This is a genomic window from Citrobacter sp. Cu233 (assembly GCF_030332225.1).
GTDB lineage: Bacteria > Pseudomonadota > Gammaproteobacteria > Enterobacterales > Enterobacteriaceae > Citrobacter.
Window position 1 is genome coordinate 57672 of sequence record NZ_JAOWIF010000041.1, and the last position, 89885, is coordinate 147556.

The window sequence follows — 89885 nt, forward strand, 5'->3', positions numbered from 1 at the left end:
CTACAGGCCAATCAATAACGGAGTGGCGTAGTTACGTGAGTTGATGAACGAACTCTATTTTATTAACTGTTTCAGGCGATCTGTTCTGGCCTGCTGTTATGATGTTCATATTTCAGCAGTAAAATAAGCGATAGATTTGATAGTCAATTATCCCTCCGCATAAGGTGGATGATTTCGGCGTTGCTGGCTGAGCTTGCGATACTGCTGAGGCGGCATACCGACGTATTTATGAAATGAGCTATAAAATCGACTGCTGGAGCGAAAACCCGCAATCATCGCGATATCCAGAATGGTTTTATCGGTGTCGCTGAGTAATGCCCGTACATGGTTGATGCGCATCGCCGTAATATATTGTTTCATCGTTAGTTGCATTACGCGATGAAAGATACCCATTGCATAATTAGGATTAAGTTTGACGTGATCGGCAATGGCCTCGACTGTCAGCAATTTGTCACAGTTGGCGGCAATAAATTCCAGCATCTGGCTGACGTAAAATTGTGAATGCCGCGAAATGCTGTTCTTCTGGGTCCGTGCCGTTTGGTTTCCCAATACTGTCCGCCAGCCTGAGAGGCTAAACCGCTTGAGCATCAAGGCGATTTCATCAATGGCTAACTGACGAATCTGTTCGTTATCGCTGTTGAGCTCATTTTGCCAACGTTGAACCTCAAAAGCGCTAAGCTGCTGGGATGCTGACGAGGTAATCACCCTGCCGTGCGTCACGTGATTAATCAGCTCTCTATCCAGCGGCCAGGACAAAAATAAATGCATTGGCAAGTTGAAGATAGCCATTTGCTTACAGTGCCCTGCATTCGTGAGCTGATGAGGGGTACACGCCCAGAACAGTGTGATAAAGCCTTGTTTACTCTGTACCACTTCGTCATTGAACAGGTACTCAACATCACCATCAAATGGCACATTCACTTCAACCTGCCCATGCCAGTGACTGTAAGTCATGGCCAGTGGCTCCCGCAATTCGACATCCATACGCTGATACTCTGAATAGAGTGCCAGTGGGCTACGAGTCTTTTTTTCATAGCTGCGACACATATGGGGATCATGTGGCAGCAGCGGAATACTTTTAGCCATTACGGGTTGGTTCCTGAAAAGTGAATTTGACCATGAGGTAGCGCCAAAGCATGAACATAGCTTAACTGAAAAAAATCACCGTTTTCTCTCCATTTTCGCGAAATTATTCCCAAAAACTCAGATCGCCTGTCTGTCACGTGAAGATCTGAGTTATCGGGAATGACGAGCTTTACATCAGTATTCCCGGTATGCGAAGGCGCATAAATCGGAGTTATAGCAATGGCTTAAATTCACGCCATACCGTACCTTTTTAGAGGTAACCACTGATAAAGGAATCATCATGTCCAGACTCCGTACTTTAGCAACGGCTTTAGTCGCTGTTGCCGCGATGACGATGTGTGCCACGCCTGCATTTGCTAACCCCGGAAACGGTAATGGGAATGGAAATGGTAACAGCGGCAATCATGGTAATAGCCAGAAAGGAAATTCAGGTCACAAAGGCAATCCGCAGTCAGATCAGCGTAAAAATTATGGCAAACCTGATCACGTCGATAGTGACATCAGCTATCACGTGGCAAGGCAATACGCTGTCCAATATGGTTTGACGGGGTATAAGTCACTGCCACCGGGCATTGCCAAAAATCTGGCTCGAGGAAAACCGCTCCCTCCTGGAATTGCGAAGAAGAGCGTCCCCCCCTCCATGTTGAATCAACTTCCGTATTATCCTGGCTATGAATGGCAGGTTATCGGTGACAATCTGGTGTTGATTGCGCTGAGCACCGCGGTCGTCACCGCCATTATTAATGGTGTGTTTGATTAAGACGCTTAGCCGTAACTGCCCACTGATGTCTTATCCGGCCAGCTAAAGCCTGTAAAACGTAGGCCGGATAAGCGAAGCGCCATCAGGCATTGACAGCCCGTGGCGAAAGCAAGGGAAAATCATAGCCCATACAGTTTTATTTTTCGGTACAGCGTGGCAATGCTGATCCCCAATTCTGTCGCGGCTTGTTTCTTACCATCAACGCTTGAACCAAATCGCTGTATGACATTTTCAATGGCATCTCTTTCTGCTTGTTTACCCTGGTGGGCAAGCTGGCGAGGTTGCGCCATCATTGTGCTTTTTCTGCCATCGGCTGCGGTAAGCAGGTAAGGGGGCAGATGGCTGGCATTGATCCCGGCGGCTTCTCCGCGCATGACAAAAATGTACTCGATGACGTTGCGCAGTTCACGGATGTTGCCCGGCCAGTGCCAGGCATAAAGGCGGTTAATAACATCATCAGGAAGTTTCTGCGGTGGTCGCTGGTAGCTTAGCGAAAATTCATCGGCAAAATATTGTGCCAGGACGGCGATATCCGCCCGTCGTTCGCGCAGGGAAGGGAGAACCAATGGCACCACGTTCAGGCGATAGAAAAGATCTTCACGAAACTGATTATTCTCGACCATCGCGCTGATGTTTTTGTTGGTTGCGGCAATAATCCGCACGTCAATATTGATGGTGTTGTTAGACCCCACACGGGTGATGGCTTTTTCCTGCAGTACCCTGAGCAGCTTGGCCTGCAAATGCAGTGGCATATCGCCAATCTCGTCGAGGAACAGGCTACCCCCATTGGCCAGCTCAAATTTTCCCACACGTCCTTTGGGATCGGCACCGCTGAATGCGCCGCGTACGTAGCCAAACAGTTCGCTTTCCAGTAGTTGTTCAGGGATAGCGGCGCAGTTGATGGTCACGAAGGGGGCGGCTTTACGCGGACTGCTCTGATGAATGGCAAATGCCACAACTTCTTTACCTGAACCACTTTCCCCGGTGATCAGTACACTGGCATAGCTGTTGGCGATTTTGCCAATGGTACTTCTGAGTTGTTCCATTGAGGGGGAATGACCAATCAGACGTACCTGTGTGTCAGACTCATAGGGCGAGGGGGCAATCGTGCTCAGGTAGTCGTGCGCATCGCGAAAGATAACCATGGTTAGTCGGTCGTTATCCAGCGACGAGAGCGAGATCTGTTTACACAGCACATGGTGTTTTTGCCCTTCAAGCGTCAGCCATGCTTCCTCATCGCCATACAAACTGTCTCCGGTCGTTTCAATGGTCAGGGGTAATCCCTGAACCTCACGGTTAAGTATGCGATCTGCTGAATGGTTGGCATGCCAGATGCGACCCTTGCCATCAATGGCTACAACGCCGCGATCCATTGCATCAATCAGGCGACGAAAGGCACCGAGTGTTTCCTGCGCGCGTAAGCGTTCCAGGCATTCAAAGACCTTACTGGAGATCATGACGGCAATTTGCTCAATAAACGTGACAAATTTATCGATCTGGCTAAGCAAGGTGTCACGCTGTATTTGCGTTGAGCAAATAATGCCGATCACCCCAATGACGCGGTTATTGAGAAAAATAGGGGCATTCAAATCCAGCATTTCAGAGCAGTAATGGTGTTTTTCACACAGCTGACATAGAGGATGTTCACCGGGGTTTTTGATCAATACCGTCTCACGGACCTGCAAAACATGCCGATAGATATAACCATTTTTTGCCACGTTCTCATTGAGCATATGTCGGTACTTACCGGTGCCAGCAATGCGCATTAAAGATTCATCAATGATTTCTACATCAGTCCCGGTAATGCCAGAAATAGCATCGGCATAATTGCATATATCATCCTGGATATTGCTCAGTACTGAAATCATGATACTTCTCCGGTAAGCTCTCTCATTTCTCAATAAAAATGATAAATAGGCGAATTATTGCAAAATTGATTTGCGAAAAATCAATCTATTGCATTGTTTTTGTATGTTTTTTTAATTTTATCCTTCGCGATCACACTATTTCTCATTTATGAGAATTTATCAAAATCAGGCGATAAACTAACGCAGGCTGTTTTTACCTCGTTAGCGTTAGGAATTTTTTAACGCATTGAAATAAAAGTGTTTAATAAATTAATTCTAAGCATTCCCTCATTTTCTAAAAAACTGGTAAGTATTTTGCTTTTATGAATTACCGATAGCGTAAATAACTCTGTATTACACCGATTACAGGGAATGAATTACCAGGACAATGAGGTTTTATGATGCAGCAAAACTTATCATTTTTTATCAACCAGACGCCGTTTACCGAACACCCTAACGCACCGCTGGCACCATTTAGTCGCCAGGAACTGGTAAAAGCGTTGAATTTTCATCGGTCTATTCCGGGATATGCTCCGACGCCGCTGTATACGCTGCCGGCTCTTTCCCAAAAACTGGGCGTAAAAAATATTTACCTCAAAGATGAGTCTCAGCGTTTTGGCCTGAAAGCCTTCAAGGCACTGGGCGGCGCCTACGCGATGGCATGCCATATCGCGGAATTAGTGGGGAAGGATATCAGCGAATTACCGTTTGATGTCATGACCAGTGAAGCAGTACGCCATGACCTGAAGACCGTGACGTTTGCCACCACCACCGATGGTAACCACGGGCGCGGTGTCGCGTGGATGGCGCGCCAGTTAAAGCAAAATGCGGTGGTTTACATGCCGAAAGGGTCTTCACAGCAGCGGCTGACATCAATCCGCAATGAAGGTGCTACCGCTGAAATCGTGGATATGAACTATGACGATGCCGTGCGCATGACCGCGGATCAGGCGCAAAAGTATGGCTGGATCGTTGTACAAGACACGGCCTGGGAAGGGTATGAAAAGATCCCACTGTGGATTATGCAGGGCTACGGCACGCTGATGCTGGAGGCGATTGATCAGCTCCATCAGGTCGCCCCGACGCATGTTTTCGTTCAGGCCGGGGTGGGTTCATTTGCGGGAATGGTGCAGGGAATGGTGACGGCCGCGTGGGGTGAAAATCGTCCGAAAGTGATCGTCGCTGAAGCGTTAATTGCCGACTGTCTTTATCGTTCTGCCCGTGCAAAAGAGGGGGATGCTGTTGCGGTAGGCGGCGATTTACAGACCGTGATGGCGGGTCTGGCCTGCGGTGAGGCAAACAGCATTGGCTGGACGTTACTGCGTGATTATGCCACCGCATTTGCTTCCTGCCCTGATGAAATCGCGGCGCTGGGGATGCGTATGTTGGGTAACCCGCTGGCGGGCGACCCACAAATTATTTCAGGTGAATCTGGGGCCGTCACGACAGGTCTTCTGGCGCTGTTGATGACCTCCCCGGATTTGGCACCAACCCGTGAGCAACTGGGTCTGGATGAGCATTCCCGCGTGTTGCTGATAAGTACCGAAGGTGATACCGACCCGCAACAATATTTGGATATTGTCTGGGGCGGTCAGTACCCGGGCATCAATAAATAATTTCCTGATTGAGAGCATTAACGGAGAAACACATGTTATCTGCAACCCGTATTGAAGACGTTATTAAAAATTGTCAGGCGCTGATCCAGCAAAAAAGCTATTCCGGTCAGGAAGGGGACGTGGTAAATGCCATAAAAACAATGATGCAGCATTACCAGTTCGACGACATCCATGTTGATAAATACGGCAATATCGTCGGCGGTATTGTGGGAAATCAGCCGGGGAAAACGCTGGTTCTGGATGGTCATATCGATACTGTGCCGGTGAATGAAGAGAAGTGGACCCGCAACCCGTACGGCGGTGATATTGACGATGGTAAGATTTATGGCCGTGGCACCACCGATATGAAAGGTGCTGTTGCTGCGATGATCTCCGCCGTCGGTTTTTTCGGCCAGGATAATCAGCGCAATTTCGCCGGGAAAATTTACGTCGCCTGTATCGTTCATGAAGAGTGTTTTGAAGGCATTGCCGCTCGTCTGGTCAGTGAGCGCTATAAGCCTGATTACGTCATCATTGGCGAAGCTTCTGAACTGAATCTGAAAATCGGTCAGCGTGGTCGTGCTGAAATTGTGGTTGAAACCTTTGGTAAGCCAGCACACTCCGCCAACCCGCAGGCAGGAATTAACGCAGTGTACAAAATGGCGCAGTTGATCGACAAAATTCGCACCATCACTCCGCCAACTCACCCGGTGCTTGGTCCCGGTATCCTGGAACTGACAGACATTAAATCGTCGCCGTACCCAGGTGCATCAGTGGTGCCGGATTACTGCCGCGCCACCTACGATCGCCGCTTGCTGGTGGGTGAAACCAAAGAAAGCGTTATCGCTCCACTGGAAAATGCACTTGCGGAGCTAACCGCCCAGGACCCGCAGTTCAAAGCCCGCGTCTCTTACGCAGTTGGCAAGGAGTCTTGCTATACCGGAGCCACCATTGAGGGTGAGCGTTTCTTCCCTGGCTGGGTTTATGACGAGTCCGACGAGTTCGTGCAGGCCGCTCTGGCGGGTGTTCGCGAAGCGGGCTTCTCGCCAACGATTACTCAGTACTCATTTTGCACTAATGGCAGCCACTACGCGGGAGAAGCGGGGATCAAAACCATTGGGTTTGGGCCGTCGCGTGAAAATCTGGCGCATACCATCGACGAGTATATCGAGATCGATCAGTTGACCGGATCGGCCCGCGGCTATTACAGCATCATCCAGACACTCTATCGCCGTTAAAAAATAAAGATAAATACCTCTTACCTTACAGGCGGTGCTGCTTGGCGGCACCGCAATGGAGAATAACGATGAAAACCATTTTTAAAAACGGAACTGTGATTGATGGAACGGGTAATCCAGGCAGAATTGCCGATGTAATGGTTGATGAAGGGCATATTGTCGAAATTGGTCAAATTGATGTGGGTGTCAATGAACAGATTATTGATGCAACAGGGAAAATTATTTGTCCGGGCTTTATCGATACGCACACACACTCTGACCTGTCAGCCATTATTAATCCTGCGCTGTCAGCGAAAATCCGCCAGGGCATTACCACCGAGTTGCTGGGGCAGGATGGCGTAGCGCTGGCACCATTACCGGAGGAATATATTCCGGCATGGCGTAAAAATATTGCCGGACTGGACGGCGACACTGACAAAATTGACTGGAAATATAAAAACACGGACGGCTATCTCAACCTGTTGGCATCCCGACATCCGGCGACAAACCTGGCGTATCTGGTGCCACACGGTAACGTACGTATGGAAGCGATGGGCCTGGATGGACGCCCTTCCACGCGTGAAGATGTGGCGAAGATGTGTGAAGTCCTTGAGCGTGAGCTAAAAGCCGGCGCGTTTGGTCTTTCTACAGGGCTTATCTATATGCCGTGTGCTTTTGGTGATACCGCTGAAATGATTGAGTTGTGCAAGGTCACGGCGAAATATGACGGGATCTTTGTGGTACACCAGCGCAGTGAGGCTGACGATATCATCAGTTCAACACAGGAACTGATCGATATCGCTAAAGCCACCGGCGTCTGGCTGCATATTTCACATATGAAAGTCTGTGGGAAGAAAAACTGGGGGCTGATTGACCAGATGTTGGGCATGCTGGAGCAGGCCCAGGAAGAGGGGATCCGTATCTCTTACGACCAGTATCCGTACGTGGCGGGAAGCACCATGCTCGGCGTGATCCTGCCACCGTGGGTCCACTCCGGCGGGACGGACAAATTACTTGAGCGTCTGGCCTCGCCTGAATTGCGGGCCAAAATGATAGAGGATATCCAGCAGGGCATTCCTGGTTGGGATAACTTCATCGATTTTGCCGGTCTGGATCAGATTTTTGTCACCAGCGTCAAGACAGAGAAAAATCAGGATGCAGTTGGTCTGAACCTTGTTCAACTGGGGGAATTGCGCGGTAAAGATCCGTACAACGCCACCTTCGATCTGTTGTTTGAAGAAGAAAACGCCGTTGGCATGGTCGATTTTTACGGCACTGAAGAGCACGTCATTAAGTTTCTCTGCCGGCCAGAACAGAACGTGTGCACTGACGGACTGATGGGTGCGGGTAAACCACATCCACGTGTGTTTGGCGCCTTCCCGCGTGTGCTGGGTAAATACGTGCGTGAAGAAGGATGCCTGAGCTGGGAAGCGGCAATCCGCAAGATGACAGGCAAACCCGCTGAGGTGTTGGGTCTGCAGGATCGCGGGTTACTGAAGGTAGGGTATGCGGCGGATATTGTGATGTTCGATCCCAATACTATTGCGGATAAGGGGACATTTGTTGAACCTAATCAGTATCCGGAAGGGATTGAAATCGTGATGGTTAATGGACGCATTGCCTTAATTAATGGCACGGAAAGTTATGCCTGTAGCGGTACTGTTATCAGAAAACAATATTAATAAATAACGCTAAACACGCATTGATCTATCGCGACCATTTATGGCCGCGGTAGATCACTACACCCCAAGGACATCACAATGAACCTACAAACATCTTTACCTTCAGGTAAACCTAAGACCTGGAAAGCAAGATATACCGTCCTGACATTAATCTGGCTGGCGTGGCTACTCTCGTTCCTCGACAGAATGGTCATGAGCGTTTCGTTGCCTTATATCGGCAAAGATTTAAATCTTGATACCACCCAACAAGGTTTAATTATTAGCGCCTTTTTCATTGGTTACGCTGCGTTCCAAATCCCCGGTGGTTTACTGGCGGATAAGTTTGGCTCACGTAAAATTATGGCCATTGGTATTGCCTGGTGGTCTGTCTTCACCAGCTTAACCGGTGCGGTATTAACGCTGCCGTTGATGCTGGCTGTTCGCTTCTTCTTCGGTATTGGCGAAGGGTGCTTCCCGTCTGCTTCCTGGAAAATGATTTCCACCTATTTCCCTTCGAAAGAGCGCGGTCGGGCTACAGCAATTCAGTCAACGGTCAATACCTTAGGCCCCGCACTGGCGGTGGTGGTCGCTGCAAGTATTATCGGGGCGTTTGGCTGGCACATGGTCTTTATTGTGCTGGGGATCCCGGGCCTGTTTATTGCTGCAGGTATCTACTTATTTACTCGTGACAACCCAAAAGATCACCCTGCAATTACGCAACAGGATCTGGCCGATTTAGCTGCTGACGATCAGGGTGGCCTGCAAAACACGAGCGCTATCGCGTTTAAAGACGTGCTCAAGATGCCGGTGCTCTGGCAGATGGCCAGTATCTGGTTCTTGTTTGATATCACCTTCTGGGGGTTTTCAACCTGGTTGCCAAGCTATCTGATCACCGTGCGTGAATTCTCACTGGCGAAAACGGGGGTGATGGCGGCAATTCCGTTCCTGTTTGGTGCGGGTGGGACATTAATCGGCGGATATTGCTCAGATAAATTCAAACCGATGCGCAAAACGTTGTATGTCGTGACGTCGGTTATTGCGGCGGGCTTCTTGTACCTGACCTTCAGCGTGAGCAGCGCGGATATGGCGGTGGTTTATCAGTGTATCTCTGCGCTGTTTATGTTCTTTGCCATGGCGACATTTTGGGGCATTTTAATGGATACCATCCCCAGCAATATCATGGGGCGGGCTTCCGGTATCGTTAACTTTGGTGGTCAGATGGCGGGAGTCGTTTCTGCTCCGATTATTGGCTGGCTGATCCAAAGCAGCGGCGGAAGTTACAACAGTGCATTTATCTTTATGATCGCCGCACTGTTATGTTCCGCTGTGGTGACGCTGACTGTAAAAGGTTCGCATGCTGTAGGTGCAATACCCAGTAAAGCCTGATTAGCGTCAAACGCCTGTGGCTCTGCTGTTCCAGGGCCACAGGATCTCTGGCGATACTGTTAAATTAACCCTTTAATCGTTCTCTCTAAGGAAAACAATAGCGTTTTTTTTAAGCTGCAAAAATAAGATACCTTGCTGTTTATATACCTCTTTGGTGAATGAACGACATTTAGAACAATCATCCCGCCTGGTTACGCTATTATTTTACTACTCAGTTCCTTAAACATCTCCTGATTGCCAGTGAGCCAAATTGTTATCACCCGAAAGTATGAGAAAGTATATTTACTGATATATTAACTCATGCCGCACCGATGCACCCGGCAGCTTGTTTAGCGATCGTGCCGGCAATATTCAGATGTAGAAATAAGTGTAGGGTGATTTTATGTAGACATAAAACTCATGAGCAATAAGATATGAGCAACTTGTTGAAAAGTAATGTTTGTTTATTGATGGAAAATGTAGAATATATATAAATATGTCACTTTTCAGCATCGCGGGTATCTGGCCTCAGAAATCTGACAATTTCGGATTCTGCGGCTTTGCGAAACAGAGCCGCAGACGATGTGTTGAAAAATTAAGGTACAGTGCGGGGATGTTTACATAGAACTACCCGATATAATGGGTATCATCAGTTTTACATACGATACTCGATCATCCCACTCTTGCTGGCAACCCAGTCATAAAGGCGCTGACCGCGGAGGTTTGTTTCATGTGTGTGCCAGTATAATCTTGAAGCATGACGCTTACGGGCGTGTTTTTGAACATACTCGATAAGCTGCTTGCCGATGTGTTTGCCCCGGGTTTCTTCACTAACAAATAAGTCTTCCAGATAGCAATAATCAGACTCCGCCCATGTTGAACGATGAAAGAGATAATGCACCAGACCGACAATTTTACCGTCAGATTTTGCGACAGCACAGAAAACAGGCTCCACAGGATTGAGAAAACGCCCCCAGGTTAATTGTGTGACCTTGTCTGAAATTTCAGTACGATAAAAAATCTGGTAATTTATCCAAAGCGGTAGCCAGCCCGCGTAGTCTTGCTGGGTGGCGGGTTCGATGGTAATCGGCGCAGTTGTGTTTTGGTTACTCATAGGTCTCCTGATAATTTTACTAAGAGTGGTTTTCTATGGCGGTTATCCTAAATATTGCTCAAGCCACCGCAAAGAGACACTTTGCATATATTTCCAGGATCCACTTTTAACGTAAGAGTGAGCGCAATGAAAAAAAATAGTGCACCTTTATTTCAGGAGCTTTTTTTAGAGCAAGGCGTTATTAAGGAACAGGTGTACCATGCGCTACGCAACGCAATCGTAGAAGGCCGTCTGCCGCCAGGTACAAAGATACCCTCAACCCGGGGATTGTCCGAGATGATGTCAATTTCACGGAACTCGGTAATTGCGGGTTATGACCGGCTGTTAGACGAAGGGTATATTCAGACGCGAAAAGGCGCTGGAACCTTTGTCATGCCTGGTCTTCCTGACCGAAGCATCAGCAGTCTCTATCCTGAGGCGCAGCAAGGCGATGAACTGCCCGCTGACGGGCAGCTAAATGCAGATATCGAATCCGTTCGTGGTTTATGGTCTGGCGATGTTGAAGGGCGTGAAATGAACCGTCTGTTCGCCGTCGGTGTTGGCTGTACCGATCTCTTTCCTCATTCATTATGGGGCAAGTTACTGGGACGAGTCTGGAGACAATCCCGGCATCAACTCGGCTCTCATACCAGCCCCTGCGGTTTTTATCCCTTACGGAAAGCAATTTGTCACTACGTGAAAACGACGCGAGGGGTCAACTGTAGTGAAGATCAGATCATTATCGTAAACGGTATTCAGCAGGCGTTAAATATTACTGCCCGGGCGTTGCTGACAAAAGGAAATGACGTTTGGCTGGATGACCCCGGTTATAAAGGTGCGCGCGGGGTATTTATGTCGACAGGGGCAATTGTGAGACCCGTGCCGGTGGATAGCGAAGGAATGCATGTTCAATACGGCATCGATCATTTCCCTCATGCGAAACTGGCCTATGTTGTTCCTTCCGATCAGTACCCACTTAGCGGGGCACTCAGTTTATCCCGACGATTTGAGCTACTGGAATGGGCTCGGGTTAACCGGGCATGGATATTTGAAGATGATTACAATAGTGAATTTCGTTATGCCGCACGTTCTTTGCAAGCCTTGCAGGGATTAGATCAGCATCAGCGGGTAATATATTCGGGGACATTTTCAAAAATGATGTACCCAGAATTTCGTTTAGGTTTTTTAGTTGTCCCGCCAGGATTAAAAGAACAGTTTATCGTGACAAAATATTTTTCCGATATTGGCTCCAGTTATCTTGAGCAGGCGGTACTGGCGAGTTTTATTGAAGAAGGACATTACGCCAGCCATGTGCGACGGGTTCGTAAGGCATGCTACGAGAGGCGAACGGCGTTGGTCGATGCTATTCAATGCTATCTTGCCGATAAAATGACCGTCCAGCCTTCTGATTCTGGGGTGCATATTGTCTGCTGGTTGCATAACGGGTTGACTGGCGATGAGGTCGAACAGAAAGCCAGAACGCTGGGGATGGGGATTCAATCATTGAGTCATTATTATCATGGGGATATCTCCCGGCAGGGGATTTTGATCGGTTTTGCGAATCACCCTCCAGAGGTTATTGTTGAGGGTATTCGTCGTCTTGCCCATGCCATGTAGCGTCGCTTTAATGCTGATAGCGATGCGCGTAATAATGTCATTAATGGCAGTATTTCTTATTTCCATAACCGTTGCATGACCGGCATTTTTTAATTGCGGATAAGCAATACGGTGCGGGTGTTCGGTATAGCATTGTCATGTGGATCTGTTAAAAACATCCATTGTGGTTCTTTTTACCCCGTCAGATGTCTCTTACTCTGCAGTCATTTGACACTCTATTATGAGAGGTAAATAGCATGTCATCCACGTTTAATGAATTCCAGCAACCCGTTGGTTTAGGGTTACCTGACTGGCAAGGTGCGCGATTTCCCACGGCTCAGCACATCACCGGTCGTTATTGCAAACTTGAGCGTATTAACGTCGAACGCCACGCAAAGGCGCTTTATGACGCCTATTGCGATACGCCTGACTCTCGTGACTGGACCTATCTCGCGTCAGGGCCATTCGCGACCTTTGACTCTTTCTTAAGCTATTTAACGACGATTGCGGCGCAGACCGACCCCATGCATTTTGCCGTAATCGATTTGGCCAGCATGCAGGCTGTCGGCACGCTGGCACTTATGCGCATTGATGCATCGAATGGCGTAATAGAAGTGGGTTGGGTGACCTATTCATCACGCATGAAACGTTCACGAGTTTCAACGGAGGTCATGTCGCTGTTGTTAGACTATGTTTTTGAGGTGCTGGGGTATCGTCGCGTTGAATGGAAATGTGATGCACTTAATGCGCCTTCTCGTGCGGCAGCAACGCGCTTTGGTTTTACCTTTGAAGGCATATTCCGTCAGGCTGTTGTCGTACACCAGCGTAATCGGGACACCGCGTGGTATTCGATCATTGATAGTGAATATCCGACGCTGCGCGAAGCGTTCACTCTTTGGCTTGATGAGCGTAATTTTGATAGCGAAGGACAACAGATTAAGCGCCTGGCAACATTGATAAATAGTGAAAGCATGACGCCATAGGTGCCTGCTCCGCCATAACACGCCGACAACGTTATATCCGCTCGCGACCCCTTGCCGGGAGCGGTTTTCTGCATTAATACATCTCTTCTACTTCCTCGGCCAGCAGCGCTACCATCTCTTTACCATGACTGATAATCTCTTTTTCGCTCCACTGCTTATTGCGCTTCATCAGCGTGAGCATCGCCAGAAGTTTCAGACTGTCGATCTCTTTACGAGTCAGGCTGGCTTCAAAATGCTCTCTCTTTTGCTGGGGTTGGAAATTACTTAGCCGCGAGTTTTTACTGTGGCTAATCAGGCAGAGATTCCCAAAAGCATGTAACTGCTCTTCATCCATTCTGGGATGGCCATCTATAGGGTGCTGAGGATAAAAATGTTCCACCGAGCTTCTGAAGGTAAACTCAAAACGGCGGGCAATATCGTTACTCGTGTTTTGTTTTTTCCAAAGTAAATAGTCAAGATAGTTAAAAACAAAGTTATTTTCGATAGTCCCGAATCGTAATTTAGCGTTGATAGCCTGCGACCAACGTTTGTCGCAGATGATCTCTGGAAGAAAATCATCATCACCAAAGATCATATTGTAATATGATGCAGCTTCATCCGGGGCTAAAAATCGCATAAAGACAAAGCGGCGAGCCATGTTCTCAAGATATGCCAGGTAGTCTCCGGCATCAATTTCATCTTCCGGGCTGTGTTCATCAAACAAATATGTCAGCGCACCATTGAGCCAGTGTTTATAAACCAGCGTTGGCGTTGAGACATGGAAAGCTGATAGTAACATCAGGACCTGGCGGTTTATATCCTCAAACTCTCCCTCGTTATTATCAAAGGTATTAACATAACCTACACTTTGGGGCGAGTATTGATATAAGCGTTTCAGGCTCCATCCGTCAGTGCCCTGAGTGAATTCTCGCTTAATAATATAGCGATCAAAAAGGTATTTGCATTTCAGTAAACTATAAATGAAAGTTTTTGCCGCAGCGATTGGCTTTTCCTGCTTCAGCAGGCGTGACTCAAATTGCTCAACGAGTTGCTTGTCATCAAGTGGCACTCCCTCAGTTGTTCCCGGGTCTCTGCTGACAAGACGGAGTACATGAAGAAGGAAATTTGAAAAATTTATCACGCTGTTAAAACGCTCTGAGCCTGCGCTGTCTTCTTCTTGCTGGAGAGTACTGTCCAGACGAGTGTCACCCAATATTTCTTCCAGAGTTTGCCCCTGGCGTTGATGTTGTGCTTCTGTCGCGTCGGTATCTGGAAATGAGCCAGCTTGATCCAGCAATTCAACCAAATTGGAGAAACTGGTCGGATTAAATTGATGTATATGCTTTTTGCCAAACAGTTGTTGACGTTCTTTTGGCGTAAAACCGTATTGAATGTAACGTTCCATATTCGAACACGCGTCCCATACCCTGGCCAGAGTATCAAGACTTTTGTGCCGCTCTTTGGTATTCCTGATCCCATTCAGGACATTCATCAGACGCGCTTTGACGATTTCGTGTTTTTCGAGTTGTTCGCCGCGATTGTTCATCGCCTCAAAAAAATGATTAAGATCGGTATCGGCTGGCACTTCGATACGGGAAATCTGCACGTGATTGAACAGATACTTGCAAAACACCTTCAACGCGCGGCCGTTAAGCTGAAGCTCAGTCAGCGCTTTGCCGATCATCTCGTAACCTCTGATCAAACCTTCGTTATAATCGTCACCGCGCATATGTTGCACATCTACGCCTTGCCATAACTTTTCGAAGGTGAGGGTAGAGACAGGGCGACTTTCGAAAGTGAGATTGAGTTTTTGATACCACTGCATATCAACAGATTTATCTGCGTGGCATTTGAGCCAGTTAGCAAGTAGGGAGAGTGTTGTAAAGCGTTGTTGCCCGTCAATAACTTCATAGCAGTCATCACCCCGGGAAAACACCACTAATGTACCAATGTAATAAGTCTGCGGGTGCCTGGCGGAAGCGGATTTTTTCTGATAATCCAGCACATCCTGTAAAAGCTGGGTAATTTCGCCCTGGCCCCAGGCGTAATTACGCTGGTACATTGGAATCAAATATTTTGCGCGGTCGCTAAGTAAATCGTTTATAAAAAAAGGCTGTACGTGGGAATTACTCATAATATCTCATCTTCCTGAATAGCATGATTAGTTCATCTTCAGTTCCATTGCGATTATTTTTATTATCCTGGATGCCGAGCGTGCGCAGGGGGAATGCATGGAGATCTTTGGGGTGGCGTGCATCGCGGATAGTACGTAGTAGGTTGTTATGTAGCACATAGTTATCGACGGTAGCTAATTGAACCACCTGCTGACCGATACGGCAGGTATATGCCCAGATAAAGCATTTTTCTATCGCCAGAGACAGTTCCTGAGTCCCGAATTTATCAATATAAAAAATCAGAGCGCAATCGAACATCGCCCGGACATAGCGATCGCCAGTGCGTGTACGCCTGACATAGCTGTTCAGGGTGTATAGAATATTGCTTGCGCAGGGTTCCAGCACCTTATTCAATAGAGTAATTGGCTTATTCTCATCAGCATCTTGTTCTCTGTTGATAATAACGGCGACCTGCTTTTGATAATGTTCGGCCATTTCAAAGAAACGGCGGCCATTGATGATCATCTGATCCAGACTGAAGGGGAAACTTAGGTTCTGACCGTCAATTTTGCGTTGGTATTGACTGTTGTAATCATCGACATAGTGGTGGGCGATCCGCAATGAACCCACATACGGGTAATGCGCGATCTGAGAAATATTGATCCCTTTAAACAGGTCAACTTCACCTTTGCCAAAGAAGCGGGCTGATTTACCCTCTGCCCACTGACGAACCCGGAACAGGTAATTGGCAAAGAGCGTCGCCAGCCTTTCGCTAGGCAACCTCTCCCAGTGAGCGACGGCTTCAGCTTTTAGCCCAGCTTCATCAGAGGAAAACTCACGTAAGTGGAAGGCTTTAAGTAGATCGTGGGGAGCCAGATCTTTACCGCGTGCATTTTGTGAATCGAAGAACTGAAATGCTTCTGAAACGTCATTCAACACGAAAGTGACAACTTCGCAGCGGTTCAGCATAAAGTCGATAAGTTCTTCGCTGAATTCGGTGCGTTCAACAAGCCTGAGCAACTCCAGGTAATTACGTCGAAGATTGGCTTGTGAATCCAGACTGGCAAAACGTTGACGTGCCATAAAAGCATCGACATCAGGTTTGAGTTTGGTAAGTTGCTCGACCAGGTCTTTGCGTTTGAGGTTGTGCAGGCGAGTTTCTGTCAATGCTTTGACTGCCAGCATTAAGGTCAGGGTTCGTTGTTGACCATCAACAATATCCAGCCACGTTTTTTCTTCTTCCGAGTGCTTATGGAAAACAACAGAACCTAGCCGATAGGCCGTTTTATCGCGGTGTGATCCCAGATCGGCGAAAAGGTCGGCTATATTTTTGCTATTCCAGCGATAAGGACGCTGGTAACTTGGAATCGATAATTGCTTAACAGAAAGTAATTGACGAATGGGTATGACCTGTTTATCAAGCTGCTCCATCATGCCTCCTGCATGAATTTAAAATGGAGAACAGCTTTTTATTGTCCCTGAAACATTCTATTAATGCAATCAATGATGGTCTAACTTATTGTTATCACTTGACTAAAGCTAAATTTCTCATGATGCGTGGTTTTTTATTTATTATTATATTCACTAAGAACCTACCATTATTTTTAGATGTTGTGATTATTCTTTATTGTGCCATCCGTTTTTCATTTTTTGTAGATATATATTTGAATAGGATGTATTCATTCTATTTTACTCGTCAATTGAATGAATATAAGCAGATGATATGTTGTCCGGATGCTGTAAATGAAAAAATTACCGAAGTTACGAGAACTTGCGTCTGCCACGGGTAATCAGCGTACCGAAACCTGCATTTCACGGGTTGCGATGGTGCAGAGAGTAATCTCTGAACACCGCCTGTCTACGGTTTATGAACCGATGATTAACATGGTTTTGACTGGTCCTAAACGCATGATGATTGATGACAGAACGCTGCAATATAATTCAGCTCAGAACAGTTGAAATGTTACCTGGGCAGAGTGAAGTCATCGCAGCGCGAGTGATATGACTGGCGACCTGTTGAGACCATGGTACCATTACAGACTGTATCATCTACCTCACTACACACATCGGCCTGCCAGATACTGGTTCGGGGTGTATCTCCGTATCCACGCTGAATACTGTTCTCAGCAATCCAGGGTTCATCACCTCTTCTGGTGTGCCTTGCGACATAACATGTCCGTTCGCCATTACCACCAGATGGTCGCAGTACCGGCTGGCCTGATTAAGGTCGTGCAGTACTGCGACCACCGTTTTCCCCTGAGCCCGGAGTTCGCCCATCAGCCGCATCAGTTCCACCTGGTGATTGATATCGAGATAGGTGGTTGGCTCATCGAGTAGCACAACGGGCGTATCCTGCGCCAGGACCATCGCCAGAAATGCGCGCTGTCGCTGACCGCCTGAAAGATCGGTTAGCCGTCGGTCGGCAAGATGTTGGATCCGGGTCTGGCTCATAGCATCATGGACCCGCGCATTGTCTTCAACGCAGAGACGCCCCCAGAGTGACAACCACGGGTTGCGACCGTACGAAACAAGTTCCTGAACGGTTATCCCCTCGGGAGTTGAATGGTGCTGGGGCAGCAGCGCCAGCCTGCGGGCTAGCTGGCGTGATGAGAGCGTGTTGATAGCAATATCGCCGAGAAATATGCCACCGGACTGTGGCGTTAACAGTCGCGAAAAACAGTTTAATAACGTTGATTTCCCGCAGCCGTTAGGGCCGAGCAGGGCGGTTGTCTTCCCCGCTGGTAGAGTCAGTGAAACGCCATCAAGCACCTTGTTTGTACCGTAACAGACCGTCAGATTTTCAGTTCGTAATGTCATTTATCGCATTCTCACAAGCAGCCAGACAAACCATGGAGCACCGATAATGGCGGTCAGCACGCCAGCCGGAAGTTCCAGAGGAGGATGAATAATTCGCGCCAGCAGGTCGGCAACCACCAGCAGCAACGCACCTGTCATGGCTGAAACGGGCAGCAGCCAGCGGTGACGTCCACCGGTAATGCTGCGCACCATATGCGGCACCACAAGACCAATAAAGCTAATTGGGCCGCAGACGGCCACGCCGGTCGATGTCATGGCGATGGCCAGTAGCAAAGCCTGGAGCCGAATACGCGACACCGACACACCGAGCGTGGTGGCGCGCGCATCGCCCAATGCCAGGAGGTCGAGATCGCGGCAAAAACGCAGACTCAGCGGCAGAAACAAAATCAGCAGCGGGACGGCAATCTTCACAAAGCTCCAGTCACGCCCCCATAAGCTGCCGGTCAGCCACAGCAGGGCGCTGCTCACATTCTGCGGACGCGAAAGCATCAGATAATCGGTCAGACTGGCCCAGCAGGCAGAAAGCGCAACACCCGTGAGCGCCAGCTTCATAGGCTGGCTGGTGTTCGCCAGCATTCTCAGCAGGATCAGGCCCGCCATGCCACCGGCAAAGGCCAGCAGCGGCAGAGTAATCACCGGTAGTGATGGTAAGAGAAGCAGTGCGCCTACAGAGGCAAGGCTGGCGGCATGGTTTACGCCGAGAATATCCGGTGAAGCCAGAGGGTTACGTACAATCCCCTGCACCAGCACGCCTGCCACCGCGAGGGCGGCACCGACAAGCAGCGCCAGCAGCAGTCGCGGCAGGCGGTACGCCGTTAATACGTAATGATATTCGCGCCCGGTCTGCCAGTCGGTCAGCAGGGCACGCCAGGGTACGGCGATCACCCCCATTTGCAGCGATAGAACCGAAAATCCTGCCAGCGCGAGGGCGATGAAAATGACGAACGAAATTTTCACCCACGCCTCCTGACCAGCCAGACAAAACAGGGTGCACCAATCAGCGCCACTACTGCCCCCGCGGGCAATTCGCCAGGGAAGGCTAGCGCTCGGGCCAGAACATCAGCCAGCAGCAGCAGCGTGGCGCCCATAAGCATGCTCATCGGCAGGACCTTGCGCTGATCGAATCCCACCCAGAAGCGAGCCAGATGCGGCATCAGCAGACCGATAAACGCCACAGGACCTGCCACGCTGACGCAGGTACCGACCAGAAGCAACACCAGAATATTGATAATAAAACGGAGCTTCGGCAGATTCACCCCCAGCGTGTGGGCAGTGCTGTCACTGACGTTAAGCAGGTTCAGTTGATTAGCCAGCAGCAATACCACCGGTACAGCAACCACCACCATTGGGAAAAGCTGCCAGAACTCCTGCCAACGTGCGTGGGATACGCCTCCCGCAAGCCAGTAAAAAATGCCGTAGGCGTGATCTTCCGTCAGCAGCAGGGTGATGCGGGTAAGGGCCATACAGAAAGCCGAGAACGCGATGCCCGCGAGGATCAGTTTGTTTCTGTCCTGGGTGTGGCGAAATCCACCACCTGCGGTCATCACCATCAGCCAGCTTACGCCGCCACCGCAGGCGGCGATAAAGGCGATGGAGTAACCCGTAACGGGCGCAGGGCTGATAGCGCTGGTAAGCGCCATCGCCAGCGCTGCGCCGCTGTTAATACCGAGTAGTGAAGGGGAGGCCATTGCATTATGCGTCAGGGTTTGCAGCAGCGCTCCCGCCAGAGCCAGGCTTGCGCCGATCAAAATGGCAACCAGGCTTCTCGGCAAACGAAGGTTTTGCACCAGCGCTTGTGGAAGCGTCGGCGTATGGCCCGGTAGCAGGGCGTGAATGGCGTCAACACCGGAAACAGGAATGGCCGAGTAGCAAAACAGACTCAGCCAGAAGATAGCGATAAGCGTGACAAGGGGAAGCCCCCACTGTAGCGCTGGATGTTTGAAAACTGTCATTTCACATCGGATAAAGGCTGGTGGTGAAAGATTTTTACCGTGTCGCTGGCAATGCGTTCGGCTGCGAAAATGCCGCGCATCCGCGCCCAGGCGTTACTGTCGACCGATGCTGTCTGCTGTTTTTGCGCCGCAGTTAACATCTGCCACAGCGGGTCTTGTTGCCAGCGTTTCACGATGCTCTCTTCGCGATAGTGCGCGACCAGCAGCCATGCAGGATTGAGAGCTAGCAGCTGTTCCAGACCGATGGACGGCATAGACGAACCCGCCATCGCCGCAGGCACCGTCAGCCCCAGAGAGGTGAGGACGCCCCCGGTCCAGGTCTCCTGCGTGTGCAGGTTGAACTGCTGCTCCCGGGACGTACCAAACACCACCAACGTGCCTTTTGGCAGTTGGCTGGCCCACGCTGACATCTGTTGTTGGTGTTGCGCCAGGCGTGACTGCATCTGTGCCTTTTTACCCACGATTTCACCGATAATGGCCGCAGACTGAAGATTTTCAGCGTAGGTTTCATTGCGGGACTTGAGCAGCAGCACCGGTGCGATTTGCTGTAAGGCGCTGTAAATACCTGCATGGCGGCTGCTGTCGGCAATGATCAGATCCGGTTTCAGCGCGCTGATGGCTTCTAAACTCGGCTGCGCACGCGTGCCGACAGACTGCCAGGGTTTCAGATGGGCACGAACCTCTGGAAGAATGCGCATGGCATTGTTATCGTCGGCAATGCCGACCGGACTGACATCGACAGCGGCCAGTGCGTCCGCGAACGACAGTTCCAGCACCACTATCCGTTGTGGCGTTTTATCAAGCGTAAAGGTGCCATGTTCGTCATGAACCGTGGCGGCAAAAGCATGGCCGGTGAGCAGCAGAGCGGCGAACAGCGTGCGTAATGGTGTGAACATGTAAATTGCCTGCGTCGGGTGGCGTTTCGTTTGCCCGACCTACAAATCAGCATGCAGGCCGGGTAAACGGGGTTTAGAACTTCAACGAACCCTGCATATACAGCGTGCGCGGCTGGCCTGCGTAGATGCCTTTGTTGTTGTCGTCGTAAGAGCGGGTGAAATACTCTTGGTCGAAGATATTTTTCACGCCGAACGCCAGGTTCAGGTCTGCCATCTGCGGGCCAAAGTCATAGGCTACGCGTGCGCCCCAGAGCATAAAGCCAGGGATGCGACCGGTACTGCCGTCAGCGCTCTCTTTAACGGTGTTGGCGTTATCCGCAAACTGGCTGGACTGGAAATCGCTATTCAGGTTGAAGGTCCAGTTGCCCGGCTTATAGTCCACGCCCAATGTACCTTTGTGTTTCGGTGAGAACGGCACCTGGTTGCCGTAGGTGTCGCCTTTCTCGCGAATCTCAGCGTTCACATACGCATAGCTGGCGTAGACTGAAACGTTGTCGAGCGTTGGCGCCAATGTGCCGAGATCATAGCGAGCCTGAGTTTCCAGTCCGGTATGGCGCGTTTTACCGCGTGCGGTAACGGTGTCGTTGGTTTGGTTGGAATCGTACTGATTATTAAAGTTAATCAAGAACAGCCCCATTTCCGCCGTCAGCGCGCCATCGTCGTATCGGGTTCCGAGCTCCCAGGTTCGCGCTTTTTCCGGTTCCACATTGCCGCTTTGCACAGCCTTGCCAATTTGGCTGTACTGTACGGTGCCGAATGAGCCTTCAGTGTTTGCATAAAGATTCCAGCTATCAGTCAGGTGATAAAGTACGTTTAGCGCCGGAAGTGGGGCGTTGTAGCTTACTTCCTCATGTGTGCCTTTGATGGCGTTGTTCTGGTATGACTCGATATGTTCAAAGCGCATACCCGGTGTGATAGTCCAGTTGCCAATGTCGATTTTGTCATCCAGATACCAGGCGTGCGCTTCGGTGCCGGAACGAGTGTCGCGATCGTAAGGGCTGGCGCTGGACGGCAGTTGTCCACTGCTGGTGGCAGTGTAATAACGCATTTCATGCGTCGACTCGCTCACATAGCGGTATCCCAGGCCCACTTCGTGCGCGGAAGGCCCCACCATAAAGCTCTGACTGTAGCGTGGTTCAATGCCGCGTACCCAGTAGTTACGCGGTGAAAGGGTGAGGCGTTTGCCCTGTTCCAGGTAGCCGCTGCGCAGGGTTTCAGTGTAGAAGCCCTGAATATTGAATTTATGCTGGCTGTCCGGCTGGAACTGATAGCCGAGGCTTGCCAGCTTGCGGCGCCCCCAGAAGCGATCGTAAGGGCGCGTGGATTGCCAGCTGTTGGCGTCGTAATCCGCGCGAGACAGGCCGCCGGGCATGTCGGCTTCACCGTCGTAGTATTGCAACAGACTGTTGAAGGTATGCACTTCGTTTGGTGCATATTTGCTTTTCAGCATCAGGTCGTCGATGCGGGTCGCGCTGTGTTCGCGCCAGTCGCTTCCACGTGTACCGGAGTAAAGCAGGGCGGTACCAAAACCGTTATCCGCCGTGCCGCCCACCATCAGGTTGTGCGTTTCTTTTGGGTTATTTTGTGAAGATGTTGGGCTGAGCTGGCCTTCCACGCCGGCTTCGATGCCGAAGTTTTTCGGAATAGCGCGGGTAACAAAGTTCACCACACCGCCCACGCTCTGTGGCCCGTAACGCACCGCGCCACCGCCGCGAACCACGTCGATGGCGTCCATATTTCCGAGTGAGACGGGCGCCAGTGAAAGCTGCGGCTGGCCGTAAGGGGCAAACGGCACGGGAATACCGTCCATCAGTACCGTTGAGCGGCTGGCCAGGCGCGGGTTCAGGCCGCGAATACCAAAGTTCATCGCCAGATCGTGGCTACCGGTGCCGTTGTTTTCAGGGGCGGTAACGCCAGGAATGCGGTTCAGTACCTCGCGCATGGATGTTGCGCCGGTTTTGGCGAAATCCTCGCGGCGGATAACGTCGCGTGCGCCGGCATGCTCGAATACGTCGTTTTCGCGCGCATCCCCCAGCCAGTCGCCCACCACGGTCAGGGCATCTTCTTGCGGTGTTGGTGCGGGCTCCAGCGTCCAGCTGTCATTACCCAGCGGTTTCACCTGCAGGCCACTACCGTTCAGCAGGTGTTGCAGGCCGGTTTCGACGTCGTAGTCACCGTGAAGACCGTTACTCTGTTTGCCGCGTGTCAGGTTGGCGTCAACCGACAGGGTAATTCCGCTGAGCGCGGCATACTGATTAAGGGCTTTGTCGAGCGAACCCGGTGCAATATCAACCTGCGCTGCGAAGGCGGATAATGACAGCCCGGCCAGCGGCAGCAGGCTCAGGCGAACGGCGTTAACCAAAGGTGTTGTTTTGCGAAAAACGCGTAAAGGCGTCATACCTTCTCCATCATCATTTTTGTTGTGTTCAGTTATGAGTCGAATGAGAAGGGGAAAAAGGACAATCGAAATGAGAATTATTTTTCTTACAATGCAGAGATATTTATCCAGTATCGCGTAACTGACTGAATTTTCACTGGAAGAGTCATGGCAATAACATCCAGTATTGCATCAGTATTTTTCAGCGGGAAAGTGCCACTCAGGCGTAGCCCGGCCACAGCCGGATCGCAGCGCAGTACGCCGTTGCGATAACGGCTCAGCGTGGCAATCACTTCACCCAAAGGTTTATCGCTGAAGCTCAGAATGCCCTGCGTCCAGGCAGCGCTTTCATCATCCGCTGGGGCTATTGCACCAAATTCAGATGCGCTAAACTGCAGGCTCTCACCAGCGCTGACGATGCGTTTTTCCTGCGGACGATTTGCCAGTAAAACTTCAACAGCGTGTTGTTGAACGACAACGCGTGTGACGTTGTCCTGCTGGTAGACGGTAAATTCTGTGCCTAATGCGGTGAGCTGGCCCTGGCGGGTCACAACGCGGAAAGGTCTTTGCTGCGCGTCTTTTTCGGTGGTAATAGCAATTTCGCCGTACCAGAGATGGACAACTCGTTGACGCGTATCAAAACGAACGTCCGCGGCGCTTTGTGTGTTGAGTGTCAGCAGCGAGCCATCTTCCAGCCGCTGATGGCTGACCGCGCCTTTGGCGGTGCGGTAATCCGCGCGCAGACCTTCACCGGCTTCAGATTGCCAGAGCTGCCAGCCGCCGCCCACGCCGACCAGCAGAAGTAGCCCTTTCATGACATGACGACGGGTAAGGCGCGTATCGTGCAGCGCCCGGCTGGCGACATCACCCGGTACGCGGCTGAGCTGGCTGCGCAGGTTTTCAACCTGTTGCCAGGCCCACTGATGATCTTTGTCCTCTTCGTACCATTGTTGCCAGCGCGCTTCTTGCTGTGGGCTGACACGCTCGCCGCTCAATACAGCATACCAGTGTGATGCCGAGCGCAATGCCTGGCGGCGAGAATCGGTGATAGAAGCGTTCACAGGCCGTGCTCCAGACGAAACAGCAGACAATGTTCGACAGCCTTTGCCATATACTTTTTCACCGAGCTGACGGAGATACCGAGCTTCAGCGCGATCTCGCTGTATGTCAGACCATCCAGTTGCGAAAGCAGAAACGCTTCTCGTGTTTTTCCGTTCAGCCCGTCAAGCATGCTGTCGATGAGTTGCAGGGTTTCGAGCTGGCTCTCGCGTTCCTCGGGGGAAGGTGCGAGCGCCTCCGGCATAAGCGCCAGCATCTCCAGATAGGCTTTTTCCAGCGCGTTTCGGCGAAACAGGTCGACCATCACCCGTTTGGCGAGAGTGCACAGAAAGGAGCGCGGATCGCGGATCGTCGAGAGCGAGTCGCTGCCCATTACCCGTAGAAAAGTGTCCTGGGCAATGTCATCTGCATCAAAGGCGGACTGGAGTTTGCGCGTCAGCCAGCTTTTCAGCCAGCCGTGATGTGCGCCATAAAGCGACTCGAGCGTAAAGGAAGCAGTGGTAGTGGCGTGGTCAGACATGCGGAATGTATCAAAAGTTAATTATCACGCGATCATAGTAATATGAGAATGGTTATCATTACAATTGTAAATATGATTGTATTACGTTGAACTTCTTAATGCGTTGTTATTTATAAAAATGTTATGAGGTGGATATCAGAGGGGAAGGGGGAGTCTGCTTCTGGCATGTGACGTTGGACTGACATCTGACCATGTCTGCTGTGAGCGTGGCGCAGACGAATGCTTTAAATCATACTTAACTATTTAAAAGTAAAGCGTTTTTTTTGGAGAGTGCCGAGAGCAGAGCAGCTGTTACTTTTCGGGAAAAGGTGAGTTGCGGATCAGGAAATGCTCAATCGAGTCGATTAAACCGGGAGCTAAGGGGAGCGCAGGTTCAGCGTATGACTCGATATTCGCTTTGCGATCGTCCGAAGTCACCTCTTTCATAACATGGTTCATATTGGGCAGTATAACCAGGGACGCTTGAGGATTCGCAGCCTTAAGCAGTCTTGCATCCGTTTCCTCCACCTGGAGATCGCGTTGCCCTTGTAGCACTAACACGGGTTTGGAAATACTCGAAATGAGATGACCCGGATTATATGAAAACGCATTGATCAAAAACCCCTGAACAGCAGGATTAAAGATACTTTGCAGTGCTGGGTGAATATTCGTAATATCGACTCGCCGCCGATGCTCCAGAGCATCAATTATCGGCAGAGCCTGCTTTAATAGAATTTCATTTTCCGGATTCGCGTTAAGTTGCCCCCTCAACACCTCGCCCATCGGCCTCCCGGGCGTTGCGATAAGAACCACGCCGCACACATCCTCTTCTTGAGCCGAGGCAAGTGCGACTACGCCCCCTTCGCTGTGCCCTAAAACCCAAACACAGGGAGTGTGCATATGATGTCTAAGCTCGTCTACCCAGGATCGAACGTCGTCAACATAGTCAGCAATCGTCACCGCATTGGCATCCTCTACGGCCATTGCGCTAGCGAACATTCCACGTTTGTCGATACGAAGCGTCGCAAAACCTTTGGCAGCCAGGCCTTCAGCAAGAAGTCGGTAAGGGGATGCATTCACACCAAGCGGGTTGTTTCCATCCCGATCGGTTGGCCCGGAGCCAGGAACGATAAGAACAACGGCTGTTGGTTTTGAATTCGGGGTGAGTAACGTGCCTTTCAAAGGACCTTTTGGCCCTGCGGCATCCAGGACAGTTTCGGAAAAGGTTACCGGTACTGCCGCCAGACTCACAAATGGGCAAGCGCTCAAAAGGGCAATTGAGGCGGCAATATTCATCGGCGATGTTCCTGTAAAATTCAGTGTACCCGTCAATTTATATTATAAATATGGCCTGCTCTCCATTGATCAATACATCAGCGGCAATAGAAAAGTCCTCTGCTGGCACAGAACGGAGGTACTGGATGAGTTTAAAGTCTGCTGTGAGTGAGGAGCTGACATTCTTGAACAAAGCATTGTGTCGGATTACAGTGAGATCATTGATTTATAAGTGAGTCGAATCAGAACAGTAGCCAATGAAACAAAAACTTCGCAAACGTAATCAAATCTGGATAACTGATCGGTTCATGGGGTCAGTCCATACAGCTGGTAATCGGCATCTTTGAGTTTAGCTGCTTTGATTTCAGTATCGGTTAGAGGCTTGGTTTTTCTTGCCATTATTAGCTTCCACGCTTTTGGGCCCAACAAAGACAATAGATAGTTTTGTTGGGCCTATTAATGGGCCTAAAAGGTTCGGATTTAATTAGTTGGCATCAGACTTCGCGGGACAAATTGCAGGTACAAAAAAGCCCGCAGGGCTTGCGCCGTGCGGGCTCTTAGGACTTCATCGGATGACTCTGGTAATCACCGATGGAGAATTTTGGTGGAGCTGGCGGGAGTTGAACCCGCGTCCGAAATTCCTACATCCTATTGTTTCCGCAAGGAAAACAGTAATTTATCATTTAAATCATAGTCTTGGTGTTTTCTAATGTTTACCCGTTTTATACATTCTTAATGCTCTGCCGCCATATTGCCGCCACCTTTTGCAACATGAAGCTCCTTTGTCACATAAGCTAACCAAGATGGTGAGTAAATGGAGTTTTGTAACTTTGCATCTTTAAATATATCAAAACTAGGTTCTGAGTCATAAATATAGCTTGTAATATTCTCAAATTTAGACGATTCAATACCTTTTACTAAAAAAAACACTTTTCTTGAAGTATGATACGCAGCTTCTAAAATTTCTAAGAACATATATTCATTGTCAGTGAATGTTTTCATTTCCTTGTTCCCACTGCGTATTTTGTAAATAGCTAACGATATGTTTTCAACGCATAGGTGTTCAAGTAATAATGCTGTATAATATGACACTTCATTTAGTTTACTTAATGAAAGCCTTGCTAGCAAAGTGTTATTAATCTCGCTTCTTTCAAGGTTTTCATTTATAATATTAAGGTAATCTTCGGTTTTTTTTATGAAGTCTTCGTTATGATCATATTTAGCCTCTACTTCCATAGTAGCTTCGGGATAAATTTTCTTATAAAGATGGTAAGGGTTTGATATATTTATTTTATCTTTTATGGCTATTTTATAATTTGGGTCGTATATGTTGGTTTTTATACCGCCGTTGGAATCGTTGGCTTCAATTATATTGAAGCTAGGTATATCTTTTATTTTCTCAATGAAGTTTTTTTCATGTGCTAGATACCTATCTATAGCATTTTTAGATTCCGATGTATTAATTTGCGACTCAGTCTGGATCGTTCTGTGAATATTATTAACTATTGAAGCTAGAGGTACTGAGCTTGCCAATATTAATAAGGGAAATTTGCTTATTTCATAGAATCTAGAATATCCATGAGCAGAGAGGACAGGCGCTTTCCCTGACCATGCAAACACACCAAAGTATATAAAAGAAAGTAAAGGGATGCCTATTGAAAACCAAAAAAGCTTTTGTTGGAATAAATTTTCTTTACTAAGAATATACCATTTTTTCCAGATAATAATTGAAATTATAATCACTAGTGCCAGTAAATATAACCAAATGGCAGGAGTTTTAATAATGGAGGTCAAAAGAATCATCATCAGCTTAGGTTGTGTAGTGGGTTTTTAGTTACCGCATCCTCTAAATGCTCAGGTGCGAAATGTGCGTAGACCATAGTCATCGTAATATCTGAGTGACCTAATATATCTTTTAATACCAGTATGTTTCCTCCATTCATCATAAAATGGCTGGCGAATGTATGACGCAGAACGTGTGTACATTGGCCCTCCGGTAGATCTATACCTGCCCGTTTTACCGCACGCTCAAAAGCTTTTCTGCATGGGGTGAATAGCTTCCCTCTGTTCTTCGGGATTTCGTCATACAGAGCCTGAGATATCGGCACGGTACGGTTTTTCTTGCCCTTTGTCTTGGTATAAGTGATGCGGTACTTTGATAACTGATGGCCCTGCAGGTTTTCGGCTTCACTCCAGCGAGCGCCGGTGGCAAGGCATATTTTTGCTATCATCAGCAGGCTGGGGTTTTGAGAGTCAGCGCAGGCATCCAGCAGGCGCTTAATTTCTTCAGGCGCCAGGAACGCCAGTTCACCTTCTGCGATTTTAAATGTTGGCAAACCGGCGAGTGGGTTGGGTGCTGACCAGTGGCCCAACTTTTTCAGTGTGCCAAACACGGATGATAGGTTGCGTTGTTCAAGGTTTACCGTGCGAGGCTTAACTGGCGACATAAGCGCGCCATCTTCATTTCGCACCTCACCTTTTAGCCGTGCTTCGCGGTATTTTGTAAAGTCACCGGCGGTCAGCTCTGAAGCGATGGGATCACCCAGACCATTACAGATAATTTTAAGTTTCGCCATCAGGCGTTTGGGATCTGCAAGCGTCTGCCCGTAGAGTGAGTGCCATTGCTCAATTACTTCTGACAAGCGCCGACGATCTTCCTTCTCTCCAAGCCATGGCTTTTTGTTTACTTCGTCCATGGTGAAGTTTTCGAATGCTATGGCTTCGCCTTTCGTCGCAAATTGCTTACGCACGCGTTTGCCGTCGCGTCCGTTCGGGTAGCACTCACACAACCATTTTCCGTTCGGCTGCTTTCTGATCGTCATATCACAGACTCTTAATTACTTTTATAGCACGGCCTACTACCTCGATATCATCAAGGCTGCACTCAAAAGATGACTCACCCTGCTGGACAATTAAGCGATTGCCGGGGATGCGTGCAAGTTTAGCTATCGTTTTTATTCCATCAATATCAACGAGCCATACGCCATTTACTGGTGGAGTGCCGCTACGGTCAACGAGGTAAGAGCCATCGTCTGTATGGATGAGCCACGGATTAGTCATGTTGTGGGGGATTAGACTGTTATCCAATATCACCTTGCCTTGGTCCACTAAAGCGCCACCATCTAATGTGGCCTTATCAATTTCAGGCGCTACAACCTCGGATAACGGTTTGATGTGGGTCTGGTTCACAAAACCAAAACTATTTTCCTGCGCGTTAGTATCATTTTTATCACCTTGCCCAGTCGTTAACCAAAGCAGCGAAACCCCAGTTTCAAGAGCGCACTGTATAACCCATTCAGCAGGGAAGCTATCTCTTAAGTATCTGTTTGCCATGGTGCTTTTTGAAACGGAAAGATGGTCGCACAACTGTTGTCGAGAGTTGAAGTTATAAGCCTTAATCAGCCTATTGATAGCTTCACGCCCTCCGCTGTCATTACCTACCTTGATGGATCTCATAAGCAAAACCCTTGACGTATATAAAATGTGATCTTAGTATTCGCTCAGGGTTTGAAAAACAAACCCTAACCCTATAAAACGAGATAAATCGAAACCAAACTAAGAGATACTGCACTATGAGCACTGATATTTCAATTCGTGTACCAAAAGAGATGGCTACGCCTGCAGAGTTCGCTGAATGGGAAGGTATCTCCCGTGGCTCTGTTTACCAGAAAATTCACCATGGCCATCTTGCTAAGTACATGGTCAAGAAAGAAAAAAACAAAGGTCGCGTAAGTCTGCGTTACCTGTTGTACAAAACAGACCAGGTTCGTGAATCCCTCGGTCATTCCAACTTTCGCGTCATTGTTGGTCAGTAAGTTCAATTATGAGAACTTTTTGAGAGGGGCACATGTTTGATTATAAGATTTCCAAACATCCACATTTTGATGAAGCCTGCCGGGCTTTCGCGCTGCGTCACAACATGGCTAAGCTGGCAGAACGTGCAGGAATGAATGTCCAGACGCTGCGTAATAAGCTGAACCCGGAGCAACCGCATCAACTTACGCCGCCGGAGATCTGGCTTCTGACTGATATTACAGAAGACTCAACGCTGGTTGACGGTTTTCTGGCTCAAATCCATTGCCTGCCGTGCGTGCCATTGAATGAAGTGGCAAAAGAGAACCTGCCGCATTACGTCATGAGCGCAACTGCTGAGATCGGGCGAGTAGCTGCAGGCGCAGTATCCGGTGATGTGAAAACCAGTGCAGGCCGCCGCGATGTGATCAATAGCATCAACTCTGTTACGCGCTTAATGGCACTGACAGCTGTTTCATTACATGCGCGTTTGCAGGCCAACCCGGCAATGGCAAGTGCGGTGGATACCGTGACGGGCCTCGGTGCTTCGTTCGGTCTGATCTGAGGTGGTTATGCTGACTAAAGAACCATCTTTTGCATCGCTTCTCGTTAAGCAAAGCCCTGCAATGCACTGCGGTCATGGCTGGATTATGGGGAGGGATGGCAAGCGATGGCATCCTTGCCGCTCTCAGGATGCGCTGCTGGCTGAACTCTCTACAACCAAAAAGGGGAACACATGGCTATCGAAGGCGCTGCGGCGACTGTTCCATTAAGCCCCGGTAAACGCCTGGACGGACTGAACCATATTGCGGAACTACGAGCAAAAGTGTTTGGCCTGAATATTGAGTCGGAGCTTGAAAGATTTATTGAGGATATGCGTGACCCAAGGGACGTTAACAATAAACAGAATGAGAGGGCACTGGCAGCCATATTTTATATGGCAAAAATTCCGGCAGAACGTCACAGCGTCAAAATTAATGAGCTGACCACTGACGAAACGCGGGAGCTGATTAAAGCAATGAATCATTTTCGTGCAGTGGTGAGCTTATTTCCCAAACGGCTAACCATGCCGAATTAATCCACAACAGAAATTAGTGGCGTAAACCCGCCGGGCTTCTTATTGCCCAAATTCAGGAGAAACAACTATGCGAAATATTGAAACCCGTGTCACCAAAACAGGACCAGATGATGCTGGCCTTAACCAGATGCTGACTGATGCACGCATGGAAGAACGTCGGGCACGGGCCGCGGCAATGGCTGCCCGTCTTGATAGCCTGGCTTGCCATATCACGTCACGCCAGCTTAACCACGTTGAAGCGGCGGAACTGCTGCGTATTGCGGCTGAAAACATTCAGAACGAAGCGCAGGAGATCCACTGATGACTGATTCAATGGACCTTGTACAGCAGCGCGTTGAAGAAGAACGTCAGCGCCACATCCACACCGCCCGCAACAGAACGCCGGGCGTTTCCCGTGTGCTCTGCATTGATTGCGATGCACCGATCCCGCCAGCTCGCCGCCGCGCTATTCCGGGCGTGCAGTGTTGCGTCACCTGTCAGGAAATCGCAGGGCTGAAAGGCAAACATTACGTAGGGGGTGCTGTATGAGCACTATCCTGAAATGGGCGGGTAATAAAACCGCCATCATGGCAGAACTGAAAAAACACCTTCCAGCAGGCCCGCGACTGGTTGAACCTTTCGCGGGTTCCTGTGCTGTGATGATGGCGACAGACTATCCTCATTATCTTGTCGCGGATATTAATCCAGACCTGATTAATCTCTATCAGGTGATTAAGAATGATGTTGAATACTTCATCAAAGAGGGCAGATATCTTTTTGAAGCCCGTAATGATCCAGGGGCATATTATAAGACGAGACAGGAGTTTAACTTGCGCCATGGTGGCGCAATTGAACGTGCATTGTATTTCTTATATTTAAATCGCCATGGTTATCGCGGACTGTGTCGCTATAACTTAGACGGTAATTTTAATGTTCCTTACGGTAATTATAAAAAGCCGTACTTCCCTGAAAACGAAATACGCATATTTGCAGAAAAAGCAAAACGCGCAACGTTTATCTGCGCCAGCTATGACGAGACACTGGCACTGCTGCAAACGGGTGATGTTGTCTATTGCGATCCACCATATGACGGCACGTTTAACGGATATCACACAGCTGGTTTTACAGAGGATGATCAGTACCATCTGGCGTCTATTCTTGAACGCCGGTCATCAGAAGGCCATACGGTTATCGTGTCCAACAGCGATACGTCTCTGACCCGTTCACTTTATCGTGATTTTACTCGCCATCGTATAACCGCTAAGCGCAGCATGGGCGTGGCTGCCGGTGATAGTAAAACTGCAGTAGAAATCATCGCCACAAAATCAGCATGCTGGTTTGGTGCTGATTTGGCGTCTGGTCCTGATATCCCGGTGGAAACTGAGGTGCGGGCGTGGCAGTGAGTAAATTCACATTACATCATGCACAAACCACCGGCGGCTCGAATGAGGCCGCCGTGGCCTTTCCATGGAATACCCCAAAAAAAGCGGTTAACCCGTATCTGGAACCGGCGGACGTTGCGCCGGTGTCTGCACTTTCAAACCTGATCGCTCTGTACGCTGCGGATAACGAGCAGGAGCAACTGCGCCATGAGGTGTTGAGTGATGAGGTTTGGGAACGCTATTTCTTTAATGAATCCCGTGATCCTGTCCAGCGTGAAATAGAGCAGGATCAGCTAATTAGCCATGCCAAAATGGCCCGCGAACAGCAGCGCGTTAATCCCGATTTAGTGATTATTGCCGATGTAAGCGCCATGCCTGCCCATATCAGCAAGCCTCTGCTGGAGCGGATTAAATACTTCCATAGCCTGGGCAGGGCTAAAGCTTACTCCCGCTATCTGCGCGAAACAATCAGGCCTTGTCTTGAGCGGCTGGAGCGCGTGCGTGACAGCCAGTTGTCTGCGTCTTTCCGGTTCATGGCGAGCCAGGACGGGCTGGAGGGGCTGCTGGTACTGCCTGAAATGAATCAGGAGCAGGTCAAGCGCCTTTCCACGCTGGTTGCGGCACATATGAGCATGTGTCTTGATGCGGCTTGCGGTGATCTGTTTGTCAGTGACGATGTTAAACCAGAAGAAATCCGCCAGGCATGGGAAAGGGTTGCTGCAGAAGCCATGCGCCTTGAGGTCATCCCGCCTGCCTTTGAGAAGTTACGCCGCAAAAAGCGCCGCCGCAAGCCGGTGCCTTATGAACTGATCCCACCGTCGCTGGCGCGCATGCTGTGCGCGGACTGGTGGTATCGCAAATTGTGGCAGATGCGCTGCGAGTGGCGGGAGGAGCAGCTGCGCGCCGTCTGCCTGGTCAACAAGAAAGCGTCCCCGTATGTCAGCTATGAAGCCGTGATACACAAACGCGAGCAGCGTCGCAAATCGTTGGAGTTCTTCCGCTCGCATGAACTGGTGAACGAAGACGGTGACACGCTGGACATGGAAGATGTGGTGAACGCCAGCAACAGCAACCCGGCGCACCGCCGTAATGAAATGATGGCCTGTGTAAAAGGGCTGGAACTGATCGCGGAAATGCGCGGAGACTGCGCCGTGTTCTTTACCATCACCTGCCCGTCACGCTTCCACGCAACCCTCAACAACGGCAGACCTAATCCGAAATGGACCAGCGCCACGGTTCGGCAGAGCAGTGACTATCTGGTTGATACATTCGCCGCTTTCCGCAAGGCCATGCACAAAGCCGGGCTGCGCTGGTACGGCGTCCGCGTTGCAGAGCCGCACCATGACGGCACTGTGCACTGGCATCTTCTGTGCTTTATGCGCAAAAAAGACCGTCGTTCCATCACCGCGCTGCTGCGTAAGTTTGCCATCCGTGAAGACCGCGAGGAGCTGGGCACCAATACCGGACCGCGCTTCAAGTCCGAGCTAATCAACCCGCGCAAGGGCACACCGACAAGCTACATCGCCAAATACATCAGTAAGAACATCGACGGGCGCGGGCTGGCTAAAGAAATCAGCAAAGAAACCGGCAGATCACTGCGTGACAGCGCCGAGCATGTCAGCGCCTGGGCGTCACTGCACCGTGTCCAGCAATTTCGTTTCTTTGGTATTCCGGGGCGCCAGGCATACCGCGAGCTGCGCTTGCTGGCTGGTCAGGCGGCGAGAGTACAGGGCGAACGCAAAGCGGGTGCGCCGGTACTGGATAACCCGCGTCTGGATGCGGTACTGGCAGCTGCAGATGCGGGTTGCTTTGCCACCTACATCATGAAGCAGGGCGGTGTACTGGTTCCCCGCAAACATCACCTTGTCCGCACGGCTTATGAGCTTAACGACGAACCGAGCGCCTACGGCGATCACGGTATCCGTATCTATGGCATCTGGTCCCCTATTGTAGAGGGCAAGATTTGCACGCACGCGATGAAGTGGAAAAAGGTTCGTAAGGCCGTTGACGTTCAGGAGGCGGCAGCCGACCAGGGCGCTTGCGCCCCTTGGACTCGTGGCGATAACTGTCCCCCTGTTGAAAATTCAAACAAATCAGGGAGTGATTTACAAGATATTAAAACCATGAATGAGAAGGAACTGCAGGGTTACCTCCACAACATGAGCCTGAAGGAACGCCGGGAACTAACAGCCCGACTAAGGCTGATAAAACCTAAGAGGAAGAGAACATATAAACAGAGTATTTCGGAGCAGCAGCGCCTGCAGCTTGAGGCAGAACTGAGTTCCAGAGGATTTGATGCAAGTAATACGGAAGTAGATCTGCTTTTGCGTGGCGGTAGTATCCCATCTGGAGCCGGATTGCGCCTGTTCTATCGGGGGCAGCGTCTACAGGAAGATGATAAATGGCGGCAGTGGTACTGACCGCGAAGCTTTAACAATTCATGCTCTTAACGACCTGCGTAAGAGTGTTCTCATTGACGGATAAAAAATATTTTACATTTGAATATCAGAAGTATACTGTACATATAAACAGTGGATATAAATACAGGTGTTGTGTATCCGTGGTTGTGATAGGAGGGAAGATGCAGGACTATCTTTTGGAGTCGTTGAAGCTCCAGCGCATTGATTTTTTTATTAAGCTTGTAGCGGCTAGTGAGTGCAGTGACGAAGAAAAGCGGCTGGCTATCCAGTGGGTATCAGAGCTGACTGACGAACTCATGGCGAAAATCCGCAGCCATGAATACAGCAGGTCGATGGATGTAACCAGTTGAGCTGTGTCCTGATGGCCCTTGATCGGATAATCAAAAAGGGGCATTAGGCCCCTTTCTCATAAGTTGATTTAGTTGTTCCCCAAAGAGCCAGCCATGGCTGCATATTTAATTTCGTCGGCGGGTATTTCAGGATGTAGCTGGATTTGCCTGATGACATAACCAGGAACTTCATCACTCCATAGTTTAGCCGCATCCTTGCAAACCTTATACGCGAAGTCTCTATGCTCAAAGGCATAGGATTTTCCGTATGCGTATTGCTGGCAAGCGTGGACATAAGCTCCGAAGTCGCCGTCTTTATCCGGGAAAGCACATCCAGCCAGAGCTATGATGATTGCTGCTAACGTAAAGGGGGATGTTATGCGTTTCATGGTCTCTTTCTAAGCGTTTAGCTTTATTTATCTAGGGATTACTTGCAGGTGTCTGGTAGTCCCCAAGATATATATTCTCAGGGACTATGCTGTATCAGCTTTAATCACGACTTTATTTAGAAAGGTACTTTTCTCTAAGTTGATTCAGTCTGTCAGCATCGCGTTCTGAAAACTCGGCGTCACCATAGATCGATTTTCCATCTGCGTCTTCAAGGCCTGTGACTGTGACGGTAAATACTGCATCTGCCGGAACCTCAAGTTTTCCCCAATCAGAGTACCTGTTAGGGGCTAATTTCCAGTTGGCTTTCTCACTTGGTTCCAGACCCCCAGAAATTTTATAGTTGAAGACGTCAGAGAACCAAGGGACGCTTCTTCCTGGGCTTGCAATAACTCCTTTAAAGAATACTCTAGCAACCGCTTTGTCTGTTCCGTTTTCAACACTGATATCCAGAATTGGCTGATCATTGCCGTAATTCTCTTTTTGGAAATAAAAACGGGAGCGTTCGACCTTGAAGGCTTTCATTTTTTCAGCAGCCTGTGTCGCCGAGGTTTGTTTGGCTTCCAGTTCTTTTATTTCTTGCAGAGCCTGTTCTTTCTCCTTCTTCTCACGTTCAAGGCGAATAGCTTCTGCGTAATTTATAACCTCATCACCAGTCTTACCTTCCAGTGCCGTCTTAATTTTTGTTTCGTAAACGTCCCCAGAAGACGCTCCAGCTTGCATTAGCTCTCTCATGTCGATTTGGCTAAAGGCAACAACTTTAACCGCATCATCAAACTGAGCTTTTTTATCTGCAGGCAAGGACTCTCTTACCTTTTGAATGGACTCTTTCATCGACTGATCGCTTGAGGCATCGATTTTGGGTTTGTCACAAGCAGTAAGCAGCAGAGCTAGAGCAATTACGCCAGTTAATTTCTTCATATCCCTATTCCCAATCATAAAAAAACAAGACTAATCCTAACAGGATTAGCTGGTAGGACAAACCCGTAGCCATATCATGTGCCAGGGTGGGCTGTGATGGTTACTGGTCAGAGAAAACCTATGCGGATCTTCATGTTGAAACTTGGAAAACGGTTTGCTTTTAGATGGAATCAGTTACTCGAAAGAGCTGACGCTAGTGCATACAAGATGACTGATGTTTGATGACGCGTTTCACTGTTCTACCGATTTCCATGTCATGCATGTCTATGCTGCATGAATTCGCATGATCGTTTGATGATCGTTTTAGCTGTGGCCCGCCAGAGTTGGTAGGCTTTTACTTATGTCATGCAGGTGCATGAAAACCGCTACATAAAGCGGGCAGGCGTGGCGGGGATACGAGCGCGCGCTGAGGGTTACGTTAATCATGATCTTGATTAAAGCATTGGAGGTGGTAAATTGAATGGACTAAAATTTAAAGGATGATGACGATGTATGAAGTAATTGATATATCAGCGAAGGAAATTAAGGTTTTGTTAAGCACTGTAGAAGATCATTTTAATGATTTTAAAAGTAAGCAAATAGCACCTAATAAATTACAGGAAACTTTTGTGGCATTCGCTAATGCTGATGGTGGAAATATTTATATTGGTATAGAAGATGCTGCTTCAGATAGAGAGCGTTTATCTGGATTTAATGAACCAGAAGAAGCTAATGCAATAATTGCAACTTTGTTAGAAAATACTAATCCAGCAGTTGAAAATGTTGAGATTGAATATTTTAGAACGCCAGGTAATGGATTGATTTTACATATAGATATACCTAAGAGCCCTAAGGTGCATTACACGGCATCTGGTGACTGTTTTATAAGGGCAAATGCGCAAAAAGTTAAAATAAAAGGTGAAAGAATTACTCAGCTATCCTATTCAAAAGGTGCTGAGCCTTATGAGAAAAAAGCAGTAGATATAGTTGAAGTGCAAGATATGCTTGAAAGCAAATATTACATTGATTATCTGCGTAGAATAGGAACTTCTCAGTTGCCAGAGGTTTTTTTAAAAAAACAAAGACTATTAACTAAAAAAGAAGATGATTTTCTTCCCAATGTAGGTTGCGTTTTACTCTTTGATGAAGAGCCTCAGGGAAGTTTAGATACTCGATGTGCGGTAAAAGTATATCGCCTTAGAACGACTGAAACTGAATACAAACGGGAACAATTACAAGAAGATCCTGTAACAATTGATGGGCCTTTGGAAGTCGTTATTTTAAATACTATAGCGAAGGTTAAAGAATACGTTGATGGAGCATCATTCAAGGATGGCGATAATCTGGTTAAATTGAGTTATCCTGCGGAAGCATTGAAGGAAATATTGGTTAATGCTGTTATTCATAGAGATTACAGTCAAAAGGATGATGTACACGTAAAAGTGTATGACAATCGCATTGAAGTTCAAAGTCCAGGAAGGTTACCTGGATACATGACTATAGATAATTTATATGAAGAGCGATTTTCTCGTAATCCAAATTTAGTCCGCTTGTTACATAAACTCCCTAATCCAGTAAATCATGATATTGGTGAGGGTCTTGATACCGCTAAAAATGAGTTGCGTAAAGCTGGGCTTGTAGCTCCTGTATTCGAAGAGCGAGGTAACAATTTTGTTGTAATAGTTAAGCATCAAACTATAGCTTCAATTGAAGATGTGATTATTAATTATTTTAAAGATAATCCTACAGGTCAACTCACAAACAAACTGGTCAGACAGTTAAGTGGAGAGGATGACCTTCAGAAGGTTAAAAAGTCATTGCAAAAGCTGAGGGACGAAGGGATTATAAAACCATTGGATCCGAAGGCAAATGCTTTCAAATTTAAATATGTTAAAGCTTAAGTAAATGGTGGAGTTTTTCTCCACCTATTTTACTTTGAAAACGATGTTTAAATTATAGATGATAGGGTTCGAAAGTAATTAATTCTTCGTTAACCCAATCATTAAGTTCTTGTAGCCGTTTCTGTAGGGGCATCAGTTCATTGCGGACAAAAACACGGCTAGCCTTCTCTACATCCCCAAATCCACCAACGTTATTAGGCATAATTCCCATCATCTGCGGCGGAACGCGGTGCGCTGCCATCATGTCATCGCGGCTCACATTCTTAATGTTCAGAAACTCATCCTTTGCCGCGACCTCAGACAACGGAATGATTTGAATGCCGTCCTTCTTGCCGTTCGGCGAGTACATAAACAGGTTGCGGAAGTTGCCGGGTCCCTTTGCGCTTTTCATGGCCTGGCGGATGTTGTTCACGTCCTCCTGATTCTGTGCGGCATCAGTCATATACATGATGAACCCAGCGTGACTGCCGTTGATGTAATACTTGCGGCGGAACAGGGTGGCGGACTCATTCAGCAGGGCGGAAGGGATGGCGGACAGGTATTCCGGCAGACCGTAAATTTCCTGGTTCAAATCCGGTTCCATCAGGTGAAAAATGCTGCCTTTAGTAAATTCATATGGCTGCGTGGTCATGCCGTACTGCACAAACCAGTAAGTGTCGAGGTCCAGACCTCGACGAGTATATTTCGCCAGTGATGGCTCCAGCGATAGAATACCGCCGAGGCGATTGGTACGCTTTTCCAGATAGGCGTTACCGAATACCAGATAGTCCTGCACAAAGCGGCTGAATGCCTGCTGGCTGAGCAACGGATGAGGGATAAACGTGCTGGTCAGAATATTGCGCTTAACTGCAATCGGTGAGCTGTGGTGCACTGCGGCACGGTAGGTGCGAGCCAGCCCGTCAAAACTAACCGGCGGTTCATACCATCTGTCCATCTGTACGCATTCCACATAGTCCAGCAGCTCGCGGCGGTCCAGCACTGGGATCGGATCGCCAAAGCTGAACGCTTCGGTGTGAGTTGTATTCTTCTGCTTTTCGATCTCCTGCACTGGCGCGGTGCTGGTCAGGGCGTCGTGTTCACTCATCAAAAAATCTCCACAATGTTGCTGGTATTGGCGGATTCGCCCTGTAGTGGTTCGTTAAACAGGGCGTGCATCGTTGCCCAGGCCAAATCTGCGTGGCTGGCTTCTTCGCTGCGGCTGGCTTCGTAGGTAGGACGGTTGCCGCTGGCGGTGGTGGCGCGGCGGATAGCCATAAAGGACTGCGCAATGTCGGTGTGCCCTGCGTCAAACTCCAGACGACGGTGGCTGATAATGTCGTACGCCTTGAGCACCAGGGCATTTTTGACGTTGGGGTTGTAGACAAACTCCCGCGCGGCAGGAAAGAACGCTTTTACGTTCTCATAAACACCGTGCCCGACGCCGGTCGAGTCGATGCCGATATAGGTCACGTTGTACTGCTGCGTCAGCCTTTTGATAGCGTCCGACTGGGCGCGAAAGTCCATCCCGCGCCACTGATGACGCTCCAGAATACGGAACTTCCCGCCCGGGACAGTTGGCGGTGCCATAACCACGCACCCGGCGCTGTCACCGTTCTGCGTACCTTTCGCCGGGTCGTAACCGATCCAGACTTCCCGCCAGCCAAACGGGCGCAGCGCCAGCGCCTGAAAATCGGTCCAGACTTCCCAACTGTCCACCATGCACGCCTGCAGCTCGCTGAGCGGGAATACTGACGCCAGATCGTCAATAAATTCGCACATCAGCAGGTTCTGGTATTCGTCCGGGCTGTACTCCATGCGCAGCTGGTCGAGGTCGAACAGGTTACAGCCGCCGCGCACCGCATCCTCCACGGTGACGATCTGGCGGTACTGTCCGTCAGGGCAGAGCAGGCCGTGCGCAAGGTTGCTGTGGGTCAGGTCAATATCCACCTTGTCCGCTTTGGCGCGGCCCCGGTTAAACAGTGCGCCGGACCAGAACGGATAGGCGCTGTGGGTCAGACTGGACGGCGTAGAGAAGTAGGTTTGTCGCCATTTCTTGTGAATGGCCATACCGGAGGCAACCTTGCGCAGCTCCTGGAATTTCGGTATCCAGAAATATTCATCAAGGTACAGGTTGCCGTGGTAGCTCTGCGCCGTACGGGCGTTGGTGCCGAGGAAGTACAATGCTGCGCCATTGGGGAGCACCATGGGATCGCCTTTCAGCTCCACCTCAACTTCTTTGGCAAAGTCGATGATGTACTGCTTAAAAACGTGCGCCTGTGCCTTACTGGCAGAAAGGAAAATCTGGTTGCGTCCGGTCAGCAGGGCGTCAATTAGTGCTTCACGGGCAAAATAAAACGTGGCGCCAATCTGGCGCGATTTGAGCAGATTGCGGATGCGGTTTGTTTTCCCGGCTTCAAACCAGTGACGCTGATAGTCGAACATAGAGGCGTGGAAGACTTCTTCCAGCTTTTCGATCTGTTCGTCGGTGAAAACGTTCTTTTCCGGCTGCCTGCGCGGACCTTTGTTACGGTTGGCTACTTTCGGGTTTAAATCTGCTTCGTTCCCGCCGTCGTTAAATTTGCCGATCCGGGCGTGGCGCTCTGACTGGCGCGCCAGCAGGTCAATTTCCTTGAAGTCTTTCCCTTCTTTCTGCTCCTTCATGATGAGCTGGCAGTAACGTGCGGCGGTGGTGAGCTGCATCTGATCAAGCGGCCCATAGTCGCCCCATTTATCGCGTTTTTTCCAGCTGTGAACGGTTGCAACTTTTTCGCCCAGCATTTCAGCAATGCGGGCTACGCGGTATCCCTGAAAGTACAGCAGCATGGCCTGCCGACGGGGATCGAGGTCTGCGGGGGTCAGTGTCGTGTTCATGGCCCAAACATACGGCCTTGGATGGCGGCTTTCCCCGGCTGCGGTTTGTGTGGTTTACCGTACAAATACAGTGCGTTGTCTCACTCCCCCCATCGCCGCAAACATAAGGCTCCAGTAAGTTATTTCTAACGGAGCATGGCTCATGACAGTGAAAGCAAAGCGTTTCCGTATTGGGGTGGAAGGTGCCACCACTGACGGGCGCGAGATCCAGCGTGAATGGCTGGTACAGATGGCTGCCAGCTACAACCCGACGGTCTATACCGCGCTGATTAACCTGGAGCACATCAAGTCTTATCTGCCGGACAGCACGTTTAACCGCTATGGCAGGGTGACGGGGCTGGTTGCAGAAGAAATCCAGGACGGCCCGCTGGCGGGCAAGATGGCACTTTATGCCGATATCGAACCCACTGACGCCCTGGTGGAACTGGTGAAAAAAGGCCAGAAGCTTTTCACCTCCATGGAGGTCAGCACGAAGTTTGCCGACACCGGCAAAGCCTACCTTGTGGGGCTGGGTGCGACAGACGATCCTGCGAGCCTTGGCACCGAAATGCTGGCTTTCAGCGCCAGCGCCGCACATAACCCGCTGGCAAACCGTAAGCAGAACCCTGAAAACCTGTTTTCGGAAGCGGTTGAAACGCTGATCGAACTGGAAGAAGCCCAGGACGAAAAGCCGTCCCTCTTTGCCCGCGTTACTGCGCTGTTCACCAAAAAAGAGCAGACCGACGATGCGCGTTTCTCAGACGTGCATAAAGCCGTGGAGCTGGTCGCTACTGAGCAGCAGATCCTGAGCGAGCGCACTGACAAATCCCTGTCCGAACAGGACCAGCGCCTTTCTGAGCTGGAGTCCTCCCTGCAGGAACAGCAGACCGCCTTTGCCGAGTTACAGCAGCAACTGAGCCGCGAAGACAGCCGCAAGGATTACCGCCAGCGCGCGCCGGGCGGTGACGCACCGGCAGGCACCCTGACCAATTGCTGATGGAGCATAAAACCCGATGAAAAAGAAAACCCGCTTTGCCTTTAACGCTTACCTGCAGCAACTGGCGCGCCTGAACGGTGTGGAGGTTGAAGAACTCTCCAGTAAGTTCACCGTTGAGCCGTCCGTGCAGCAGACGCTGGAAGACCAGATCCAGCAGTCCGCCGCTTTCCTGACGCTGATTAACATCACGCCGGTCACTGAGCAGTCAGGGCAGTTGCTGGGGTTGGGCGTGGGCAGCACCATTGCCGGAACCACCGATACCACCACCAAAGAGCGCGAGCCTACCGATCCGACGCTGATGGAAGACGTGGAATACAAATGCGAGCAGACCAACTTTGATACGGTACTGACCTACGCAAAACTGGACCTGTGGGCGAAATTCCAGGACTTCCAGGTGCGTATCCGCAACGCCATCGTCAAACGTCAGGCGCTGGACCGTATCATGATCGGCTTTAACGGCGTGAAGCGCGCCAAAACCTCCAGTCGTGCTGAAAACCCGCTGCTGCAGGACGTCAATAAAGGCTGGTTACAGAAAATCCGCGAAGACGCGCCGGATCATGTTATGGGCAGCAAAACCGCCGAAGATGGCACCACTACTGCAGAGCCGGTAAAAGTTGGTCCGGGTGGCAAGTACGTAAATCTGGATGCGGTGGTGATGGATGCCGTTAACGAGCTGATCGATGTCGAGTATCAGGATGATGACGAGCTGGTTGTTGTCTGTGGTCGTGAACTGCTGGCTGACAAGTATTTCCCGCTGGTCAACAAAGAGCAGGACAACAGCGAAAAAATCTCTGCCGATCTGATTATCAGCCAGAAACGCATGGGTGGCCTGCAGGCCGTGCGTGCGCCTTTCTTCCCGGCAAATGCCCTGCTGATCACCCGTCTGGATAACCTGTCCATCTACTGGCAGGAAGACACCCGCCGTCGTTCCGTTATCGACAACCCGAAACGTGACCGGATTGAAAACTTTGAATCCGTCAACGAGGCGTATGTGGTCGAGGACTACCGTTGCTCGGCACTGGTGGAAAACATCGAAATCGGTGATTTCACCCCGCCTGCAGCAGAAACAGGAAACGGGGAGTAACGCATGAGCCTGAGTCCCGCACGGCAACACCGCCTGCGCATTCAGGCCGAACAGGCCGCCCGTGAGGGCGGCAGTGTTCGCCATGCGTCGGGTTATGACCTGATGCTGCTGCAACTGGCAGAAGATCGCCGCCGCCTCAAGGGCGTCCAGTCCACGGTGAAAAAGGCGGAAATCAAGGTGGAGCTGCTGCCGAAATATTCTGCCTGGGCGGAGGGCGTGCTGGCTGTCGGAGGTACACAACAGGATGACGTGCTGATGTACGTGATGTTGTGGCGTATTGACGCCGGTGATTATGTCGGTGCGCTGGAAATCGGGCGTCATGCGCTGCGCCATGGCTGGGTGATGCCGCTGGGCAACCGTAACGTGCAGACCGTGCTGGCAGAAGAAATGGCAGACGCGGCGCAAAGCGCTCTGCTTGCCGCTGCCGGTTTTGATGCCGATCTGCTTCTGCAGACGCTGGACCTGACAACCGATCTGGATATGCCGGACCAGTCGCGGGCGCGCCTGCATAAAGCCATCGGCGCTGTACTGAGCGAAAGCAACCCGGCGTCTGCCCTGAATCACCTTACCCATGCGCTGCAGCTTGATCCCCGCTGCGGTGTGAAAAAAGAAAAGCAGCAGCTGGAGCGCAGACTGCGCAACGACAACCGCTGCGCAGGCCAAGTTATTTAGCCAGGCGAAAACCCGCGTACAGGAACTGCAGCAGACATACAACGGTCTGTTGGGTTCGGTACAAAGACAGCGGCAGGCGCTGAAAGAATCTGGGATCGATACTAAACAGTTAAGTAGCGCACAGCGGGAGCTGCGGAAAAATGCAGATGAAACAAGGCAGGCTCTGGAGCGTCAGCAGAAATCCCTGAAACGTCTGGGCGAACAGCAGGCGAAAATGAATGCTGTCCGTGAGCAGTATTCCCGCCGTCTTGAGGTTCGTGATCGCATTGCGGGCGCTGGGGCGACCACGGCAGCCGCCGGTGCTGCGATGGGTGCGCCGGTTGTGGCGGCGGTCAGGAGCTATGCCAGCATGGAAGATGCCATGAAAGGCGTGGCAAAACAGGTCAATGGCCTGCGGGACGACAACGGCAACCGCACAAAGCAGTTTTATGAAATGCAGGACGCCATCAAAGCTGCCAGTGAACAGTTGCCGATGGAGAATGGCGCGATTGACTACGCAGCACTGGTTGAGGGTGGCGCCCGCATGGGCGTGACCAATCAGGATGATCCGTTTGAGGACCAGAAGCGCGATTTACTGGCCTTTGCCTCAACGGCAGCGAAAGCGGCAACCGCTTTTGAACTGCCCGCCGATGAACTGGCGGAGGGGCTGGGGAAAATTGCGCAGTTGTATAAAGTGCCGACGCGCAATATTGAGCAGCTGGGCGATGCGCTGAACTACCTGGACGATAACGCCATGTCAAAGGGCGGCGACATTATCAACGTCCTGCAGCGCATGGGGGGCGTAGCTGACCGCCTCGACTTCCGCAAAGCGGCGGCGCTGGGTTCAACCTTCCTTTCTCTGGGCGCTGCGCCTGAAATTGCCGCCAGCGCTTCCAATGCCATGGTGCGCGAACTGTCCATTGCCACAATGCAAAGTAAGCGCTTCTTTGAAGGTATGGACCTGCTGAAACTCGATCCGGAAGAGATTGAAAAGCAGATGACCAAAGATGCCATGGGCACTATTCAGCACGTGCTGCAGAAGGTTAACAGCCTGCCGAAAGACAAACGTCTGTCTGCAATGACGATGATTTTTGGTAAGGAGTTTGGGGATGATGCGGCAAAGCTGGCTAACAACCTGCCGGAGCTGCAGCGCCAGCTTGAACTCACATCAGGCAGTGGTGCTAATGGCTCCATGCAGAAAGAATCCGACATTAACAAGGATTCATTGTCCGCGCAGTGGTTGCTGGTTAAGACGGGCGCACAGAATGCTTTCAGTAGCCTGGGGGAAACCCTGCGGCAGCCACTGATGGACATTATGTCCATGGTTAAGAACGTGACCGGGGCGCTGCGGCGCTGGGTTGAACAGAATCCTGTGCTGGCTGGCACGCTGATGAAAGTGGTTGCAGCCACGGCAGCGATCACTGTTGGGCTGGGCACGCTTGCGGTGGCGGTGGCTGCAGTGCTGGGGCCGATTGCGGTGATTCGGTTCGCGTTGTCGATGCTGGCGGTTAAGGCGTTACCTTCTGCCGCTGCAGCGACGACCCGCACCGGCGGCGTGCTGCGTTTACTGGTTTCTGGCCCGCTGGCGTTACTCCGTGTGGCGCTGTTCACCGTGGGGAGTTTGCTTGGGGCGCTGCTGAGTCCGATCGGCCTGGTTGTGGCGGCGCTGGCTGGGGTGGCACTGGTGGTCTGGAAATACTGGCAGCCTATCAGCGCCTTTCTGGGGGGCGTGGTGGAAGGGTTTAAAGTGGCAGCTGCGCCAATTCTGACAGCATTTGCGCCATTAATGCCCATCTTTCAATGGGTAGGGGATAAGGTCCGGGAGCTATGGGGGTGGTTCACTAATCTGCTGACGCCGGTCAAATCGACGGCGGCAGAGCTGCAGAACGCGTCATCAATGGGGCGGTTGTTCGGGGAGATGCTGGCGGAAGGGCTGAACATGGCGCTGCATCCGCTGGAGTCTCTGAAATCCGGCGTGGTCTGGTTGCTTGAAAAGCTGGGCCTGGTCAATAAGGAGGCAGCCAGCACCCGGTTGCCAAATCAGACGCCTGCCACGGTAGGCGGTAACGGCAGCGTGATGTTACCGCCCGGCGGGTTCCCGGCTTACGCGGGGATGTACGACACGGGCGGGAGCATTCCACGCGGGCAGTTTGGCATTGTTGGAGAAAATGGCCCTGAAATTGTGAACGGACCGGCAAATGTCACCAGCAGGCGGCGTACTGCTGCGCTGGCCTCTGTCGTTGCAGGCGTGATGGGGGTAGCTGCTACACCTGCAGAAGCGGCTCCGCTTCATCCGTTCAGTCTGCCTGCCAGGGCATACCAGACGCAGCCAGTTAAGGCTGACAGCCCGCCGTCAGTTATTCGTTATGAGATAAATGCGCCTATTCATATTGTCGCGCAGCCGGGACAGAGTGCGCAGGATATTGCCCGTGAAGTGGCACGCCAGCTTGACGAGCGGGAACGTAGGGCCAGGGCAAAAGCGCGGAGCAATTTCAGCGATCAGGGGGGGTATGAGTCATGATGATGGTGCTGGGTTTATATGTATTTATGTTGCGCACAGTCCCTTATCAGGAGCTTCAGTATCAGCGTAGCTGGCGACATGCAGCCAACAGCCGGGTGAACCGCCGCCCGTCAACGCAGTTTCTTGGCCCGGATAATGATTCACTGACACTGTCCGGGGTTCTGCTGCCGGAAGTAACCGGAGGCAGGTTGTCAATGCTGGCGCTGGAGTTGATGGCAGAGCAGGGCAAAGCCTGGCCTTTGATTGAAGGCAGCGGAACCATTTACGGCATGTTTGTTATTGAAAGTCTGAGCCAGACAAAGACAGAGTTTTTTGCAAGCGGAATGCCCAGGCGCATTGAGTTTACGATCACCCTCAAACGGATTGATGAGTCGCTGTCTGACATGTTCGGGAGTCTGAGTGACCAGCTCAGCAACCTGCAGGACTCTGCCGCCTCTGCTATTGGGGGGATTAAAAACACGGTTGGAGGATTGCTGCAGTGAACGTTAATTCTGATCTCCTGAATGTGAACAGTAAAAGCCCGGCATTCAGTGTCGTCATTGAAGGTAAGGACGTGACGACCGTGTTGGATACCCGCCTGATGAGTCTGACGCTGACGGATAACCGGGGCTTTGAAGCGGACCAGCTTGATCTGGAGCTGGACGACGCCGACGGTCTGATTGCGCTGCCGCGACGTGGGGCAGTGATTCAGCTGGCGCTGGGCTGGAAAGGCCAGCCGCTTTTCCCTAAAGGGGCTTTTACCGTGGATGAAATTGAACACAGCGGAGCCCCTGACCGGCTGACCATCCGGGCGCGTAGCGCAGATTTCCGTGAAACCCTCAATACACGGCGCGAAAAATCATGGCATCAGACAACGGTGGGGGAGGTGGTAAAGGAAATCGCCGCCAGGCACAACCTAAAAGTGGCGCTGGGTAAAGACCTGACGGATAAGGCGCTGGATCATCAGGACCAGACCAATGAAAGCGATGCAAGTTTTCTGATGAAACTGGCGAGACAGTATGGGGCGATTGCTTCCGTTAAGGACGGGAATCTGCTGTTTATCCGGCAGGGACAAGGAAGAACGGCAAGCGGCAAGCCGCTGCCGGTTATCACCATCACGCGTAAAGCCGGTGACAATCATCGGTTCACCCTTGCTGATCGTGGTGCCTATACCGGTGTTATTGCCAGTTGGTTGCATACGCGTGAACCCAGGAAAAAAGAGACAACCAGTGTTAAACGTCGTCGAAAGAAAACCACCACACCCAAAGAGCCGGAAGCAAAACAGGGCGATTATCTGGTGGGAACGGATGAAAACGTGCTGGTTCTTAATCGTACCTACGCCAACCGGAGCAATGCAGAGCGCGCAGCAAAAATGCAGTGGGAACGTCTGCAGCGTGGGGTTGCTTCATTTTCCCTGCAGCTCGCTGAGGGGCGGGCTGATCTCTATACGGAAATGCCGGTGAAGGTTACAGGGTTTAAACAGCCGATCGATGATGCAGAATGGGCCATTACCACCCTGACACATTCTGTCAGCCCGGATAATGGATTTACGACCAGCATGGAGCTTGAAGTAAAGATTGATGATCTTGAAATTGAATAATTGGTTCTCAATATTGAATAATATTGTATCATTATTGCGACTACGGCAAGAGTGGTGGGATAACAGCGATGATGAACTGTCCAGAGTGCGGTCATGCAGCACATACCAGAAGCAGCTTTCAGGTATCAGCTACGACAAAAGAACGTTACAACCAGTGCCAAAATATAAATTGTGGCTGTACGTTCGTTACTCATGAAACGTTTGTACGGCACATTATAAAACCGAATCTAATTTCTTCTGCGCCGCCACATCCTGGAAAAGGTGGTCAAGGCCACATGAGTTTCTGAACAGAACCCGCTTTAATGGCGGGTTTTTTGTTGCCGCCAGTCCGACACTCTGTCGCCATTTTGCCGCCACTACCAAAGAAAAAGGGGCTACGTTTTCACGTAACCCCTTGTTTTATTTGGTGGAGCTGGCGGGAGTTGAACCCGCGTCCGAAATTCCTACATCCTCGGTACTACATGCTTAGTCAGTCTTTACATTCGCCTGGCACCTGCGGACAGACACGCCACTACCAGACTAGCCTGATTAGTTTTAACGCTTCAACCCCAGGCAGGGCATCCACGCGATCTCTTTTGGGTTTGACCTCTCTTTGATCCCCGTCTTAAGAGCGGAAGCTAGGGAGAGAGGGCTCAGAGCAGGTTATTAAGCTGCTAAAGCGTAGTTTTCGTCGTTTGCGACTATTTTTTTGCGGCTTTTTACGAGGCCAACCGCCCCTCGGCATGCACCTTGGGTTTCGCGAATCCCGTCGAATCCAGAATCAGCCCCAATGTGTTGTAGTAAGTATATCAGACTTGTGACACACGTGACCAGCCCCCACAACCCTTTAACCGCAAGGATTTACCGCTCGCGCAATGCTTCTTTTGCACGATTAAATGGTTTGATTAAATAGTCGACGATGGTTTTTTCACCTGTTTTTATATCCACAGTGGCAATCATGCCCGGTACGATAGAAAAATGGCGTCCCAGCTTGTTCTGCAAAAAGTCCTGATGGGTACGTATAAAAACACGGTAGTAGAAGATCTCCGGCTTCACTTTGTCCTGAATGGTATCTGGGGAGATGGTTTCGACCACGCCCTCCAGCCCTCCGTAAATGGCGTAGTCATAGGCAGTAATCTTTACCAGTGCCCGCTGTCCTGGGTGGATAAACGCGATATCGCGCGGTGACAGGCGGGTTTCAATCAGCAAATGATCGTCTACCGGGACAATCTCCATCATTTCGCCGTTAGGGGGGATAACGCCGCCAATCGTGGTGACCTGAATATTTTTTACGATACCGCGCATCGGGGCGCGAACGGTCAGGCGGGTGACGGAATCTTCTCGACCTTTTAAGATGGCCGCCAGCATATCTACTTCGGCGTTGGCCTTCGACAGCGCTTCTCGCGCCTGCACGTAATATTGCGAGCGCAGGTCGGTTATTTTGAGTCCAAGATCGCTTTTTTGTCGTTGCAGGCGCAGTACTTCCACATGGCTGGCGGCACCGCTTTTCTCCAGCCGTTGGGTGATCGCCAGTTCTTTGTTCACGGATACCAGCGCACCCTGTAGTTCCACCATCGAATCGGCAAGCTGTGCCCGGCGACTTTTATATAACCGGGTTTCAGAGGCGATAAGTTCCGGCCAGGCCTGCAGCAAGCTGGGGAACGTTAGCTGCAAATCGTTGACTTCGGCATTCAGTCTGGCGCTTGATGCTAAAGATGCACGGTATCGGGCGGCACTTTCACCCACGTTGGATTCAGAACGCGTTGGGTCGAGGCGGGCGACAATCTGGTTGGCCTGAACTTTATCACCTTCGTGCACGCTGAGTTCGGCGAGGATCCCACCGTCAAGCGACTGCAATACCTGTTCGCGAGAGCTGGGGATCACTTTCCCACTGCCAGTAGAGACTTCATCCAGCTTACCGAAATACGCCCATCCCCCCAGGATGACAAAAAGCAGTGTGCTGAGCAGAATAATGCGACTGGCGCCGGAAAAACGGTATTCCTGGCGGATATCGAGATCGTCCATGGCGGCGTCATGCGGATTGGTTTTCATTTTTCCACTCCCGAGCGTGAGTCTGTGCAGGTGCCCGATTTGCATTTAGCGCCTGCGCTTTTGGGGCATCCATGACCAGCTGACCTTCTTTGATCACCACCACGCGCTCGACCAGCTCCAGAACCGGAACGCGATGTGTGGCGACAATCAGTGTGCGGTTGCCCAGCCACTGGTTTAACCGTTGTATAAATTCCCGTTCGGTGTGTTCATCCAGCGAGGCACTGGGTTCGTCGAGCAGGACGATATTGGGCGAACGCAGTAACATTCTTGCGAGCAGAATCGACTGGCGCTGCCCGCCGGAAAGCCCATTACCGCCCTCCATAATGGGATGCGCCAGCCCTTTGGCGAGCTGTTTGACGAATGCAGACGCGCCACTGACTTCCAGCGCTTCGAATATCTGCGTGTCGCTGGCATGGGGTGCGCCGAGTGTCAGATTCTCGCGTAATGTACCGAAAAAAAGCCGAGCGTTCTGGCTGAGAAAGCCGATATTACGGCGTAAATCAGCCATATCAATTTGTGCCAGGCTTAGGTTATCGAGTCGGACATCACCCTGAATAATCTCTACGCCGCCCGCCATAGCCTGTAACAGGGTTGATTTACCCGCGCCGTTACGCCCGAGAATAGCAATCCGCTCCCCGGGCATCACTTCCAGACGCGAGATGCGTAACGGTACGCACTGGTCGTCACTGTGATAGCGAAAGTGCGCATTTTCAAACAGATAGTGGCCACGGAAGATTTCCTGGTGTACCCGGTCTTCATCGTGCTGCGTCTCGGTGGGAAGTTGCATAATGCTGTCCAGCCCCATTTTGGCGGCTTTGACCTGCTGCCAGCGTGCCAGCACACCACACAGGTTAGCCATCGGGGCGATCATCCTTGATCCGAGCATCGAGGCGGCCACCACTGCCCCGGTGGTCATCGTGCCTTCAATCACCATGGGCGCACCGAACATAATGATGGCGGCGTAAACCAGGCTTTGTACCGACATCCCCCAGCCGATCAGCCCCTGGGTAAGCTTGCGTGTGCGTAGTCCGGACTCGCCAGTAATGCGGATATAGCTGTTCCATTGCTGTAAAAAGCGGTTCTCCGCCTGCATTAGCTTGATATCTTCCAGCCCCTGAACGCTTTCGACCAGCACCGCGTTGCGCAGAGTGGATTCATGTGCGGCCTGGTTAGCAAGCACCGCCAGTTTTTTCTGTAATAACAGCCCCGGCAGAATCATCAGAATGGCAGCGACTGGGGCTATCCACGCCAGCGGCGGAGCAATGCACGCCAGGACGACAATAAACAGCAGGAAAAACGGCAGGTCGACGATGGTCGACAGGGTTGAGGAGGTGATCATCTCCCGGATCTGCTCCAGTTCGCGGAGTTGGGAAATAAAACTCCCTGTCGAGCGGGGAACCGCGCTATTGCGCAACCGCAGGGCGTGGCTGAACACGCGATCGGAAATACGCATGTCTGCGCGTTTACCGAGTCGATCCATAATGTGGGTACGTGCTTCGCGAAGCAAAAAGCCAAACAATACCGCGACCAGGACGCCGGTCGAGAGAACATAGAGAGTCGGATACGACTGGGCGGGGATCACCCGGTCGTAAACCTGCATTGAAAAAATGATTCCGGAGAGCGACAGGACGTTAATCAGAAACGCAGCAATCATAACGGGCAGGTAAGGGCGGATATCCTGCAAAACCAGCTCGCGTATCCAGTCGGGTTTAAAGCGCGAAATATAGCGTTCAACCCGACTGTCTTTTAACGCCGATAACGGGCGCAGTGCGGTGATAGCATGGATTTCTGGCAGAAGCTCTGCCACCGCCAGCCGGTTGCGTTGTCCCTCGCCGGCAATGATAAAGACATCCAGTGTGTCTTCACCGTTGAAATGTTCTATCACCATGATTTGGCCGTCGTGCAGTTCTGCCACCACTGGCAAACGCCATTGGTTAAGTACCTGCTTTGCGGTGTCCAGTGCATGAAAGGACAGTCCCGCCTGGCGCGCTAATTGCGTCAAAGCAAGGGTTTTGCTTTTCCCCTCGAACCATGGGGCGTTGGCCTGGATAGCGCCAGGCGAGCAAGTAAGGCGATAGTGTCTGGCAATGTGGGTAACGGCCTGCGCCCACTGGCTCAGGGCGGGTTCGCCAATCGCATCTTCAACAACCGTTTCGACGTCGCTCATAGCTGGATCTCCACCGATTGAATGCTGCGGTTATTTAAGGCGAACGCCTGGCGCAACGATCCGGTGTTGTAGAGGCAGTTCAGTTGTAGCTGGCGAAGCTGGCTTTGGGTCTGGAGTTCGGCAAAACGGGCCTGGTACACTTCCTGTTCGGCGTTAAGAACATCAAGTAATGGGCGTGAGCCGAGATCCAGATACTGCTGTTGATACAGTTCACGAGTGCGTTCGCTCAGCCGCTGCTGGCGGCGCAGGATCTGCAATGCAGTAGCGAGACTCATTGCCTGGCTGCGGGATTCCAGTAATTTCTGCCGTACTTCAAGTCGGGTGCGCTGAATAGAGTACTGTGCGGACTCTACCGCGTGGCTGGCGGCGTTGCGCCGGGCGGTGAGACCGCCGCCCTGATACAGCGGCATTTCGACTTTGACCCACGCGGAGTACTGTGTTTTGTCGAGCACCTCATGGCTGGGGTATTTGTCGTTGAGATAGTGTTGAACAGATGGCTCCAGGGAAATGGTTGGCGTCATCTGTGCGTTGGCGTAATCCAGATTTGCCTGTGCGACGTTCGCCTGCGCCCAGGCCGCCAGCACTGCAGGAACTAACTTATCCTCCGGTTTTACGACATCGCAACTGCTGTCCAGTTTTACCGGAAACTCATTGCTGATGCCGTTAAGTGAGCGCCAGCCGAGATAGCTCATCAATGTCGCTTTGCTACTGTCGAGATTGGCCTGATATTGCGCCAGCTGTGAACGAGCAGACTCAATACGCGCATCGGTTTGTACTACGTCAGACAGCGAGGTCGCCCCTTCATCATTACGTTCTCTGGTTAGCCGACCAATACCGTTTAGCGCGAACAGTTGCTCTTCGGCGGCATCCACCATCTGTTGCCATGTCTGAACCTGGACGAGGGCATTGGCGGTGGCGTGGGCGACAGTATCGATGCTGAGTAACACGTTTGCCTGTTGTTGTGCCGAACCGGCGGTTTCGGCGCGTACCTGGCTTGCGACTTTGCCGAAGTCATACAGCATTTGTGACACCGAAATGACCAGTGCAGGGCTGAAGCCATGGTCGGTGTAGGTATTGCTGTAGCCGTTGTTCATTCCGGCTGTAACTTGCGGATAATATTTCGCTTTCGCCACGTCTATCTGCTCATTTTGCGAGAGCAGTTTGCCAATGGACTCACGAATAGAAGGATGCCAGCTCACGGCGCGGCTCACCGCGTTGTTAAGTGTCAGGCTTCCGGGAGCGGCAACGCTTAGCGGTAGATCGGCCACAGAGCCATCCAGAGAGGGAAGCATCTGACGGGTTGCCAGCCCTTCCGGCGTAATAATTTGCGGTTCATCTTCGGCATTCGCACGAACGGAACAGAACGTTAATGCCAGCAGTACAGCGACAGGGGCGACATTTCTCATGGTTTATCCCTTGTAAAATAGGGCAGTGACGACTGTTATTGCCCCGGACGTCATGGCATCCGGGGCTGTTGTTATATCGTTATAGCGGTATGGCGTTCGTTTCAGGTCACAATGTGATTTTGTTGGATCAGCTCATCGAGCGTGGTGTGTACGTTCTCCAGCGTTACGAGGTTAGTTGTGTGGTACGTGCTGCCTGTACCGTCGCGATCAATGGAAACGACGGTGTTGTTACCGCTGGTGGTCACCGTGAGGTAGTTGCCGAGCGTGGCATTTTGTCCGTTCCAGCCTACCAACAGGTCGCCGATGTCTATTTTGTCGCCCTGAGCCAGTGAGAAATTGGTCCAGGTGTCTGCCGTTCCGTTACCGCCCGTTGCATTGCTGGCATTAAGCAGGTGATAAATCAGCGTATCGCCGTAAGCCGAGCCGATGATCACGTCATGCTGCGCGGTGCTTGCCATCTGTGGATTCATATTGATGGTCAGCGTCGCGGTGTCCGTATGCCCGTTTTGGTCGTTAAGCGTATAAGTAAAGGTCTCCTTGCTGGTCATCGACGCCACGGTTGTACCCGGCTTCAGCGTATAGATGTATGAACCATCCAGATTCATGGTCAGTGAGCCATAATGACCCTGAATTGTTGTGCTACTGATGCTGCTGGTCGGATTGAGTGTGGCGGTACTGCCGTTAAAGCCGGTGATAGTGAGCTGGGTATGGACGGTTGAGAGCTGATCGTGCGCGCCAGCGGCATCACTGCCATCAAAAATATTGCCATTCACCGTCGTGGCGTTAACGTCCCAGGTATTGAGGTGCCATGTCGTGCCCGTGACGTTCGGCGTAATGCTGACGTTGCCAACGGCCAGCCCTCCCATCGTTCCTGTGAAGCTGATGCTGTAATGACCCGCGGCTAGCTCGGCATTACCCAGCGAGACGGCAATTGAGCTGCCTAACAGGCTGATGGAACTGGCGGGTACAGAGCCTGAAAGCGAGAATCCGTCAGGACCGGTTATAGTCCAGGTTATGCCCAGTGTACCGACGGTGATAAGTGTGCCGATGCTGAAGTTGAGTGTGGCGCCTTTCAGCACATCATTTGTTGCTATGTCAAACGAACCTGAACCGGTTGCTTTGCTCCCCAGCGTCGGAATTGTCGCTGTGCCCAGCGCGCCGCTTCCGTATGCCGCAGAGTCCTGAACGGTACTCACCGCCATCATGCTGCTGACGTCATTGACTGCGTCCAGCGCCTGCGGGGTCGCCGTAATGTTCAGCGAGGCGCTTCCTGTATCGCCATTGGGGGCTTTGACCGTATAGACGAAACTGTCCGGTGTGCTGATGCTATCGGCACCCAGCCCACTTTTCAGGGTATAGGTATAGTTCCCCTTCGCATCGATAGACAGGGTGCCGTATTGTCCGTTAATACTGGTGGTGCCCGTCCCGTTAATCGCCACACCATTCACTTCGGTGATGACGCTGTTTATCGGGGCTGAGTCATTGACCAGAATATTACCGTTGGTTACCGCGCTGAGACTGTCCACCGCGTAGGTATGATCCGCCTGAATATTCAGGGTGTAGCTGGTCAGTAACGTCAGACCGCCGGAGGCGTTAAGCAGGAAAAGGTAGTCACCACCCGGCAGCGTAATGGTATACGCCGAAGAGTTGCCGCCCAGCAGTGCCGTAACCCAGTTTGGCTGCACCCGATATTGTTCATACTGCTGAATAGCCTCATTGAAGCGGTAGACATAGAGATCAAAACCGCCAAGCGTCACACCGAGGACGTTAGCCTGGACGGTTAGCGTACGGGTGGCTCCGTCATCAACGTTGAATTTGATCGGGTTGGTCAACCCGTTGACCAGGCTGACGTCGAGGACATCACCCAGCCCGACATTTGCCAGCGTGAAGCCCGTTTGTTTTGACGTGCCGTGGTCGACCGCGATCACCTGGGTTCCGTACGTCAGTGACGCCATATCGTCAGCTGCTGTTACCGTGCTGGTGGTTGGGGCCTGGCCCAGCGTGACAACCAGTTTGGCTGAGGAATGGTCTGCGCCATGCGTCAGCGTATAGGTGAAGCTTTCGGAGCGGCCATACACCGATATTGCTGTATTGGTCAGGGTATAGGTATAACTGCCGTCCTGGTTAATATGCAGGATGCCGTATTTACCCTGTACATCCACGCCGCCGGCCGTGACGTTTACCACGTTGCCGTTACCATCGGTAATGGCGGTGACCAGCGTACCGGAAGGAGCGTTATCTTGACCGTTTGTTGGGTCGGTATCGGTGATGATGTTACCGGATTCTGTGGTCCCTCCGGTGATTGTTCCGCCGCTGGTTTTCACCACGGCAACGTCCAGACTGGTGTAAGCGCCGGTCGCCAGTAGGTTAGTGTTGAAGCTGACCACGCGATAATCCCCGCCTGTCAGCCCATCATAATTGAGCGTCACTCCAGAGGCTCCGATGGTCAGCAAACTGGCAAAATCGGGTTTTGAGGTATCGACCACGGTTATCCAGGTGTTGAGCAAGGTGTCATAGCGCTGGATAACAATCTCCATTGAGCTCAATAGTGACAGCACAATGCCGGTCGCCGCGGCGTTGATGGTGATGGCGCCACTACCGCCAGACTGGATGCTGAAATTAACACTTGCCGTGTCGTTACCCAGCACATTGGCGACACTACCCAGTGCGTTCACCAGCAGGAAACCGTAATCGCTTTGATGCTCAGTGCTGACTGTCACGTCAGTCTGTAGCGGCAAACGGGTAACATTATCTTCAGCCAGCAGGGGGAGCACCGGCGCGGTGATGCTGGCAGGCGATGACGTGTTGCCTGCCGCGTCGGTTGCCGTTGCAGATAACGACTGACCTTCAATCTGGCGTACAGGTAAGGTGGCACTGTAGACCCCACTGTTGTTGGCGACCGCTGTCACGCTGGTGCCACCAGGCAGGGATATCGTAACCGTACTGCCGGCTTCGGCGATGCCGCTCACCGTTCCGCCATCGGCGCTGATCAGCATCGTAGGGGGGGAAGGTGGCGTGGTATCCACAATGACGCTGAACGAGCCAGACAACACGCTCGAGCCGTTGGCATTTGTGGCGTTGGCGGTAAACGCGTGGTTGCCTTCACTGAGGGCGCTGCCTGGCGTAAAACTCCAGATCCCATTCCCGTCTGCGGTTGTGCTACCCATCAACGTGCCGTTGTTATACAGGTTGATAACGGCGTTTGCCTGCGCAGTTCCGTTCAGTGTTGGGCGGGTATCATTCGTGGTTTTCCCAGCGGTGACCAGGCCCGTGATGGTGCCGACATCATCAAATACGCTGGAAATAATCGGCGCTGGCGGAACACCGGTAAACGGGGCCAGTACGTTGCCTGGAGTACCGATGTTACCGGCGGTATCCTGAGCGCTAACCAGCAGCGTTTGTCCGCTAATTTGCGGTGGATTCAGGATAAAGGTGAAGTTACCGGAAGCATTCGCCATTGTGGTGCCGAGTACCGTTCCGCTGCTGGAGGTGATGATCACCGTACTGTTCGCTTCGGCCACGCCGGTTAACGTCGTACCATTGGCATTGACCGCCAGCCCGGTTGGAACTCCGGGTGCGATGGTATCGATCACAATGGCTGCCGCAGACGATAATCCACTGGTATTCCCCGCAGCATCTGTCGCTGTGATGGTAAAAGAATGTGCCCCTTGAGCCAGAGCCGTGGACGGCGTGTAATTCCAGTTGCCGGTGCTGTCAGCCGTTACGCTGATGACAAAACTGCCATTATCATAAATATCGACTCGCGCGTTGGCCTCTGTGGAGCCGTTCAGGGTTGGGCGTGAGTCATTGGTGGGCTGGTTGCTGCCAATCGCACCGGTGTTGGGGCCAACATCATCAATAATGCTACTTATTGAAGGCTGTGCAGGAGCAGCGGTGTCCACCACCACGGTAAAACCTGTTGTTGCGCCGCTGGTATTACCTGCCGCATCGGTAGCGGTCACGGTGAAGGTATGGGACCCGGTCGCGAGCGGCGTGGTTGGGGTAAATGTCCAGCTATTATTGCTTTGCACCAGAGCAGTACCAAGCAGAGTGTTCCCGTCATAGATACTGACAGTGCTACCGGCTTCGGCGGTACCGTTGAGCGTTGGGCGGGCATCGTTGGTTAGCTGCCCATTGTTCAGCGCTGCATTGAAAACACCCCCTGCGATGTCATCTATGACCGAAATCAGTTGTGGGATCGGCGGTGGGTTCGTATCGACATTAATAATAAATCCGCTTGAGGTGGCACCGATATTGCCTGCAGCGTCTGTGGCGATAGCAGTGAATGTATGTTGCCCGTTGCTCAGTGTGGGGGGCAGATATTCCCATGTTCCATCTATTGTGGCTGTTACCGTCCCCAGCAGCGTGCCGTTATCGTAAATGGCGACCCGGGCATTCGCTTCCGTTGAGCCACTGAGTAGCGGACGGGTGTCATTGGTCCAGGCACCGCTCGACAGTGTCCCGGTGCCGGGCTGTACATCATCGAAGGCCTGGATAATGGTGGGGGCAAACGGGGCAACGGTATCCACAATGATGTTAAATGTGGCGGATGATTGACTGACGTTTCCGGCTGCGTCTGTGGCGGTCACCGTGAATGCATGGCTACCATTTCCAAGCACGGCTGTTGGCGTGAAGTTCCAGACTCCATTGCCGTCTACCGGAGCGGTACCGAGATAGGCACCATTGTCATAAATTTTGATCGTGGAATTGGCTTCTGCCGTACCACTGATCGTGGGGTGCGCATCATTTGTGGCCTGGCCGTTGTTCAGATTACCCGTCAGCGGGCCGACATCATCTGCTACCTGAGAAATGACGGGGATACCCGGCGATACGGTATCAACGATGAGCCCAAAGCCGTTCGACGCAGCGCTGGTGTTACCTGCACTGTCGGTCGCGGTGACGGTCAATGTATGCGGTCCGTTACTCAGCGCATCCGTCGGGGTAAAGTTCCAGATACCGCCTGCGCCCACGGTGGTGGTGCCAATGGGTTGGCCATCGCTCAGAACGGTAATGGTCGCCCCCACTTCGCCAGTGCCGCTCAGTGCCGGACGGGTTTCGTTCGTCGTTTGACCGTTACTGATAGGCCCGATGGAGGGGGCCGTGTTGTCTTGCACCGTACTGATGACCGGCGCTACGGGCGCAATAGAATCCAGTTCGAGGGTAAAGGATGAAGAAGCTCCCCCGGTATTACCGGCCAAATCGGTGGTCGTTGCGGTGAAGACGTGCTGCCCCTGACTTAGCGCGTTTTCCGGTGTAAAAGTCCAGTTGCCCGATTCGTCTACCCGTGCGGTACCTATTTTGATGCCCTTATCTTTTATCGTGATAGTCGCACCGGCTTCCCCTTTGCCGTTTAGCGTAGGCTGGGCGTCGTTGGTCAGTTGCCCGTTAGCCAGCGATGTATTGCCAGGTTGATCGTCAATGACTGAGGTGATGATCGGTGCGGCGGGCGGGAGTGTGTCGACGACCAGAACGAAAGGTGGGCTTGCCGGGCTGATATTACCAGCACCATCCGTGACGGTTGCGGTTAACGAATGATTGCCTTCACTAAGTGCTGGAGCCGGTGTAAAGCTCCAGTTGCCGTTTTCATCGCTGGTGGTTGTGCCAATTACCGCGCCATTATCGCGAACAGTGACCACAGAGTCTGCTTCAGTGACACCAGCAAATGTCGGAGTGTTATCGTTGGTTGACTGCCCGGAGGTGAGCGTCTGGGTCGTGCCAACGTTGTCCGTGACCGTGACAATGGACGGCGCATCCGGGACTAAGCTATCGACAATGATCCGAAAATCGTCGGATGCGACTCCCTGATTACCCGCCGCGTCGGTGGCGCGCACGGTGAAGTCATGCGTGCCTTCTTCCAATCCGTCTGCCGGAGTAAAGCTCCAGAATCCGTTGCTGTTTACCGAGGTTGTGGCATAAGCGATACCGTTATCGTAGAGGGTGATGGTTGCGCCCGCTTCGCCGGTTCCGTTTAAGGTTGGGCGTGAGTCATTGGTAATTTGCCCTTTATCCAGCGACCCGGTGCCGGGTGAAACGTCATCGACAATGTGGGTGATGGTTGGTGCCAGTGGCGCGGTGGTGTCGATGGTAATGGCATAATTGGGCGACTGACCGCTGGATATTGAGTTGACGGTTTGTGACACGCTGAAATTATAAGTTGTGCCATTTGTCAGCGCCGTAGGCAGTTGATAACTCCATGCGCCAGAAACGGCATCGGCAGTTACCGTGGTGAGGAGTGCGCCGTTCTGGAAAATGCTGACCGTTGCTCCCGCCGTGGCGGTTCCTTGCAACAGCGGTAAGGTGTCGTTGGTGGTGTTACCGTTGCCGATTAAGCCTATGCCGGGGGCAACGTCGTCCACGATGTCAAGTGTCGGCGGGTGTGGCACGCTGGATGTGGCAGCGGTAAACAGTGTGGGATTGCTCTGGTTACCCGCAGGATCCTGGGCGATGGCATTCAGTGCCTGACCTGCCGTTTGCGCCGGTGAAATCGTGATGGCGTAATTTCCTGAACCGTCTGCGACTCCCTGACCGAGAACCGTCGTTCCGTTGCGAATAATGACGGTGCTGCCAATTTCGGCTGTACCGCTTACCTGTGTACCATCAGGGTTAATGCTAGTCACGATTGGGTCGCCGGGGGGCAGCGTATCAACTTTCAACGTCACCGGATTGCCTGCCGCCAGCACGTTGCCGGCAGCATCTTCGGCACCGAAAGTTAGCGTGTGGGTGGTATTGGGTGTGAGGGGAACATCCACACTCCAGGTGCCATTTGCGGCAACGGTGGCAGTAGCAACAGGATTGCTACCCTCATAAATGAATACGGTACTGCCCGGCGTGCCGGTCCCACTGATCGTCGGGGTGGTATCGTCCGTCACACCGCCGCTGGTCAGTGAGCCGGTAATGACGCCGACATTATCCTGAATATCCGTTACCTGCGGCTGGGTCAGCGTTGTTGTGTTAACTGTAAACGAGACGCTGTTTGAGCTGCCGCTGGCGTTACCTGCTGCATCGGTGGCGGTGGCGGTCAGCGTGTAGCTTCCGTTTGCCAGCGCAGTTCCGGGAGTGATACTCCAGACGCCGCCAACCACCGTAGTGGTGCCGATCACCGTACTGCCGTTGTACAGGGTGATGATGTCACCGCTGATGCCAGTTCCGCGAATGGTCGGGGTTGTGTCATCGGTTATCGCGTTGGGGGCGAGATCCCCCTGGAAGCCGCCGACGTTATCATTGGCGGCGATAATCACCGGAGGAGCCGATGGCGTGGTGTCGATTTCCAGGTTAGTCGCTACTGATGGCAGGCTGACGTTTCCTGCAGGATCGGTTGCGGTGACGGTTATCTGGTAACTGCCTGGGGCTACAGGGACGGGTGGCGTAAAGCTCCAGGTACCGTCTGCGCCAACCGTTGCCGTACCTTGCAATGGCGGAGTACCGCTAAGATAAATGGTAATCAGATCCCCGGCGCTTCCCGTACCGCTGAAGGTTGGCGTGGTATCGTTGGTGATGCCGTTGGTGATAATTCCTGTTATCGGATTGGCATCATCAGTGATGGTCGGTGGTTCGGGTTTCGCTGGTGGTAGATTATCCACCGTCAGCGTAAAGCCCGCCGATGGGATCCCTGTGTTGCCCGCGGCGTCGGTCGCCGTGGCAGTGAATTTATGCGGCCCATCTGCAAGTGAGGTTGGGGTAAATGTCCATGTGCCGTCTGGCTGTACGGTAGCGACGCCAGCGAGGCCGCCATTATCATAAATCGTAATTGTCGCGCCCGGTTCACCTGTTCCGGACAGTTTGGGGTTGTCGCTTTTCGTACTGCCGCCATTACTCAGTACTTTAGTTTCAAGGCCAATAAGCCCTTCCGCTGAGGTGATGATCGGGGCCGCGGGTGGCGTTGTATCGACAGTCAGCATGAAACTTCCGGCGGTACTGGCGTTACCTGCCGCATCTGTCGCGATAGCTGACAATGTGTGCGAGCCTTCACTAAGTGGCTGGGTGACCGGAAAACTCCAGGTTCCTCCGGCCACAACTGTAGTCGTTCCAATAGGTGTGGCACCATCGTAGATAGTGATGGTGGATCCAACTTCTCCGGTCCCCTTCAGTGACGGCAGGTTATCGTTTGAGCGGTTCCCAGAAGGCAAGTCAACGGGTGCATTTCCGACGTTATCGGTGGCGGCTGAAATGGCGGGTACCCCTGGAGGCTGGGTGTCAACGGTAATGGTGACAGCAACGGGGGAGGTGACGACGTTACCGGCGGCATCCGTTGCGGATACCGTAAAACGATGGTCGCGTTCGGCAAGCTGCTTGTTGTCCGGGACGGTATAGCTCCAGGTACCTGACTTGTCGATGAGCATCACCGTCATCAGCAAACCGTTATCATACAGGTTCACCAGAGAGCCTGGCTCGCCGGTCCCTGAGAGGGTCGGTGTGTTGTCGTTGGTTACCCAGTTGTTATTCGCGATGTTACCGGTGATGGTTCCGACGTCATCGTTAATCAGAGTAATGGTCGGGACGGCCGGAGCGATGCTATCGACAATAATTTTCCAGCTGGCAGCGCTACTGGTGTTGTTGGCGGCATCGGTTGACGTAACCGTAAACACGTGTGCACCTTGGCTCAGCGCGGTGGCGGGCGTGTAGTCCCAGTTACCATTGATATCGGCGGTAACGGTAGTTAGCAGGGTGCCATTATCGTAAATTTTTACCTGCGAGCCTGCTTCGGCGGTGCCCTTAATTTCCGGTTTATCGTCGTTAGTCAGTGTGTTGTTATCAATTTTTCCGATGACATCGGGAACATCGTCTAAGACGGCAATAATAATCGGTTGGTCTGGCGCGGTAATATCCGGAGCCAGCGCGGAAGTGGGCAGACTTTCGTTGCCAGCACTGTCCGTTGCGGTCACTTTTACCGTTTCACCATTGATTTGTGTCGGGGTGATTGACACAACAAAGTTACCACCGCTGTCTGCCTGACCCACGCCAATCGTACTCCCGTTGCTGTTTTTTACGGTGATGGTGCTGCCGATTTCAGCATGTCCACTCACTGAACCACCATCCCCGGCGACGATCACCCCTGTCGGTGCTTCCGGTGCGGTGCTGTCTGGTGCTGTGACTGCAGTGTTACCACTGGTATTGCCTGCTGCATCCGTTGCATTGGCGATAAGATGTTCGCCGTTAGTTTGTGGCGGAACAAGTGTGGCGGTGAAATCTCCGTCAGCATCAGCGGTGGTTGTGCCAATGATAGTGCCACCAGGATTGAGAATATGTACGGTACTGTTGGGCTCTGCCGTGCCGGAAACCTGATCGCCCGCGTTATTGATTGTCAGGTTTGTGGGCGGTAGCGGGGCGGTGATATCGGGAGCGATCGCCGTTTCAGGCAAACTCGGATTTCCTGCCGGATCGGTAGCGATAGCGGTTATGGTTTCGCCATTGGTTTGCGGTGGGTTTAGGGTGATAGTAAACGAGCCATCTGGCCCGGTAACACCGCTGCCGATTAACTGATTGTTATTGTCGGTTATAGTCACGGTACTGCCGGGTTCAGCCGTACCCGTGACGAAAGCACCATCGGCGGATACGTTCAGATCGTCTGGTGATAACGGCGGCTGAGTATCGATAGTGATATTGAATGCCGTCGACATTCCCCCCGTACCCAGGTGGTTGGTAGCCGTAGCGGTGAAGGCATATGAGCCGTCCCGCAAGTTTATGCTGGAGGTCCAGTCCCAACGACCGTTGCTGTCGGCGACGACGCTGTCGATATATGCCCCGTTATTGTAAATTTTAACCGTACTGTTAGCGTCAGCTGTCCCGGAAAGCGTTGGGGTTGCATCATTAGTTGACTGATCGTTGGTCAATGGCCCAACGGAGGGGGCGACATCATCCATAACGCTGACAATCACAGGTACGCCTGGATAACCGGAATTCGAGGCACTGAATGAGGTATCTGGCCCGATATTGCCTGCTTCATCCTGAATCTTTGCTGTCAGCGTTTCACCGTGTGTTTGCGAGGGCGTTATGCCAATAGTGAAGGTACCACCTGAACCGACGAGTGCTGAGCCCAGGACCTGGTTGTTACTGCCAATGATAGTGACAGTGCTTCCTGGCTCTGCACTACCCGTTACCGTGGTGCCTTCCTGATTCACTGAAGAAATTATTGCGGCGGCAGGTGGGGTGATATCGATGGTAATGACCCAACTGTCCGACATTGCGCTGCTGCCCGCATTGTTTGATGCGCTGACCGTAAACTGGTGAGTACCTTCTGCAAGCGGGGAAGATGGAGTAAACGTCCAGTTCCCGTTGGCATCGATAGTGACCTGGCCTATTTCGGTACCGTTATCGAAAATATGTAAGATTGCGTTCGCGGGGCCGGTGCCCTGCAGTTCTGGCGTATTATCATTAGTAGACGTCTGTTGATTGACGAGACCAGTAATGGGAGCCTGATTGTCAGTGACGCTGGTAATAATCGGCACGGTGGGTATCGTGGGTGTTGTTGTGGGGGGGGAGCCGCCATCACCATTTCCTTCGTTGCCGTTGCCGTTGCCGTTGCCGTTGCCGTTGCCAGCATTATTGCCGTTGCCAGCATTATTGCCATTGCCAGCATTATTGTCACCGCCACCGCCACCGCCGCCGCCGCCTGCGGCGAGGCCGATTCCCCCAGCCACGGCGACCCCGCCAAGAACCCAGGGCCAAACTGCGCCGCCTTCATGACTGGCGTCGCTCGCCATCAATGGGGTGAGATCGTCCAGATGCTGGTAGTGGAATGCGCCATCCGTATCCTGAACCCACCATAGCGCACCGTTGCTATCTTCAAGTACGAGCTGGCTTTGTTCATCACCTTTTCCAACGTAAAAGTTTTTAATTGTGATGGTTTCACCGGAGCGGAGTGTGACAATCAGATCCTGATTTACGCGGGTAAGCTGACTGATTTCTTCCCGAGAAACAGACAGCTTCACGATAGAAGGTGAATTGAGCGTGACTTCAGAAGCTTCAATATTTGTGGAAACACCAGTCAATTTTGATACAACGGCGAGTAGACGCATATATTCACTCCTGATGAGAGGCCGAGAGTATTAATCCACAATAGCGTGTTGGGAAAATGAGCTGACAGATGCCCGTTCATCATATAGATGAGTTTGCACGTGTGATTTCATTGATTAGGTCACGCAGATATCAGTTTGTTTATCGAATACGTCAGGGCCCTTGAGTCTGAATAGTTCTTTCGTATTAGATGATATAGTCAGAAAGGATGTATTACGCAAATTATCTATATTAAAAATACATTGAGGTAATTGAAAAGGATACTTTCCAGTACATGTTTGGGTTGCTGTTGAAATGCAACTCACTGTATGTAAGATTGTTTTTCTTCTGTAGCGTCTTTTATAAAGTTAATAAACACCAGTAATAATAGTGTTATTGATTAGGTGTAAAATATAAACAATACACTCTTGAACTTTTATTTTATTAAGCTATGGGCCCGATAAAATAATGGGGAGACTATTTTAGGTTTTAACGATTCAGCGGTGTAAAAACTATAATTTTGGTGAATATAATGAGTGGGGTTCAATAACTAAACAATAAGGGCCAGCCTCGTGATGAGAGACTGGCTGCTGAGAAAGGATTTATCGACCTGCATTTTTCATAATACGAGCTTTGTCCAGCTGCCACTCACGTTCTTTTACATCGGAACGCTTGTCGTGCTGTTTCTTCCCTTTTGCGACACCAATTTTGACTTTGCACCAGGCATTCTTCCAGTACAGAGAAAGTGCCACAACGGTGTAACCGTCACGATTCATGCGCCCATATAAGGAGTCGAGTTCGCGTTGGTTTAACAGAAGCTTACGGGTGCGAGTAGGGTCACACACGACGTGGGTTGAGGCAACGGCCATCGGCGTGAAGTTGGCGCCAAACAGGAACGCTTCGCCGTCTTTGAGAATGACATAGCTATCGCCAATATTGGCCTTTCCTGCGCGCAGGGATTTGACTTCCCAGCCTTGCAGTGCGAGTCCAGCTTCGAACTCTTCTTCGATAAAGTATTCGTGTCGTGCGCGCTTGTTGAGCGCGATTGTGGCTGAGCCAGGTTTGTGTGCTTTTTTCTTCGTCATAATGCCGCTCAGTATAGGTAATCTGGAATTGAAAAACACCCCATTTCATCCAGCGGGGCGCAAGGCGCTATCTTAGCACGAGTTGGGCTATAGCGTTTTTTTTAGCGGATGATAAATGGTATTATTTGCACGATTGATATTGATGGAAATTGTTATGCCTCAGATTAGCCGGACCGCTTTAGTACCTTACAGTGCGGAACAGATGTATCAGTTAGTGAATGATGTTAAATCCTATCCTCAGTTTTTACCGGGTTGCACCGGAAGCCGTGTCCTGGAGTCGACTCCGGGGCAGATGACAGCGGCTGTGGATGTTTCTAAAGCAGGGATTAGCAAAACGTTCACCACGCGTAATCAACTGACCAGTAACCAGAGCATCCTTATGCATCTGGTCGATGGGCCGTTCAAAAAACTCATTGGGGGCTGGAAGTTTACGCCGCTGAGCCAGGAAGCCTGTCGCATTGAATTTCATCTTGATTTTGAGTTCACGAATAAACTGATCGAACTGGCATTTGGCCGTATCTTTAAAGAGCTGGCGTCGAACATGGTGCAGGCCTTCACGGTTCGCGCAAAAGAGGTTTACAGTGTCAGTGTCGGCTAAGATTGTCGTTGAAGTCGCGTACGCGCTACCGGAGAAACAGTATCTACAGCGCGTGACGTTGCAGCAGGGCGCAACCGTCGAAGAAGCGATTCGCGCTTCTGGATTGCTGGAACTACGTACTGATATCGATCTCAGCAAAAATAAGGTGGGCATCTACAGCCGACCGGTAAAGCTTGTTGATGTCGTACATGATGGCGATCGGGTGGAAATCTATCGACCGTTGATTGCTGATCCGAAAGAACTGCGCAGGCAGCGGGCAGAGAAATCGGCAAACAAATCAAGTAATGCCTGATATCGCTTTGCTTATCAGGACTGCAGGGACTGTACTACACGTTTAAAGATTGCAGTTTGTCGGTCTGGTAAGGCGCTTACGTTGCTATCCAACATAGTATGGACCGCGTTTGCTAATAAAAAAGGTGCTCATTGAGCACCTTTTTTTGATCTCTCAAACCTACTTGTTGTCGGTCAGGGCAGGTTTGTTATCAATGTTGGTCAATACACCACTGCTGTTAAAGGTCAGCGTCAGCGTTTGCTGCGTCACACCTTCATGCCCCGGCTGCTGACGGAACACATAAAACCAGGTATTGGTGCCAAAAGGATCGGACATCATTGGTGTACCCAGAGCATAAGCAACCTGTTGTTGCGTCATACCCGTACGTACTTTAGCAACATCAGTAGGTGTCAGATAGTTTCCCTGGTTGATGTCAGGGCGGTAAACCACTCGCTCCAGAGTGGAACAGCCTGCGGTCAACATCAGTAGTACTGCTGCAGCAGCAGTCAGCGTTTTACAGCGCATAGTGATTTGATTCCTTTTCGGGCCCGAGCAGTACGCGGCTCATATGTAATATGCCGATGATAATAGACCTTTCACCACTTTAAAACCTTTTGCTGTCAGGTCAGTCGGCGATTTTATGTTGAACTCAGACCTTAGCAAGGTAAAAAAGTTTATGCTGCCAGCAGTTCTTTTGCATTCGCGAGGGTATTACGCGTGACTTCGCTACCGCCTAGTAAGCGAGCGAGCTCCTGCAGACGTGCGCGTTTATCCAGCGCCTGCATATGTGTTTCAGTCATTGCGCCGTCCGTTTCTTTGCTGACATAGAAATGCTGATGACCGCAACCCGCAACCTGTGGCAAGTGGGTGACGCACATCACCTGAGTTGATTCACCCAACTGGCGCAGTAGCTTACCCACAACCGCTGCCGTCGGACCACTGATACCAACGTCAACTTCATCAAAAATCAGCGCAGGGGTTTCCATTTTACGCGCAGTAATCACCTGAATGGCCAGTGCGATACGCGACAGTTCTCCACCAGAAGCGACTTTCGCAATCGGCTGCAGCGGTTGGCCCGGGTTCGTGGTGACCTTAAATTCAACGCGATCGGCTCCGTCTATGCTCAGATGGTGTTCATCAAACCTCACATCGATGCAAAAGAGCCCGTGCGGCATTGAGAGAGCATGCATGCTTTCTGTGATGAGTTTCCCCAATTCCTGAGCGTAATGCTGGCGTTGGAGGTGCAATATTTTTGCCGTTTCCAGCGCCTGCTGGTGGTGCGTGTTTACGGCCAGGGTTAAGGTCTCGAGCGAGTCAGCCTGATCGTCAAGCTGTTGTTGCTCATCAAGCAGGGACTGGTAAAACTGTGGCAATGCTTCAGGGGCGACGTGATGCTTACGCGCCAGAGAGATTTGCTTAGAAATACGCTGTTCAAGCTCAAACAAACGGTTAGGGTCTAAATCCAGGCGATCACAATAGTGTCGTAGTTCGTCGCTGGCTTCGCTGAGCTGAATAGTCGCCTCTTCCAGCATGTCCAGAATACCGGAGAGCTTGCCATCCATGCCTACCAGTTCACTGACCAGCTGTTTGGCTGTGTGTAACTGGCTTTGCAGGTTAATGTCTTCGCCATCGGCCATGATAGCCAGCGCTTGCTGGCTGGTGGTGAGCAACTGCCCGCTGTTAGCCAGACGTTTGTACTCTTCATCAATTTGCTCAAACTCGCCCGCCTGCGGGTTAAATTCGTTCAACTCTTTTAACTGATATTGCAACAGTTCTGCCCGGGCAGCGCGTTCCTGGCTTTGTTGCTGATGATGGGCCAGATCACGGCAGCTCTGATGCCATAGCTGGTAGCGTGCGGACATTTCCTGAATCAGGGACGCTTCATTAGCGTAACCATCAAGCAGGAACTTTTGGTGTTCCGATTTTGTCAGGAGCTGATGGGCGTGCTGGCCATGGATTTGAATAAGCAACTGACCCAGTTCACGAAGCTGTGACAGGGGAACGGCAGTGCCATTGATAAAGCCGCGGGAGCGTCCGTCGCTGCTGATGACGCGGCGTAACAAACACTCACGACCTTCTTCAAGCTGGTTTTCTTCCAGCCAGCGTAGCGCCGCAGGAGTGTCTTTTAAAGAGAAACGCGCACACAGATCGGCGCGAGTGGCATCTGTACGCACCATGTCGGCATCTGCCCGCCCGCCCAGACACAACCCGAGAGCATCAATGGCAATGGATTTACCCGCGCCGGTCTCACCAGTGATGACGGTCATTCCGCTTTGGAAATCGATCTCCAGTTCACGAACGATAGCAAAATTGCTGATGGTCAGTTGTGCCAACATAGTTGTTTTCCTGTATGAAAAACCATAACTGTAATTACATACAGTATAAACTGGTTTTTTATACAGTAAAGAGGTTGGCGTTAAATTAGAATAATTTTTTTGACCAGCCTAACTTAGTGCTTAATGTGTTGAAATAGCTGTAATCTTTTGGATGAATCAGATTCAGGTGATAATCACAGCGACGAATCAATACGTCTTCGCCTTCCTGTATAGGTAAGGCAATCTGGCTGTCGCAGCTGATCTCCAGGTCATTACGGCGGTGCGAGAAGCGCAGGCGAATCGTGCTGTTGCTGTTAATCACCAGCGGGCGCGCGGAGAGCGTATGTGGGAACATCGGTACCAGCGTAATGGCATCCAGGGAAGGTGTGAGAATGGGACCTCCGGCAGACAGCGAGTAGGCGGTAGACCCAGTTGGTGTGGAGATAATCAGTCCGTCTGAACGCTGAGAGAAGGCAAAAATTTCATCTATATAGACTTCAAATTCAATCATGTGTGCAACTTTGCCTGGATGCAACACCACCTCATTGATTGCGGTACTGATGCGCTTCTGGCAGTCCTGCTGGCAGACCTGTGCTTCAAGTAAAAAACGTTTTTCGCTGATATAATGACCTTCCAGTACATCGGCTAATTGCTGTTGGGCATTGTCCGGGTCAAGATCGGTCAGAAAACCGAGGTTACCGCGGTTAATCCCGATGACCTTGATGTCGTAACGCGCAAGCGTGCGTGCGGCTCCAAGCATATTGCCGTCACCACCGACAACCACCGCAAGGTCCGCCTGTTGACCAATCTCTGCCAGCGTACCGGTCTGCACATTTTTCAGTTGGAGCTCATGGGCGATTTGTTGCTCCACGATAACCTCATAACCTTTCGTGCATAACCAGCGGTAGAGCATTTCATGTGTTGTCAGTGCAGTGGGGTGACGTGGATGCCCCACAATGCCAATACACTTGAAATGTTTGTTCATTTTCTTGAGGTCCTTGTAACGAAGATGAGTGACAATGTGAGTACTTCCCTTGAATCCCTGAATCTGATCCCCATAATAAGCCAAGTTAGCGAGATGAATGCGAAAAAACGCGGAGAAATTCATGAGTAGTAAAGAACAGAAAACGCCTGAGGGGCAAGCCCCGGAAGAAATTATCATGGATCAGCACGAAGAAGTTGAGGCGGTTGAGTCAGACGCTTCTGCTGAGCAGGTGGATCCGCGCGATGAAAAGATTGCGAATCTGGAGGCTCAGCTTGCAGAAGCTGAAACGCGCGAGCGTGACAGCGTGTTGCGTATCAAAGCGGAAATGGAAAACCTGCGCCGTCGTACTGAACTGGACGTAGAAAAAGCGCATAAGTTCGCGCTGGAAAAATTCGTCAACGAACTGCTGCCGGTGCTGGATAGCCTGGACCGTGCGCTGGAAGTGGCGGACAAAGATAATGACGCGATGGCGGCGATGGTTGAAGGTATTGAACTGACCCGCAAGTCGATGCTGGATGTCGTGGCGAAGTTTGGCGTGCAGGTGGTTGCGGATATCGATGTGCCGATGGACCCGAACGTACACCAGGCTATTGCAATGGTCGAGTCTGATGACGTTGCTGCCGGTAACGTGCTGATGGTAATGCAGAAAGGCTATACCCTTAACGGACGTACCATTCGCGCTGCAATGGTGTCTGTGGCGAAAGCAAAAAGCTAATCAGCTTCAGACCGGGTAGTGCTGATGCGTTACCCGGTCTGGATTATCCTCACTGGTCAGATACGCTCTCGCGAAGTGGTTTGACCGGCAATACCTGCACCTGCTTAATCATATTGTCCTGTACGTCGAGAATATCGATATCGTACTGACCAATGCGCACTCGCGTGCCGGCAACGGGGATTTCTTCCAGTGCTTCAAGGATAATACCGTTTACCGTTCGCGCATCATCTTCCGGCAAATGCCAGTTAAAAGCCTTATTGATTTCACGAACGTTAGCGCTGCCATCAATAATCACTGAGCCGTCATTCTGTGGCGTGACTTCTTCGGCAAGCGTCGGAGACATTGACGTGGTGAAGTCACCGACAATCTCCTCCAGAATATCTTCAACTGTGACCAACCCCTGAATATCGCCATATTCGTTGACCACCAGGCCGACCTTCTTCTTATTACGCTGAAATTTGATCAACTGAGTGCTGAGTGGGGTACCTTCCGGGACAAAATAGATCTCGTCGGCGGCGCGTAGCATGGTCTCTTTGGTGAACTCCTTTTTCTCGGCCATGAGTCGCCAGGCTTCACGGACGCGCAGCATACTAATGGCATCATCCAGTGAGTCGCGGTACAACACGATACGCCCGTGGGGGGAGTGCGAAAGTTGGCGGACGATTGATTTCCAGTCATCGTTAATATCGATACCGATGATTTCGTTACGCGGGATCATAATGTCATCGACGCTGACTTTTTCCAGATCCAGCACGGACAGTAGCATATCCTGGTTACGGCGAGAGATTTGCGAGCGCGATTCATTCACCAGCGTTCGTAGTTCATCTTTACTCAGCGAACCGCTTACCACGATATCTGTTTTGATACCCATCATCCGCATCAGCAGACGTGTGATGGTATTCAGTAACCAAACCAGCGGCATCATCAGAATCTGCAATGGCGCCAGTAAAAAACTGCTGGGGTAGGCGACTTTTTCGGGATATAGCGCAGCGATGGTTTTTGGCAGCACTTCAGCAAAAACCAGCACCACAAAGGTCAGTACCCCGGTGGCGATTGCCACGCCCGCATCGCCATACAGGCGCATACCGACGATAGTGCCGAGCGCGGAGGCCAGGATGTTGACCAGATTATTGCCAATGAGCACCAGGCTTATCAGACGGTCGGGCTTCCGAAGTAATTTCTCAACGCGTTTTGCCTGACGATTTCCCTGTTTTGCCCGGTGTCGCAGACGGTAGCGGTTCAGGGTCATCATTCCGGTTTCGGAACCGGAAAAATAGGCGGAAATAACCACCATGATGAGAAGTGTAACAATAAGCGTGGTGGTGGAGATGTGTTCCACGTAGGTTCCTTAAAAGACTTAACTCACAAACTGCTGCAAGATGCGGCTGCCGAAATAGGCCAGCGTCAGAATGCCTGCACCTGCGACGTTAAACCAGACGACACGACGTCCGCGCCAGCCTTCATGGTAATGCCCCCACAACAGAACGATATAGATAAACCATGCCACGATAGACAGAACGGCTTTATCAATATTTTCTGTGCTGAACAGGTTGTGCATATAAAACAGGCCAGTACATAGCGTCAGCGTCAGCAGCACCACGCCTATCTGGGTGATATGAAACATTTTGCGCTCAATGCTCATCAATGGCGGCATTTCATTGTTGAACGCCAGCCTTTTATTTTTGAGCTGATAATCGATCCACGCCAGCTGCAGCGCGTACAGTGCGGCAATAATCAGCGTGGCATAGGATAAGAGCGATAGCCCGATGTGGACCATCATACCCGGCGTGGCTTCAAGGTGGGTGATGTATTCGTTGGGCATAAATGTGGCGCAGGCCAGATTGATTAATGCAAATGCATACACGATCGGTAGCAATAGCCAGCCGCGGTTGCGCGAGGCCACAATGGTCATTACCGTACAGATCATCAGGCTAACCAGAGAACCGACGTTCAGCAGGCTCAGGTTTTGTCCGCTTTCACCACCTGGCAGAATACGTGCTTCCAGGGCAAACGCGTGACAGACCAGCGCGATAACCGCAGAAAGAATAGCCATACGCCGCCAGCCGCTGTTTTTTTGCAGCAGGGCGGGAACGATCAGCGCAAGGCTGACGGAATAGGCGACAAGGGCTAACAGAGCAAAAACGGGCATATGGGTGTCGACAGTTGGCCAATAATAAAGAAAAGCAGTATAGCGTTACGTGACCTCTGCTCCAACCGTTGCATAACAACAAAGGCGGCTTCATGTTATACTGCGGCAAATTTCTGTTGATGTGTCGCTGTTGCGACCGACCGTTTCCACCCCAGGCGAGAGACAATGTTTGATAATTTAACCGATCGTTTGTCGCGCACGCTGCGCAATATCAGTGGCCGTGGGCGCCTTACTGAAGACAACGTTAAAGAGACGCTGCGCGAAGTGCGCATGGCGCTGCTGGAGGCTGACGTTGCGCTGCCGGTAGTGCGTGAGTTTATCAATCGCGTAAAAGAGAAAGCGGTTGGTCATGAAGTGAATAAAAGCCTGACGCCGGGACAGGAGTTCGTCAAGATTGTTCGTAACGAACTCGTCGCGGCGATGGGCGAAGAGAACCAGACGCTGAACCTGGCAGCCCAACCACCGGCAGTAGTGTTGATGGCGGGTCTGCAGGGTGCGGGTAAAACGACCAGCGTGGGTAAGCTGGGTAAATTCCTGCGCGAGAAGCACAAGAAGAAAGTCCTGGTGGTCTCCGCGGACGTCTATCGCCCGGCGGCGATCAAACAGCTGGAAACGTTGGCCGAACAGGTCGGGGTGGACTTCTTCCCTTCTGACGTCGGTCAGAAGCCGATTGATATCGTTAATGCCGCGCTGAAAGAGGCTAAACTCAAATTCTACGACGTGCTACTGGTGGATACCGCCGGTCGTCTGCACGTTGATGAAGCGATGATGGACGAAATCAAACAGGTCCACGCGTCTATCAATCCGGTAGAAACGCTGTTTGTTGTCGATGCCATGACGGGTCAGGATGCGGCGAATACTGCGAAAGCGTTTAACGAAGCACTGCCGCTGACCGGTGTGGTACTGACTAAAGTCGACGGTGACGCCCGTGGCGGTGCGGCACTGTCTATTCGTCATATCACCGGTAAGCCGATTAAATTCCTCGGTGTCGGTGAGAAAACGGAAGCGCTGGAGCCGTTCCACCCGGACAGGATTGCTTCACGTATTCTCGGCATGGGTGATGTGCTGTCGCTGATCGAAGATATCGAAAGCAAAGTTGACCGCGCACAGGCAGAGAAATTAGCCAGCAAGCTGAAAAAAGGCGACGGCTTCGATCTGAACGATTTCCTTGAACAGCTTAAGCAGATGAAAAACATGGGCGGCATGGCCAGCCTGATGGGCAAACTGCCGGGCATGGGGCAGATCCCTGACAACGTGAAATCGCAGATGGACGATAAAGTGCTGGTGCGTATGGAAGCCATCATCAACTCGATGACGATGAAAGAACGCGCTAAGCCGGAAATCATCAAAGGTTCCCGCAAACGCCGTATCGCACTGGGGTGCGGGATGCAGGTACAGGACGTTAACCGTCTTCTGAAACAGTTCGACGACATGCAGCGCATGATGAAGAAAATGAAGAAGGGCGGAATGGCGAAGATGATGCGGAATATGAAGGGGATGATGCCTCCTGGATTCCCTGGTCGCTAAAAACAAGGGCATAAGGCTATCTTGTTTGCCATTTTAGCCCCGGGGTGTGCTCAAAATGCTCACGTACTACGTGTACGCTCCGCTTTTTGCGCGCACGCCGGAACTAAACTGGCTGCACCGATATACGCCTTATATCCCTTGTTTGGCATATGTGAAGCATATGCTGATTGCTTTTTTCTCAGAAATCAGTAAAATTTTCGGGCTTTTAATATGACACCGGGTCCCTTCCCTCGATGGGGCCCGGTGTTTTATTCACACAAGAGGATGTTATGGTAACTATTCGTTTAGCTCGTCACGGCGCTAAAAAGCGTCCGTTCTACCAGGTTGTTGTCACCGACAGCCGTAATGCACGCAACGGTCGCTTCATCGAGCGCGTTGGCTTCTTTAACCCGATCGCTAGCGAAAAAGAAGAAGGCACCCGCCTGGATCTGGATCGCATCGCTCACTGGGTTGGCCAGGGCGCGACTATTTCTGATCGCGTAGCTACGCTGATCAAAGCAGCAAACAAAGCAGCTTAATCTGTCACGGTGGTCATGATGAGCAAGCAACTCGCCGCACAGGCACCCGTGGAACCCATCGTTTTGGGGAAAATGGGGTCTTCTTACGGTATCCGTGGTTGGCTCAGAGTGTTTTCTTCCACTGAAGACGCCGAAAGCATTTTTGACTATCAGCCCTGGTTTATCCAGAAGGCGGGTCAGTGGCAGCAAGTACAGCTGGAAAGCTGGAAGCACCACAATCAGGATCTGATCATCAAGCTGAAAGGCGTTGACGATCGTGATTCGGCGAATCTACTGACTAATTGTGAAATTGTCGTGGATTCCTCGCAGTTGCCTGCGCTGGAAGATGGTTCCTACTACTGGAAAGACCTTATGGGCTGCCAGGTAGTGACCACTGAAGGTTACGATCTCGGAAAAGTCGTCGATATGATGGAAACCGGATCGAATGACGTGATCGTCATTAAGGCAAACCTGAAAGATGCGTTTGGTATCAAGGAACGTTTAGTACCGTTCCTCGATGGGCAGGTTATCAAGAAAGTCGATCTCGCTACTCGTACTATCGAAGTAGATTGGGATCCTGGTTTTTAAACCACCGGATAAACGGTAAAAGTCGGCGTTATGGGGATTGGCTTGTGTTTATAGGTATCGTTAGCCTGTTTCCAGAAATGTTCCGCGCAATTACCGATTACGGGGTAACTGGCCGGGCAGTAAAAAATGGCCTGCTGAACATCCAGAGCTGGAGTCCTCGTGACTTTACGCATGACCGGCACCGTACCGTGGACGATCGTCCTTACGGCGGCGGACCGGGGATGTTAATGATGGTGCAACCTTTACGGGATGCTATTCATGCAGCAAAAGCTGCGGCTGGTGAAGGCGCAAAGGTGATTTATCTGTCACCTCAGGGACGCAAGCTTGATCAAGCGGGCGTTAGCGAACTGGCAACGAATCAAAAGTTGATTCTGGTGTGCGGTCGCTATGAAGGAATAGATGAGCGCGTGATTCAAACCGAAATTGATGAAGAATGGTCAATCGGCGATTACGTTCTCAGCGGTGGTGAGTTACCGGCAATGACGCTGATTGACTCCGTTTCCCGGTTTATTCCGGGCGTTCTGGGTCATGAAGCATCAGCAATCGAAGATTCGTTTGCTGACGGGTTGCTGGACTGTCCACACTATACCCGACCTGAAGTGTTAGAACAGATGGAGGTACCGGCGGTATTACTGTCGGGAAACCACGCTGAAATACGTCGCTGGCGTTTGAAGCAGTCGCTGGGCCGGACCTGGCTTAGAAGACCTGAACTTCTGGAAAACCTGGCTCTGACTGAAGAGCAAGCAAGGTTGCTGGCGGAGTTCAAAAAGGAACACGCACAACAGCAACATAAACATGATGGGCTGGTCTGAGACCCCCAATATCAGTTTACCCAGGATAAGAGATTAAATTATGAGCAACATTATTAAGCAACTTGAACAAGAACAGATGAAGCAGGACGTACCTTCCTTCCGTCCGGGTGATACCGTGGAAGTGAAAGTATGGGTTGTTGAAGGTTCCAAAAAACGTCTGCAGGCATTCGAGGGCGTGGTTATCGCTATTCGTAACCGCGGTCTGCACTCTGCATTCACTGTTCGTAAAATTTCCAACGGCGAAGGCGTTGAGCGTGTCTTCCAGACTCACTCTCCGGTAGTTGACAGCATTGCTGTTAAACGTCGTGGTGCTGTTCGTAAAGCTAAACTGTACTACCTGCGTGAGCGTACTGGTAAGTCTGCTCGTATCAAAGAGCGTCTTAACTAAGATATCGCTCAGGCGACATCCTGACAGAAGGGGCTGGCCATTTGGCTGGCCCCTTTTTTTATATCGACAGAACACCTGGCCAGCGGTTAGCCGGGTAATTGATTTTGGGGCGTTTAAGGCTTAACGGGAAGGCGATTGTTATGCTACCGGCGAGGTGTTGAGTCGTGTGAGGCGGGTGTTTCGTTCGTCATTGCAATCGACTGACTGCGCGAGTTCAGTACGTCGTATTCGCTGTTAGCGCAGCCAGCCTGGTAATGACTAAGGTGTACTGATAACTACCGCAACGCGGCGGTTTTCGGCACGCCCTTTTGAAGTCTGGTTGCTGGCAATCGGGTATTTCTTCCCGAGCCCTTGGGTTGTCAGGTTTGTGCGTGGAATGTTGGCACCCTGAGCCCAGGCATCTGCAACCACATTGGCTCGTTTGAGCGACAGAGCTTCGTTGTAGCTGTCCTCACCATAGTTATCGGTATGACCATCCAGACGAGCATGGTTTAACCCGGTAGCAGCCAGTTTGGACGCCATTTCCTGGATTTGCTTTTCACTTTCAGGGCGGAGTTTATAGTCGTTTTTGTCAAACAGGATGGTGTCAGACAAACCCAGAGACCAGTCTCCTGAAGCTTCAGTGAATCCGTACGATTTCATGGCTGCAATTTGCTCTGGGGTAAATTTCCCCTGAGGTGCCTGACAGCCTGCCAGAATTAGCATGATGAGAATAAACGGGGATAATAAACGTTTTAGCATGTGTGTAATTCCTTATTTTTTAATAATGCGCTCAGCGCGCAAATTTTTAGCCTGATACATATTGTGATCGGCAAGTTCTTGTAATTTCTCGGCAGAGGCATGTTCCCACGTCAGTGCAAAACCAATACTGAGTGTCATGCTTGCCAGATGACCGTTATGCAGGTCAAAAGGTCGATTAAACTCTTGCGACAACGCCGCACAGATACGTTGAACTTCGTATTCAGAATGGACGCTGTAAAGCACCATGGCAAATTCATCGCCGCCAAGTCGGTATGGGTGATGCCGATTACCACCAAATTCGGCCAACCTTTTGGCAACTTCAATCAGGACCCGATCGCCTGCAGCGTGTCCCCAGGTATCATTAATAAATTTAAAATTATCGCCATCAAGGAATAACAACGCAGAGCTGCTGTGGGCCGCGTCGTCGTTCATCAGTGCGTTAATACTGCTACGAAATGCGGCACGGTTTGCAAGACCGGTCAAAGGGTCATGTAGCGCGGTACGCAACAGTTGGGCATTCTTTGCCTGGAGACGTAGTTGCCACTCTTCCATCTCATCCAGCAGGCTATTGAAGTCCTGCGCAAACAGATGAAATTCTTCAATCCGCTCTTCAGATACGCGCCGCGAGAAATTTCGATTGGTACGAACATCATGTACCACTTCAGTAATATTTTGCAGGGCGTCCACGACGCCATTGTGTAAATAACGAGTAAGCATTAATGCAATACCCGATGCCAGTAAAATGCATCCGGTAAGAACGGCCAGCGACAAATAAATGAAATGGCTAATAACGCTATCGCGGGCAATCAAGCGCACCTCACCAATAACGTTGCCATTGTGCAAAATGGGCTGAGTCACCGGTTGCGGGAATAGCCAGTGGCTGATGATGCTGCTGATTTTGTCAGTGGTATCCTGCGCATCATAGTGCCAGGTGGCGATCACTTTCTGCTGTTGATTGCGGACCTCTGCAACTGAAAATTGCCCTTGCTGTCCCAGTGCAGCCAGTGTTTCCGATGCTGCTACGCTATCCGAAAAGACTAATGCTGCTTCGAGCGTGCGGGTCATGGTTGCTGCCGTTAGATCCAGGTTCTTTTGTGCGTATTGCTTCAAAGCCAGCACCGACGAAATGCTAAGCAGCAGCCAAATCAGCGTCATGGTTACCAGTACGCTGACGATGCTGATACGCCGCAGTGTCCGCTTAAACGTTGGGCGTTTTATGGGAGAAGGACCCTTATTCATGCTTTTTATTCCGCGCAAGCATCAATACGTCCGGACTCACCCTTACACCGCTGCGTGACAGGGAATCCATATTTACGGAAAATCTCACGTCTTCATCTTTAATTATGAGGCAAAAAGCGCTGCCAATAACGCATTCGGGATTCTGTTCGGCAATTAATAACAATGCCTTAGTAGGATATTTATTCTTTAATTCCGCCTGATATGTAGGGCTTTCTTTTCCAAAATAAAAGCCATCACACTGCGCAACTAAAACTTCTTGTTCCGTATGAATGATGACAGGAAGATAGGGTAGTGCTCCTGCACGGGTATCTTCCAGCACGCTGGAAAAGCGCGAAGAAGAGAATATACACAGTTTTGGTGGCCCTGAAAGTGCGGGCCAGCGTGTATAACTGACGATACCGGAAACCATAGAGCGCACAGATTTTGCCTCTTCCGTAACGCTGTGAGCGTACAGAGGTAATCCGGTCAGAAGCAGTGCCAGTAGAAGTATGAGTCGGTAAGAAAAGCTCATGAATAGGTACCTACCAGCGTTTGCCGTAATGCGTCGATATACATTCAAGATTGTTTGCAACAAAATAACATTATTTTCCCAGGTCGTCATTATTCCTGGGATGAGTGTATTGAGTATTTAAGCTAAATCTCATTAATTTATAAAATTTAACCTCTTGTTTAATTTAACCTTGTTGAAGCCGCACCTTCGTTTGCACCTTTTTGCCATGCATCATGTAACTGGCTGACATTGTCTACCGTGTCGCAACTGGCAGGGAAGGTTTTGCCGGTCAATCCTCTCGCGTAAACAAAGTCCTGCTGACAGGTTTTCCTTTGTCCTTCGGCGTACCCCTTCAGATATTGGGCGCGATCGACCTCTGGGTCATTGTAGTTGTCGGCAAGTGTCTCGTTATCTTTAACGACATAGCCTGCAATGGCATCCTGTATCCCGGCATCAAACCAGTCGGTACCTGTCCAGGTGGGGGAAAAAGTATAGGGATCTATCTGACATCCGCTGAGAAATAATACAAATAAGGTACAGATGAGTTGCTTCATTGCCTGTTCTCCCCTTTTTTTAAAGCATAGCGGATTCATATATAGATGGGTGTAAATTTATATGTACGGTGTATTGCAGTATTTTTGCGATAAAACAGCTTGCTGTAAATAAAAATTTACGGAATGTGGATTGAAATCTTTACCTGTTGTGTTATCGTGATTACCTCCTCGCTGAGGAAAACTATCGCAAACGAGCTAAACAGGATCACCATCATGCAAAAAGACGCGCTGAACAACGTACACATTACCGACGAACAGGTTCTGATGACCCCAGAGCAGCTTAAAGCGGAATTTCCGCTGAGCCTCGTACAGGAGGCGCAAATCGCTCAGTCGCGTAAAACCATTTCAGACATTATCTCTGGCCGCGACCCGCGACTGCTGGTGGTGTGTGGTCCATGCTCGATTCACGATCCTGAAGCTGCTATTGAGTACGCTCGTCGATTTAAAGCCCTTGCCGCAGAGGTCAGCGATAGCCTCTACCTGGTGATGCGCGTCTATTTTGAAAAACCCCGTACTACCGTCGGCTGGAAAGGGTTGATTAACGATCCTCATATGGATGGCTCTTTTGATGTTGAAGCAGGTCTGAAAATTGCGCGTCAATTGCTGCTTGAATTGGTGAATATGGGGCTACCGCTGGCAACAGAAGCGTTAGATCCAAACAGCCCGCAATACCTGGGCGATCTGTTTAGCTGGTCAGCTATCGGTGCGCGTACCACTGAATCACAGACGCATCGTGAAATGGCTTCTGGTCTTTCCATGCCGGTTGGTTTTAAGAATGGTACCGATGGGAGCCTGGCGACGGCAATTAACGCCATGCGCGCCGCAGCACAATCACACCGCTTTGTTGGTATTAACCAGGCGGGGCAGGTTGCACTGCTGCAAACGCAGGGTAACCCAGATGGTCACGTGATCCTGCGCGGTGGTAAAGCGCCGAACTACAGCCCTGCTGATGTCGCCCAGTGCGAAAAAGAGATGGAGCAGGCAGGACTACGACCTTCTCTGATGGTAGATTGCAGTCATGGTAATTCTAATAAAGATTACCGTCGCCAGCCAGCCGTGGCTGAATCTGTGATTGCACAAATCAAAGATGGCAATCGCTCGATCATCGGCTTGATGATTGAAAGTAATATTCACGAAGGCAACCAGTCCTCCGAACAGCCGCGCAGCGAAATGAAATACGGTGTCTCTGTAACTGATGCCTGCATTAGCTGGGAAATGACGGATGCGCTACTGCGTGAAATTAGTCAAGATTTAAACGGCCAGCTGACGGCGCGTGTTGCATAAGAGGTTGGTATGGTTGCTGAATTGACCGCATTGCGCGATCAAATTGATGAAGTTGATAAGGCGTTGCTGGATTTACTGGCACGGCGTCTGGAGCTGGTTGCCGAAGTCGGTGAAGTCAAAAGCCGCTTTGGGCTGCCGATCTACGTACCAGAGCGGGAAGCCACGATGCTGGCTTCCCGCCGCGCAGAAGCTGAAGCGCTGGGGGTGCCGCCAGACCTGATCGAAGATGTATTGCGTCGGGTTATGCGCGAGTCTTATTCCAGTGAGAATGACAAAGGATTTAAGACGCTTTGCCCTTCTTTGCGTCCGGTGGTGATCGTCGGTGGTGGCGGACAGATGGGGAGGCTGTTCGAGAAGATGCTGACTCTGTCAGGCTATCAGGTGCGGATCCTGGAACAGCAGGACTGGGATCGCGCTACTGAGATCGTCGCCGATGCCGGTATGGTGATCGTCAGTGTGCCGATCCACGTTACCGAACAGGTAATCGCGAAATTACCGCGTCTGCCGTCTGATTGTATTCTGGTCGATCTGGCCTCGGTGAAAAATGGTCCTCTGCAGGCGATGCTGGCGGCACACGACGGTCCGGTTGTGGGTTTACACCCGATGTTTGGTCCGGACAGCGGAAGTCTGGCAAAGCAGGTGGTTGTCTGGTGCGATGGACGCCAGCCGGAAGCCTATCAATGGTTCCTGGAACAGATTCAGGTCTGGGGCGCGCGATTGCATCGGATTAGCGCCGTTGAGCACGACCAGAATATGGCGTTTATTCAGGCGTTACGTCACTTTGCAACATTTGCTTACGGGCTGCATTTAGCGGAGGAGAATGTGCAACTGGAGCAGTTGCTGGCCCTTTCTTCACCTATTTACCGTCTTGAACTGGCGATGGTTGGCCGTCTGTTTGCCCAGGATCCTCAGCTATATGCCGATATTATTATGTCGTCAGAGAGTAATCTTGCGCTCATCAAACGTTATTATAAACGTTTTGGTGAAGCGATTGGTTTGCTGGAGCAGGGTGATAAGCAGGCTTTTATCGACAGTTTCCGTAAGGTTGAACACTGGTTTGGCGACTATGCGCAGCGCTTCCAGAGTGAAAGTCGCACCTTGTTGCGTCAGGCCAACGATAGCCGACAATAAGCGAGATGCCTGATAGCGGTGTAGACTCGTTGTATCAGGCCAGGAAAAATGGCATGAATCGCAGGCCGGATAAGCGTATGCACTATCCGGCATTGCCCACGTTAGCTTGGATCGACTGGCACGACATTCTCACTTGGATAACAGCCAAGTACTTTCATCGAACGGGTTATTTCGCCCAACTCTTTCAGCGCTTTCTGCATCTCCGGCGACTCCAGGTTGGCCTGAATATCGAGATAAAACATCTCTTCCCACGGATTACCATGGATCGGGCGTGATTCCAGCCTGGTCATAATCAGATTATGGTTACGCAGTACCAGCAGCGCTTCAACCAGAGCACCTGCCTGTTGTCCTGTCGCCATCAGCAACGTTGTTTTCGCTGGAACCTGGTCGGAAACATTGATTGCTTTGCGTGCCAGTACCACGAAGCGGGTAATGTTTTGCGTCTGATTAGCTTCAATATGCTCAAGTACCTGCAGACCATGTAGTACACCACCGGCTTCGCTCCCCAGGGCTGCCACGCGTGGCGAGTTAGCCTGGGCGACCTTTTCCATCGCAGCTGAAGTGCTTTCAGTGTATTCAATCTTCCAGTGCGGATAGCGGTTCAGGAACTTGCTGCACTGCTGGAACGGTTGCGGGTGGCTGTATACCGTGTCGATGCTCTCCAGATCGGTTGTTCCCGACACCAGTACGCAATGGTCGATAGTAATCGTCATCTCTCCGACAATAGAGAGGCTGGTGTGCTGCAGCAGATCGTAAACGTCATTAATTGCACCGGAACTGGTGTTTTCAATAGGTACTACCGCATAGTCTGCCTGTCCGGTTTCAACCTGATTAAAAATATCGGCAAATTTCGCGCAGCCGCTTTCAATAAACTGCTCAAAATGACGTGCGGCGTACTGACGTGCTGCAAGGTGTGAGTAAGAACCTTTTGGTCCCAGGAAGGCAACACGAGCAGAATGCGGGTTGATCTTATTCAGATGCTGCTGAAGGAGTGCCTGCTGGGTCAGGACGGAGTCTTCGATAATAAGCTGGAACAAGCGCGTGATGTAGTGGGCATCGAGGTGATGTGCTTTACCAAGCTGAATTAAACGGTCCAGCAGGTCGCGTTCCCGATCAATATCGCGTACCGGGCGATGAGACAGCAACTTGGCTTTGCCGACTTCTACCGCCAGACCACGTCGTTCTGCCAGCAGGGCCAGTAATTTTTCATCCAGCGAGCTGATCTTTTCTCGCAGCGCCAGTAACGGGTTTTCCGATGTCATAGTGTTGCCTTTCTTGTTATCAATAAAAAAGGCCCCCCGGTGTGGGAGGCCTTATTGTTCGTCTTCGCATTCTTTATCACACGACGAAACGCCTCCCATTCAGGGGAAGGTAAAAAAGAATGCGAAGAAGAACGGGACAAGTTTCATGTCATTTTCCTTTGGCTACATCAGTAAAGTACCCGTACTGTTTTCACCCTGTCAACAAAAAACGCGCCCGAAGGCGCGTTGGCGATACACTCAATGTAAGGGACTACTCTTCTTCTGCTTCGACGAAGTTGGCGTCTTTTACTGAAGTTGTTGCACGACGGGCTTCGCCTTTGTGCTGCACTTTATTGAGCTGCCGTTCCAGCTTGTTGATCAAATCGTTAATGGCGGTGTACATATCCTCGTGTTTTGCGCTGGCAACCAGATGTCCATTCGGGGTATTGATGGTGGCATCAGCAATGAAACCCTGTGGCTCCTTAGACAGAATGATATGTGGATTAATCAGATGAGTTTGCCATTTATCCAGTTTGGAGAGACGGTCTGCGACATGCTGGCGAATTGCCGGAGTAATTTCCATTTGTTTACTGGTAATGTTCATTGTCATAAATTTTACCTCTTGTCTTTCCCGTCTTGGTGATTCCAGCATACCGTTCCTAATGTCAAAATGTGTGATTTAAATCACATTATTTTGTCGCTTTTTGTCAAGAAAACCTTTTTGTGAGGCACAGCAGGAACAGGCGATTTTTTACTTGAGGAATACCTGAAAGCAGGCCATATTTGATAGGATGCGTCGCAGCTAAACCGCTTCAGTTGTGGCCTTAACGGATAAAAAAACGGCAGCCCAAAGGCTGCCGTTTTGCATTATGAGGTCAATCAGGTGTTGCTGCTGTTAGCGGCAATGATTTTCGCTACTTTTTCTGCCTGGGCATTCATCTGCATTTGGCGATAAGCGTTTTCCATCAACGGCAGGGCATCACGCGTTGCCTGGGTATCCGGATAGTCACGCAGCATACCTTCCACACGGTTCACGACGGCAACCCATGCGCCACGGGCGGTATAGTACTCAGCAACAGAGTATTCATACTTCGCCAGACGATCTTTCAGGAACACCAGACGCTTAGTGGCATCGGTTGTGTACTGGCTGTTCGGATAACCACGTACCAGTTTGGAAAAGTCATTAAACGCAGCTCGGGCATGCTGTGGATCGCGATCGCTACGATCGACGCCAAAGAATCCTTGCAGTGCGCTATCGTCCAGCGCCATATTGGTCAGGCCACGCATGTACATGACATAATCAATGTTCGGGTGAGTCGGGTTCAGACGAATAAAACGATCGATGGCAGCCTGAGCAAGTGGCAGATCGGCGTTTTTGTAGTAGGCGTAGATGAGATCTAATTGCACCTGCTGGGAATACGGTCCAAATGGATAGCGGTTATCCAACGCTTCCAATTGCGTTATTGCCTGTTTCCAGTTACCGTCCTGCAGCTTTTGCTGAGCAGTCGCGTAGATTTCATTTGGCGGATTATCGGGCACCTCTTCCTTTGAACCAGAGCAACCCGCCAAAAACAGGCTCAACGTGGCTGCTGCCACCAGATATTTCATGCGCGTCATGACGTTTTGACTTTCCTCAAAATGTTATACGGGAGATTCTCTGTTCCTGCTCCCGGTTAAGACCAGCTACAATAGCACACTATATTAAACGGCAAAGCCGTAAAACCCAACGTTAAACGAAGAAGCAGTTTATGGCACAACGAGTAGAACTCACCGCAACAGTCTCCGAAAATCAGCTTGGTCAACGCTTAGATCAGGCTTTGGCCGAATTGTTCCCTGATTATTCGCGATCGCGCATAAAAGAATGGATCCTCGACCAGCGCGTACTGGTAAATGGCAATCTTTGCGATAAGCCAAAAGAAAAGGTGTTAGGTGGAGAGCGTGTCTCCATCAATGCTGAAATTGATGAAGAGATTCGTTTTGAAGCTCAGGATATCCCGCTGGATATCGTTTATGAAGATGACGACATTCTCGTCATCAACAAACCACGTGACCTGGTGGTACATCCAGGTGCGGGCAATCCTGATGGTACGGTCTTGAATGCGTTGCTGCATTACTACCCGCCCATTGCGGATGTTCCACGTGCAGGTATCGTGCACCGTCTGGATAAAGACACAACCGGGCTTATGGTTGTGGCAAAAACTGTCCCCGCGCAAACACGCCTGGTCGAGTCATTGCAGCTGCGCGAAATCACTCGTGAGTATGAAGCCGTGGCGATTGGCCATATGACAGCGGGCGGTACGGTCGAAGAACCGATCAGCCGTCATCCAACCAAACGTACGCATATGTCAGTGCATCCAATGGGGAAACCTGCGGTAACGCACTATCGCATTATGGAGCATTTCCGTGTGCACACGCGTCTGCGGTTGCGTCTGGAAACCGGACGTACGCACCAGATCCGCGTGCACATGGCGCATATCACCCATCCGCTGGTGGGCGATCAGGTCTACGGCGGTCGTCCGCGCCCGCCGAAAGGCGCTTCTGACGAGTTTATCTCCGTGCTGCGTAAGTTTGACCGTCAGGCGCTGCACGCGACCATGTTGCGTTTGTATCATCCGATTTCCGGTATCGAGATGGAATGGCATGCGCCAATTCCGCAAGATATGGTGGAGCTTATCGAAGTGATGCGCGCTGATTTCGAAGAGCATAAGGATGATGTTGCCTGGTTATGAGTAAGCTAATTGTCCCGCAGTGGCCGATACCTCAGGGTGTCGCGGCCTGTAGTTCTACCCGCATTGGCGGCGTCAGTATGTCGCCTTATGATTCGCTGAACCTGGGTGCCCATTGTGGCGATAACCCGGAGCATGTGGAAGAGAACCGCAAGCGGCTGTTTGCTGCGGGCAATCTGCCTTCGAAACCCGTCTGGCTTGAACAGGTACACGGTAAAGACGTCCTGAAATTAAGCGGCGGGCCATACTTATCTAAACGTGCAGATGCGTCCTACAGTAATACGCCAGGCACCGTATGTGCGGTGATGACGGCGGACTGTCTGCCGGTGCTGTTTTGTAATCGTGCTGGAACAGAAGTGGCGGCGGCCCATGCGGGCTGGCGCGGGTTATGTGAAGGTGTGCTGGAAGAAACTGTGGCGTGCTTTGCCGACAAACCGGAAAACATTATTGCCTGGTTAGGGCCGGCGATAGGTCCGATCGCGTTTGAGGTAGGTGCAGAAGTTCGCGCCGCGTTTATGGCAAAAGATCCGCAAGCTGACAGTGCATTTGTGCTGCGTGGTGAAAAATATCTGGCGGATATCTATCAGCTTGCACGTCAACGTCTGGCAAATGTGGGGGTAGAAAACGTCTACGGTGGTGACCATTGCACCTTCAGCGAAAGTGAGACGTTCTTCTCTTATCGTCGCGACAATACCACGGGTCGTATGGCAAGTTTTATTTGGCTGATATAACCTAAAGAATCAAGACGATCCGGTACGTGTAATTTTCTTTTCACATAATTCAGGTCATTCACCTTGAATAATTGAGGGATGACCTCATTTAATCTCCAGTAGCAATTTTGACCTGTTATGGGAGGAGTTATGCGTCTGGATCGTCTTACTAATAAATTCCAGCTTGCTCTTGCCGATGCCCAGTCACTCGCACTGGGGCACGACAACCAATTCATCGAACCACTTCATCTAATGAGCGCCTTGCTGAATCAGGAAGGGGGATCGGTTCGTCCTTTGTTAACGTCCGCTGGCATTAATGCTGGCCAGTTACGCACAGCGATTGATCAGGCATTGAGCCGTTTACCACAGGTAGAAGGTACCGGTGGTGATGTTCAGCCTTCTCAGGATCTGGTGCGTGCACTGAATCTTTGCGACAAGCTGGCGCAAAAACGTGGAGACAATTTCATTTCGTCAGAACTGTTCGTTCTGGCGGCGCTTGAGTCGCGCGGTACGCTGACCGATTTATTAAAATCAGCAGGAGCGACAACCGCCAATATCACTCAGGCAATTGAACAAATGCGTGGAGGTGAAAGCGTGAATGACCAGGGGGCTGAAGACCAACGTCAGGCCTTGAAAAAATATACTGTAGACCTGACCGAACGCGCCGAACAAGGCAAGCTCGATCCGGTTATCGGTCGTGATGAAGAAATTCGCCGTACGATTCAGGTGCTGCAACGTCGTACTAAAAACAACCCGGTTTTGATCGGTGAGCCAGGTGTTGGTAAAACCGCTATCGTCGAGGGGTTAGCACAGCGAATCATTAACGGTGAAGTACCTGAAGGGTTAAAAGGTCGTCGTGTCCTGGCGCTGGATATGGGCGCGCTGGTGGCCGGGGCGAAGTATCGCGGTGAGTTTGAAGAACGTTTAAAAGGTGTGCTGAACGATCTCTCGAAACAGGAAGGCAACGTCATTCTGTTTATCGATGAGTTGCATACTATGGTCGGTGCAGGTAAAGCCGATGGCGCGATGGACGCCGGTAACATGCTGAAACCGGCACTGGCGCGCGGGGAGTTGCACTGCGTAGGGGCCACCACGCTTGATGAATACCGCCAGTACATCGAAAAAGATGCGGCACTGGAACGTCGTTTCCAGAAAGTGTTTGTGGCTGAGCCATCAGTAGAAGACACCATCGCCATTTTGCGTGGTCTGAAAGAACGTTACGAGCTGCACCACCACGTACAGATTACTGACCCGGCAATTGTTGCGGCTGCCACGTTGTCTCACCGCTACATTGCTGACCGTCAGTTGCCGGATAAAGCTATCGACCTTATCGATGAAGCTGCGTCCAGTATCCGTATGCAGATTGACTCTAAGCCGGAAGAACTCGACAGACTCGATCGCCGTATTATCCAGCTCAAGCTGGAACAGCAGGCGTTAATGAAAGAGTCTGATGAGGCAAGTAAAAAACGCCTTGATATGCTTAATGAAGAACTGGACGACAAAGAGCGCCAGTATTCAGAATTAGAAGAAGAGTGGAAAGCTGAAAAAGCGTCCCTCTCCGGCACGCAAACCATCAAGGCTGAGCTGGAACAGGCAAAAATCGCTATCGAACAGGCGCGTCGTGTCGGTGATCTGGCGCGCATGTCTGAACTGCAGTACGGCAAAATTCCGGAACTGGAAAAACAGCTGGAAGCTGCAACCCAGTCTGAAGGTAAAACTATGCGTCTGCTGCGTAATAAAGTGACGGATGCAGAAATCGCCGAAGTGCTGGCGCGCTGGACCGGTATCCCGGTGGCTCGTATGTTGGAAGGCGAGCGGGAAAAATTGTTGCGAATGGAACAGGATCTGCACAGCCGCGTGATTGGCCAGAACGAAGCGGTAGAAGCGGTATCTAACGCCATCCGTCGTAGCCGTGCAGGATTGTCTGATCCGAATCGTCCGATCGGTTCATTCTTGTTCCTGGGACCAACCGGTGTCGGTAAAACCGAGCTGTGCAAAGCACTGGCGAACTTTATGTTCGACAGTGACGATGCGATGGTCCGTATCGATATGTCCGAGTTTATGGAGAAACACTCGGTATCTCGTCTGGTAGGTGCGCCTCCGGGATATGTCGGTTATGAAGAGGGGGGATACCTGACGGAAGCGGTGCGCCGTCGTCCTTATTCCGTCATTCTGCTGGATGAAGTGGAAAAAGCGCATCCGGATGTCTTCAACATTCTGCTGCAGGTGCTTGACGATGGTCGTTTGACTGACGGGCAGGGGAGAACGGTTGATTTCCGTAATACGGTTGTCATCATGACCTCGAACCTGGGCTCAGATCTGATTCAGGAGCGTTTCGGTGAGCTGGATTACAGCCATATGAAAGATATGGTACTGGGTGTCGTGAGTCAGAACTTCCGCCCGGAATTCATCAACCGTATAGATGAGGTTGTTGTATTCCACCCGCTGGGTGAGAAACACATTGCCTCTATTGCCAAAATTCAGCTGCAGCGTCTGTACAAACGTCTGGAAGAGCGTGGCTATGAAATCCACATCTCTGACGAAGCGCTTAAATTGCTGAGTGTGAATGGTTATGACCCTGTGTATGGTGCACGTCCATTGAAACGTGCTATCCAGCAGCAGATAGAAAACCCACTGGCACAGCAAATCTTGTCTGGTGAGCTGATTCCAGGCAAAACGATTCGTCTGGAAGTGAATGACGATCGTATTGTGGCAGTGCAATAAGTCACAAAACCTAAATAAACGGGCCCTGCGGGGCTCGTTTTTGTTTAAAAACCAGGCGAATATGGCCGTATTGGCTGAAAAATAATCGCTTGATAAGTTTTTCGTATTTTTAACTTGTCAGCCTGAAATAACTCCCTATAATGCGCCTCCACTGACACGGAACAACGGATTACACGCCGCCGGGTCAGCGGGGTTCCACTGAGAATCTCACGAAGAAAAGCGAAATTAAATGCTTGACTTCGTAGCGGGATGGCGTATTATGCACACCCCGCGCCGCTGAGAAAAAGCGAAGCGGCACTGCTCTTTAACAATTTATCAGACAATCTGTGTGGGCACTCGAGGATACGGATTCTTAACGTCGCAAGACGAAAAATGAATACCAAGTCTCAACGAGTGAACACGTAATTCATTACGAAGTTTAATTCATTGAGCATCAAACTTTAAATTGAAGAGTTTGATCATGGCTCAGATTGAACGCTGGCGGCAGGCCTAACACATGCAAGTCGAACGGTAGCACAG

General features: G+C 51.1%; 75 protein-coding genes, 1 rRNA gene, 1 other RNA gene, 2 pseudogenes and 1 other annotated feature. Of the genes and pseudogenes, 39 read left to right on the plus strand and 40 right to left on the minus strand.

The window, feature by feature from the left end; translation table 11 throughout:
* Positions 1-147: 147 nt before the first annotated feature.
* Positions 148-1086, minus strand: a complete 939-nt coding sequence (melR, locus tag OGX95_RS18145) for a transcriptional regulator MelR (RefSeq protein WP_286630476.1) — start codon at positions 1084-1086, stop codon at positions 148-150.
* Between the two features lie 280 nt (positions 1087-1366).
* Here melR and OGX95_RS18150 point away from each other — a divergent pair, with 280 nt between their 5' ends.
* Complete coding sequence (locus tag OGX95_RS18150) at positions 1367-1846, plus strand: anti-virulence regulator CigR family protein (protein WP_286630477.1); 480 nt, start codon at positions 1367-1369, stop codon at positions 1844-1846.
* A 119-nt stretch (positions 1847-1965) separates the two neighbouring features.
* Here OGX95_RS18150 and OGX95_RS18155 read toward each other — a convergent pair whose 3' ends face one another.
* Entirely contained in the window at positions 1966-3714 is a 1749-nt protein-coding gene (locus OGX95_RS18155) for a sigma-54 interaction domain-containing protein (RefSeq protein ID WP_286630478.1), read from the minus strand.
* Positions 3715-4094: 380 nt separating this feature from the next.
* On the opposite strand from OGX95_RS18155, the gene dpaL reads away from it, so the two are divergent.
* The 4 genes from dpaL to OGX95_RS18175 all read left to right on the plus strand — a co-directional run bounded on the left by dpaL (position 4095) and on the right by OGX95_RS18175 (position 9552).
* Complete coding sequence (gene dpaL / locus OGX95_RS18160; protein WP_286630526.1) at positions 4095-5309, plus strand: diaminopropionate ammonia-lyase; 1215 nt, start codon at positions 4095-4097, stop codon at positions 5307-5309.
* Positions 5310-5341: 32 nt separating this feature from the next.
* Positions 5342-6526: a YgeY family selenium metabolism-linked hydrolase gene (locus OGX95_RS18165; protein WP_286630479.1), complete on the plus strand. Its 1185-nt coding sequence runs from the start codon at positions 5342-5344 to the stop codon at positions 6524-6526.
* A gap of 68 nt (positions 6527-6594) precedes the next feature.
* Positions 6595-8187 carry an N-acyl-D-amino-acid deacylase family protein gene (locus OGX95_RS18170; RefSeq protein ID WP_286630480.1) on the plus strand — a complete coding sequence of 531 codons (1593 nt, stop codon included), beginning with the start codon at positions 6595-6597 and terminating at the stop codon, positions 8185-8187.
* 78 nt (positions 8188-8265) lie between these two features.
* Positions 8266-9552: an MFS transporter gene (locus OGX95_RS18175; RefSeq protein ID WP_048212961.1), complete on the plus strand. Its 1287-nt coding sequence runs from the start codon at positions 8266-8268 to the stop codon at positions 9550-9552.
* A gap of 634 nt (positions 9553-10186) precedes the next feature.
* Here the strand turns inward: OGX95_RS18175 and OGX95_RS18180 are convergent.
* On the minus strand, positions 10187-10645 hold the full coding sequence (locus tag OGX95_RS18180; RefSeq protein ID WP_286630481.1) for a GNAT family N-acetyltransferase: 459 nt from the start codon (positions 10643-10645) through the stop codon (positions 10187-10189).
* A 126-nt stretch (positions 10646-10771) separates the two neighbouring features.
* Between OGX95_RS18180 and pdxR the strand changes: the two genes are divergently transcribed.
* Together pdxR and OGX95_RS18190 are read left to right on the plus strand one after the other, a co-directional pair.
* Complete coding sequence (pdxR, locus tag OGX95_RS18185; RefSeq protein WP_286630482.1) at positions 10772-12241, plus strand: MocR-like pyridoxine biosynthesis transcription factor PdxR; 1470 nt, start codon at positions 10772-10774, stop codon at positions 12239-12241.
* 236 nt (positions 12242-12477) lie between these two features.
* Positions 12478-13203: a GNAT family N-acetyltransferase gene (locus OGX95_RS18190; protein ID WP_286630483.1), complete on the plus strand. Its 726-nt coding sequence runs from the start codon at positions 12478-12480 to the stop codon at positions 13201-13203.
* 73 nt (positions 13204-13276) lie between these two features.
* Here OGX95_RS18190 and OGX95_RS18195 read toward each other — a convergent pair whose 3' ends face one another.
* The gene (locus tag OGX95_RS18195) at positions 13277-15316 is read right to left on the minus strand and encodes a DUF262 domain-containing protein (protein WP_286630484.1); all 2040 of its coding nucleotides are present in this window, start codon (positions 15314-15316) and stop codon (positions 13277-13279) included.
* A complete protein-coding gene (locus tag OGX95_RS18200) occupies positions 15309-16730 on the minus strand; it encodes a DUF262 domain-containing protein (RefSeq protein WP_286630485.1) in 1422 nt (473 codons plus the stop codon). Before OGX95_RS18200 ends, OGX95_RS18195 begins: the two co-directional genes overlap by 8 nt.
* Before the next feature lie 309 nt (positions 16731-17039).
* Here OGX95_RS18200 and OGX95_RS18205 point away from each other — a divergent pair, with 309 nt between their 5' ends.
* Positions 17040-17255, plus strand: coding sequence for an AraC family transcriptional regulator N-terminal domain-containing protein (locus OGX95_RS18205; RefSeq protein ID WP_286630486.1), 216 nt, complete (start codon positions 17040-17042; stop codon positions 17253-17255).
* 90 nt (positions 17256-17345) lie between these two features.
* On the opposite strand, the gene fecE is transcribed toward OGX95_RS18205, so the two are convergent.
* The 12 genes and pseudogenes from fecE to OGX95_RS18265 all read right to left on the minus strand — a co-directional run bounded on the left by fecE (position 17346) and on the right by OGX95_RS18265 (position 29627).
* Entirely contained in the window at positions 17346-18113 is a 768-nt protein-coding gene (gene fecE, locus OGX95_RS18210; protein WP_286630487.1) for a Fe(3+) dicitrate ABC transporter ATP-binding protein FecE, read from the minus strand.
* Complete coding sequence (gene fecD / locus OGX95_RS18215; RefSeq protein WP_286630488.1) at positions 18114-19070, minus strand: Fe(3+) dicitrate ABC transporter permease subunit FecD; 957 nt, start codon at positions 19068-19070, stop codon at positions 18114-18116.
* A complete protein-coding gene (gene fecC / locus OGX95_RS18220) occupies positions 19067-20065 on the minus strand; it encodes an iron-dicitrate ABC transporter permease FecC (RefSeq protein ID WP_286630489.1) in 999 nt (332 codons plus the stop codon). The genes fecD and fecC overlap by 4 nt, the downstream gene beginning before the upstream one ends.
* Positions 20062-20961, minus strand: coding sequence for a Fe(3+) dicitrate ABC transporter substrate-binding protein FecB (locus tag OGX95_RS18225; RefSeq protein WP_286630490.1), 900 nt, complete (start codon positions 20959-20961; stop codon positions 20062-20064). Before OGX95_RS18225 ends, fecC begins: the two co-directional genes overlap by 4 nt.
* Before the next feature lie 73 nt (positions 20962-21034).
* Entirely contained in the window at positions 21035-23359 is a 2325-nt protein-coding gene (fecA, locus tag OGX95_RS18230; protein WP_286630491.1) for a TonB-dependent Fe(3+) dicitrate receptor FecA, read from the minus strand.
* An 86-nt stretch (positions 23360-23445) separates the two neighbouring features.
* Positions 23446-24399, minus strand: coding sequence for a ferric citrate uptake sigma factor regulator FecR (gene fecR / locus OGX95_RS18235; RefSeq protein ID WP_286630492.1), 954 nt, complete (start codon positions 24397-24399; stop codon positions 23446-23448).
* Positions 24396-24917, minus strand: a complete 522-nt coding sequence (fecI, locus tag OGX95_RS18240) for a ferric citrate uptake sigma factor FecI (protein WP_286630493.1) — start codon at positions 24915-24917, stop codon at positions 24396-24398. The genes fecR and fecI overlap by 4 nt, the downstream gene beginning before the upstream one ends.
* Positions 24918-25208: 291 nt before the next feature.
* Positions 25209-26192, minus strand: a complete 984-nt coding sequence (locus OGX95_RS18245; protein WP_286630494.1) for an alpha/beta hydrolase — start codon at positions 26190-26192, stop codon at positions 25209-25211.
* Positions 26193-26483: 291 nt separating this feature from the next.
* Positions 26484-26570 (minus strand): annotated as a pseudogene (locus OGX95_RS18250) (hypothetical protein); the annotation flags it as partial.
* A 333-nt stretch (positions 26571-26903) separates the two neighbouring features.
* Positions 26904-27965, minus strand: coding sequence for a hypothetical protein (locus tag OGX95_RS18255; protein WP_286630495.1), 1062 nt, complete (start codon positions 27963-27965; stop codon positions 26904-26906).
* A gap of 11 nt (positions 27966-27976) precedes the next feature.
* The gene (locus tag OGX95_RS18260) at positions 27977-28993 is read right to left on the minus strand and encodes a site-specific integrase (protein ID WP_286630496.1); all 1017 of its coding nucleotides are present in this window, start codon (positions 28991-28993) and stop codon (positions 27977-27979) included.
* A 1-nt stretch (position 28994) separates the two neighbouring features.
* Positions 28995-29627 (minus strand): phage repressor protein CI, encoded by a 633-nt coding sequence (locus tag OGX95_RS18265; protein WP_286630497.1) that lies wholly within the window; start codon positions 29625-29627, stop codon positions 28995-28997.
* Positions 29628-29743: 116 nt separating this feature from the next.
* Between OGX95_RS18265 and OGX95_RS18270 the strand changes: the two genes are divergently transcribed.
* The 9 genes from OGX95_RS18270 (at position 29744) to OGX95_RS18310 (ending at position 35172) form a co-directional block, all read left to right on the plus strand.
* Positions 29744-29986: a Rha family transcriptional regulator gene (locus OGX95_RS18270; protein WP_286630498.1), complete on the plus strand. Its 243-nt coding sequence runs from the start codon at positions 29744-29746 to the stop codon at positions 29984-29986.
* Between the two features lie 32 nt (positions 29987-30018).
* Positions 30019-30528, plus strand: coding sequence for a phage regulatory CII family protein (locus OGX95_RS18275; RefSeq protein WP_000460858.1), 510 nt, complete (start codon positions 30019-30021; stop codon positions 30526-30528).
* A gap of 7 nt (positions 30529-30535) precedes the next feature.
* A complete protein-coding gene (locus OGX95_RS18280) occupies positions 30536-30736 on the plus strand; it encodes a phage filamentation protein Fil family protein (RefSeq protein WP_286630499.1) in 201 nt (66 codons plus the stop codon).
* On the plus strand, positions 30700-31041 hold the full coding sequence (locus OGX95_RS18285; RefSeq protein WP_053276639.1) for a DUF5347 domain-containing protein: 342 nt from the start codon (positions 30700-30702) through the stop codon (positions 31039-31041). Before OGX95_RS18280 ends, OGX95_RS18285 begins: the two co-directional genes overlap by 37 nt.
* A gap of 67 nt (positions 31042-31108) precedes the next feature.
* Entirely contained in the window at positions 31109-31342 is a 234-nt protein-coding gene (locus OGX95_RS18290; RefSeq protein ID WP_286630500.1) for a DUF2732 family protein, read from the plus strand.
* Positions 31342-31569, plus strand: a complete 228-nt coding sequence (locus OGX95_RS18295) for a TraR/DksA family transcriptional regulator (RefSeq protein WP_286630501.1) — start codon at positions 31342-31344, stop codon at positions 31567-31569. Before OGX95_RS18290 ends, OGX95_RS18295 begins: the two co-directional genes overlap by 1 nt.
* Positions 31566-32423: a DNA adenine methylase gene (locus tag OGX95_RS18300; protein WP_286630502.1), complete on the plus strand. Its 858-nt coding sequence runs from the start codon at positions 31566-31568 to the stop codon at positions 32421-32423. The genes OGX95_RS18295 and OGX95_RS18300 overlap by 4 nt, the downstream gene beginning before the upstream one ends.
* A complete protein-coding gene (locus OGX95_RS18305; protein WP_286630503.1) occupies positions 32414-34822 on the plus strand; it encodes a replication endonuclease in 2409 nt (802 codons plus the stop codon). Before OGX95_RS18300 ends, OGX95_RS18305 begins: the two co-directional genes overlap by 10 nt.
* Positions 34823-34983: 161 nt before the next feature.
* Positions 34984-35172, plus strand: a complete 189-nt coding sequence (locus tag OGX95_RS18310) for a hypothetical protein (protein WP_001154444.1) — start codon at positions 34984-34986, stop codon at positions 35170-35172.
* Positions 35173-35240: 68 nt separating this feature from the next.
* Here the strand turns inward: OGX95_RS18310 and OGX95_RS18315 are convergent, their stop codons facing one another.
* A complete protein-coding gene (locus OGX95_RS18315) occupies positions 35241-35540 on the minus strand; it encodes a hypothetical protein (protein WP_286630504.1) in 300 nt (99 codons plus the stop codon).
* A 112-nt stretch (positions 35541-35652) separates the two neighbouring features.
* Positions 35653-36459 (minus strand): DUF6694 family lipoprotein, encoded by an 807-nt coding sequence (locus tag OGX95_RS18320; protein WP_248085574.1) that lies wholly within the window; start codon positions 36457-36459, stop codon positions 35653-35655.
* Positions 36460-36947: 488 nt separating this feature from the next.
* On the opposite strand from OGX95_RS18320, the gene OGX95_RS18325 reads away from it, so the two are divergent.
* Positions 36948-38339 carry an RNA-binding domain-containing protein gene (locus OGX95_RS18325; protein WP_286630505.1) on the plus strand — a complete coding sequence of 464 codons (1392 nt, stop codon included), beginning with the start codon at positions 36948-36950 and terminating at the stop codon, positions 38337-38339.
* 52 nt (positions 38340-38391) lie between these two features.
* Here OGX95_RS18325 and OGX95_RS18330 read toward each other — a convergent pair whose 3' ends face one another.
* Both OGX95_RS18330 and OGX95_RS18335 read right to left on the minus strand, forming a co-directional pair.
* Positions 38392-39423 (minus strand): phage portal protein, encoded by a 1032-nt coding sequence (locus tag OGX95_RS18330; protein WP_286630506.1) that lies wholly within the window; start codon positions 39421-39423, stop codon positions 38392-38394.
* Positions 39423-41189 (minus strand): terminase ATPase subunit family protein, encoded by a 1767-nt coding sequence (locus OGX95_RS18335; protein WP_286630507.1) that lies wholly within the window; start codon positions 41187-41189, stop codon positions 39423-39425. Before OGX95_RS18335 ends, OGX95_RS18330 begins: the two co-directional genes overlap by 1 nt.
* A gap of 142 nt (positions 41190-41331) precedes the next feature.
* Here OGX95_RS18335 and OGX95_RS18340 point away from each other — a divergent pair, with 142 nt between their 5' ends.
* The 7 genes and pseudogenes from OGX95_RS18340 (at position 41332) to OGX95_RS18370 (ending at position 48287) form a co-directional block, all read left to right on the plus strand.
* Positions 41332-42165 (plus strand): GPO family capsid scaffolding protein, encoded by an 834-nt coding sequence (locus OGX95_RS18340; RefSeq protein WP_079939219.1) that lies wholly within the window; start codon positions 41332-41334, stop codon positions 42163-42165.
* A gap of 16 nt (positions 42166-42181) precedes the next feature.
* On the plus strand, positions 42182-43249 hold the full coding sequence (locus OGX95_RS18345) for a phage major capsid protein, P2 family (RefSeq protein ID WP_286630508.1): 1068 nt from the start codon (positions 42182-42184) through the stop codon (positions 43247-43249).
* A 3-nt stretch (positions 43250-43252) separates the two neighbouring features.
* Positions 43253-43921 carry a phage terminase small subunit gene (gene gpM, locus OGX95_RS18350; RefSeq protein WP_286630509.1) on the plus strand — a complete coding sequence of 223 codons (669 nt, stop codon included), beginning with the start codon at positions 43253-43255 and terminating at the stop codon, positions 43919-43921.
* Positions 43896-46421 (plus strand): annotated as a pseudogene (locus OGX95_RS18355) (phage tail tape measure protein); the annotation flags it as partial. The gene gpM and the pseudogene OGX95_RS18355, both read left to right, overlap by 26 nt.
* Positions 46418-46903, plus strand: a complete 486-nt coding sequence (locus OGX95_RS18360) for a phage tail protein (RefSeq protein WP_286630510.1) — start codon at positions 46418-46420, stop codon at positions 46901-46903. The pseudogene OGX95_RS18355 and the gene OGX95_RS18360, both read left to right, overlap by 4 nt.
* Positions 46900-48000, plus strand: a complete 1101-nt coding sequence (locus tag OGX95_RS18365; protein WP_286630511.1) for a phage late control D family protein — start codon at positions 46900-46902, stop codon at positions 47998-48000. Before OGX95_RS18360 ends, OGX95_RS18365 begins: the two co-directional genes overlap by 4 nt.
* Positions 48001-48068: 68 nt before the next feature.
* The gene (locus OGX95_RS18370; RefSeq protein WP_000980498.1) at positions 48069-48287 is read left to right on the plus strand and encodes an ogr/Delta-like zinc finger family protein; all 219 of its coding nucleotides are present in this window, start codon (positions 48069-48071) and stop codon (positions 48285-48287) included.
* 117 nt (positions 48288-48404) lie between these two features.
* Here OGX95_RS18370 and ssrA read toward each other — a convergent pair.
* The 6 genes from ssrA to smpB form a co-directional block, all read right to left on the minus strand.
* Positions 48405-48768: a transfer-messenger RNA gene (ssrA, locus tag OGX95_RS18375) on the minus strand.
* A 72-nt stretch (positions 48769-48840) separates the two neighbouring features.
* Positions 48841-50004: a beta-barrel domain-containing protein gene (locus tag OGX95_RS18380; protein WP_286630527.1), complete on the minus strand. Its 1164-nt coding sequence runs from the start codon at positions 50002-50004 to the stop codon at positions 48841-48843.
* 7 nt (positions 50005-50011) lie between these two features.
* On the minus strand, positions 50012-52198 hold the full coding sequence (locus OGX95_RS18385) for a type I secretion system permease/ATPase (RefSeq protein WP_286630512.1): 2187 nt from the start codon (positions 52196-52198) through the stop codon (positions 50012-50014).
* A complete protein-coding gene (locus tag OGX95_RS18390; RefSeq protein WP_286630513.1) occupies positions 52195-53604 on the minus strand; it encodes a TolC family outer membrane protein in 1410 nt (469 codons plus the stop codon). The genes OGX95_RS18385 and OGX95_RS18390 overlap by 4 nt, the downstream gene beginning before the upstream one ends.
* Positions 53605-53705: 101 nt before the next feature.
* The gene (locus OGX95_RS18395) at positions 53706-64619 is read right to left on the minus strand and encodes a BapA/Bap/LapF family large adhesin (protein ID WP_286630514.1); all 10914 of its coding nucleotides are present in this window, start codon (positions 64617-64619) and stop codon (positions 53706-53708) included.
* 579 nt (positions 64620-65198) lie between these two features.
* Complete coding sequence (gene smpB / locus OGX95_RS18400; RefSeq protein ID WP_003031211.1) at positions 65199-65681, minus strand: SsrA-binding protein SmpB; 483 nt, start codon at positions 65679-65681, stop codon at positions 65199-65201.
* 154 nt (positions 65682-65835) lie between these two features.
* On the opposite strand from smpB, the gene ratA reads away from it, so the two are divergent.
* Both ratA and OGX95_RS18410 read left to right on the plus strand, forming a co-directional pair.
* Positions 65836-66279, plus strand: a complete 444-nt coding sequence (gene ratA, locus OGX95_RS18405; protein WP_040234063.1) for a type II toxin-antitoxin system toxin RatA — start codon at positions 65836-65838, stop codon at positions 66277-66279.
* Entirely contained in the window at positions 66269-66571 is a 303-nt protein-coding gene (locus OGX95_RS18410; RefSeq protein WP_286630515.1) for an RnfH family protein, read from the plus strand. The genes ratA and OGX95_RS18410 overlap by 11 nt, the downstream gene beginning before the upstream one ends.
* Positions 66572-66730: 159 nt before the next feature.
* Here the strand turns inward: OGX95_RS18410 and bamE are convergent, their stop codons facing one another.
* From bamE to nadK, 3 genes are all read right to left on the minus strand, one after another.
* A complete protein-coding gene (gene bamE, locus OGX95_RS18415; RefSeq protein WP_003826401.1) occupies positions 66731-67075 on the minus strand; it encodes an outer membrane protein assembly factor BamE in 345 nt (114 codons plus the stop codon).
* Between the two features lie 149 nt (positions 67076-67224).
* Complete coding sequence (gene recN, locus OGX95_RS18420; protein WP_286630516.1) at positions 67225-68886, minus strand: DNA repair protein RecN; 1662 nt, start codon at positions 68884-68886, stop codon at positions 67225-67227.
* An 85-nt stretch (positions 68887-68971) separates the two neighbouring features.
* On the minus strand, positions 68972-69850 hold the full coding sequence (gene nadK, locus OGX95_RS18425) for an NAD(+) kinase (RefSeq protein WP_137383492.1): 879 nt from the start codon (positions 69848-69850) through the stop codon (positions 68972-68974).
* A 121-nt stretch (positions 69851-69971) separates the two neighbouring features.
* On the opposite strand from nadK, the gene grpE reads away from it, so the two are divergent.
* Positions 69972-70565 carry a nucleotide exchange factor GrpE gene (gene grpE, locus OGX95_RS18430; protein ID WP_155021809.1) on the plus strand — a complete coding sequence of 198 codons (594 nt, stop codon included), beginning with the start codon at positions 69972-69974 and terminating at the stop codon, positions 70563-70565.
* Positions 70566-70614: 49 nt separating this feature from the next.
* On the opposite strand, the gene OGX95_RS18435 is transcribed toward grpE, so the two are convergent.
* Positions 70615-71904 carry an HlyC/CorC family transporter gene (locus tag OGX95_RS18435; protein ID WP_286630517.1) on the minus strand — a complete coding sequence of 430 codons (1290 nt, stop codon included), beginning with the start codon at positions 71902-71904 and terminating at the stop codon, positions 70615-70617.
* Between the two features lie 18 nt (positions 71905-71922).
* Entirely contained in the window at positions 71923-72714 is a 792-nt protein-coding gene (locus tag OGX95_RS18440) for a cytochrome C assembly family protein (RefSeq protein WP_286630518.1), read from the minus strand.
* 165 nt (positions 72715-72879) lie between these two features.
* Between OGX95_RS18440 and ffh the strand changes: the two genes are divergently transcribed.
* The 5 genes from ffh (at position 72880) to rplS (ending at position 76526) form a co-directional block, all read left to right on the plus strand.
* Positions 72880-74241, plus strand: a complete 1362-nt coding sequence (ffh, locus tag OGX95_RS18445; protein WP_271442422.1) for a signal recognition particle protein — start codon at positions 72880-72882, stop codon at positions 74239-74241.
* 269 nt (positions 74242-74510) lie between these two features.
* A complete protein-coding gene (rpsP, locus tag OGX95_RS18450) occupies positions 74511-74759 on the plus strand; it encodes a 30S ribosomal protein S16 (protein ID WP_003031228.1) in 249 nt (82 codons plus the stop codon).
* A gap of 18 nt (positions 74760-74777) precedes the next feature.
* Entirely contained in the window at positions 74778-75326 is a 549-nt protein-coding gene (gene rimM / locus OGX95_RS18455; protein ID WP_003031230.1) for a ribosome maturation factor RimM, read from the plus strand.
* A 44-nt stretch (positions 75327-75370) separates the two neighbouring features.
* On the plus strand, positions 75371-76138 hold the full coding sequence (trmD, locus tag OGX95_RS18460) for a tRNA (guanosine(37)-N1)-methyltransferase TrmD (protein WP_005130430.1): 768 nt from the start codon (positions 75371-75373) through the stop codon (positions 76136-76138).
* A 40-nt stretch (positions 76139-76178) separates the two neighbouring features.
* Positions 76179-76526, plus strand: a complete 348-nt coding sequence (rplS, locus tag OGX95_RS18465) for a 50S ribosomal protein L19 (protein WP_002914145.1) — start codon at positions 76179-76181, stop codon at positions 76524-76526.
* 258 nt (positions 76527-76784) lie between these two features.
* On the opposite strand, the gene OGX95_RS18470 is transcribed toward rplS, so the two are convergent.
* The 4 genes from OGX95_RS18470 to OGX95_RS18485 form a co-directional block, all read right to left on the minus strand.
* Positions 76785-77267 carry an OmpA family protein gene (locus OGX95_RS18470; RefSeq protein ID WP_045446366.1) on the minus strand — a complete coding sequence of 161 codons (483 nt, stop codon included), beginning with the start codon at positions 77265-77267 and terminating at the stop codon, positions 76785-76787.
* Positions 77268-77279: 12 nt separating this feature from the next.
* Positions 77280-78506 (minus strand): diguanylate cyclase DgcN/YfiN, encoded by a 1227-nt coding sequence (dgcN, locus tag OGX95_RS18475; RefSeq protein WP_286630519.1) that lies wholly within the window; start codon positions 78504-78506, stop codon positions 77280-77282.
* A complete protein-coding gene (gene yfiR, locus OGX95_RS18480) occupies positions 78499-79017 on the minus strand; it encodes a regulatory sequestration protein YfiR (RefSeq protein ID WP_040234078.1) in 519 nt (172 codons plus the stop codon). Before yfiR ends, dgcN begins: the two co-directional genes overlap by 8 nt.
* A gap of 158 nt (positions 79018-79175) precedes the next feature.
* Positions 79176-79550, minus strand: coding sequence for a DUF2799 domain-containing protein (locus OGX95_RS18485; protein ID WP_286630520.1), 375 nt, complete (start codon positions 79548-79550; stop codon positions 79176-79178).
* A gap of 213 nt (positions 79551-79763) precedes the next feature.
* Here OGX95_RS18485 and aroF point away from each other — a divergent pair, with 213 nt between their 5' ends.
* Positions 79764-80834: a 3-deoxy-7-phosphoheptulonate synthase AroF gene (gene aroF, locus OGX95_RS18490; protein ID WP_286630521.1), complete on the plus strand. Its 1071-nt coding sequence runs from the start codon at positions 79764-79766 to the stop codon at positions 80832-80834.
* 9 nt (positions 80835-80843) lie between these two features.
* Positions 80844-81965, plus strand: coding sequence for a bifunctional chorismate mutase/prephenate dehydrogenase (tyrA, locus tag OGX95_RS18495; RefSeq protein ID WP_286630522.1), 1122 nt, complete (start codon positions 80844-80846; stop codon positions 81963-81965).
* 101 nt (positions 81966-82066) lie between these two features.
* Here the strand turns inward: tyrA and pheA are convergent, their stop codons facing one another.
* The 4 genes from pheA to bamD all read right to left on the minus strand — a co-directional run bounded on the left by pheA (position 82067) and on the right by bamD (position 84823).
* Complete coding sequence (gene pheA / locus OGX95_RS18500; RefSeq protein WP_286630523.1) at positions 82067-83227, minus strand: bifunctional chorismate mutase/prephenate dehydratase; 1161 nt, start codon at positions 83225-83227, stop codon at positions 82067-82069.
* Positions 83228-83249: 22 nt separating this feature from the next.
* Positions 83250-83375 (minus strand) — a sequence feature (Phe leader region).
* Positions 83327-83374: a pheA operon leader peptide PheL gene (gene pheL, locus OGX95_RS18505; RefSeq protein ID WP_100250063.1), complete on the minus strand. Its 48-nt coding sequence runs from the start codon at positions 83372-83374 to the stop codon at positions 83327-83329. (Overlaps the previous feature by 48 nt.)
* A 102-nt stretch (positions 83376-83477) precedes the next feature.
* Positions 83478-83816: a ribosome-associated translation inhibitor RaiA gene (gene raiA, locus OGX95_RS18510; RefSeq protein ID WP_271442428.1), complete on the minus strand. Its 339-nt coding sequence runs from the start codon at positions 83814-83816 to the stop codon at positions 83478-83480.
* 269 nt (positions 83817-84085) lie between these two features.
* Positions 84086-84823, minus strand: a complete 738-nt coding sequence (gene bamD, locus OGX95_RS18515) for an outer membrane protein assembly factor BamD (RefSeq protein WP_005130417.1) — start codon at positions 84821-84823, stop codon at positions 84086-84088.
* Between the two features lie 131 nt (positions 84824-84954).
* Here bamD and rluD point away from each other — a divergent pair, with 131 nt between their 5' ends.
* The 4 genes from rluD to OGX95_RS18535 all read left to right on the plus strand — a co-directional run.
* Positions 84955-85935 (plus strand): 23S rRNA pseudouridine(1911/1915/1917) synthase RluD, encoded by a 981-nt coding sequence (rluD, locus tag OGX95_RS18520; RefSeq protein WP_271442429.1) that lies wholly within the window; start codon positions 84955-84957, stop codon positions 85933-85935.
* A complete protein-coding gene (gene yfiH / locus OGX95_RS18525) occupies positions 85932-86663 on the plus strand; it encodes a purine nucleoside phosphorylase YfiH (RefSeq protein ID WP_286630524.1) in 732 nt (243 codons plus the stop codon). Before rluD ends, yfiH begins: the two co-directional genes overlap by 4 nt.
* 129 nt (positions 86664-86792) lie before the next feature.
* Positions 86793-89366, plus strand: a complete 2574-nt coding sequence (gene clpB, locus OGX95_RS18530) for an ATP-dependent chaperone ClpB (protein ID WP_286630525.1) — start codon at positions 86793-86795, stop codon at positions 89364-89366.
* Positions 89367-89808: 442 nt separating this feature from the next.
* Positions 89809-89885: ribosomal RNA gene (locus OGX95_RS18535) — 16S ribosomal RNA — on the plus strand; the annotation flags it as partial.

Excerpts from the sequence above, each read along its gene's own strand:
- melR (WP_286630476.1), bottom strand. The coding sequence starts at position 1,086 with ATGGCTAAAAGTATTCCGCTGCTGCCACATGATCCCCATATGTGTCGC.
- OGX95_RS18150 (WP_286630477.1), top strand. The coding sequence starts at position 1,367 with ATGTCCAGACTCCGTACTTTAGCAACGGCTTTAGTCGCTGTTGCCGCG.
- OGX95_RS18155 (WP_286630478.1), bottom strand. The coding sequence starts at position 3,714 with ATGATTTCAGTACTGAGCAATATCCAGGATGATATATGCAATTATGCC.
- dpaL (WP_286630526.1), top strand. The coding sequence starts at position 4,095 with ATGCAGCAAAACTTATCATTTTTTATCAACCAGACGCCGTTTACCGAA.
- OGX95_RS18165 (WP_286630479.1), top strand. The coding sequence starts at position 5,342 with ATGTTATCTGCAACCCGTATTGAAGACGTTATTAAAAATTGTCAGGCG.
- OGX95_RS18170 (WP_286630480.1), top strand. The coding sequence starts at position 6,595 with ATGAAAACCATTTTTAAAAACGGAACTGTGATTGATGGAACGGGTAAT.
- OGX95_RS18175 (WP_048212961.1), top strand. The coding sequence starts at position 8,266 with ATGAACCTACAAACATCTTTACCTTCAGGTAAACCTAAGACCTGGAAA.
- OGX95_RS18180 (WP_286630481.1), bottom strand. The coding sequence starts at position 10,645 with ATGAGTAACCAAAACACAACTGCGCCGATTACCATCGAACCCGCCACC.
- pdxR (WP_286630482.1), top strand. The coding sequence starts at position 10,772 with ATGAAAAAAAATAGTGCACCTTTATTTCAGGAGCTTTTTTTAGAGCAA.
- OGX95_RS18190 (WP_286630483.1), top strand. The coding sequence starts at position 12,478 with ATGTCATCCACGTTTAATGAATTCCAGCAACCCGTTGGTTTAGGGTTA.
- OGX95_RS18195 (WP_286630484.1), bottom strand. The coding sequence starts at position 15,316 with ATGAGTAATTCCCACGTACAGCCTTTTTTTATAAACGATTTACTTAGC.
- OGX95_RS18200 (WP_286630485.1), bottom strand. The coding sequence starts at position 16,730 with ATGATGGAGCAGCTTGATAAACAGGTCATACCCATTCGTCAATTACTT.
- OGX95_RS18205 (WP_286630486.1), top strand. The coding sequence starts at position 17,040 with ATGAAAAAATTACCGAAGTTACGAGAACTTGCGTCTGCCACGGGTAAT.
- fecE (WP_286630487.1), bottom strand. The coding sequence starts at position 18,113 with ATGACATTACGAACTGAAAATCTGACGGTCTGTTACGGTACAAACAAG.
- fecC (WP_286630489.1), bottom strand. The coding sequence starts at position 20,065 with ATGACAGTTTTCAAACATCCAGCGCTACAGTGGGGGCTTCCCCTTGTC.
- OGX95_RS18225 (WP_286630490.1), bottom strand. The coding sequence starts at position 20,961 with ATGTTCACACCATTACGCACGCTGTTCGCCGCTCTGCTGCTCACCGGC.
- fecA (WP_286630491.1), bottom strand. The coding sequence starts at position 23,359 with ATGACGCCTTTACGCGTTTTTCGCAAAACAACACCTTTGGTTAACGCC.
- fecI (WP_286630493.1), bottom strand. The coding sequence starts at position 24,917 with ATGTCTGACCACGCCACTACCACTGCTTCCTTTACGCTCGAGTCGCTT.
- OGX95_RS18245 (WP_286630494.1), bottom strand. The coding sequence starts at position 26,192 with ATGAATATTGCCGCCTCAATTGCCCTTTTGAGCGCTTGCCCATTTGTG.
- OGX95_RS18260 (WP_286630496.1), bottom strand. The coding sequence starts at position 28,993 with ATGACGATCAGAAAGCAGCCGAACGGAAAATGGTTGTGTGAGTGCTAC.
- OGX95_RS18265 (WP_286630497.1), bottom strand. The coding sequence starts at position 29,627 with ATGAGATCCATCAAGGTAGGTAATGACAGCGGAGGGCGTGAAGCTATC.
- OGX95_RS18270 (WP_286630498.1), top strand. The coding sequence starts at position 29,744 with ATGAGCACTGATATTTCAATTCGTGTACCAAAAGAGATGGCTACGCCT.
- OGX95_RS18275 (WP_000460858.1), top strand. The coding sequence starts at position 30,019 with ATGTTTGATTATAAGATTTCCAAACATCCACATTTTGATGAAGCCTGC.
- OGX95_RS18280 (WP_286630499.1), top strand. The coding sequence starts at position 30,536 with ATGCTGACTAAAGAACCATCTTTTGCATCGCTTCTCGTTAAGCAAAGC.
- OGX95_RS18285 (WP_053276639.1), top strand. The coding sequence starts at position 30,700 with ATGGCTATCGAAGGCGCTGCGGCGACTGTTCCATTAAGCCCCGGTAAA.
- OGX95_RS18290 (WP_286630500.1), top strand. The coding sequence starts at position 31,109 with ATGCGAAATATTGAAACCCGTGTCACCAAAACAGGACCAGATGATGCT.
- OGX95_RS18295 (WP_286630501.1), top strand. The coding sequence starts at position 31,342 with ATGACTGATTCAATGGACCTTGTACAGCAGCGCGTTGAAGAAGAACGT.
- OGX95_RS18300 (WP_286630502.1), top strand. The coding sequence starts at position 31,566 with ATGAGCACTATCCTGAAATGGGCGGGTAATAAAACCGCCATCATGGCA.
- OGX95_RS18310 (WP_001154444.1), top strand. The coding sequence starts at position 34,984 with ATGCAGGACTATCTTTTGGAGTCGTTGAAGCTCCAGCGCATTGATTTT.
- OGX95_RS18315 (WP_286630504.1), bottom strand. The coding sequence starts at position 35,540 with ATGAAACGCATAACATCCCCCTTTACGTTAGCAGCAATCATCATAGCT.
- OGX95_RS18320 (WP_248085574.1), bottom strand. The coding sequence starts at position 36,459 with ATGAAGAAATTAACTGGCGTAATTGCTCTAGCTCTGCTGCTTACTGCT.
- OGX95_RS18325 (WP_286630505.1), top strand. The coding sequence starts at position 36,948 with ATGTATGAAGTAATTGATATATCAGCGAAGGAAATTAAGGTTTTGTTA.
- OGX95_RS18330 (WP_286630506.1), bottom strand. The coding sequence starts at position 39,423 with ATGAGTGAACACGACGCCCTGACCAGCACCGCGCCAGTGCAGGAGATC.
- OGX95_RS18335 (WP_286630507.1), bottom strand. The coding sequence starts at position 41,189 with ATGAACACGACACTGACCCCCGCAGACCTCGATCCCCGTCGGCAGGCC.
- OGX95_RS18340 (WP_079939219.1), top strand. The coding sequence starts at position 41,332 with ATGACAGTGAAAGCAAAGCGTTTCCGTATTGGGGTGGAAGGTGCCACC.
- OGX95_RS18345 (WP_286630508.1), top strand. The coding sequence starts at position 42,182 with ATGAAAAAGAAAACCCGCTTTGCCTTTAACGCTTACCTGCAGCAACTG.
- gpM (WP_286630509.1), top strand. The coding sequence starts at position 43,253 with ATGAGCCTGAGTCCCGCACGGCAACACCGCCTGCGCATTCAGGCCGAA.
- OGX95_RS18360 (WP_286630510.1), top strand. The coding sequence starts at position 46,418 with ATGATGATGGTGCTGGGTTTATATGTATTTATGTTGCGCACAGTCCCT.
- OGX95_RS18370 (WP_000980498.1), top strand. The coding sequence starts at position 48,069 with ATGATGAACTGTCCAGAGTGCGGTCATGCAGCACATACCAGAAGCAGC.
- OGX95_RS18380 (WP_286630527.1), bottom strand. The coding sequence starts at position 50,004 with ATGGACGATCTCGATATCCGCCAGGAATACCGTTTTTCCGGCGCCAGT.
- OGX95_RS18385 (WP_286630512.1), bottom strand. The coding sequence starts at position 52,198 with ATGAGCGACGTCGAAACGGTTGTTGAAGATGCGATTGGCGAACCCGCC.
- OGX95_RS18390 (WP_286630513.1), bottom strand. The coding sequence starts at position 53,604 with ATGAGAAATGTCGCCCCTGTCGCTGTACTGCTGGCATTAACGTTCTGT.
- OGX95_RS18395 (WP_286630514.1), bottom strand. The coding sequence starts at position 64,619 with ATGCGTCTACTCGCCGTTGTATCAAAATTGACTGGTGTTTCCACAAAT.
- smpB (WP_003031211.1), bottom strand. The coding sequence starts at position 65,681 with ATGACGAAGAAAAAAGCACACAAACCTGGCTCAGCCACAATCGCGCTC.
- ratA (WP_040234063.1), top strand. The coding sequence starts at position 65,836 with ATGCCTCAGATTAGCCGGACCGCTTTAGTACCTTACAGTGCGGAACAG.
- bamE (WP_003826401.1), bottom strand. The coding sequence starts at position 67,075 with ATGCGCTGTAAAACGCTGACTGCTGCTGCAGCAGTACTACTGATGTTG.
- recN (WP_286630516.1), bottom strand. The coding sequence starts at position 68,886 with ATGTTGGCACAACTGACCATCAGCAATTTTGCTATCGTTCGTGAACTG.
- nadK (WP_137383492.1), bottom strand. The coding sequence starts at position 69,850 with ATGAACAAACATTTCAAGTGTATTGGCATTGTGGGGCATCCACGTCAC.
- grpE (WP_155021809.1), top strand. The coding sequence starts at position 69,972 with ATGAGTAGTAAAGAACAGAAAACGCCTGAGGGGCAAGCCCCGGAAGAA.
- OGX95_RS18440 (WP_286630518.1), bottom strand. The coding sequence starts at position 72,714 with ATGCCCGTTTTTGCTCTGTTAGCCCTTGTCGCCTATTCCGTCAGCCTT.
- ffh (WP_271442422.1), top strand. The coding sequence starts at position 72,880 with ATGTTTGATAATTTAACCGATCGTTTGTCGCGCACGCTGCGCAATATC.
- rpsP (WP_003031228.1), top strand. The coding sequence starts at position 74,511 with ATGGTAACTATTCGTTTAGCTCGTCACGGCGCTAAAAAGCGTCCGTTC.
- rimM (WP_003031230.1), top strand. The coding sequence starts at position 74,778 with ATGAGCAAGCAACTCGCCGCACAGGCACCCGTGGAACCCATCGTTTTG.
- rplS (WP_002914145.1), top strand. The coding sequence starts at position 76,179 with ATGAGCAACATTATTAAGCAACTTGAACAAGAACAGATGAAGCAGGAC.
- OGX95_RS18470 (WP_045446366.1), bottom strand. The coding sequence starts at position 77,267 with ATGCTAAAACGTTTATTATCCCCGTTTATTCTCATCATGCTAATTCTG.
- dgcN (WP_286630519.1), bottom strand. The coding sequence starts at position 78,506 with ATGAATAAGGGTCCTTCTCCCATAAAACGCCCAACGTTTAAGCGGACA.
- yfiR (WP_040234078.1), bottom strand. The coding sequence starts at position 79,017 with ATGAGCTTTTCTTACCGACTCATACTTCTACTGGCACTGCTTCTGACC.
- OGX95_RS18485 (WP_286630520.1), bottom strand. The coding sequence starts at position 79,550 with ATGAAGCAACTCATCTGTACCTTATTTGTATTATTTCTCAGCGGATGT.
- aroF (WP_286630521.1), top strand. The coding sequence starts at position 79,764 with ATGCAAAAAGACGCGCTGAACAACGTACACATTACCGACGAACAGGTT.
- tyrA (WP_286630522.1), top strand. The coding sequence starts at position 80,844 with ATGGTTGCTGAATTGACCGCATTGCGCGATCAAATTGATGAAGTTGAT.
- pheA (WP_286630523.1), bottom strand. The coding sequence starts at position 83,227 with ATGACATCGGAAAACCCGTTACTGGCGCTGCGAGAAAAGATCAGCTCG.
- raiA (WP_271442428.1), bottom strand. The coding sequence starts at position 83,816 with ATGACAATGAACATTACCAGTAAACAAATGGAAATTACTCCGGCAATT.
- bamD (WP_005130417.1), bottom strand. The coding sequence starts at position 84,823 with ATGACGCGCATGAAATATCTGGTGGCAGCAGCCACGTTGAGCCTGTTT.
- rluD (WP_271442429.1), top strand. The coding sequence starts at position 84,955 with ATGGCACAACGAGTAGAACTCACCGCAACAGTCTCCGAAAATCAGCTT.
- yfiH (WP_286630524.1), top strand. The coding sequence starts at position 85,932 with ATGAGTAAGCTAATTGTCCCGCAGTGGCCGATACCTCAGGGTGTCGCG.
- clpB (WP_286630525.1), top strand. The coding sequence starts at position 86,793 with ATGCGTCTGGATCGTCTTACTAATAAATTCCAGCTTGCTCTTGCCGAT.